This window comes from Alteromonas lipotrueiana (assembly GCF_019249245.1).
Taxonomy (GTDB): Bacteria; Pseudomonadota; Gammaproteobacteria; order Enterobacterales; family Alteromonadaceae; genus Alteromonas; species Alteromonas lipotrueiana.
The window spans coordinates 57672-173014 of sequence record NZ_JAESDK010000001.1 but is presented as its reverse complement, the minus strand read 5'-3'; the positions used below and the strand labels follow the sequence as shown (position 1 = coordinate 173014).

Sequence of the window (115343 nt, the reverse complement as noted above, 5' to 3'; positions counted from 1 at the left end):
CCGCACCCACACTGACCGTTTGCGCGGTAACGCACTGAGCGGGAGGCGTCAGGCCGGTCAGCTCGCCGACCGAGGTTTGTCTGTAGTTAGCGGTTAAATCCCAAAAAGCGCAATCAAGGGCGTTGCGGGCAGCGCCTGCTTGCATAAGCTGAGGTAAGCGGGCGTGATCATCGATATGGGTTAATTGGGGCGCCAGGGCGTTCAGCTGACTAAGGGTATTGTCGATAGATTCGCCGTAGCGTGCGTAGGGTACAGCTTCGCCACGACCGGTAAAGCCCCGCCAGTGAAGCTGAACTACTACCACATCAGCATGGGTTTTTGCTCCCCGGGAAATACGAAACTCACGGGCCAGAGGCAGGCGTTCATGAGTAACGTCAAGGATCAGGCTCATAATGAAGCCACCAGTTCACTGACCCCGTGCCGAACCGGGTCCGCGCAAGGTAGTTCCAGTTCCTTCTGCGTTTGCTCACACCAGTCACGGGCTTGCTTATCGCTGACCGAGGAGGTATTTACCGCAATGCCGGCAACATACACATCCGGATTGGTCAGGCGCGCGGCAGTCAGGTTTAACTCAATAGTCTGGGCCAGTGTAGGCTGAGGCTGGTGGGGCAGGGCGCGCATGTGCGTTCGGTTTAGCGCATGGCAAACAATCAGTGCATCGGGCTGTGACCCATGCAATAAACCTAAGCTAACCCCGGCGAAGGCAGGATGCGATAAAGAACCCTGTCCTTCGATAATATCCCAGTGATCAGGATCGTTGTCAGGGCTTAAAGATTCAGCCGCACCGCTGATAAAATCGGCTACTACACAATCGATAGGAATGCCTTCGCCAGCGACCAATATGCCGCATTGTCCTGTGGCTCGAAAGGTAGCGGCCTGGCCATGTTGTTGCAAATACCGGGCGATACTAAGCGAGGTGTACATTTTGCCAACTGAACAGTCGGTGCCCACGGTCAACAAACGCTTACCCTGTCTGCGTTTGCCGGTACCGGTTTTAAAAGTACTGAGCGGATGACGTATGTCTATCAGCCGAGCTTGCATAGCTTGCGCTTTTTCTACCAGTTGCGGATAACCTGACAGTTTATCGTGTAAGCCGCTGACAATATCCAGGCCTGCATCCAGCGCTTTTAATACATGCTGCAAATAACGTTCGTCTAAATGGCCGCCACTATTGGCAAAACCTAACACAAAGCTTTTGGCACCCAGTTCGACCGCTTCTTCAATAGATAATGACGGACAGCCGGTACTTACCTCACACCCCGGCAGCCGGTACTCGCCAACGCATTTTTCAGGTCGCCAGTCAGCGGCGCTACGGGCCATTTTGATACTTAAGGGGTCAGTGGCATCGCCAATAAACAATAAATAGGGAGACTGCAGCACGCGGTAATTTTCCTGTATTAATTATAAGCCAGTTAGCTTTATCATACCCTTTGGGCAAGACACAATGCTAAATCTCAAGGTGATTGACTAAAACCCTTCGTAACACCAGACTACATTCCGGATTGGGTTACACGTACCATCTCAATATGGGGAATGCCGTCTTCATCATACGGTTCGCCAACTACGTTGAAGCCAAAGCCCTGATAAAAGGCTATTAGATAAACCTGTGCCGAAATACGCAAGCCGGTTCCTGGAAATGCACGTTCGCACCGTTTGATGGCCTCTGACACCAGTTTTTTACCGTTACCACTACGGCGCGATGTATTTGCAGTTAACACTCTGCCCATTGCCGGTTCGGCGTACTTAATACCTGGCGCCAGCACCCGGGCATAGGCCACCAGTGTCTTATTTTGCCAGCCAAGCAAATGGTGAGCGCTCAAATCCTCTTCATCAATATCTGGATATAAGCAGGTTTGCTCTAGCACAAAAACCGCTTGGCGCAGCCGATACATCTCGTGTACTGCCAGTGGTGACAGATCTTTCAGCTGTGCCCATTGCCATTCAATCATTGTGGGTGTCCTTAGGTTGCTCTTTTTGATTTCTCGTTTTGGTCTTTTGGTTACTATCGCAGTTACTACTGCTTTTTATTTACGGTTTAAGCCTACCAGAGAGTAAGCCTCCTCGTCGCCTTCATCCGTCTTTTTGTGCTGTTAATACAAAGCGCCTGATGGTGTTTATAGATGCATAAAGGTGGGTGTCCAAAACTAACCTGACGTGGGTGTCCAGAAAATAGATTATGACTCGTGTGTTTCATCAGAGGCTTGATTTAGCTTTCAGGTAAGGTTTAAAAAGGTGGGTGTCCAGGACTAAGCTGACGTGTGTGTCCAGAAAATAGATTATGATTTTGTCTTTCATCAGAGGCTTGATTTAGCTTTCAGGTAAGGTTTAAAAAGGTGGGTGTCCAAAACTAACCTGATGTGGGTGTCCAGAAAATAGAGCTATGACTTGTGTCTTTCATCAGACGCTTGATTTAGCTTTGAGGTATGGCTTTAAAAGGTGGGTGTCCAAAATGTAAATGTGAGTGTCCTATTAATACTGCGTCTACCTACAAGGGTTGGGGATATATCAGACGGCCCAGGGGGCCACTTATAGAAATAAAGAGCAGACACAAAAAAGCCTGCGCAAGGCAGGCTTTTTTAATACGATAGACTGAAACTAAACCAGCTTACTCGTCTAAGAAGCTTTTCAGCTGCTCTGAGCGGCTAGGATGACGTAGCTTGCGCAGCGCCTTGGCCTCAATCTGACGAATACGCTCTCGGGTAACGTCAAACTGTTTGCCTACTTCTTCTAACGTATGGTCGGTGTTCATGTCGATACCAAAACGCATTCTTAGTACTTTTGCTTCACGCGCGGTTAGTCCGGCCAGTACTTCCTGAGTGGCATTTTTAAGACTACCCCCAGTGGCAGAGTCCAGTGGCTGAATAATGGTGCTATCTTCAATAAAATCGCCCAGGTGCGAATCTTCATCATCACCAATAGGCGTTTCCATAGAAATCGGCTCTTTGGCAATTTTCAGCACTTTGCGAATTTTATCTTCTGGCATAACCATACGCTCAGACAATTCTTCAGGGCTAGGCTCACGACCCATTTCCTGTAGCATTTGACGTGAAATCCGATTCAGCTTGTTAATGGTTTCAATCATATGCACCGGAATACGGATGGTACGGGCCTGGTCCGCTATAGAGCGGGTAATAGCCTGTCGAATCCACCACGTCGCGTAGGTTGAGAACTTATAACCACGACGGTATTCAAACTTATCTACTGCTTTCATCAAACCAATATTACCTTCCTGAATCAGATCCAGAAATTGTAAGCCACGGTTTGTGTACTTTTTAGCAATTGAGATAACCAAACGCAGATTGGCCTCAACCATTTCTTTCTTAGCACGACGCGCTTTCGCTTCACCAATCGACATGCGACGGTTAATGTCTTTAATATCTGCGATGACCAGGCCAGTTTCTTGCTCTACCTGATTCATTTTAGAAATGCTACGTTCGATATCTTCTTTGAAGTTACTTAAATCGTCGCTATAGCCATGGCCACCCTTTAAAGTAGCATAAAGCCAATCAGTAGAAGTTTCGTTGCCAGCAAATGCCTTAATAAAGTCCTTTTTCGGCATCTTAGCGTTAACCACGCAGTACTTCATGATAAGACGTTCTTGAATACGAACCTTGTCCATCATGTCACGCATGTTTCTTACCATGCGATCAAACTGCTTGGGAACTAAACGGAATTCTTTAAAAACTTCACTAAGTTTTTCGATTTGCTTACGCGAATCTTTGTGTGCACGGCCCTGCGTTTCAATAACATCGCGAGCAACGATGTACTGATCGCGAAGCTCGCCAAATTTCATGCGAGCCTGTTCCGGGTCTACGCCACCTTCATCTTCGTCTTCGTCATCATCGTCGTTGTCGTCTTCGTCGTCTTCTTCTTTTAGCTCTTGATCAGACAATTCAGAACCGATGTGAGTCGCCGTTGGCGCCATATCGCGGTCGTCATCAGGGTCAACAAATCCCGAGATAATGTCGCTTAAGCGAATTTCTTCGGCTTCGTATAAATCCCATTGTTCAAGCAAATACGTTATTGCTTCAGGGTACTCAGCTACCGAGCATTGAACCTGGTTAATACCATCTTCAATACGCTTGGCAATTTCTATTTCGCCTTCGCGGGTAAGTAGTTCAACGGTACCCATTTCACGCATGTACATACGAACGGGGTCAGTGGTACGGCCAATTTCGCTCTCTACCGTGGCTAGTGCCTGGGCAGCAGCTTCAGCAGCGTCTTCGTCCGCAGTGGTCTCTTGCATGAGCAGTTCATCAGAATCCGGAGCGGCTTCTGAGACCTGAATACCCATGTCATTGATCATGCGGATGATGTCTTCGATCTGGTCAGAATCAACTATGTCTTGCGGCAGGTGATCATTTACTTCTGCAAAAGTTAAATAACCTTGCTCTTTACCTTTTGCAATCAGGAGTTTAATCTGAGATTGCTTGCTTTGCGCCATAAAACCTACACTTCTCACATTTATTAATTAAGCAAAAAAGCACACTTGGGCCGTCACTATACGCTGCGCAGTCGTGCTTGCTGTCGTGTTGTTACCGCACCCGCCAGAACCGCTGATGGGTTTTATAGGTTGAAAAATGCTCGCTGCTTCTTTTACGTAAACTCGCAGCGAATTGACCAGTATAACAGAAAATAGGTTATATTTGCTAGGCTCGCGGCATGATTTTTAACCAAGACACGAAGCAAGTGCCTATTAAGCCTGGCGCTCCTTCATTAGCAAATTAAGTTCTTCTTTCTCTTCGCGGGTCAATGGTTGCATTCGTGACCGGGAAATAAGCGTTTCTATTCGGCTATCAAAATGCCAGTCAAGCAAACGGGCAAAACTATCGGCATAAACCCGGCTTGCGTCCTGCTCACTAATCAAATGTTCCTGATGCAGTAACTTTGCGATGACAGCAGAATGGGGATGGTCTCGGAAGTTTTCAATAACCTGAGCTGTTTTTGCTGCAGGATTTTCGTAACAGTAATGATGGACATCGAGTAACAATGCCATTCCAGCAATACCGCTGTTGGACAAAACCTGCGGCATCACATCTTCACATTCTTTTGCTAAAGCGGGCTGATCCAACAATAACCGAAGCATCATTCGCACCGGTGACTGACGGGTTTTGTGCACCGCTTCAAATTTTTGGTTAGCGGGCTTGTCGCTCCGCCGGTTCGCCTGAGCAATATCAGTTTGTAGCCGAAAACGGTCATATTCACCGGTATGTTTTGCCAGCTCTTCCTGTAACAATAATTTTTGATTCTCGCCCAGCACGGTATCTATTAAAGGCTGCGCTGCAGCTTTTAGTGCCATTTTGCCTTCGGGGGTGCCTACTCTATGGTTTTTCAGCAGGCTTTCAAAAAAGAAACGAGACAACGGGAGCGCCTCGTCAGTCAACTCGACAAATGCCTGAGAGCCTACTTTTCGAACCATAGTGTCGGGGTCTTCGCCATCAGGCAAAAATAAGAAAGTCAGCTTCACGCCATCTTTTAAGGCTGGTAAAGCATTTTCCAGAGCGCGCCAGGCCGCCTGGCGACCGGCGTTGTCACCATCGTAACAGCACACAATATGTGAGGTAGAGCGCATGAGCAGCTGTAAGTGTTCAAGTGTGGTGGCGGTGCCCAATGCTGCGGTAGCGATATTGATATCAAACTGACTCAGTGCCACCACATCCATATAGCCCTCGACCACAATCATTCGCTCAAGGCTACGGTTTTTCTGGCGGGCCTGATAATAGCCAAACAGCTCCTGTCCCTTATGGAAAATTCGGGTTTCAGGCGAGTTTAAATATTTTGGACCACTTTCATCAGGCAACACCCGACCACCGAAACCCACCACGCGGCCCCGACGATCGCGTATTGGAAACATAATCCGGTCGCGAAAAAAGTCATATCGTTTGCCCTGGTCATTCTGGTTTACCAGCTTTAATTCGATAAGCTGACGTACCCGGTCGCCTGAGTTGCCAAAACTGTTTAACAGTCCATCCCATTCGCTGGGCGCAAAACCAATTTCCCACTGCTTAACCACATCGCCCGACAACCCGCGGCTTTTTAGGTAATCAATAGCACGATTACTTTTATCGTGGGTGCGAAGCTGTTGCTGAAAAAAACGGGCAACTTTTTCCATCAACGCGTAGTCATCTTCCTGTTGCTGTTTTTTGGCCTCGCTCATGGCCGGCGGTCCGCCTTGCTCACGGGGAACTTCCAACCCGTGATGACGGGCCAGCTCTTCTATCGCTTCTACAAACTCAAGCCGATCAAATTCCATCAAAAACGAAATTGCGTTGCCGTGAGCACCGCAACCAAAACAGTGATAAAACTGTTTATCCTGACTGACGGTAAAAGACGGCGTTTTTTCGTTGTGAAAAGGGCAACAAGCCTGGTAGTTTTTTCCGGCTTTTTTTAATTTGACCCGGTTATCGACAATATCGACGACATCGGTTCTGGATAACAGATCGTCTATAAAATCCCGTGGTATTTTTCCGGCCATGAAGAGAATTCAAATAAGAAAAGTGTAGCTACTTTAACAAGCTAAAGGAAGGACGCAACCATTGACAGTTGCATCCAGAATATCAGGCCGCCAGACGGGCCTTAATTTTACCGCTCAGTGCGCCCATATCGGTGCGTCCCTGAACTTTAGGCTTCAAAAAGCCCATTACTTTACCCATATCCTGCATGCCGGTGGCACCGGTTTGGGTCATAGCATCATCAATAAGCGCGTTAAGCTCTTCGTCACTTAATGGCTGAGGCAAAAAGGTTTCAATGACCGCAATTTCTTTGCGCTCAGTTTCTGCCAGCTCAGGACGTTCAGCCTGATCATACTGTGAAGCCGCATCCTGACGCTGTTTAACCATTTTGGTTAAAACCCCCAGAATAGCAGCATCGTCAAGGGTGATCTGCTCATCGATTTCGCGCTGACGTATTGCTGCAACAGCCATTCGAATAGTGCCTAACCGCACTTTATCTTTGGCTCGCATTGCGTCTTTTTGCGCGTTCTTTAAATCATCAATTAGCGCCATGCTTATACACCTGACAGTAAGATTTAAAAACTCAGGTTGCTAAAACGACAAAGGTGCCTAACAGCACCTTTGACAGCCAACACTAACTTAGTAGAGTTTTACGCGACGTGCGTTTTCACGAGACAGCTTTTTCATGTGACGCTTTTTCGCTGCAGCTTTCTTGCGCTTGCGTTCCCAAGTCGGCTTTTCGAAATATTCACGACGACGGACTTCAGATAGAACACCGGCTTTTTCACAAGAACGCTTGAAACGACGAAGTGCAACGTCGAAAGGCTCGTTTTCTCTAACTTTAACGATGGGCATTAAGTTCTCACCTCAAAATTTTTGATGTTGAACCGGGGCGAAATGTTGTACACAAAAGGGCACCCGGGTTAAAAATGGTGCGAAATTCTAATCATTCGCTTGTCAAATGTAAAGCCGCAATTGTCAAAAAATAAACAATTTATACTAAAAAACCGGCATGACCATTCCCACTACGGTGCAATAACGGTAAACTCAGCGCCTTCCCACTATCAATGAAACAACCGGATCTTAACACTATGCGAATACTGGGTATAGAGACCTCTTGCGATGAAACCGGCGTTGCGGTCTACGATGATGCCAGCGGATTGCTGTCGCACGAGCTCTACTCACAGGTAAAACTACATGCCGATTATGGCGGCGTGGTGCCAGAGCTGGCTTCCCGCGATCATGTCCGAAAAATTATTCCTTTGATTAATAAAGCATTGGCCGACGCTAACACCACCAAAAACGAGCTGGACGGCATCGCTTTTACACAAGGACCGGGGTTGGTGGGCGCGCTGTTAGTGGGTTCGTCGGTGGCGCGATCGTTGTCTTATGCCTGGAATTTGCCAGCGGTAGGCGTACATCACATGGAAGGCCACTTGCTGGCGCCTATGCTTGAAGACAATCCCCCGGCGTTTCCTTTTGTGGCGTTGCTGGTTTCAGGCGGACATTCAATGCTGGTGAAGGTGGCAGGCATTGGTCAGTACGAGGTGCTGGGCGAGTCTATTGATGATGCCGCTGGCGAAGCATTTGATAAAACTGCCAAGCTGTTAGGGCTCGATTACCCTGGCGGACCATTGTTGGCGAAAATGGCTGAGCAAGGCGAACCAGGCCATTATAAATTTCCCCGCCCGATGACCGACCGTCCGGGTCTGGATTTCAGCTTTAGTGGGCTCAAAACTTTTGCGGCCAATACAATTCGCGCCAGCGACAATCAACCTCAGACCCAGGCTAATATTGCTTACGCTTTTGAAGAAGCGGTGGTCGATACCTTAATGATAAAATGCCGTCGGGCACTAAAGCACACTGGTCTGAAGCGGCTGGTTATTGCGGGCGGTGTAAGTGCGAATACCCGTTTGCGGACAAAAACGGCTGCGATGATGTCTGACTTACGCGGAGAAGTATTTTACCCTAGTCTTGCATTTTGTACCGATAATGGCGCCATGATCGCCTATGCAGGCATGCAGCGTTTGAAGGCAGGGCAGTTTACCGAACTCTCAGCCTCGGCCAAACCGCGCTGGGCACTAGACAGCCTACCCGCGGTTTAGCCCATATATACAGCGAATAAGCTGAAGACACTCGTATTAACCGGGGCGGCGTGTATGCTGATGTTTTATACAATACCGCGTGAACGAAAGGATGCTAAGTAATGGTGCGTATACTCATGTTGTTGGTAGGTTTGAGTTACGGATTAAGCAACGTTGTCCTGGCAGCGCCAGAACAACATGTGGTGCTTATTTCACTAGATGGCTTTCGCCACGATTATATCGAAAAACATGACGCTAACGCTCTTGGGCGTATTGCCAAAAATGGGGTGCGCGCTGAACGTATGACCCCGGTCTTTCCTGCCAATACGTTTCCTAATCATTTATCGTTGGTAACCGGTCTGGTGCCAGCTAATCATGGCATAGTTAATAATGCTTTTTTAGATAAACAGCGACTTACCGACAAGGGGTATGCGCGCTACCATATGGGCAAAGGCTACAAAGACAGCAGCTGGTTGTCGGGTATTCCGTTATGGACTCTGGTAGAGCTTAATGGCCGCAAAGCCGCCAGCTATTTTTGGCCAGAGTCTGACGCACGATTTTTTGGAATGATTCCCACCTATCATTATCATTATTCCAAACACGCCAGTTACCAACAGCGCATTGATCAGATTATCGATTGGTTAAAGTTGCCTGAGCCTGCCCGACCTCAATTTGTGGCGGGATACTTTTCTTTGGTCGATACCACCAGCCATGATTTTGGTCCTGATAGCCCCCAAACTTATCAGGCAGTTCAGACAATGGATGCGCTTATGGGGCAATTGTATGACCGGCTACAACAATTGCCGATTGCAGTAAATTTGGTGGTGGTTTCAGACCATGGCATGCTGAACGTAAGCAACAGCAATAATATTCTGGTCCCCGAGCTAAAGATTAACAGTGAAGATTTTGAACTGGTAAACGAAGGCGCTCAACTGCATATTTACGCCCGGCCACATACCTCGAAAACGGCTATCACCACTTTGCACCAGCGGTTAACTGAGCAAAACAAAACGGGCGTAATTGTGCTGGATTCAAAACTACGCAATCGCTACGCGATGAGTAATAAGACGCGTGGCGGCGACATTTTACTACAGGCTAAGGCCGGGCATCGGTTTGTTGATAATGCCAATAAAAAAGTTAGCCCGGGTGGGCATGGGTATTTACCCGAACATAAAGATATGGGTGCGCTGTTTGTGGCAAGTGGTCCGGCATTTAAAACCAACTATCAATTAAAGACGATTCAAAATATAGATGTCTACCCTGCATTGGCTCACATATTAGGCCTCAATATTTTACAGCCTGTAGATGGCAACGCCGATGCGCTTAATGAAAGTCTGACAATTCCGCTTAAAACCCAGCAGTAACTTGACTGGGCGAGCGCTTAGTTACTATTTTTAAGTTTACCGCGCTTGTCCCACACCCGGGGTTCCTGGCCAGAAAATAAACGCAGAATATTGGCCTTGTGGCGCACTATAATTAATAGCGCCAGCATGGCAACGGGGAGGGTGTAATCAGGCTTTATAAAATAGGTGTAAAAGGGCGCCAGAATCACTGCAATAATAGCGGCCAGCGACGAATAGCCCCACACAAATAAGGCTGCCAGCCAGCTGAGTATAGTCAGTCCCGCCAGCTCAGGGCCTACCGGCAACATAGCGCCAAACGCAGTGGCCACCGCTTTGCCGCCTTTAAACCCAAAATACAGTGGAAATATATGGCCAAGGCAGGCGGCAATAGCAACAAATCCTAACGCCACTGGCTCAAGACCCAGCCAGTAGCTGCAATACACCGGTACTGTGCCTTTTAGAATATCCATAACCAGCACCAATAGTGCGGGTATACGTCCGCCCAGACGGTAAACATTAGTGGTACCCGGGTTTTTTGAGCCGGCGGTGCGGGGATCGGCCAGCCCATAGAGCTTGCATATCACCACCGCGCTTGACAACGAGCCACACAAATACGCCACGCCAGTCATTAAAATTATTATGGGGATCATGTCATACTGTTAAGGTTCAGGTTACACTTGCCTCACACTACTAAAAAGTATACAAATGCGCCAGTAATTCGGTTGGCAAGTATCGTAATGCGACCATTTTGTTTTAGGGCTCACAGCATCATATGGAAGAAATCACAATATCTGGTTTGAAGGTCAGTAGTTTAATTGGCGTTTACGACTGGGAGCGCACGCAGCAAACCACACTGCTGGTTGATGTCAGTATTAAAGCCGATCTTAGCCAGGCGCGACGTAGTGACAACGTTACAGATACTATCGACTATGCCAGGCTGGCTGAATTTGTTCAGCAGCATGCTACCCGGGCAACCTTCGAATTGCTTGAGGCGTTAGGTCATAGTTTGTGTCATGCAATTTTAAATGCATTTGCCGTGCAGGAGGTCACATTGGCGATTACCAAACCCAATATTCTGGCAGACGCTCAGGCGGTAACTGTAGTTATTTCCGCTTCGCGCTAATGGCACATAATAAAATTCTTATCAGTGTTGGCTCAAACATTGATAGAGAAAAACACACCCGGACAGGCTTACTGTCACTAAAATGTCATTTTGCTAATCTAAGTTGTTCTTCAGTATACGAAAGTGAAGCAATTGGCTTTGACGGTTCCGCATTTTATAACTGGGTAGCGCTGGCTTATACCGACATTTCGGTGGCGCAAGTTAGCGACACCCTTAAACAAATAGAACGCGAGCACGGACGCACCCATACCGAAAAAAAGCGGTGTTCGCGCACTCTGGATCTCGATCTTTTGACTTATAACCAACTTGTATGCAGCGAACCCGTACTGCTGCCCAGAGCAGAAATTCTTTACAGTGCTTTTGTATTGAAACCTTTAGCAGAGTTACAGCCAGAGGAAGTACATCCTGTAACAGGTCAGTCTTATCGCCAACTATGGCAACAATTTAATGACACAGGTCAGCATTTATGGCCTGCAAACTTCACGTGGAGAGAAGTATAAGCGATGACGCTTTTTGAAATTATTATTCTGGCGATTGTTCAGGGCATTACCGAATTTTTACCCATAAGCAGTTCAGCTCATTTAATTTTACCCGCCGAACTTTTGGGATGGGTTAGTCAAGGGCTGGCATTTGATGTAGCGGTGCATGTGGGCAGTTTATTGGCCGTTATTATTTATTTTCGACATGATATTAGCAATATGGTGCAGGCATGGTTTCGCCATGGTTTTTCATCCAGGCAGACGCAAGACAGCAAGGTGGCCTGGTTTGTCGCCATAGGGACGATTCCGGCGGTGATTGCCGGTTTTATGTTTAAAGACTGGATTGAACTGTATGCGCGCTCGGCCTTGGTGATTGCCTGTACCACTATTGTTTTTGGCTTATTACTTTGGTACGCCGATCGGGCGGCCCGCCATCGCAAAACCCTGACCGCATTATCAATCAAAGACACGATTATTATTGGTTTAGCTCAGGCCATGGCGTTAATACCCGGAACCTCACGCTCTGGCATTACGATGACCGCAGCATTGATGCTGGGTTTTGATCGAGAAAGCGCGGCTCGTTTTTCCTTTTTATTATCGATTCCGGTAATTCTTGGCGCCGGGACATTAGCCACTATTGAGCTTATTGCGTCGGGCCAGGCTGTCGATTGGTTAGCGTTGCTGTATGGGGCGGGCTTTTCTTTTGTTAGTGCATATTTGTGTATCTATTTGTTCCTGAGCTTTATATCCCGAATTGGCATGCTGCCATTTGTACTTTACCGGCTGGCATTGGGCTCAGTGCTGTTGTGGTTCGTATTTGCCTGATACAGTATAAATTCTTGTTTATTCATTTTGCAAAAGGAGCTTAGCTGTGTCTGAGACCATTTTTACCAAAATTATCAATGGCGAAATTTCTGCTGATATTGTGTATGAAGACGAATTATGTCTGGCGTTTAACGACATCAATCCGCAGGCGCCGGTACATTTTCTGGTGATTCCCAAAAAGCCGGTTGCGACCATCAACGATATCACCGAGGCTGATCGGGAAGTGGTAGGGCATTTGACTTTTGTGGCAGCCAAAGTCGCTAAGGAAATGGGTATTGACCATGAAGGTTACCGGACGGTAATGAACTGTAACGAATTTGGCGGACAAAGTGTCTATCACATTCATCTGCATGTTTTAGGTGGCAAACTGCTAGGCTGGCCGCCCTACACCGACAAGCCAAAAAACTTAGAATAAGTGTTATGAAACACAATGCAGCGGTGGACTGAAGGCGTTTTTTATCAGGCCTACCAGACATAAACCAATGCCAATATAACTCAGGTTGCGTTGTGTTTTTCGGCGAGCGGGCACAGATAAACCGGCCCGGGATAAACAATGGTAGCGGTAAACTTTTACCAGTAATGAGTTTGCCGAGGCCTTTTCAGGCAAAACAGCCACAAGACCACCGCAAACTTTATCAGTATCCCATCACTCTATTTGCAACATGCCATATTAACGTTGCAAAGCAAACGGGGGCAAAACGCTACAATCACATCTCCAGCAGACGTTTGGCTGTGTACTCGTTAGTAATTAATCCGGTTATTAATCCAGATTTCATCGCCGCATAAATTGGCGTCACCTTGTCTTCTCCAGCGGCAATACCTATCACGGGTTTGGGTGAAAACTCAGCAATAGCTACGCTGGTAACGTGTTGATTGAGACTGCAATCGATAATGTTTCCGTTGTGATCATAGACCCAGCTGATGATTTCTCCGGCCGCGCCTTGCTGATGCAAAGAAACAAGCTCTTCATCTTCTACAAAACCATCATCATGGAGCGGAGAAACGATACCCAGGTTACCAATGCCGACAAACGCGATATCTGCTTGCTGTGCAAGTTGCTGTACTATTTTAACATGAGGAAGAGAATGCAATTGTTGCTTATTAGCCTTTGAAACTGCCACTACAGGCAAGGGCATGGGGTAGTGTTCAGCACCTATTCTTTCTGCAATATGCACCGCCACATCGTACCGGCTTGCTGCCCCGTTGCGGGCAATATTTCCTACCATAGATACTATTTTGTGTTGCGGGTAGTGCATGGTCGCTATTTCATCAGCACAGGCACGCAATACACGTCCAGTACCCAGCGCTATTATCTTTGGTTCGGTTTGTCTAAGGTGACGTTCAATCTCAGCAGCGCCTGCCTGCGCTAAGCCTGCGGTTGAGGAGGCGCTATTGTCATCACTGGGAACAACTTCACAATGATTAAGGCCAAAGGTTTTCTGTAATGCTTCAGCCAATGCCATACATTGCCTGATAGGGTGTTCAACCCGTACTTTAATTAAGCCTGACGATATTGCCAGGGCCACCAGTCTTTGGGCAGATTGGCGAGAGGTACTGAGTTGTTTTGCTATTTCGTCCTGCGTTTTTCCAGCAACATAATACAGCCAGCCTGCGCGGGCGGCATCTTCTAGTTTTCGTTGCTCATTAACCGGTAAACCTGACATAAACGGATTCCATCTATATTGAAATAATTCTGAAAAAACTCACGATGAACTGTTTCCAGTCTTTCTTTGCTTACAATCCTGAGCCTGAAAGGGCGCTTTTGTCAGGATTATAATGTTACTGTCTATGCCCATCAAGATGGCATTGAAGTTAAGGTAATGCTTTGCTTTTTAAGAATAAATTAATACTATCCACTCTTTTTTCGGCGTTGTTATAACTTACTTTTCAAAGCTGGCTTTAGCCTTTATCTTTGATAAAAAACAGCGGGTGTCTTCACGTTTGCTGGTGCTTTGATTCGCCCCCGCACACCGGCTGCTATTCAAGGCAACACAGTCTAATGCCTTTTTAAATTCAGAGATAGACTTGCTACTTCAAGAGGGCATCCCTAGGCAAGCGTACAGAAAAGGCGAACACGTTAATTCGTAGCCATATCCATTCAATTATAGCCTCGACGTATCGGTTGCATTGCGACCCCGGCGAAAGGTATTTTTAGCCTGTTAAATACCCCGCCAGGCTCAATACCGTGTTTTTAGTCAGTGCAACCGGTCTGGTGTGCGCGAATGACTTTGAGCAAACTGGGCCTAATCAGATGTTCAAACCTTATTCCAGCACACACTATAAGAACAAGGGGAATTAAGAGTCTGCCGTTTTTGAAATAGACGACACCGAGGCAGTTGTTCTTGCAATAGATTCGTTGCAAACCGCGTTGCCGATGCTATCAAAATAATGCACCTGATTAGGAATGGGCGATACGTAAACCTCGTCACCATACTCATAAGGGCAATTGCCATCTGCGCGTACGGTAAGTTTCACTCCCGGTATATCTACATGCAAAAACGTATCCGATCCTAAATGCTCAAGCACACCTACTTTGCCTTTCCAGGTTCCGGCGGTATCAGATAATACCAGGTGCTCTGGTCGAACGCCCATACAGGTAACAGGCTGACCTTCAACGGTTTCTTCAATATCGATAAAGTTCATTTTGGGCGACCCGATAAAGCCTGCCACAAACTTGTTCACCGGATGGCGATACAAAGCCATCGGCGAGCCGACCTGCTCAATATTGCCGGCATTAAATACCACAATTTTGTCGGCCATGGTCATCGCTTCCACCTGATCGTGGGTAACATAAATCATGGTGGTTTTTAAATCTTTGTGCAGCTGAGAAATTTCCAGGCGCATATTTACCCGCAAGGCCGCATCCAGGTTTGATAACGGCTCATCGAACAAAAATGCCGAAGGTTCTCGAACAATTGCGCGTCCGATGGCTACACGCTGACGTTGGCCCCCGGACAATTGTCCCGGACGGCGATCCAGATAAGCTGCCAAGTTCAGGGTTTCAGCCACTTTTTCTACTTTGTCTTTTATTAACGCCGCATCCATTTTGGTGCGCTTAAGCGGAAAAGCAATATTATTGCGTACACTCATATGCGGATACAATGCATAAGACTGAAACACCATCGCCAGTCCGCGTTTGGCGGGCGGGGTTTCGGTGGCATCCTGACCATCAATCTCTATCTTGCCACTACTGACATCTTCAAGACCGGCTATCATTCGAAGCATGGTCGATTTTCCACAGCCAGAGGGCCCGACAAAAACCACAAACTCGCCATTTTCAATGCTTAAGTCCAATGGCTGAATGACTTCATGGCCATCAAAATTTTTAGTAACTTGTTTTAAAGTAATGTTTCCCATAACAAATCCTTATTTCACCGCGCCAAAGGTTAAACCACGTACCAGTTGTTTCTGGCTAAACCAACCGATGATTAAAATAGGAGCAATTGCCAGCGTAGAAGCGGCAGAGAGTTTTGCGTAGAACAGACCTTCAGGGCTAGAGTAACTGGCAATAAATGCTGTTAGCGGAGCGGCTTTTGCCGCGGTCAGAATCAACGTCCAGAAAGCTTCGTTCCATGCCAGAATGATGTTGAGTAACAGCGTTGACGCGATACCCGGTAATGCGATAGGCAGCAGCACATGTACAATCTCAGAGCCAATGCTGGCCCCATCCATTCGCGCAGCTTCTAATACTTCTGAGGGTATTTCGCGAAAATAGGTATACAACATCCAAATCATGATAGGCAGGTTAATGAGCGTCATAACAATAACCAGGCCTAACTTCGTGTCGAGCAGGTCAAAATCCCGAAAAAGCAGGTAGATGGGAATCAGTACGCCGACAGGGGGAAGCATTTTTGTCGACAGCATCCACATTAGCACGTCTTTGGTGTGCTTATTGGGAACAAATGCCATTGCCCATGCCGCTGGTATAGCGATTAGTAGTCCCACTACGCTGGAGCCTAGTGAAATTACAATCGAGTTCCAGAAGTGCGAAAAGTAACGGCTTTCATTTAAAATGGTCTTGTAATTTTCAAGCGTCCAGTCGAAGAACAGAAACGATGGGTCATTTGCCACTGCTTCTAATTCGGTTTTGAAGCTGGTCAGTATGGTCCACAAGATAGGAAAAAAGATTGCGATACCTACTGTCCAGGCCAGTAATGAATAAAGTACTTTTTGGCGTAATAATTGCGCTTGTCTCATGGGTTACTTCTCCAGGTTTTTGCCAATCATTCGCATTAAAAAGATGGCAACGATGTTCGCCAGAATTACGGCAATAATTCCACCTGCAGAACCTGCACCCACATCAAAATCGAGCAACGACTGTGAATAGATAAGATACGTAATGTTGGTAGACGCGTAGCCTGGCCCGCCGTTAGTGGTTACCAGAATTTCAGCAAAAACAGACAATAAGAAAATGGTTTCAATTAATATTACTGCGGTAATCGCCCGAGACAAATGTGGTACCACAATAAGAAAGAAACGGGCCATTGGACCTGCACCATCAAGTTCAGCCGCTTCAAGTTGTTCCTGGTCTAACGACTGGATGGCCGTTAACAGGATAAGCGCCGCAAAGGGAAGCCACTGCCACGATACAATCAGAATAATGGACGCTAAAGGAGCTTGCGAAAGAAAGTCGTAAGCTTCAAAACCAAAGAACGTGAATAAATGAGCAAACAACCCATTTACCGGGTTCATAAACATGTTTTTCCATACCAGCGCAGAAACCGTTGGCATAACAAAAAACGGGGCCAGCACTAAAATACGAACAATATTGCGTCCTACAATAGCCTGGTCGAGTAGTACGGCTATAGCAGTCCCGCCGATAATGGTTATGGCCAATACACCACAAACCAGTAGCAAAGTATTATAAAACGATTCCAGAAATGCAGGGTCGGTTAAAAAGTACTCATAGTTTAACCAGCCGATAAACTCCTGCATGCCAGGCATAAGCAGGTTGTAGTTTAGAAATGAATAATAGATGGTCATGGCTAACGGCACGATCATCCAGATAAACAGCAGTACCACTGCCGGACTGACCATGGCGCGGCCGAGGAACCGGGAACTGGTTGTTGCCATAGAAATACTCCTGATAAAACCTGTTACGACAAAGTCAGACCAGCCGGTGATAGTGCCGGCTGGTTTCTTCATCAGTCTTTTGGATACCCTGCTTTACGCATGGTTCTTTGTGCCAAACGCTGCGCCGTTTTCAAAGCTTGCTCTGGGCTAACGTTGCCAGCTACTGCCGCCGAAAACTGTTGGCCTACTGCGGTGCCTAATCCCTGGAACTCTGGAATTGCCACAAACTGCACGCCCACGTAAGGGACAGGTTTAACCGTGGGATTGTTAGGGTCTGCCAACTTAATAGATTCTAAGGTGATTTGAGCAAAAGGCGCTGCTTCAAGATATTCTTTGTTTTCATACAAAGACGCGCGCGTGCCCGGCGGCACGTTTGCCAGACCTTTTTCTTTTGCAACTAAAGCCAGATAATCTTTAGACGTGGCCCAGCTAACAAACTTTTCAGCTGCGGGTTTGCTATCGGTGCTGCTAGGAATGGCAAGGTTCCACGCCCACAACCAGTTCGCCCGTTTTTCCATACCCGCGTCAGGAGCCAACGCAAACCCCACTTTGTCAGCCACAGACGACTCTTTAGAGTTAGTGACAAACGAGCCGGCTACAGTGGCATCAATCCACATACCGCACTTACCTGTTTGGAACAGTGCCAGGTTTTCGTTAAAACCGTTTGAAGACGCGCCAGGAGGGCCGTAGCTTTGCATCAGGTCAGTATAAACTTCTAAGGTTTTCTTCCATTCAGGTGTATCGAACTGGGGTTCCCACTGCTCGTCAAACCAGCGCGCACCGAAAGAGTTTGCCATTACCGTAAGCAATGCGACGTTTTCCCCCCAACCCGCCTTGCCGCGTAAACAAATGCCGTAGACACCTTCATCTTTATTGGTCATAGCCTTGGCAGCTTTGCGGATGAAGTCCCAGCTCGGCTCTTTAGGCATCTCTAAGCCGGCTTTTTCAATCAGGTCGGTGCGGTAAATAACCATCGAACTTTCAGCATAAAAGGGCACCGCGTACAACTTATCTTCGTACGATAAACCACCACGAATAGAAGGCAGAATATCGTCTACATCGTAGTCAGCCCCCAAGTTATTCAACGGTTCAAGCCAGCCCTGCTTAGCCCAGATAGGCACTTCATATGTACCAATAGTAACAACATCGTACTGACCACTTCCTGTGGCAATATCAGTCGTCACACGCTGACGTAAAATATTTTCTTCCAGTGTTACCCATTCCAGTTCAATGTCCGGGTTAGCATCGGTGAACGCTTTACTTAAACTTTTCATTGTAACCATATCGCCATTATTTACGGTGGCGATGGTGACGGTTTCGGCCGCTGCCGGCATGCTTATTAGCAAGGCAGAACAAATGCTGGTGGCAAGTCGTTTAATCATTTTTCTTTTCCTTATTTTGTGTAGCCCTATTAAAAACAGGGCGTTATTTGTAGGTAGAGCGATTTCAGGGATTAGAAATTTAAACTTAGCTGTAAACCAACGATTAATGCGTTATCAGCATCCTCGTCCCCGTATGGGTTAATAACATACTGCAAGCTAGGCATAACGGCGATGGCCGGCGTGATGACATAATTGTAGTTCAGTTCGATAGGATATTCGTGATCTCTGACGGTGACACTTTCGCCTTCAAAATTAGCATTGTATAAACGCTGAGCGTCGGTTAAGTCGCTGCTAACACTGTTGCGGCCAATAGCTAAACCCGCGCGGTCATGGGGGCGACTGGCAAAAGGACCATTAATGAAGCCTCCAATGGCCAGTACTTCGCCCACTGAACTCACATCATTGTCTGAGCGAATCATACTGGCAAATAAGCGTAAACCACCGCCGGCAGCATTGCGGGTTACCTGCTGTTCCAGATTGATGTAAAACGCGTTGTCGGTATCCTGATTCATTACAGCATCGTCGGTCAGGCCTACAGGATAACCGGCTTTGTTCACAAGTCTGTCTTTGTCCAGACTGCTGCGCACAATACCTACCCGGTAATCACCATCCAGACCGTTGTCATACTGTACTTTGTATTCAATTTCGCCCACGGCGGTGGTCCCGCTGGTTTCACCAGAAGTACCGAACTTCAGGCCTTGGTTAAGCGAAGTTGATTCAGGATTTGCATCATAAGCACCGGCTTTAAATAACAGGTTATCACCGACTTTATAGGTAACTTGTGCACCCAATGCACTTAGCGGATCGCCATACCAGCTACTGCTGATGTAGTTGGACGAACCGCCGCTACAAAAGGTCAGATGCTGGAACGCACAGCTCATTGCAAAAAAGTCAGCGCTGGGGTAAATACGCCCCACTTTAATGCTTAATTGATCATCAAAAAGATGCTGGGTAAGTGAAAATTGTGTTAGCCGGGTGACATTGCCCCGCCCAAAAATTTGCTGTGATTGAAGCAGAAACGGCATATTTGCTTTGTTGTTAATAAGCTCGCCATTACGGTTAGTCACCTCAATTTTTAACTCAGCGCCAGGCCAGCTTACCAACTTTTCCAGGTCAAAATAGCCTCCCACAAAGAACTGATCGGCGTAGGCAACTTCTGAGCTTTGACCGCCTTCAATGTTGTAAGCGGTTTGGCTGAAGTGCCCCAAACGAATATTCACACCCTTTTCTGCCAGCTCTGCACGCTTGCCGCCCCAGTCACCCGTGATATAGCTATCAGCATTAAAATCGGCAGCCTGACTGCTAAATGAAGCCATTAACGCTAAAGCGACCGAAGAAGCCAATAGGTACTTCTTCTTTTTGACAGAGTGCTTCATCGCGATAGAAGGTGATGTCGCGTGGTCTTGTGAAAGGTTTTGCATGAATTCGATCCTCTACGTTCTATTGATTGTCGTTCCATTTAGCGTATTTCTTTTCTAATTCAGCGTGGCGAATTACGGATAGAACTTTGAAATACACATCTTGAGCATATGATCACTGTGCGGGCATATTCCCTCAAATGTTAAAACTATGTCAACAGTAATTTTTTATATATTTTAAAAATGTTGCATAAGATCGCTGTGAAAGTTAACGCTGGCGGGGGATAGATGAATTTACAAACAGCCAAACTTTATTTGTTAATCTTTTGATTAAACAAAAAAGCGCGCTTTAAGCGGGGCGGCTTGTTATTTTAAAAGTGGGTGAGCAACAACTTGCGGGTTTTGCGGGGATTTTTTTTCACAAGAAAGTTTGTTGTCAATTTCAGGCCCATCTTGGGGGGCTGACAAAAGCTGATACGTAAAGCTGAGGGGGAAATTTAACAAAAGGGGCGCAGGCTAAAACACCAGGTTTGTCATTGCATTTTGGGAGGGTATAGCGTGTATTGTGGTACCAAAATGCAACATTGATAAGTACGGTTTGTTGCTAAAAATAGAGAAATAAAATCCAAAAAGGGGAGGCCGAAGCCTCCCCTTTTAAAGTCATCTTATTTTGCCGTTATGGGCTGGCAAATATCACCACTGTTTACAGGCCCAGTACCTCTTTACCCTGGGTAAAATGGATATCGACCGGAATACTGGCTTTTTCTAATTTTGCAAGATCTTTGGCAAGCGCCGGCTTAATTACGCCCATTTCCTCAACCAACTGATTCACGCCCTGATAATCACCGTCGCCCTGATAGGTTAGAATCAGTTGAGATAAAGCTTTTACCGCATCGCCCATTTTATCTATGTTAACCCGATATAACCCTTCTTCTGTTTTTTCAAATGCCCCTTTTTCAGCAAAAAAGTTAAATCGAATCATGTTAGCTTTGCCGTGGGCACTTGATGCCCCAAAACGTACCGAGCGGAAAATACCCGCCATAAATGTAACGTAGTAATCGTCTAAGGTGCCTTCAGTAATTTCACCTTTTTCAAGCAAGCTTTGAATCATGTACAAACCCAGAATGTCAGCCTTGCCTTCTTCTAACGCCGAAGCATGTTCTTTTAATGCATTACGCACGGTACCGTTGTCATTGATGGTGTTTTTAATGCCCAATCCGTGAGCCACTTCATGGAACATAGTATTGGCAAAAAACGCATCAAAAGTGATGTTTTCGCGCTGTTCTGCCACAATTAATTCGTCGGCAATAGGTTGAAGAATATGTTCAAACTTTGCTTTCATCGCGTTTTTAAGCTGCAGGCGTCGTGTGCCTTTTTCCAGCTGAACCTGCTCATCATTGGGCAAATTAATCGCAATGGTTTTACTGCCTGCATTTGAATGACCGGCGTAATAAATAACATCATATGCATTTAAGTCAGCATCAGACCCGGGCATTTCTGCTTTGTACTTATCGGCCACCGGCAGGCCTTTTTGAAGCTCGGGTAAAAACTGAGCAAACTTCGCCAGCTTATCGCTCCACTGTTTATCTTTAATTAACACATAAGACTCGAAGGCTGCGCGGTAACCAAATAGCTGATCTTCATAGGTTTCAATAGGCCCCAAAACTAATTCTACCGGATTTGTTTTCATGTCCATCCAGGCCATATCTGAAGCCAGATAATCGTCGTTTAATAAGGCTTCTGCGCGCAGGGTAAGATAGTTGGCAAAGCTTTTATCTTTTGCCAGTTCTGCAGCTTCACGTAATAAGTTTGATGCTTCGGTGAGTTCTTTTTTATACGCCTGTGAATAGGGCTGCGTGTATAACTTACCGTTTTCGTCACGGCGAACCAAAGAGTACAACCCTTTTTTATCTTCAAAAGAGGCTTTTTCAAACTCTTCTTTGGTCATGTCTTCAGGATAAAACTGAGCCCCGGCTGGCTTGCTGTCGTAGCCGGATAAAAAAGCCGCATCACCGTTTAATCGGTCCCATGGTCCATAGTTGATATTGGCAAAATGTTTTACCTCATCACGCGTCAGCGTATCAATAAAATCTGTTTTGCTTTCAGAAAATGCCTGTTTCCAGAACAAGTCGTCCATTATCTTTGACGCGGCAATCAGCTTTGAAATCATCTGCTTTTGTTGATCGCTTAAATGGCTCAAATCGGCATTAAGCTCAACCGGCTGGTATATAGACAAACGTTGCTCATCGACCAGTAGCGAGGTGTCAGCGTGCGCTTGTTCACTGTTTTGATTTTGTTGCGAGCTGTCTGAAGATGGGGCTTCAGAGCAGCCAGACAGAGCGAACAAAGCGGCTGTCATTGCCATGGTTAATTTTTTTAGGGTAAATTTACGCATGATTGTCTTCTTTTATTTTTTGGTTATAAACAAAGTGTCGCAAACGATGTGTCTATGTGTTCGCAACGCAGCGGGCAAATAGCATATAGAACGCTGCAGCTTTAGGCTATAGGCTGAGCAAATTGAATAACACAAGAAAAATAGACGGGTGAGGGTGCGTACCAGCCATTTCACTGATATATTTCAATAAGCTCCTGATCATTGACCAACCGGCCATATTAAGGGACTAATCGGTCAAAATTTACGATGTTAAGTCATCTCACAATTATCAGCCGCTGGCTTTTACTAACAATGAGAAAAATAGGTCTATGTCTACACAAAATGCACTGCTTACGATTCTGGTAGAAAAAATCAATAACGATACCTTGGTGTTACCCACTCTACCCGCGGTGGCGTTAAAAGTTCGTAAAGCAGCAGATGATCCTGATATTAACTTAAACGCCATGGGCGATGTTATTGGTCAGGACCCCTCGTTAACAGCACGCATTATAAAAATTTCAAACAGTGCGTACCTGGGTCGAGCGGTTAAAGTTACGTCTATAAATCAGGCCGTAACCCGGGTAGGTCTGCATCAAATTAAGAACATTTCTACCGCACTGGCGATGGAACAACTGTTTGTGTCAAAAAACGACTTAGTCGGTCAGTACATGAATCGTGAATGGGACAAAACCATTGAAGTGGTCGCCAATGCGATGGCGGCGATGCAAATGTACGCAAAAGCGACCAAAAGGCGTGATTTAAGCCTGGACACCATTACTTTAAGCGCGCTGGTACACAATATTGGGGTTCTTCCCATATTAACCGAAGCTGAGCGTCACGAAGAAGTATTTGCGAATCCCGAATTTCTTGATGACGCGATTAAAAAGGTATCGGGCCGCATTGGCGGTAACATTATGAAAGTATGGGGTTTTGATAAAAGCTTAATTAACGTTGCTCGCTATTGGAACAATCTGGCTTACATCCCAGAAAAAATAAGTTACGTCGATTTTGTTCGTATTGGGGCGGCCTTGGCCGGACGCATGGATACGCAAAAAGAGGCGGTGATTAATCTGGCAATACAGCGCGGCGTACTAAAAAATGAAGCCGACTTAGAGTCCGAAGACTTTAAAGTAGCTCGTGACAGCGGCATGCAAATTTTTACTTAACGCACCAGCCTGAAACATCAAACCCCGCCTATTGCGGGGTTTGTTCAATTATTTGTTTAATTATCAGCCGCGGCAATTAAACATCGTCAGTGAGTTTAAGCGTAGTACGCATGTAATCTAAAAACTGACACAGCTCTGCCGACATCAGTGTAAATTCAGCATCAAGTCGGGCATGAACCTGGTCTTTAGGTATATCACCGGTTTCTTCTTTCACCCGGTCGGTAAACTTTATTCGTTTGAACGAACCATCTTCAGCAGCAACGGCACTTAAAGACTCCTGCCAGGCAAAGCCAATTTTTTGCACCAGTTTTCCAGAATTTAAATGAAGTTCGATTTCTTCGCTGTCCAACGGCTGATTTTTACAGCGAATAACACTTTCAAGATCGTCTGTCGATTTAAGCTCGGCTTCTTCTAATAGCTCAATACCATCAGGCGCACCATCGGTAAGCCAGTGGGTTAATTCACTTTGCAAACTACGACGAGCCATCGGTACTACCGGTAATGAGGTAATGGCTTTACGCACCATGGCCAAAAATGCTTCGGCCTTACCATCAGACGAACTGTCGATAATCACCATTTTATCTGGAATAGAGATAAACCCATGGGTATAGGTGTTTTTGGTAAAAGCCTGAGGTAATAAGCGGGTAATAATTTCCTGCTTTAAATCAGACTGAGCTTTTTTGCCCACCGCAGCGCCGGTTTCAGCTTCAATTTGAGCTACTTTTTCCGCCAGTTCGCTATTGATGACCGTGGCGGGCAGAATACGTTCCTGTTTTTTCAGTGTTATCCAGTAGCGCTGCTGTACCTGGTGAAACATCATTGTGCTTTCGCCAGCCGCAGACAGGGGCGGGACAAAACCCATGGTATTCAGATCCTGACTACCACAGGGACGAAAACTGAATTCACTTAGCGCATTTTGCAAATCATCTTCATCTAAAGATAAAGGTTGAGTAAGTTGGTAGGCTTTTATATTTTTAAACCACATTGCCAAATTCTTCGTTGTTCACTACGGGCGGCAAGCGTACCAATCACCGAGATTTGGCGCAACGAACTTTGGCTGAATTTGTCCAGAATATCAGGCTTGCTACGGCACACTCGATTCTGCTCTTTATGAGGTAGACATAACGGCTTTTTTTATAATTGATACTGGGGAAATTTGATATCGTATCGAAGCCCTTCTCCCGGCACACTGGCTGCGCTGATGGTCCCATTTAAAGATTGCGTTACCAGATTATACATAATGTGGGTGCCCAGCCCGCTGCCACCTGAATCTCGACGTGTGGTAAAAAAGGCATTAAATATTTGCGCCAGATCAGACGCCGCTAAGCCTTTGCCATCATCCTGATAAACCATATATAACTGAGAACCATTAAGCTTTACTGAAACCGTAATCTGGCCTGGTTTGTCCGCCTCGAAACCGTGAGTAAGAGAATTAATCACCATATTGGTCAGCAATTGCGCTATAACCCCTGGGGCGCACCGAACAAAAATATCAGGCGGACAAGAAACAGTAATTTTGTGTACGTTGGAGGTAAAATAGGGCGCCAGCGTCTGAACAATTTCCTCCAGATAGGTGTTGAGACTGAAGGTGCGTTCTGCTTCGCTGGTTTGGTCGACCGAAACCTGCTTAAAGCTGGCAATTAAGGAACTTGCCCGTTGTAAGTTCGACTGTAACAGGTTGGCTGATTGACTTGCATTGTTCAAAAATAATTGCATTTGAGAATGCGTGATAGTCTTATTTTCATATTGCTGCTGTAATTGTTTAATGTTGTCCTGCAGCACGCTGGTTGCTGTCAAACTGGTACCTAAAGGGGTATTTACCTCATGGGTAATGCCGGCAACCAGCCCCCCTAGTGAAGCCATGCGCTCTGACTCAACAAGCTGATCTTTGGTTTGATTTAACACCTCGATAGAATTGTTTAATTCTGCGTTACGCTTCAGTAGCTCTTGTTCAGCACGTTTACGCTGGTCGTTTTCTTTACGCAACTGTCGCTGACTGGCAATTAACTCATCTTTTTGTTGCTCAAGGTTGTGCATCATCTGCGACAGCGAATGGGTTTTCTTCAACACTTCCTGTTCAAGCTGAGTATTTTGTTTGTCTAACTGTTGATACGCCTGTTCTAATTCTTTTTGAGTACCCTGCAATTTATTTTGAGAGCGCGCCAGATTATCGAGAACCTGGTTATAAGAGCGTCTAAGTTGCTGTAGCTCATTATCGTCTTCATCTAAAATGACGATTTTTGATTGCTGCGGATGATCGGCGTCAAACGCACCCATCTGGGTTGTCATCTCGACAAGCGGCTTTGACAGCAACGAGCGAAATGCCAGCATAAATAAAAAAACCAGAAAAGCGGTTTTGATGATGGCATTACCAATTAAAAAGAACACACCCACTTCAATACGGCTGAATACCACATCAAAGCTTGAGTAAAGAGTGACTTCACCAACTTGGGTTCTGTTTCCGGAAAACTGAAACACCAGCGGAAAACTATAACCAAACAAACCGTCCCGGTGCTCTTGTATTTCATCATTTTTAAGTGAGGTGGTGAGCTTTTCTTTGGTATTGCCCAGGTTAGCTATGTATTCGCCGGTTTCGTCGCGAACCTGAACGCCTTCGACAATAGGCAGCTGCACGAGGCCTTCGGCAATAGACAACGCCTGCGGGGTATTAAGCTCCCAGATAGCCCGGGTAAGACTGACCGAAAAAGTATTTTTGAGGGTGCTTAGCTCATCCTCTATACGATGCTTGGTACTCAGGTATTCGGCAAATATCTGGCTTCCGGTAACAATAACGGTGAGAATAAAATAAACCGACAGCACGCGGGTCAGTAACTTTCTCGAGAGTCCCGTATTTGTTGTAGGTCTAGACAATGGAAATTCCGGCGTAGTCAAAGGCCTAAGAGTATGTGTAAACAGCGGTTTAGACAAGTTTCTTTGCTTTACTCTACATCTCAGGATACAGCCTGAAACTTGACACGGCAGCGAATGTGTTTAATAAAACTGTCATACTGATTATGAATAATGGTAGCGTTAATAATGAGCAGGGTCCCCCCGATGTCACGAACTGTGTTGTTAGTAGAAGACGAAGCGCCTATTCGCGAAATGCTGAAGCTGGTGTTAGATCAAGCGGGATTCACTACCGTTGAAGCCGAAGATTATGATATAGCGAAAGAAAAAATCTGTGAGCCGTATCCTGATCTTATTTTGCTGGACTGGATGCTGCCGGGTGGCAGTGGTGTTCAACTTGCCAAAGGATTGAAACAACACGAATTTACTCGTGAAATCCCGGTTATTATGCTGACCGCTCGTGGTGAAGAAGACGATAAAATTCGCGGTCTGGATGCCGGAGCAGATGACTACATCACTAAGCCTTTTTCGCCCAAAGAACTTATTGCCCGTATTAAAGCGGTGATGCGTCGTGTTACCCCCACTGCAGGTGAAACCCCGATTGAAATAAACGGGTTAACACTTGAACCTGTATCGCACCGGGTTACCGCCAATAACGATCCAGTAGAGCTTGGACCCACCGAGTTCAAACTTTTGCACTTTTTCATGTCGCATCCAGAGCGGGTTTACAGTCGTGAGTTGTTGCTTGATAAAGTTTGGGGCACCAATGTTTATGTAGAAGATCGCACAGTAGATGTGCATATCCGACGTCTGCGTAAGGCCATCTCTATCCACAATCACGACGCTATGATTCAGACCGTGCGTGGGGCTGGGTATCGCTTCTCGGTAAAGTAATGTGTGTTGGCAACACCCCCACATAAAGGTTTTGGGGGTGTTGTCATTTTTGCAGGAGTTAACATTCACCCCATGTATTACCCGTTTTCGTGGCTGAAAAGCTGTACAAAACTGGCGCTGTACCTATTGAGCTTTGGGTTGGTCGGCTGGTATGTAGAGGCGGTGTGGCTGTTATTGTTATTGGGTGTAAGTATTTTGCTTGCTACCAGTTACTGGCACATTTACAAGTTAAACCAATGGTTGTGGTATAGCCGAAAAATGTCGCCCCCCGCAGTTACCGGCGTTTGGGAACATATTTACGAGGGTATTTATCACCTGCAAAGACGTAACCGAAAGAAACGCAAAGAACTGGGCCGACTGGTTAAACGCTTTCGCGAAGGCTCTGAAGCACTACCTGATGCCGTAGTAGTGGTGGATGCCAATGCCTGTATTGTATGGTGTAATCGTTTGGCTCGACTCGATCTGGGCTTAAAATGGCCTAACGATGCGGGGCGGCGTTTGGATAATTTAATTCGTCATCCTGCTTTTATCGAGTATTTTCATGCCGATAACTTTGATCATCCGATTGAAGTTCCGTCACCTACAAACCCCAATAAAACCTTTGAATACCGCATCATGCCGTATGGTGAAGAGCATTTGCTGCTGATTGCCCGCGATATTACCCGGGTTTCTCAGTTAGAGGGCATGCGTAAAGACTTTGTGGCCAATGTGTCTCATGAATTGCGTACTCCGCTGACCGTTATTAATGGTTATCTGGAAATTTTGCCTGTGGATCGCGAAGCGAATCCGATGATGGGAAAGGCGTTTGACGAGATGACCGCCCAAACCCAGCGTATGCAAAATTTAATTGAAGATTTGCTGGTGTTGTCCCGTATTGAAGCCAGTTCAGAACGTATTTATGAACATGTGGTCGATATGCCTACAATGTTACAACAATTAGAGCGCGAAGCGCAGACCCTGAACAAAGACAAAGGACATGCTATCGTTTTTCATATAGACCCGTCACTTAAAGTGTATGGCGTTGAAACTGAATTACGAAGCGCCTGTTCAAACCTGGTGTTCAATGCAGTGCACTATACACCTACAGGTGGCAATATTAATATTTACTGGACGTCTACCCCCGCCGGGGCCAGCTTTAAGGTAACCGATAACGGCGATGGCATTTCGCAAAATCATCTTGTCCGCTTGACCGAACGTTTTTATCGGGTAGATAAAGCCCGCTCGCGTAAAACCGGAGGGTCGGGGCTGGGTCTGTCTATTGTTAAACATGTATTAAGCCATCATAACTCGCAACTTGAGATCCACAGTGAAGTCAGTAAGGGCAGCCAGTTTTCATTTGTTCTGGATCGGGAGTTAATGGTGCAGTCATGAAAAGCGTTTGTCTCATAGCAATAATCTGGGGTTTATGCAGCTTTGGGGTTCAGGGCCAGACCGAAGCTATGTCTAAATATCAGCGGCAGCCCGGGGTTACAGGTAAGATAACCTCTGTAGGCTCTGACACCCTGGCGAACCTTATGGCGCTTTGGTCTCAAGAATTTAAAACGCTCTATCCGCAGGTGAAATTTCAGATTCAGGCATCAGGTTCATCAACAGCCCCGCCGGCTTTAACCCAGGGGACCGCCACCGTTGGACCAATGAGCCGGGCGCTAAAACCCAGTGAAATTCGAGAATTTGTCCAGCGCCATGGTTATCCGCCTACTGTTTTAAAGGTCGCAATGGACGCCATTGCAATTTTTGTAGAGCAACAAAATTCGTTGGCGGGTCTGACATTAGCTCAGGTAGATGCATTGTTTTCACAAACCCGATTTTGCGGTGCAGCAACAACACTGACCCATTGGCATCAATTACAACCTGAGTCTGCTGGGCTAAATGAACCCATACAGCTGTATGGCCGAAACTCGGTCTCGGGCACTTACAGCATGTTTAAAGATATGGCACTGTGTGATGGTGATTTTCGCCCCGTAGTGAATGAGCTGCCAGGGTCTGCTTCGGTTGTATTGTCGGTAGCCTCAAGTTCGGCAGCCATCGGCTATGCTGCCTATGGTTATAAGACTGCGGGGGTCAGAGCGCTGCCTATTGGTAAAAGTGCACAGACATTGACTGCATTAACAACCGAAAGTGTCAGTGATGAGTCTTACCCTTTTACCCGATACTTGTATTTAATGGTCAATAAAGCACCGGACACACCCCTGCCGGTATTGGAGCAGGAGTTCTTATGCTATGTGCTATCGACCCAGGGCCAACGTCAGGTTAAACGAGATGGTTATTTCCCGGTAGCCCCTGAGGCCTTGCAACAGCAGCAGCGTTTATTAGGCTGTCCTTGAAGATAGCATCTTCTGCTTTTCTTTTTTAAGCTTCATTTCAACTGCCTTGCCTTATCTCCAAATATAAAACTTTTGTGACAGCGGCCTGATGTAACAAAAGTGTCATCAAAATTATATAGGCTTCTTCAGGTCTTATTTAAAGTAATAGTCTTAGTGGAGAAACGAATGGCTATCAAACAGTTTTTTAAAATATCAGCGGTAGCCGGTGCCTTAGTATTGGCAGGATGTGGCGGCGACATTAATATCAATGAAGGTGATGTTACTAACCAGACCGGCACAGATACTACCCCGGACCCAGCACCGGGTGAAGGCACCGATAATGCTTTAATCGAAGCGGGCCTGGCCACTGATGTATCTGCTAGTTTTCCAGAGATTACTGATAAGCCGGTGTATCAACTAAACGCCAATACAGAATTTAACGATGATGCGACGTTAAGCGCCGATGCCCATTGGGTATTGAATGGTCGTACGGCTGTGGGCGGCGATAATGAAAACTCTGCCGTATTAACTATCGAAGCAGGAACTACTCTTATTGGTCAGGCCGGTGAAGACTTTTTGGTAGTGCGTCGCGGCTCACAAATTATGGCTAACGGCACCGCCCAGGCGCCTATTATAATGACGTCTATACAGGATGTCACCGGTCAGGAAACGGCCATTGGCCAATGGGGCGGCATAGTCTTACTGGGTCGCGCTCCGGCCAATTCATGTGGTGACCAGGTAGGCGAAACCACCGAAGATGAGCTAAACAATTGCGGAGTCTCAGCAGAAGGTGATGCCGGACAGTTTGGCGGCAATATGCCCGAAGATAATTCCGGCGTGCTTAATTATGTTGTTGTCAAAAACGCAGGCCGTACGCTGGGCAATGGTGATGAGCTAAACGGGATTAGTTTTGCTGGTGTAGGTTCGGCCACCGAGGTCGACTATATTCAGGTTCATCAGAATTTGGATGATGGTATCGAGTTCTTCGGTGGGACCGTCAACGTGAAACACGTGGTATTAACCGCCAATGGCGATGACTCATTTGACTGGTCATTCGGTTGGACGGGTAAAGCTCAGTATGTGGTGATTAAACAGGATGCTTCAGACGGTGATAATGCCTTTGAATCTGACAACAGTGAGTTTGATGCCGCGGCCACTCCGCTGACTAATCCTACTATCGCCAATGTCACCATTATTGGTGCTGATGATGCCAACGGTGTTCGTCTGCGCGCCGGTACCGCCGGTTCATTGGCTAACTTTGTGATCACCGGTCCTGATACTTACAACAACTGCCTGCGTATTAACGGCACTGAATCTCAGACCAATGCTGATAATGGCGATTTGACCATGACCAACTCAGTGGTGGCCTGTGCCGAAGGTAACAACTTTAGCGATGACGAGAGCACGCCGGGCTTCACCCAAACCTGGTTTGAACAGCAAGCTGGTAATCAGGTAGTAGCACAGGATGGTCTGGGTCTGGCAGCAAACGGCTATCAGCCGGCTGAAGGTTCGGTATTACTGGAAGGTGGGGCCGATTTATCTGCTCAGGACAGCTACTTTGAAGCCACTACCTTTATTGGTGCCATGGATGCGTCTGATGACTGGACCGCTGGCTGGGTTACTGTGGGCCTTAATTGAGTAGTGTATTGCTTAGGATATTGATACTTAGGCGCCTGCACGGCGCCTAAGTTATTAGCAACACAGCATTTCAGTTACAGCTCTCACGGAGTGTTTTAGATGAATCAAAAAAACCGTTCAATGCCAGTCAAATCGACGTTATGCGTAGCGGTCTCCTCGGCGTTGTTTGCCGGTACCCTTACGCCTTTATCTGCATATGCTCAGGACAGCGAGCAGGCTGATGAACAGCAGGCTATTGAAGAGGTCGTGGCGACCGGCACTCGCTTAAAAGGCACCGCTGAAGCGGTCATGCAAGAACGACAAAATCAGGCCTTTGTAGCAGATATCTTAGGCGCAGACCAAATTTCACGTACCGGTGATGGCGATGCGGCCGCGGCGTTAAAGCGAGTCACTGGACTAACGCTTGTGGACGGCAAGTTTATCTATGTCCGTGGTTTAGGTGAGCGTTATTCCAGCACCCAGCTTAATGGCATGGGGGTACCAAGCCCCGATCCAACCCGCTCAGTGGTACCACTGGATTTATTTCCAGCCGATATCATCGAAAGCCTGAATGTTCAAAAATCATTTTCCCCAGATATGCCTGCTCACTTTGGGGGGGGTAGTGTCAATATTCGTACGAAATCTATCCCTTCTGAGTTTGTTTTCAATGTTTCTGGGGGGGTAGATTACAACACCAATAATTCGACCCAAGGCTTTTTTTATAGCGGTGGGGGTGATGACTGGACCGGTCGTGATGATGGTACCCGGGCATTGTCACCGGTGATCCAGAATAATCTGGATCAGGCCCAGGCAGATGATGGAATCGAAGGGTCGGGTACTTATCCGCTTACCCTGGCTCAGCGTCAGGAAATGCTTGGTTCGATGTTTTGGGATATCGGCCCGGATGCCAAAGATGTGGACCCGGCGTTTGATATTGGCGTCACATTAGGTGATAGGTTTGTCACTGACTACGGTGAGTTTGGTTTTTTGTCCAGTATTTCCTACGAAAATGAATGGAATGTGGGCGAGGAGCAATCGGGCACTAACTTAGGAACCGTGGGCTGCTCAGATTTACCAGACGAAAAAACCGCCGGCGCTAAATGCTTTGCCCAGTCATTTGATGGTGTCGAAACTGAGCAAAGCGTCAGCTGGAGTGGCATGTTCAATGTGGGCTATGAGTACAACAGTAATCATCGTCTGGAACTGACCAATGTCATACTGCATGATATGAACGATCGGGTTCGTGTACGCGACTTTGTGGACGTGAATGAAACGATATTCGGGATTCGTGAATTACAACGGGTAGATATGTTGTTTGAGGAACGTCGCATGACCTCAAGCCAGATTGAAGGAACGCATAACTTTCCTGAGCTGAACTTTTTGTACTTTGACTGGTACGCCGGCACCAGCCGGGCAAACCGTCAGGCACCGGGCGGATTATCGGCAACCTACCAGATTAACCTGCAAGACGGAGAATTTTTATCTCAGCAGTTGCAGGATGTCTCGGCCACCAACGTCAGTCGCCAGTATCAAAGTCTGCGTGATGTTTCAGATACCTGGGGCTGGAATGCAGGGTACCCCATTAATATCGACGGCGTAGACTTAGAAATAAAAGTCGGCGCCGACTTTTTTGAAAAGGCCCGTAAAGCAGAAAACATTACTATTCAGGTACCACACCGGGCCATCGCCGACGACGCCCTGGTGGGCGATCAGATTGACGAAATTTTCAATCCCGATGCATTGGCCAGTGATGAATTTTATGCAAGCAGTACCGGGGCAGGTATTTTGCAATCCAATATGGCCGATGGCGACGAATACGCTGCCGGTACCAAAATTGATGCCTATTATCTGATGGCAGATGCGTTTATCGACAACACCTGGCGGGTTTCAGGTGGCGTCCGTTATGAAGATTTTCGGCAGATATCGGTTCCGTTTGAAGCGCACGCCAACAGCTTTTCAGTGACCCGTGATGAAGTGGCTGAACTGGCGTTTATGGAAGATGACTTTTTTCCTGCGCTGGCGCTGACCTACATTATGGATGATGAAATGCAGTTTCGTCTGAATGTCAGCGAATCGGCCATTCGTCCCGATTTACGGGATATCAGCACGACGTTCTTTATTGATCCGCTGACGGAGTTTTTGGTACGCGGCTCGCCGTTACTGAAAAGCTCAAAGCTCACCAATGTGGACTTTCGCTGGGAGTGGTATCGCGAAATGGGTAATAACCTGTCTGCAGCCCTCTTTTATAAAGACATCGAAAACCCTATTGAACTGGTTGAGCTGGGCACAGTAGGCGGCGCGGCGCCTAACCTGCTGACTGCCAATGGCGAGTCAGGAGAGCTGTATGGGGTAGAAGTTGAATTTTTACAGGACTTAAGCATTATAGATAAGCGCCTGGTCGACTTCTTTGTTACCGGCAACGTCACCATGTCTGATTCTAACGTAGTGATTGGCGCCGCCGATGACGGTGTTACCAGTCTGTTTGAAGAACAGTTACTGGATGCGCTAAATGCTACCAGTGCTTCGAACATTGTTACTAACAATGAGCGCCGGCTGGTGGGCCACTCCGAATGGGTCTTAAACCTGCAAATGGGCTATGACTCTCCTAATGGCGAGCATTCTGCCACCCTGGTATACAACGCTTTTGGACCACGCATTATTGTGCCTGGCACCCGGGGCAACGAAGATGCTCAGGAAGAAACGTTCAACTCAATAGATTTTAACTATTCTTACTATCCGGATTTCAATTCGCAGATTAAATTCAGCGTAAAAAATCTTTTAAATGAAGAAAAGCAAATTACTCAGGAAGGGCTTGATTTATTGCGCGAAGAACGCGGTATCGAATTTGGACTCAGTTATAACTACAACTTCTAATCTTACTTAAAAAGCCGCCATTAGCGGCTTTTTTTCTGCTACTTGCATCTCCCGCTCACTTCCTTTAAGTGCGACTGTTTGTCATAAAACTGTCACAGAAAGCTTCTATTCTACGGGCAGATTTTTTAATGGTCGGTGCAAACCGATTTCTTATCCACAAATAGGTTTGAATGTATGAAGCTTTTAAACTCCTTGCTACTTGTTGGTGCCATGATGTCATCAACTGCTCTGGCCCAAGACAAGGATAACCTGAAACCGGTAGTCGATGAAGCCGCCAAAATCAACAAGTCTGCCGCGCAGTCTCAGGAAAAGATTAATAAGATCACCGATCAAATTGACAGCAAACTTCAGCAGTTTAAAACACTGAACAAGGAAATCGAAGGGCTTAAGGTTTACAACAACCAGCTACGCAAACAAATTGACAATCAACAGCAGGAAATGACCAACCTGAATGATTCAATTGACGAAGTGTCGGTAATTGAGCGTCAGATCACACCGTTGATGATCCGAATGATCTCTGGCTTAGAGCAATTTGTCGCGTTAGATGTGCCCTTTTTGCAACAAGAACGTGCTGATCGCATTGCCGGCCTGAAAAAAATGATGGATCGCGCCGATGTTTCATCCTCTGAAAAATTTCGTCGTGTCATGGAAGCCTACCAGGTAGAAATGGAATATGGCAAAACCATGGAAGCGTATAGCGGCATGCACGTAATTGATGGTCAGGAACGTGATGTCGAGTTTTTACGTTTGGGCCGCACAACATTGATTTATCAAACCCGCGATGCCAGTCGTCAGGGTGTGTGGAATAAGCAAACCGGTGAATGGCAACCGCTGGATGGTAGCTACCGCACCCAAGTGACCAAGGGCCTGAGAATGGCAAAGAAACAACTTGCGCCAGACTTGCTAATGTTACCCGTCGCAGTGACCGACTAAGGAGAGATGAACATGCTTAAACAATTCAAAACACTGGCAGTTTGTCTGACTGCATTAAGCTTCAGCGTGAGTGCTATGGCACAAGAGAACAGTGCATTAGATTTAGATGCGCTGCTTAAAAAGCTGGAACAAGGCCAATCTGCGCAATCTGAGCAAAACAAACAACGTGAGCAACAGTTCTTACAACAGCGTAGCGAACAAGATGCCATGCTGGCAGAAATTCGCGACCAACGCGATGCCATGTTGGCGCAGTCAGAACAACTTGAAACACGATTTGAAGAAAACGAATTTAAACTGGCAGATCTTAATGGTGCGCTGGATGAGCGTATGGGCTCGCTGAAAGAATTGTTTGGTGTACTCCAACAGGTGGCGGGTGATACCAAAAGCAAATTTCAGAACTCGGTGATCTCAGCCCAAATTCCGGGGCGTTCTGAATTTTTAAGTAACATGGCGCAGGAAATGGGTAAAAGTTCCAAACTGGCTTCAATTGAAGAGATTGAACGGGTTTGGTTTGAAATGCAGCGCGAGATGACCGAATCGGGCAAGGTAACTAAGTTTAACACCTCGGTAGTTCAAGCTGGCGGTGAAAAAGTAAATAAAGAAGTGGTTCGCGTAGGGCCCTTTGCCTTAGTCTCAGACGGTAAATACCTTGATTATAACGGGGTAACCGGCACGGTAGCGGAATTAATTCGCCAACCCGCAGACCGTTATAATGACTCTGCTGAAACCTTACAAGAGTCTTCAGGACGAATGGTTGAGTTTGGGATTGACCCCACGGGCGGCTCTATTCTCGGTCTACTGGTTCAGGCGCCCACATTGAAAGAACGGGTCGAGCAGGGCGGTGAAGTTGGCTATATCATTTTGATTGTTGGCGCTATCGGCTTGTTACTGGCATTGGAACGTTTGGTTTCACTGTCAATCATTCAAAACAAGGTAAAACGCCAGCTTAAACGTAAAAAATTGAAGAAAAGCAATCCACTGGGACGTGTATTGTTAGTGCGTGATAAATACCCGAATGCGGATACTGAAGCTCTGGAGCTACACTTAACCGAAGCAATTCTGGGTGAGGTACCCAAATTGAGCCGAAATCTGACTATCATCAAAATTATTTCTGTTGTTGCACCGCTAATGGGTCTGCTGGGTACGGTTACCGGTATGATTAATACCTTCCAGGCGATTACCCTGTTTGGTACCGGTGACCCTAAATTGATGGCCGGCGGTATCTCAACGGCGCTGGTAACCACGGTACTTGGTCTGGTAGTGGCAATTCCCATGACCTTGTTGTATGCCATTTTGAATACCCGCAGCAAAAACATTGTTTATATATTACAGGAGCAAGCCTCGGGCGTTATCGCAGAGCGCGCTGAGCGGAGCTGATTATGTTGGCCTTTCTTGAAGCAATTCGCGATTTCACCGAAACCGGTGGCCAGGTACTCCTGGTCATTGGCCTGCTGATCTTTGTGATGTGGCTGCTTATTCTGGAACGAGCGATGTATATCCTCGTATGGCACAAAGCTAAGAAAAAGCGAGCAGTGGCTGCATGGCAGGCTCGCTCAGAGCGTAAGTCATGGAATGCGGAGCAAATTCGTCAGAAAACCATCTCATCGCTCAGTTTGGAGCTTACCGGGAGTATTCCCATTATTCAGGCGCTGGTGGCGCTGTGTCCGTTACTCGGTCTGTTAGGTACCGTAACCGGCATGATCGAGGTGTTTGACGTGATGGCTATTTCGGGTTCAGGTAACGCCCGGTCAATGGCATCCGGGGTCTCTAAAGCCACGATACCTACTATGGCGGGCATGGTCGGTGCGTTATCCGGCGTGTTTGCCTCAACCTGGTTAAACCGTAAAACAAAAACTGAACGGGCGCATCTTGAAGATGCCATTATCATTGAGCGTAAACTCAACTGAGTCGCTAAGTTAAGGTAAAAATTATGAAGCAGCATTTCCAAAATCTGGTAGATGAAGAAGAAGCCCAAATTGATATGACCCCCATGTTGGACGTGGTATTTATCATGTTGATTTTCTTTATCGTGACGGCCTCTTTTGTGAAAGAAGCCGGTATTGATGTGAATCGCCCAGAAGCGTCTACCGCGGTACAGAAAAACCGGGCAAGTGTATTAGTGGCAATTTCTGACACCGGTGAAATTTGGATTAACAAACGTCGAGTAGATGTTCGTGCCGTGCAGGCCAACATTGAGCGTCTGCATGCCGAAAATCCGCAAGGCACCGTGGTTATTCAGGCTGATAAAAAAGCGACCACAGATACCTTAATTAAAGTGATGGATGCATCGCGCGCAGCGGGTGTGTATGACGTTTCGATCGCCGCACAAGAGTAATTAGTCATGGCAGCTCGATTTTTAATTGCCCTGGTCGTTTCGCTGGCCATCACCCTGGGTTTGTTTTTTGTGATGCAATCATTGATAAAAATGGGAGGCAGTGCGATGACAGAGCCTCCTCGTGGCAGTGTGCTGGATTTTGTTCGGGTGAAACAGGAAGAAACGGTGGAGCCAAAAGAACGCAAACCGCGCAAGCCTCCTAAGCCTCAGGAACAGCCGCCACAAATGCAACCACAGCAAATGGACTCGCCATCGCCGGATGCCCAAGGCTCTTCAATGGACTTTAGTTCTGATGTAGGTGATGCCGGCGAACTGGATGGTGGCCTTGCTCTGGACTCCAGTGATGGGGAATATTTACCAATTGTTAAATCCTCACCGGTATATCCTCGCCGTGCGCTTCAACGTGGCATAGAAGGATTTGTTATTGTGGAGTTTACCGTGAGCAAGCAGGGTGCGGTAAAAAATCCAATTGTGATTCAAGCTAAGCCAGAAGGGATTTTTGAACAGGCTGCAGTTGATGCTGCGCTGAAGTTCAAATACAAGCCTAGAGTGGTAAATGGCGAAGCAACAGAAGTATCGGGTGTGCAAAACCGGATCACTTTTCAGATTGACGGGTAAGAGGACATGAAAAAATCAATTGCTAAGCGCCTGACTACCGCGATGACATTTTGGGCGTGGGTGGGCCTGTCATTGCCCGTGGTCAGTCTCTATGCTGAAGCGCAAACAGCTAGCGAGAAAGAAACGCGCGAAGTGCCGACGCTGCGCTCAAAAGTATATGATCAATTTTCTCGTGCGCAATCCGCAGCCGATAACGGTGACCTGCCCGAAGCTATTTCGATTCTCGAAGAAGTGAAAAGCAAAGACTATTCGATGAATAGCTATGAGCGGGCGATGATGTTCAATTTTTATGGGTTTATCTATTATAACGATGAGCAGTATGAAAATGCCCTGGATGCATTTTCACAGGTTATCGAACAACAACCCATACCGGTAAAATTTGAAATGTCGACACTGTATACCCTGGCACAGTTACATTTAATGCAGGGTAACTACGAGCAGGTGGTCGATTATCTGGACCGATGGAAAACGCTTAATAATGGCGATGTGCCGGCCAAGCACAAAGTATTGAAGGCGCAGGCCTTGTATTCTGATGAACAATATCAGCAGGCCGCAGAATATATACAGCAGGCGGTCGCTGAACGTGAAGCGGAAGATCAGGCGCCGGACGAAGGCTGGTTAATTCTGCAGCGTGCCATTCATTATGAATTAAAAGAGCCAGTGAAAGTTAAAGATATTCTGATCAAAATGGTCAAATTATTTGATAAGCCGAAATACTGGATTCAACTGGCGAGTATGTATGGTGAGCTGGGCGAAGATCGTAAGCAGCTGGCTATCATGGAAACCGCGCACCAGAGAGGATTTGTGGAAAGCGGTACCGATATCTTTAATCTGGCACAGTTGTATTACTACCACCGCGCACCTTACAAAGGCGCAAAGCTCATGGAGCAGGGTCTGGAAGACGGTGTGCTTGAAAAAAACTTACGTAACTGGAAGTTTTTAGGACAAAGCTGGCAACTGGCCAAAGAAACTGACAAAGCCATACCGGCACTAACCGAAGCCGCGGCTTTAGCCGATGACGGAGAACTGGAGGTGCAGCTGGCCCAGATCTACCTGAATAGCGAGCAGTGGGAACAAGCCATTGCAGCTGCCGACAAAGCCGTAGAGAAAGGCCAGCTTCGTAACCCGGGGATGCCGCATCTGGTTAAGGGGATGGCGCTTTACAATACGCAGCAATATGTGGCGGCAATGGAACAGCTGGCTCAGGCAGAGGCTTATGATAAAAGCCGCGCTATGGCCCAGCAGTGGCTGAAGTTTGTAGAAACAGAGAAAACCAGTCAGGAACAACTGTCGGCTGAGTTGTCTTTGTAAGTCTGTAAACAAATAACTCAGAAAAAACCGCGTATATACGCGGTTTTTTTATCGGCAATGTACGATTAGGTTTGATGGCTACCGCTTTAACTAAGCTACGCGAGGAACAAGCTTCGATCGTACGAAGGCGTCGAGTTAGCGCTGTGTTAGCTGTCTTTCCCTAAATCAACCTCGGCGTCTTCGATAAGAGTAAAATACCCGTCGTCTTCATCAAGTTGCAGCAAAATTGAAATATAGACAGATTGCCCTTCTTTTGGCTCTTCGTTAAAGCCTGCACCAATTGAGAAAGAATATTTGCCGTTTAAATCTTCTGAAAGCAGATTTTGCGTTTCGGCAAAACTTGCAACTGCCTGTTCCGAGAGCCTGAAGGTGTATTCAGTTTTCGCGGGGGTCGATGAAAAGAAGCCCTCTTGTGAAGCGATTAAATGCTGGTCTTCGAGAACAAGTGGAAACAGAAAATTCCTGAGCCCTTTTTCATTTTCTAAACTGAGACTTAGCTTTATTTTCTCGAGTTTTAGAGTGAAGGGGTCTGACACCCTGATTTTCGAGCGTATTTGAGAAGGGTTTAGCGAAGCGAAACTTTGTTCGTTAAAGTTACGATATTTAAGCATGGTCGAAACAGGAATGCTTGAACATCCATACAAAAACAGTACAAGAAGAACTAAAAAATTTTTCATTATCTATCCATGATTGATTGCTAGAACTAAACTAACGAGCAGTAACGTCGCGGCATAAGCGCTCACATCATTACGCCGTTAAGCAGCATACCAGGCACGAAAAAGCTAAAGGCAAATATACCCGAGCCTGTCAAAGCCAATGCCAGACAACAAAATGATGCTTGCAATGCGAAGACACCAGGTTTAGCTGAGTTGCTATACCTAATAGAAATTATTGCGAGGCTAATAATGTTTTTAAATTGCACATAGAAACGTTGTAGCCAGGCCAAAATAGGCTGAAAAGCGACAAGCAGAAATGCGAATGCTACCTCGATACCGCCAAACTGGACAAGTAGCGCAATTTCAGGAGCAAACGCGGCAGCCACCACTATGCTGATGCTTATTACAGCTTTTTGAATGAATGTTAAATCTTCCCACTTTTTCATGTAAATCCTTTTAATATGTTACTTCCAAATATGGTCGCTGGCTCTTCAGGCATAATCGCGAAGCGCTCCAGGTGTCTGCGGCTTGGCGAGCGGCAGCGAGTACCATTATTTACTTGTTATATTTCTTTATTGTCTTTTCCTATGACCTTTTCCTTGTTTGGCTCAGGATTGATTGTTTCTTTTTCGGAGTTGGCTATATCAGCATGCCCTTTTCCTGACAATGCTGTAGTTCCAAACCAGAACAAAGCACCTGTAAATAAACTAAATGAGAGTGATTCTAAGAGTAGAAAATAAATACTGGATGATTCCCCCTCTGAGGTTTTTTGGATAAGGTAGCCAAGAAATCCAATAGCTGCCCCTAGACGAAATCCGCTTTTTGTTTTACTTGAACTCACTGGTTCTTACCAGAAACAAAGCAATCTTCGCCTTTTTCTGCCATGACATACTCACTTTTGCTCTTTCACTATTAATAGCAAACAAACTCTCGTATTACTACATATCGGGAAGTTGGCAGCTGGGTAAAATGCGACCGGGCATAAGTGCGTGCTCGGGTGGTTTTTTGAATATGGGGGCACCTACTTGCAAGGTGAGGGTTGCGTAAATGAATTCATGTTCACTTAATGGGATGATGAGCTAATTTACGACATCGAGCGGCCGGGAAAAAAGCGTTATTTCTCAAGCAATCAGAGAATAACGACCGTCCCCCCTTGTGATTTGAGCCAGGCCGCTCCCATCAATATAAGCTATGACATCATTTCTTACAGTGTTCTCGCCAGCACGGCTTAAAATACGTCGACGCTGGTCACACAATAGGCTACATTTTGGCAAAGAATAATTATTAACCATCTGACAATTCAGGGAGAATTACGTGAGTGTATTTAGAACGCTTGTGATAAGTGGCGCGGTGGCTGCCGCGCTAGCCATGCCAGTGACCGCACAGCCGCAATCAGACATCAACAGTAGTGTAGCGGGACAACAGCAAAGCGAGCATGAGCGTTTATTCGCGTTATTTGCAGCTGCAGATGAACGCCAGCTGGCGCTGAACCCTATTGCTGGGCTGTTCCGGGGCGATATGCGTCGTGCCGACCGGCTTGGCGACTTTCTGACCGACGCCCATACTATCGCGACCCGGACCAGTACATTGTTAAACCTCTCTGAGCTGTCAAAAATAGATCGCTCACAACTAAATACCACCGACCAGCTGGCCTACGACGTATTTGAATACGATCAGCAAACGGGTCTTAAAGTTACCAGTGATGAAATACGTGCGTTAACAGAAGTGCGCCCGGTGAATCACTTTAGTGGTTTCCATACTTTTTACCCTACGTTTGCCAGTGGTAAAGGGGCTGCTCCATTCAAAACCATTGAAGATTATGAAAACAACCTGTCACGGCATCAGGATTATATCGACATCGGCGAGCGGGCTATCGCACGATTTCGTGAAGGTATGGAAACGGGTGTACTGGAAACGAAGCTGACGATTGATCGGGTTATCAAGCAGTTCGACACCCAACTGGCGATTCCGATTAAGGAGTCACAGTTCTGGGGGCCAGTAACGATGTTCCCCGACAGCTTCAGTGAACAAGACAAAACTCGTTTGACCAAAGAGTATATGAAGGCGACTAAAGAGATATACGCCTCAACTGAACGTCTGCGTAATTTTCTGCACGATGAATACCTGCCTGTGGCCAGAGAAAGTATCGGGCTTAGTCAGATGAAAGGCGGCGAAAAGCTTTATAACCACCTGATTGAGAAGACCACAACTTTACCGCTGACCGCCGACTACCTGCATGATCTGGGGATGCAGGAAGTAGAGCGAATTAAAGCTGACATGGTTGAGATTATGGAAGAAGTGGAGTTTGAGGGCACACTTAATGAATTTTTCGATTACGTGCGGACTGATCCTCAATTTAAACCACAAAGTCGTGAAGCGTTAACCGAAACGTATTACCGTATCGGACGTGAAGTTGACAAGAAAATTGCTGACTATTTTTCATTGTTGCCCAAAACGGAACTCGAAATTAAGCCTTATGATCCGTCTATCGAACAATTCAGTGCTGGCGGCTCGTACCAGAGTGGCACACCAGATGGGTCTCGTCCGGGTACGTTTTACTTCAATGCCTATGATTTGCCCAGCCGGCTAACCACTGGCAACGTTACTTTGTATCTTCATGAGGGCGCTCCAGGACACCATTTCCAAATCAGCCTGGCTCAGGAGAACGAAGAACTGCCGGCATTCATGCGCTTTGGCGGTAACAATGCTTATGTTGAAGGGTGGGCGTTATATTCTGAAACGTTGGGTTACGAAATGGGCTTCTTTGATGATCCCTGGAACCGCTACGGTACGCTACAGGATGAACAGTTACGCGCCATGCGGTTGGTAGTAGATACTGGCATACATGCCAAAGGCTGGAGCCGGGAACAGGCGATTGACTTTATGCTGGAAAACTCTGGTATGACCCGCACCGAAGTAGTGGCAGAAGTAGAGCGCTATATTGCTATTCCGTCACAGGCGCTGGGTTATAAGGTAGGCGCACTGAAAATTCAGGAGTTACGCCAACAGGCAGAGGATGCGCTAGGTGAAAACTTTGATATTAAAGCATTCCATGCGCAGGTATTGGGCACAGGTGCGCTACCCCTGCCAATACTGGAACAAAAAATAGAACGTTGGATTGCCAGCGAGAAAAATTAACGAGTAATGCTAAAAAGGTCGGCAGGGCATAATGGTCTGCCGACCTTTTTTATGACAAATGAATAGCAAATGAATATGACAGTCACTTTCTATAGTTAGCCGAAGGCAGGTGACTGTCCTGTTTATACTATTAAGAATTTTTAGTTAGCGAAACTTTTATGAATAAAGATATAAATTACGATAACTACACTGTAAAAGAGCTAATGGAAGCAAAAGAGTCGATTGACCGCCATTCTTTTCCTGAGAGGTATTGTAAAATTATTGAATTACTTAAAGAAAAGAATTCTAAGGTAACTTGCAATGGAGATTCTAGAGAAGCCGAAAGAAAAGAAAAAATTTCAGTGATTTTTACTTTTTTTCTATGGCTTTTTGTAGCTGTTTATTCTGTTTTTGTATATTTTAAAACGAAGGAACTACTAGAAACAGGTGAGTTTACCATTGGAAGTGCTAGATATTCGTTCCTGAAAAATTTGTCTCCTGAAAGTTCTTTCGCTGTCACAATGCTTAATCTATTAATTTTAATATTATCGGCTATTTATTTGACAAAAAAAATAGTTTCAAAAAATTGATAGAGTAATCTTTTAGCCGTAATGGTTTTATGTGGTCAAACAAGGCAGGTGAGCAGGACAGCTACTTTTTCTATCTACGTCGAATTTTTCAATAGCACTTGATGACCTTAGGTATTTCAAAGCTACTGTCTTGGCGACAGGGATGGGGACAACTTGATACTGAAGAACTATTGTGAAAAATTCACTTCATGGACGTAACTTATAGGTAGAATTTATATGGATATTAAGTGTTCTCTATTGGTTGTTAGTGCTTGCTTTCTTTTTTTCCTGTGGTTCCTCATCTGACAACAATTCTTCACCCACACCGTCGCCACAGCCCCCCCAAAGCGAAAATATACTTCTATCCTACAATTTTTCAGTAAGCACTCAAGACTTTGAAATTGGGGTCGCACATTATAATGTTGATCACGAAGAAAATGATGAAATTGTTTCGAAATTATCTCAACTCGCGGAGCCTTTTGAGTATAGAAATGGAATAGGAGAAGTAAATGACGGTCCTATTCTCCGTCTCCGGAAAATTTTCCTCGAAAAGAAGCGTTCACACTTCATTTTTCCTATCAGCCAACCAACGCATTATATTAAGTAAAAATTCCTCGTTTTGCTCGGCGCCCACCGAACGTAACCCAAGCTTTTTACCTGTGCTTGTAATTAATTGCGAAGAAAACATCATACCTTCAGAAAAAACCGCGACTCGCCCTTTGCCAAGCTTAAGGACCGCGCCCTGACTCCATCCCTTCATTGAAACCCGCGGTGTGTCGGGCTCTACCTGAAACGGGATCTCTGGTGCGGTTGCGCTAACACCAGGACCTAAATTCAATAGGGACACGGCATTCTCTGGCGCTTTAAATGCTGAACCACCAAATGATCTCACCTGTTGTATATCAGATGAAACTTGTCCAAAACTTTGTAGAAAGACAGGTTGCTCTTCTTGTGTACTTTCGCTTTTGTATGTAGTGACATGTTCAGAAAGTGAATGATTAAGTCTACTAAAAGTGATATTCCCAACGTGCCCGTTGATGAACTGAAACCCAAGAGCAAGTGTCAGATTGTTTATAACTTTGGGAAACGGAGTATGATCTGCGACCAGAAATAGTGAACCGCCTTGCAGTATCCAGCTCTTTAATACTTCAACTTCATTTTGATTGAGTGCTTCCCCAAAGGGGGGCAGCCAATCTTCCCGATATCTGTCAAGCGCGTTTGCAATAACTAAAATATCGACATTTTTTAGCTGCTTTTCACTAATTTTTTTAGTATTTGAACTGACTCTGAATCCGTCACTTTTGAGGACTTGTGCGAATGGCTTGTACCTGCCGTCTTTTGTCAGAAAATTATTATGAGCTTCGTCTATTGAAACAATAGGGCCATGCTCAGACGAGAAGTGAGCGACTCTGCTTTTAGGCCTGAAATCGGGGTCAGCTTGTTGCGGGCTATCAGAGCAGGCCACCAATATTATAGCTAAACCAATAAAAATTAAGTTTTGAGCTAACCTCATTAACAACTCCATTTGTTATTACTTTTTACCATTGATTTGTGCCAGTTACATATAGGACGATAGCATGAGAAATGTTGAGTAACGGTATATCGTGCCCGGCGAATAAATAAATGTGTGCTGCTTTACCTAATCATTCGTTGTAGGTTCGACTTTGCTCATTCGCTCTTAACAAATCAATCGCCCAAAACGAAACCCTTTTAACAGCGCTAACGACGTTTTTTACGCTCCTTCGATTTGCCTTTACGCTTTGATTTATCGTCAGCTTCAAAATTACCGTATAAGTCTTCTTCTGCTTTAGCAACAGGAGGTCTGGGTGTTGATGCAAATCCTGGCACAAATACTTTTTTAAATTGCCGTCCGATAAAACGCTCAATTGCCCTCAACTGCTTCGACTCATCGTCGCTAAATAGCGAGATGGCTAAGCCCTTGGCCGACGCTCTGCCGGTGCGGCCTATTCGGTGAATATAGTCTTCGGGTACATAGGGCAAATCAACGTTAATCACGCAGGGCAATTGCTCAATATCAATGCCTCTTGCAGCAAGGTCTGTTCCAATCAACACCTTTATACGCCCACTTTTAAAGCCATCTAATGCTTGTGTACGTGCTTGCTGGGTTCTGTTGGCATGAATGGATTCAGCCGCAATGCCGGCTTGTTCTAATTCGTTTCTTAAGCTGTCCGCGCCGCGTTTGGTGCGCGTAAATACCAATATTTGAGACCAGTCATTATTTTTAATCAGGTGAAGAAGAAGCGCGTTTTTTCGCTCTTTGTCCACCGGATGCAATACCTGTGTGATGCTTTCAATATGATCCTGCGCCTTGGCTAGCTCAATAGTCACAGGGTTATTGAGCATCGTTGTTGCCAGGGCTTTGATTTCTTTAGTAAAGGTGGCAGAAAATAGCAGGGTTTGGCGTTTTTCAGGCAGTAAGCTTTGTATGTGATGAATATGCTCAATGAAACCTAAGTCCAGCATGCGATCGGCTTCATCCAAAACCAATATTTCGAGATGCTCGAAATTAATCACACCTTGCTTATATAAATCTACCAAACGCCCGGGGGTGGCGATGAGGATATCCACACCTTGCTCTAGCTCAAATTTTTGTGGCTCAATCCGCACCCCGCCAAACACTGCCGTGGTGCGCAAATTCATACTCTGGCTGTAAGTATCAACATTCGCGGCAACCTGTGCAGCAAGCTCTCGGGTAGGAGCAATGATTAAGGCTCTCACATTATTGGCTTCAGGGTGGGGCTTGTCTTCCAACAGATGCAAAATCGGTAATGAAAAACTGGCTGTTTTGCCCGTGCCTGTCTGGGCAATGGCGATAACATCGCGTCGACTCAATACCGCTGGAATGGCTTCTTGCTGAATGGGAGAGGGCTTGGTATAGCCCTTTTCGGCAACGGTGTTTAAAAGTTTAGTGCATAGGCCTAAGGCGCTGAATGACATAGGGGAAGAGCCCACAACTTACGGAAATTGCGCCCATAATACTTGGTGTCGGTGAGCTTTGTGTCACTATTTATTGGCTTTTTTGCAAGTGACACAATAAGCGGTAACCAAAACCGCTTAAAAAGGCAAAAACAGGTTCGGCTCAATTGGCGCGCAGTCAGGTGGTTTTTTTCGCCAGGAATATTGTGTGCTTACTTCCTTTACCTTTACGAGCGCGGGCAATGTGGGTGGTAACGTTGTAACCCGCTTTTTTAAGACGCACAGTAAACAGGTAATCAGGCCCTGCAGACCAAATGGCTAGCATGCCTTTGGGTTTGAGCACCTCGTAGATATCTTGTAAACCCTCCAACGAATAAATCCAGTTGTTATCAGAATGGGTTAAACCTTCAGGACCATTATCAACATCGAGCAAGATGGCGTCATAGGTTGGTTTTCTGGTATTCAAAAGGTGCTTTACATCACCTACTTTAACCGTAGTTCTGGGGTCCTGAAGCGGATTTTTAGCGCATTTGCCTAATGGTCCCTGATTCCATTCCACCACCTCTGGGATTAACTCAGCCACCGTGACCTGCGAACTTGATGTGACTTCTTTTAGCGCAGCGGCAAGCGTGTATCCCATCCCCAGACCACCCACTAACACATGCGCGTCAGGGGTCGATTTAAGATGAGCACAGCCCATCTGTGAGAGTTCTTTTTCTGAGTTATAGACACGGCTATTCATTAATTCGCCGCGAATACCAGAAAGCCGGATACTGAATTCTTCATCTCGCTGAGAAAATGTTAATTCACCACCATTATTTGGAATTTGAGCTGTGCCCAATTTAACCCATGGAACCATCTGCAGGCTTATCCTATGTTGATACACTGTTTAACAGTGATATTGGCTGATACTGAATGTCGGCGCGCAGAGTAGCACATTTGTCAGACATCCACGGGTTTGGAATTAAGGCTAAGATTGTACTGACTCATTATGCTCTATGAATATTGAAAACCCTTACACAGATCACTCACACGCATGCGATAACCGTTTATCAAGTATGTCAGTCAGCTTTAGGCCAAACAGACTCGTTAACTGACTGTTTTTTCAGACAGCAGCCTGCGTCTCCAGAAGACCCGTAGGTGCGAGCTGACTCTGCCCGATTGCTATAAACTTGCCACTCCTGTTGTGGAGCGATTGTGCTACCAAAATTAAAAAAAGGCTGAATCTGACAGACTGGTCTATTCTTTCTAAGTAGGTGCGGACACGGCTTATATCAATTACCGGGGGCTGATATGAAACTAGGGATTAAAGCACTTTTGGGCTTGTTTATAACCCTACTTATGCTTGTTGTGTGGGTGACCGTGTCGGATAAAGAATTTACTGAAACCAGCAACGCCGCTTATATACAAAGTAGTAGTGCCTTATTTCAAAAAGCTGGAATCACCCCTCAATCCAATTTTGTGCAAACACAAGGGCCTGTTAAACGTATTCATTATCTTGAAATGGGTCAGGGCGATCCTTTAATTCTGATCCATGGAGGGGGCGGCTACGCTTCACAATGGTTTACTGTTATGGAAGAACTGGCTAACTCTTATCATTTGTTTGTTTTAGACCGCCCGGGAAGTGGCTTGACGGATAACTTTAACTACGAAGGCGTAAGCCTGCCAAAACATGGTGCAGAGTTCATTCGTTCTTTTATGGATGCGTTAAATTTACCCAGCGCGCACCTGGTTGGGCACTCTATGGGTGGGCTTTTCAGTGTGAATTTTGCAGCTATTTATCCAGAACGCGTCAAACAACTCGTATTGATTGGTCATCCAGCAGGTGGCACTGTAGAAATACCGCCTCAGGTCATAATGATGGGCCTGTCCGGGGCCAACAAGATTCTCTTAAAGTTAATTGGGCAGCCGTCGATCGAAGGAAGTAAGGACTTTCATAAAATGATGCTGGTTCATAAACCAGAACAATTACCTGATGTATATTGGCAAAACGACGTTAATGCTCAGCTTATTCCAGGAAATGCTCGCACATTTAATTCATTGCTTGAAAATTGTGTGGAATTTGGAGGTTTCAAAGAGGAATACCTGATTCAAAATGCGCTATTCAACTTGCCCCATAAGGTTACGTTTATCGTGGGCGATAAAGATGTTTGGGACACTATTGAAAATGCAGAAAATTTAGCAGCGAAAATGCACAATGCCTCTGTTCATGTTATTAAAAATGCAAGTCACTTACCGTGGCTTGATGCACCTGAAAAAAGCGCGCAACTGATTTTGACGGCCTTTGCCCCACCGACTCAGCATCAACAGACCCAGAGCCAATGATTTTTTAACGCGCCAATAAGAAATTAATTCAAACGGAGCAGGGTAAACTCGTTAACTTTGAATCTTTAATAAACACGGTATTCGCCTCAACTTGGGCATGCGGTACCCGGGAGGCAACCTCGTATTACACACTAATTAAAAAAAGCAGGGTTTATTCAGCGGGATAGGGGCAATACTTTTTCAGAACTACAATGCTTATTAAAAAGGCCGTCTCCAAGCTCTGAGACGGCCTTTGTGCTAGGTAACGATTATTAGGTAACGATTATTAGGTAACGATTAATTGAAAGTGACGCCGCCCTGATTAGGAACAATTTCTAGATTGTTCTGCCCGAAATCTTCACTGCCAGGGCAATTATTAACTACGCCGCTAAGCACAATAGTGCCAGTGTGAAGATTGCTGAACTGCCCCGTTCCTTTTACCAGGTTAATGTGTTCGTTGATCACTAATGGTGTGCCACCTGAGCAGATGAAATCGCCGGATTGTGGAATAAGCACGTCATTCTCTGAACGCAATGTATAATCCCGCTTCTCTCCTACTAATCTATGCGAGGCAAGCCCGGTTAAAGGATCAATTGTACCTACCAAAACGCCTTCAACTTTTATCTTACGATGCGTGGTTTTGCGCTCTTGTCCGCTAAGGCTCTTCCAGTCTTTATTAACAAGCTTAATTTTGTAGGTACCCAATTGCTGGGGCGCTTCTCCCTGAGAAGGATCAGACACGGTGAATGTTTCCACTGTACCCTTTACCGGCACGTAGGTGCCTTTGGCCATTTTTGAAGATGCCATTGACGAAAATGAGAAACAAAAGAGAGTGGCCAGTAAGGCTGATTTGATTATATTTTTCATGGGGTCGAGTTTCCCTTGCTGTGGGTTAAATGTGCGCATCAATCAGCACGCCTCGGATACAATGAAATCTTATACGCAAGAAAACACAAAAAAAGCTTATGGTTTCTAAAGTTTTTTTTGGGAAGACGAATAATACTAAAATGGCCGGCCAAAATGGCCGAAAAGCGCTGATGCTTTTTCCTTTCTATCAGTATGAAAATAGGACAGGCACTTTCTGCCCCCTTGCTGCGCCTTTTATGACATTCATTACTTAGCGACAGCCATTCAGGCCATTTAATGTATACTCTACAAATTAGGCTTGTAGCAGCGTTATGTATGCGGCTTATTGGCAAAAATAACCCTCAGTTAAGATTATTTAGTGCGAGAAAAAGCTATGTTTACTGAAGGGGCTGTAGTGATTGGATGCAGTGGCCCGCAAAAGAAACTAAGCAGGGGGGAGTGTTGGCCAGACATGATGGCGTCAATGCGTTTTTTAATACTGAGAAACACAGAGTTCTGAGTCGCTTTTTCCCAGCAAGCGTCCAGGCTTCATTTACACGCTGCTAACCACACTTCATTTACACATTCGTGAGCCATTAAACCTTGTCACAAAAACGCCCTGAGCAGACAGCCAGCTTGCAGGGCCGGGCTCTGGGGTTAATCTGATTTTTGCTGAGAACAACTTGTCCCAATTATCGCCTAGCCTTTGTGTTGAAGCTTTATCAAGCGTCCGCCTTCTTTGTCCTCAAGTACGTATATATTGCCTTTGTCATCCTGCTCTACTTCACGAACTCGTTTGCCCCACTCGTACCGTTCAGCTTCCTCAACGTTCCAGTCACCCTCGTCATTCTGGCTAAAGGTAACACGTATTAAAGCCTTAGAAGACAAGCCGCCGATAAACCCGTTGCCTGTCCAATCACTATATAAATCGCCTTTATAAATAATGAAGCCGGCGGGGCTGATGGCGGGTACCCAAGCCAGTTCAGGAGCTTTAAAAACAGGATTATCTTCATGATTTGGTATTTTCACGCCTGAGTAATGGTCACCCTGCGAAACAATCGGGTAGCCATAGTTGCGGCCTCTTTCAATAATATTAAGTTCGTCGCCATGCTTGGGTCCCATCTCATGGGTCCACAGATTGCCTTGTTTATCAAAGTCGATGCCAAGCAGATTGCGGTGACCTAGTGTCCATATTTGGTTAGTCACGCTGCCGTTGCCAAAAAATGGATTGTCTTTTGGCGCGCTACCGTCTGCATTTAAGCGCAAGACCTTCCCAAGATTCATCGCCATATTCTGAGCCGGCATAAACTTTTGCCTATCGCCAGAAGTGATAAACAGGTAGCCATCAGGCGAAAAAGCCATGCGATGAGAGTAATGTCCGTTTCCGGTCATTGTGGGTGACTGGCGCCAAATAAGCTCTCTTTCAGACAAGCTTGCCCCGCTATCAGAAATACTTAGTTTTGCCCGTTCAATCACTGCGCCACTATACGCATCGTTTTGCGGATCGCGCTCTACGTAAGAAAGATATAGAGTATTGTTGGTGTTAAATTCGGGATGGATGATTACATCACCAAGACCGCCCTGGCCGCGTGGGGTAACGTCAGGCACATTGCTTACTGAAAAACGTTTTTGCTGGTTTTCATCAAGTAGCCACAATTTGCCCGTCTTTTCAGTAACCAGACTATGACCATCAGGCAAAAAGGTCATTGCCCAGGGTTTATCAAATGATGTCATCACAGCACCGGTCAGCGAGGTGCCCTGGCTGCCATCTATCTCGACCTGTGCAGACGACTCAGACTGAGCTACAGCAACAAAAGATGTCGCTAGCATCGTGAAGAGAAACGCTATTTTGTGACGCATATTGAATCCACCCTTCTTGACATTCGCGTAACTCCCACCATCTATTAGTGTGGCACGCAAACAATGAGTAATAATCGTATTACGTGTATTACACGCTAAAGCTCAAAATAGACAAAGCGCTTTAGTGTTATTCAGGAAAATCTGCGTAGTTACCATGATGACGAGCTTGCCCTTCCTAATCAGTTATATCAACAATCAGATGTTTCGGTCGGCACAGGCTGAATTAAATGACGTTGGTGGGAGGCACTTCAAAATCGGTCTTGCATGTTTTTACGACGGCATCAGGCGTCGTCAGGTCTGTTTAACCAAAGCCCGGCTGTCCGTTGTGCGGGTTAAGCTCGTTTCATCAGCAAAAGGCGGTTCTGGTAAAACCGATAGAGCAAAGTGGCCGAAAAGCGACAATGACTCTTCATTTGTGTCAGCGCCCGCGACGGCTAAACGCCAACACTTAATTGCGATCAGGCTATCGGTGTTTACTGGGCGCCGCTGGTTTAAAGCAATAATGAAACACCACGCCTCCAATTGCTCCGGCTAAACATTGCAGAATAATACCGGTGGTTTCCCGGGCGCCGGCAATTAAAGTTACGCCCATGATGGGCTGCATTGACAGCAGCATCACCAGCATCGCAACCCCACCGCCCAGTGCGGCAATATAAGGCGAGGGTTTTATCCAGCGACCGAGCAGAACCACTACCACCATACTTAAAACCAAGGCTAAAGCTATGGCTGGGCCATAAGTGGGTAATAAGCCCCACACATCGTAAGCGCTCATCGATAGGCGTTCGCCAAAGGGAACCTTCACATCGACCTCGGTCAGCGCATGAATAACCCGCTGTGAATGAAACACACAGGCCAGCACATAGGTCACTACCCAGGCCGGCATCAGGGCCACTACAAAGCGACGCAAGAGGGACAAAAAAGACATAAATGGCTCCGCCAAAAACATAAGTGGCGGTCAGTCTAGCCTGCCCGGCGTGCAGAATCTATGCCTTCAACGTATATCACCTACTTTACATGAATTTCGTGTTACGCTAATGGCTCTTGTTATTTATCAGACTGGATTTTATATGCATTGTAAATGGCGGGTTTGGCTTGGCACATGGCTAATGTTGCTGGGCACGGGTGAGTTATTTGCTCAGGCCGATTATCAGGTTCAAAGCCTTACTTCCAAACCTTTACATAAGCCCTGGACGTTACAGCAACTGCCCGACAACCGTTGGGTTGTTACTGAACGTAAAGGTAACCTGGTGTTTATTGATGAAAACGGACAGCTTAGTCGCTCAAAGGTAGAGTTACCCGGTTTGTATTTTAAAGGGCAGGGCGGTTTGTTAGATCTCGCGCTGGCCCATGATTTCGCACTTTCTAACCGGGTGTTGATTTCATATGCTACCGGTAATGATGCGGCAAACCAGCTGGTGGTCGCCACCGCCGTGTTAGAAAATGACAGCTTGAACCAGATAACACCTATTGTAACTGTTAAGCCGGCCAAGGCCACGCCGGTACATTTTGCCGGTCGGCTGGCTAAGTTGCCCGATGGCACCTGGCTGGTAAGCTCAGGCGATGGCTTTGACTATCGGGAGCAGGCTCAGGTCAAAAGCAGCCAGCTGGGTAAAATTTTGCGCTTTCGCGAAGACGGTAGCGTCCCTAAAGACAACCCTTTTGCCGATGCGCCTTATGTTTTTTCGATAGGCCACCGCAATACTCAGGGTTTGTTGGTTCACCCAGACTCCGGAGCTATCATTTCTCATGAACATGGCCCCGCCGGTGGCGACGAAATTAATATTATTGAAGCGGGCAACAATTATGGCTGGCCGGTCATAACCAATGGCAAAGATTATTCTGGTGCCCGAATTTCACCTTACGAAGATTATCCGGGCATGGAACATCCACTATTTGATTGGACACCTTCTGTCGCACCCTCGGGCATGGCACTTTATAATCATGACCTCTTTGCTGCGCTTTCGGGTCAGTTGCTGGTTACTACATTAAAAGAAAAAGCCTTATTAGGGGTAAATATAGATGCTGCCCCCGCGCGTAGTGAGCGAATTTTTACCAAGATAGACCAGCGCTTGCGCGATGTAGCGGTAGGCAAAGACGGTGCCATTTATGTACTTACAGATGGCGCCAAAGCCGAAGTGCTTAGGGTCACGCCTGCCCAGACTGCACCGCAATAATTGCGCTTTTCAATAGTGATATAGGCAGGCTGAATACCGGTTATAAGTAACTAAAAGCGTATTATCATTCAAATTAATGCTATATGCCGATATAATTCCGGCGTTTTATTAGTCACGTCCTGTCGCCAAGACCGTTAACTTATTCCGGCAGGACTAACCATGAGGAAGACATCGTGTTAGAAGAGTATCGCAAACACGTAGATGAACGTGCTGCACAAGGTATCCCTCCTAAGGCCTTGAATGCTGAGCAAGTGGCCAGTCTGGTCGAATTGCTGAAAAATCCACCTAAAGGTGAAGAAGAAACTCTGCTTGAGCTTATCTCTGAGCGTGTTCCTCCGGGTGTAGATGAAGCTGCGTATGTAAAAGCTGGCTTCTTGAGTGCACTAGCCAAAGGTGATGATAGCTGTGAGCTAATCAGCCGTGAAAAAGCGGTAGAACTGCTAGGCAATATGCACGGCGGTTATAATATTGTTACCTTAATCGAATTACTCGATGACGATGCACTGGCGCCATTAGCCGCCAAAGAACTAAAGCATACATTGCTAATGTTTGATGCCTTTCATGATGTGGAAGAAAAGCATAAAGCAGGCAATAAGTACGCAACCGAAGTCATCGAATCATGGGCCGAAGCCGAGTGGTTCACCCAGCGTAACAAGATGGATGATAAAATCACCTATTCTGTGTTCAAAGTGACCGGCGAAACCAATACCGACGATTTGTCTCCGGCCCCTGATGCATGGTCACGTCCAGATATTCCATTGCATTCATTAGCCGCCTACAAAATGACTCGTGATGGCTTAGAGCCAGAAGAGCACGGTGTTACCGGCCCAATGAAGCAAATTGATGAAGTGAAAAACCAGGGCCACCCGGTTGCCTTTGTGGGTGACGTAGTCGGTACCGGTTCTTCACGTAAATCAGCGACCAACTCGGTGTTGTGGTTCTTTGGCGAAGATATGCCTGGTGTGCCCAACAAGCGCGGCGGCGGTGTGTGTATTGGTAGCAAGGTAGCCCCTATCTTCTTCAATACCATGGAAGATGCTGGCGCACTGGTTTTTGAAGCCGATGTAGAAAAAATGAATATGGGCGATGTTATCGACATTTTCCCATATGAAGGCAAAATCACTAACCACGAAACGGGTGAAGTGCTGGCCGAATATAGCTATAAGTCAAAAGTGATTTTAGATGAAGTACGCGCTGGTGGCCGTATTAACCTTATCATCGGCCGTGGCCTGACCGACAAAGCGCGCGAAGCATTGGGTCTGGGTCCAACTGAGATGTTCCGTACGCCTGAACAGCCTAAAGACACCGGCAAAGGCTATACGCTGGCGCAAAAAATGGTGGGTAAGGCCTGTGGCGTAGATGGCATCCGTCCGGGAACTTACTGTGAACCTAAAATGACCACCGTAGGCTCGCAAGATACCACCGGTCCAATGACCCGTGATGAACTTAAAGATCTGGCGTGTCTGGGCTTTACTGCCGATTTGACCATGCAGTCATTCTGTCATACCGCAGCGTATCCGAAGCCAGTTGATATTGAAACTCAGCACACTTTGCCTGATTTCATTATGAACCGTGGTGGTGTTAGCTTACGTCCGGGTGATGGTATTATTCACAGCTGGCTAAACCGTATGTTGTTGCCTGATACCGTAGGTACCGGTGGCGACTCGCATACTCGTTTTCCATTAGGCATTTCATTCCCGGCGGGCTCTGGTCTGGTTGCCTTTGCGGCGGCCACAGGGGTTATGCCTCTGGATATGCCAGAATCAATTTTGGTTCGCTTTAAAGGTAAGCGTCAGCCTGGTATCACTTTGCGTGATCTGGTACATGCCATTCCACTTTACGGTATTAAGCAAGGCCTGCTGACCGTAGAGAAAAAAGGTAAAATCAATCAGTTCTCAGGTCGCATTCTTGAAATTGAAGGGTTAGAAGACTTAACGGTTGAACAGGCTTTTGAATTATCTGATGCCTCTGCCGAGCGTTCAGCTGCAGGTTGTACAATTAACCTGTCAGAAGACTCGATTGCCGAGTACCTGCGTTCAAACATCACTATGCTTCGTTGGATGATTAACGAAGGTTACGGCGATCCGCGTACACTTGAGCGTCGTGCTCAAAAGATGGAAGAGTGGCTGGCTAACCCAGAATTGATGCGTGCTGATAAAGACGCCGAGTATTCTTCGGTTATCGAGATTGACCTGAACGACATCAAAGAGCCTATTGTTTGTTGTCCGAACGACCCTGACGATGCGAAAACATTATCAGATGTGGCGGGCGACAAAGTTGATGAAGTATTCATCGGTTCTTGCATGACCAACATTGGTCACTTCCGCGCTGCCGGTAAACTGCTGGACAACTATGGCAAAACGCTACCTACTCGTTTGTGGATTTCTCCACCAACAAAAATGGACAAAGCGCAGCTAATGGAAGAAGGCTACTACAACATTTATGGCCGCGTGGGTGTACGTACCGAAATGCCAGGCTGTTCACTGTGCATGGGTAACCAGGCACGGGTTGATGCCGGTGCTACGGTATTATCTACTTCTACCCGTAACTTCCCTAACCGGTTAGGTGATGGCGCCAATGTATACCTTACCTCTGCTGAGCTGGCGGCGGTGGGTGCCATTGTGGGTCGTATACCTACCGTAGATGAGTACATGGAATACGCCGGCAAAATTGATTCAATGGCCGCTGAAGTTTATCGCTATCTGAACTTTGATAAGATTGAAAGCTTCATGAAGGCAGAAGAAGATGCCAAAGCGAAGATTATTCCTACCCTGAATATCGCCTAGTTTACCTAACGCGATAACGAAGCCGGCGTCCTTTGTGAGCCGGCTTTTTTTATGCCTGACAGATTACTGGATAATTATTTAACGCATAGGTAGACTGCGGCGTGACGTAAAATTTTTCGGCTATTTGTCTCTGGCTTTTTTTCAGACCTTCGCATAGGAAATAACAATGCATAATACAATGAAAGCAACATTTCTTGCTGCTGTGCTAGGTTTTTTGCTGGTGACATGCAGTACAGCACATGCCCGCCAGCCGGTTGAATTTGAGCAGGCTACGGTGGTTCTAAAGGGACAACCCTACACCGTAGAGTATGCCAAAAGCATGCGGCAACGAGCTCAGGGGCTCATGTTCAGAAAATCATTATGCGATGACTGTGGCATGTTGTTTCAGTTTTCGCCGCCCAAACAAGCCAGTATGTGGATGAAAAATACCTTTGTGGCGCTTGATGTTGCTTATATCGACAGTAACGGGGTGATTACTGATATCAAACCCTTACAACCTCATGATCTGAACGCCGTGGCGGCATCTACAAAAGTTCTGTACGCACTGGAGATGAACCAGGGCTGGTTTGCCCAACAGGGAATCAAAGTCGGCGATTCAGTAACCATCAAGCCATAAATCAGACTGCAATAGCGATAACCGGAGGAAAGTTGTGTCCCAATCATTAACAATCGCGAAATTTGGCGGTACCAGCCTGGCCACGTTTGACGCCATGCAAAACTGTGCCCGTATTGTTCTGAACAATAAAGCGACCCGCATTGCGGTTGTCAGTGCCTCAGCCGGGGTTACCAATCATTTGGTTACTCTTGCGCATACTGCAATGACCCAAGAGCAAATAAAAGATATTTGCAGTGCGATAAAAGCAATTGAAATGGCGATTGTCAATCAGCTCAATGAACCCGAATTGGTTCAGGACAAGCTCGACGATCTGTTAGACGAAATGGCAGGTCTTGCGCATCATGAAGAAATACTTCATCGGGATGATTTAAAAGATCAGTTGTTGTCGATGGGCGAAAGAATATCCTCGCTACTGTTTAGTGCGGTTATTAACGAAATGGGGAATCAGGCAATAAACTTTGACGTACGCAAAGTGCTACGTACCGACAGTGAATTTGGCGCTGCCAGTCCTGAGCCTGAAACCATCGCTGCATTAAGCACGGCGTTGTTGATGCCTGAAGCCAACAACGCAATTGTAGTGACTCAGGGCTTTGTCGGTGCAGATGAACACGGCAAAACCACAACACTGGGACGGGGCGGTTCAGACTTTACCGCCGCTTTACTTGCTGAAGCGTTACACGCCCAGGTGTGTGAAATTTGGACTGATGTAGCCGGAGTGTATACTACCGATCCGCGTATTGCCCCCAATGCTCACCCACTGCCTGAACTTAGTTTTGAAGAGGCCGCTGAAATGGCTACGTTTGGTGCCAAAGTACTGCATCCGGCAACGATGGAGCCAGCATTGCGCGGTAATGTCAAAGTGTTTGTCGGGTCAAGTAAAGCTCCCGGGCAGGGTGGCACCTGGATTATGCGCGATTGTGAAGACGAACCCCCTTACCGGGCTATAACACGCCGTAAAGAACAGGTTATGGTTACGGTAAAAACACCTAAGATGATGTACGCACAAGGCTTCCTGCAGCAGGTATTCGCCATTATTGCCAAGCACCGGTTAAGTGTTGATTTGGTCACTACCTCTGAAATTTCGGTATCATTTACACTCGACAACCCAGCAAATTCGGTAGCCCAGCGATTGAACAAAGAAACCATTGCCGAACTTGAGACGTTGTGTGATGTAAAGGTTGAGCATGGCTTTGACCTGGTCACTGTGGTGGGTAACCATATGCAAAGCGCAAAAGGGGTTTCAAGTAAAATTTTTGCCGCGGTGGCTGACTATAATCTACGTATGATTTGTTTTGGGGCAAACCCACACAATATGTCATTTTTAGTCAATGAGAAAAACAGTACCCCCATTGTGCAGCATCTGCACAAAGCGCTGTTTGAATAAAGCCTGTATACAGATAAACATAGAGAGTCAGCGATTTTTAAGCTGGCTCTGTATGATTTTAATTAGCTTCAGACACTTCACTATGAAGTTTTAGCACTTTATCGCCATCGTCTTGTTCAATTAAATATGCAGGATTGTCGTTATCGGCTTTGCGGGTCACTTCTGAGCCTTGCAGCGTACGGCTTACTTTTTCCCAGAATACTTCTCTAACCTTACCGCTACCTTTGCCATTTCCCCATTCCCATTCTACTTCGGTGTTAGTCTGGTATGCCTTGCTCATCGTAGTCTCTTTGCTGCTTGCGATAGGGTTTACTACGCGCTCAAATTCACTTTAGTTTGTTTTAATCAAAACTGAGGGTGAAATGGCTGAGCATAAAAAAGCCGGGCCATAAAAAAACCGGTGACTATACACCGGCCTTTTATCGTTGTTATTCAGTTCAGACTTTAAACTGACGTATAGAGTGCTGAAGCTCTTCTGCCAGCCGGGCCACCTCATGGCTTGACTCCGAGGTTTGCTGAGCACCAATCGTCGTCTCCTCGGCAATACCCACAATGGTCTCGAGCTTTTCGCTGATTTCTAGGGACACGGTATTTTGTTCACGCGCAGACTGCTCTATCTGAGAGCTGACATCGTGAGCCTGGTGTACCGCTTCTGAAATAATATCCAGCGCTTGAGTGGCCTGGTCGGTTTGTTCAACACACACTGCAGTTTGCTCTTTGCCCTGATTCATAACCGATACTGCGCGTTCGGCTCCGGCTTGCAATACTTCAATCATGGCGTTTATTTCCTGGGTCGACTTCTGCGTACGACTTGCCAGGGTGCGAACCTCATCAGCCACCACCGCAAAGCCCCGGCCTTGTTCACCGGCTCTTGCCGCTTCAATAGCCGCGTTTAACGCCAGTAGGTTGGTTTGATCTGCCACTCCGCGAATAACATCTAAAATACCCCCTATGCTGGCGCTATCCTGATGCAATTTATTGATAACTTCAGCGGCCTCTTCAACGTCACGAGCTAAAACTTCAATCGTTTGCTTGTTCTCCTGAGAAATCTGACGCACTTTTTTAGCTTCGCTGTCAGCGTGGCGTATCTGGCTCAAGGTGTCTTCAGCATTATGCATCACCAGTTCAGAGGTAGAGTGCATTTCAGTGGTAGCCGTTGCCACCTGGGCAATCTGCGACTTTTGATCTTGTATAGAATGTGTAGTCTGCGCCGTAACTGTTGAGGTTTGTTCAGATGCCGCGGCCAGCTGTTCAGCGCGATCGTTTATCGCCAAAATCAGCGTTTTAAGGTTAGCGATAAGCTGATTACAATTGCGCGCTAATAGCCCAAATTCATCCTGAGCAGAATCATCCAGACGCTGAGTCAAATCGCCTGAAGACGCTACATTTAATAGCTCGTTTACCCGGTTTAACGGTCGGGTAATCGCGCGTACGGTAAAGTAGCCAATAACCACCGCAATAATAAGTGAGATAATAACCACAACAATGACAATCAGGTTGCCGCTGGCTACTTTTTCGCTGACCTGTTCGTCAATTTGCTGCGCCCGAAGCTTTGTTAGTTGAAGCAGCTTTTCTAACTCGACAATGGCTTCTGAAATATTAGTATCAGATTTTTGTAAGCTAATTTCGGCAGCATTTCGGTATTCAAGTCTGTTGACATGCAACTGCAAAACGCCATCTTCGGCAGTAATAGCATTCAGTGACCCGTTTACCAGGTTATTAATTTGATCAAGCGTGCCCGATGAATCCTGATTATTTGCAGCGCTTACCATTGACGAAAGCTGCTCTGCAACATTATCGACAATCAAGGTTACTTCATTGCCCAGGGTTTGAGCGCGTAATAGTGTCTGGGTTTTAACATACTCAGAAGACACGGTAAGTAGCGACAACAGCGTGGTTTCTAACTCGCTGCCTTCACGGGCTGCATTTTGCAAGGCGGTATTGTTTTGGACCGATTGCATATCGGAAAAGTCGAGCAGATACATAGACGCATCATCGGCATTATCTTCAGCATCAGCCAAACGATCTTCAATCGTATTACGCAGATCCATGTATTGAAAATGGTTGCTGTACATGTTTTCTACGTTTTCAACATAGGTGTCGTAGCTGGACTTCACTTTTACCAAAGACTGTTTTAATTCTGCATCATTGCTAACAATCTGGCTAAGCTTTGTATAAGTGTTATCAAAAACCTGTTTGTTTTCCTCAAAAGCGGCTTGCTTGGCTTTAAGACCAGAAAGCTCTTCTTCAATGTAAGACTCAAAGGTTAGCCGTCCCATATTGACAAACGTGGTCTTGAGGGTATGGCTGCCTGAGAGCGTAGGAATTGCAACCTGATTGACCTCTTCTGTCGCCGAGCCGACGGAGTTAAGGTTGTATAAAGAAGAAACACTAATTACGACCAATAGTAAGCTAATGGTGAGGAAGCCACCTATAATGCGCTTAGCAACCGTGATTTTCATCGAAACTCCTGATGCGGGTATTAATATTTGAATTAGGGTCGGCGCGGTCAGAAATTCCGCTAATCTTTTCCTGATTAACACAAGCTAACTGACTGAATTATTAAGCCAAAAAAGCACAGTCTGAACTGGCCTGAAATTGTATCGGCTATCCTAAAATATACTTTACCGTATTTTGATTTCTGGGGTAGGCGTTGTTATCTATTCTTACGTATAGAAAGACGTTCATTAGCCGGTTTACACAGGTTGATGGGAGAGAAGCGGGACAAATAATACGTTTTGCTTACATCAGGTACAAGCGAAGGACGGGTTTTTGCAGTATTAAAGCGACACTTTACTACTGCTGTGTGAAAAAACCATTATGCTGACACCGAGATACGGTCTTTCGAGTCTACCCGGTACGCGGTTAACGTATTGCCCCAAACATAGCCCGTATCCAACCCAATAATTTGTTTAGACGACGTTTGTCCTTCTAAAGCAGCCCAGTGGCCAAACACTATTCTTTGTTTTTTAGGAATGTGTAAGTCGGGATGCTCAAACCAGGGCATAAGCTGATTATCAGAAGACGAGGTGCCTTTTTCCTGCATATTCAGATGCAAATCTTTGCCTACAAAGCGCATTCTGGTGCAGGCATTAACAATAAAGCGCATTCGCTCAACTTCGGGTAGGTCGTATTGCCAGATATCGGGGCCGTTGCCGTACATCTGGGTTAAAAAGGTGTGGGGGTCTTGTTGTAATGCCTGACTTACTTCATCGCTAAAGCGCAACAATTGCTCGGGTGACCAGCCAGGGTATAGCCCGGCGTGTACCATTATATGCTTTTTATCAATAGCCATTGCTAACGGAAACTGCATCAGCCAGTCACAAAATTCGTCAAGACGGTCGCTGGTAAGCAGATTCTTCAGCCGATCTTTTTTATTCGACGACTTTATATTTTTGCTGACCGCCAATAAGTGCAAATCATGGTTTCCCAATACACTTTGAAAGGCCGTGCCCAAACCTTTTAAAAACGACAAGGTGGCCAATGAGTCTTCACCCCGGGCCACTAAATCGCCAACAGCATAAAGCCGATCGCGTCGGTCATCAAACTGGCATTTATCCAGTAATTTCATCAAGCCGTCGTAGCAGCCTTGAATGTCACCTACTATCAGGGTTTGGGCAGAAGATTGCTTCATAATGCTGACAACTATGTGAAGTTAATTAATACTATTAGGTACTGCTAAACGAAATACCTCGATGGGTACCCGAATCATTTGACCCTCGTCAGGCAGCATTTCGTAAAAGCCTTCCATTGTGCCCACAGGTGTATCTAAAATAGCACCACTAGTGTACTGAAACTCTTCTCCGGGCGCCAGGCAGGGTTGCTTTCCTATCACCCCGGCACCTTCAACTTCACTTCGCTTACCGGCGCCATCAGTAATCAGCCAGTACCGGTTGATAAGCTGAACTTTTACGTCGCTGTGGTTAGTAATTGTAATTTGATAGGCGAAAGCAAACTGGCCTTTTTTAGATGCCGGGTGATCTGCTAAATGCCGTGTACTAACATGAACATTAATCACGGCGTGAGCGTCCACTGTTTCGGCGTCCCATGTTCGTAAATATAATTGGCTATGGTGGCAAAATTCTGCAGCGATAGGGTTTCGGCGCGCACCCCCGGATTAATATCCAGACTGGCAAGATTTTTCTCACTGATACAATCTTTCAGGCTGTTACGAATGGTTTTTCGGCGCTGGTTGAATGCCTGTGCGCAGACCCGTTCAAGTGTGTTCACCGAATCAACCTCAACCGGCGGTGCAGCATGAGGTATTAGTCTGACCACCGCCGAGTCTACTTTTGGGGGTGGCTTAAAAGCGCCGGGCGGGACCGTAAGAACAGGAGCAACCGAACAGTAGTACTGTGTCATTACCGACAACCGCCCGTAGCTTTTTGAACCAGGGCCTGCTGCCAGTCTGTTGACTACTTCTTTTTGCAACATAAAGTGCATGTCCTGAATACTATCGGCGTAGTCAAACAGGTGAAACATTAAAGGAGTAGAAATATTATACGGCAGGTTACCGAATACGCGTAGCGACTGTTCAGGGTCGGGCAGGTTATCTTTTACGGTGGTGAAGTCCAGAGTAAGGGCATCCTGCTCTATTATATTTAACTTTGAACCGTTAAAAGGGTGATGCCGCAGTCTTTTGGCTAAATCGCGATCTAGCTCAACCACGGTCAGCGCACTGACCCGCTCGCACACCGGGTCGGTCAGAGCGCCTAAACCAGGGCCTATCTCAACCAGATTTTCGCCGTCACGCGGATTAAGTGCATTTACAATTTTATCGATGACATATTCGTCGTGTAAAAAATTTTGTCCAAACCGTTTTCGCGCGGTATGGCCCAGGTGGGTTTTACTCATAGGTGGCTGTTCGCAAGTTCTATGGCTTTTTCTAACGCCTTTTGAAAACTGCCGGTGTCTGCCTGGCCAGTGCCAGCCAAATCTACCGCAGTGCCGTGATCAACTGAAGTGCGGATAAATGGCAACCCCAGAGTTATATTCACAGCGGCGCCGAAGCCTTTAAATTTAAGTACGGGAAGACCCTGGTCGTGATACATGGCTAGTACCACATCGGCATCTTCTAAATATTTTGGCTGAAAGATTGTATCAGCCGGTAATGGGCCAGTAAGCTTGATGCCTTCAGCACGTAGGCCTTGTAACGCCGGAATCATGGTTTCGATTTCTTCGCGCCCAATATGGCCATCTTCGCCTGCATGAGGATTTAACCCACACACATAAATATGAGGTTCAGCAAGCCCGAATTTTTCTTTTAAATCGGTATCGATAATTCGGATAACCCGGTTAAGGCGCTCGGCGGTAATGGCTTTTGATACATACTCTAAAGGAATGTGGGTGGTAGCCAGCGCCACATTAAGGCCTTCGGTAGACAGCAGCATAACGACATCAAGGGTATTTGACTGGTAAGCAAAATATTCGGTATGCCCGGAAAAAGAGACCCCGGCTTCGTTAATAATTCCTTTGTGCACCGGGCCTGTGACCACCGCCTCAAAACCCTCATGCATATTGGCATCACATGCCTGACGCAGAGTTTCGACCACATAGCGCCCATTCGCCGAGTTTAATTGACCGGGCACAACAGGTGCTTCAATATCAACCTGGCGTATAAATAACTCACCGGGCTCGGGGGCGCGGGTTATATCGCCGGTGTGAGCAGTTAGTGTTAGTGGCAAGCCAAGAAGCTGCGCGCGTTCGTGCAACATTTGGGTATCAGCAAATGCCACCAGTTGTATAGGCCAGCGTTGCTGGGCTAACTGAATGATAAGATCGGGTCCGATCCCGGCAGGTTCGCCGGGAGTTACTGCTATTTTTTGAATAATCATCAACTCTTAATGGGGCCTTACCTACAAAACTTCAATGTAGGCAGCATCGCGCATTTCACGAATCCAGGCTTCTGCTTCTTCTTTGAATTTACGGCTGTAAATAAGTTGTGAGGCTTTATCTTCCTTACGCTTGTCAGTGGCATCGTCTAAACGACGGTCTTCAAGCTGAATTAAATGCCAGCCGTGGGTAGAACGAATGGGTTTGCTGTACTCGCCTGGTTCAAGATTGGCCAGGGCTTCTTTAAAGGCCGGAACGTACATATTAGGATCTGCCCAGCCAAGTTTACCACCTTTTAAAGCAGAACCCGGATCGTCTGAATGTTCTTTTGCCAGGGCCGAAAACTCCGCGTCGCCGTCAATTACCTGCTGCCGAAAATTACTCAGCATTTGTTTGGCTTTTTCTTCACTAAGAATAATCGAAGGTTTAATCAATATATGCCGGGCATTGACTTCTTCTACCGTAACTTTTTCAATACCGCGGGTGTCTTTGATTTTCAGAATATGAAAGCCGGCACCACTTCGAATAGGACCGATAAGCTCGCCAGTTTCTTTGCCCTGAACCGCTTCAGCAAACAGCGTGGGCATAGAATTAATATTCAGCCAGCCCATATTACCGCCTTCCAGGGCTTCAGAGCCTGAAGATGAGGTAATTGCAATACGGGCAAAATCGGAGCCGTTATTGAGTAAATCCAGTACTTTCTCGGCCCGAGAACGTGCATCTTCAATCACTTCTTCAGACGGTTCAGACGGAAGGCCTATTAATATATGACCAAGCTGATATTCAGCTTGCTCGGCGCCTTGTTCATCCATCAACTCCACTAATGAGTTAATTTCCTGAGGGGTAATGTAAATACGACGACGAACATTTGCCCGGCGAACTTCACCTACAATTAATTCTTCGCGTACATCTTCACGATAATCGTCGTAGCTAATGCCTTCTTTATTAAGCTCGGCGCGAAGCTGATCCATACCAATACCCTGACCCTGAGCAATGTTGCCTATGGTCTGCTCTAGCTGAGGGTCGCTTACCTGAATCCCCATGCGCTCTGCCATTTGCATTTGCAGGCTTTTAAGAATTAAACGCTCAATTGCCTGGGTACGTAACACACGGTCAGCCGGGAGAGTTTGCTCCTCGTTCTGCGCATTGCGTTTTACCTCTGTTACCAGCGCCTCAATTTCGCTTTCTAAAATTACGCCCTGATCCACAATAACCGCTACGCGATCCAGTGAAACCTGCTGAGCCAAACTAGAAAATGTCAGTAGGGCAGTTAAATACATAGCCCGAATAATGAACTTCATAATCACTCTTTATTGTCGTTTGTATCACTACACCCTTAATCGGCATGTAGCATGGTAAATTAATTCAGGTTATAAGGTTGCCGATAGCCAAACATGCCATCTTCAAGCATGCGTCGGCTAGACTTGGACGAGCCTAAACCCTTAAATATAAACTGCAAACCAAATCCAGAATCGTATTCGTCGGTCGATTGTTGTCCATCGTCTGCAAATCGATTGCTTAGTTGACGCTGAGCTACGAGCTGTATCGCCCAACAACAGGATTCGTACTGTAAACCAAAATAAGATTCGATACTGCGATTTCTTTCTAAGTCGCGGTAGGTACGTCCCACCCAGTGCCAATTCTGGTTAATGGGCCAACTTGCCGACAGACCTACCTGGTCAATAGTTTCGCCGCTAAGTTCGCGGACGTAACGATGACTCACCTGTACCAGGCTTTCTGCATCTCGCCGGTACTCAAGCGAATGGCTACTGCGCTCAACTTCATTCGTTTGCGTTATTATTTGCACATCTGAATGAAAATACCACCGATCAGTAATGCGCCAGTCTAGCTCGGCTGCCAACGCAGATCGATCCCGATTCTGGGTGGGTGATTCGACCTGGTTATTGCCAAGGTAGAATATCTGACCCAGACTCAGGGCAAATTGTTCCCGATGTGCATCATCTAAAATTCGGGAGGTGGCACCAATGGTAATTTGGTTATTGTCGTTGATGCGATCCAAACCAATAAATTCACGGCCTCTGAAGATGCTTTCCATATCGGTCAGCAGCACCGTAGTATCATATATACCAATATCGCTCTGATCTTCGTAAGAAGTATACAGGTATTGCACTTTCGGTTCTAAGGTTGTGGTGCCGGTATCACTTAACCAGCCGCCGTCGCGCTCAAAATACAAGGTGCCATATAGACGCCCTTGTCCCAGGGTACGGTTAACCTCGCTGCTTAACTCGGTATCTTCAATATTGCTTTGCCGATAATACGTATTCAACAAAGTGGCTTCAGCGGTAAGCTCTCCCCAGTTGCGCTGGTAGGGCAAGGCCAGGGTGGGGGCAACATGAAATCGCATAGCAGTAGGAGCAGACTCATCGGTATTGTCAAAATAGGCAATTTCAGAGTCTAGTGAGAGCTCAAAATAACGGGCAAATGGTTTACTGATACGTAATCGTGCTTCGGGCAGGGTACGGTAAGAGCCGCTTTGCACCCCAATGGTTTCAAAGTCGCGCAGGTGAATGTCAAGCAGCATATCGGGCGTATAATAATTCAGGCCAACGGTACGGGCAAGGTGCGTGTCGGCCCGGTTATAGTATTCTGAACCCAAATCGACAAAATAGTTATCATCGCTGAGACCATTTAAATCGAGCCCCACTGTCCAGTTCTCGTTTAAATACCCGTCATGGGTAATTCGGTAAAAATAACGGTCATCTTCATTGGTGGTGTCTTGGTCAGAAGGCAGGTATTCAACATCGACCATGCTGTAGCCTTGTTCGCTTAGATGGCGAAACTGGGTTTTCAGCTGCACGCCTCTGTCGGTCATCAGGCGGGGCGACAACGTCATGTCGTAGTTAGGCGCCATGTTCCAGTAAAAAGGTTGTTCAATATCGATACCGGTATTTGAGGAGCTTGAAATTTCAGGAAACAATAAGCCCGTTTGCCGCTGGTCACTGACCGGAAACGCAAAATAAGGTAAATAAAATACCGGAACATCGCCTACATAAAACCGCGTGTTTTTGGCCTGGCCCCATAACGAACCGCGTTCAATCGAAATTTCTGACGCTTTAATCATCCAGTCACGACTTTGTATTGGACAAGTAGTAAAACTTACATCGGACAGGATTAAACCGTCGCTTGATGTCAGGTCAATTTCCTGGGCGGTACCCCGGCCGTTAGAGCCGTTTAGCTGATAGTTAGTATTAGACATATTCAGCGTTTCGCTAACCGAGTCCAGTAAGACTTCATCGCTGTTTACCTGCAATTGGGCATCCTGATATTGCACATTGCCCGACGCCTCTAACTGCCGTCCATTGTTTTTTACCTGAGCCTCGTCAGCCTGAATAATCGCCGCATCTGAGGTAATACCTACATTACCGCGAAAGTGAGCCACCCGCTGAGACAAAATTTCGGTAGAGTCAGCTTCAACCTTCACCTCGCCTGGCGACATCAATTGTTTTGATGAAAACTGAACAGGCGAAGTCGGACACAGCAACGCCGTGTCTGAAGCATTTTGTGGCTCAGCATTAGTCGAACGAGTTTGTCCCTGAACTGGCTGCCAGCCCAGAGAAAACAACAAAAGTGATGCGCAGGTCTTTTTCATGCGGGGGTGAATGGCCTGTAAGTGATACTGTCTGAAAGGCGTCAGCTGTACAAAATAACATTTTGCAAAAACTAATGCGCCCAAATGCCGTCCATTACGAAATTGATCGTTTGCGTTCCTGGCTAACGTACGTAAATACTTACTAATTCTAAGCACTTTGGTATCAATAACCAACCACCAAGTGCAAAAAAGCTTTAGGAATTGCATTATTACAGGCATATTCAGCGTTATTGATGAACCATTTGTGGCCTGGGTAAACTAAGTGATTTATGACTGTGGAACCTACGGCAGGGTTTATAACCTATATACTGCAAACTTCACATATAGCTAACGATTTGCAATGACCCACGTCATTGCATACAAGGGGGATATTGGTAATGCCATTTTGGGGCAAAGTACTGGGGTTAGTTTTCGGCTTCATGTTTTTAAAAATACCTGGCGCTATTTTGGGGCTTATCGTCGGACACTTGTTTGACCGGGCTTACAGTCAGGATTTCAACAAGCTCGGCGGATTCGGCCGCTTTTTTACCGACCAGTCAGCACTGAAACAACAAGCGATCTTTTTTCATAGCTTATTTGCCTCGCTCGGGCATCTGGCTAAATCTGATGGTCAGGTGACTCCCCGTGAAATCCAAATCGCCAATATGCTTATGGATGATATGCAGTTGCAGGGAGAAGCCCGAAAAGAAGCGCAGGATGCGTTTCGTGAAGGTAAAGCCCCTGATTACCCAATTGCCGATACCCTGTCCAGTCTTTATGAAAATTGCCACGGACGCCGCGATACCTTACAGGTGTTTCTGGAGATTCTTATTCAGGCCGCGTTTGCTGACGGCAAAGTTACTCACGGCGAATTAAAAGTATTGGAGAAAGTGGCAAAAGCGCTGGGTTTTAAACGCAAAGATCTCGACTTTCTTTTGGCGGCTTACGATGCTGAGCTGCGTTTTCGCCAACGAGGACAACAACAGCAACAGGGCAGTCAAAGCACCTACAGTCAAACCCAGACCCTGGCCGATGCCAACCAGATTTTGGGTGTCAGTGATACCGACGATGAAAAAACCATTAAGCGCGCTTATCGTAAACGTATGGCCGAACATCATCCTGACAAACTGGCTTCAAAAGGCCTGCCTAAACAAGCTCTGGAAATGGCGAAAAACAAGACGCAGGACATACAAGCCGCCTATGAATTAATTAAAGAGCGCCGAGGGTTTTAGGTGAACAAAAAAGCCGAAGTGCCGGCGGCAAGCCTGAGTCATATCAACCAATTTATTGAAATGTTGTGGCTGGAGAAAGGACTCAGTGAACATACCCAGCAAAGCTATCGCACCGATTTGACAAAGTTAGCGGTGTTTTGTGCCGGGCAAAATCAGCCTGATATTGGCGTTTTGCAAACCGAGGATATTTTAGCCTACCTGACTTACCGGCATGAGCAGGGGTTATCCACCCGCAGTACTCAACGCGCGATGAGTGCAATGCGGGCTTTTTATGTGTATTTAATTAGCCTGCACAAGCGCAACGACAACCCGGTGTCGGTATTAACCAACCCAAAAACACCCAAAAGCTTACCGGTCACTTTAAGCGAGCAGCAGGTTGACGCCTTATTGGCTGCCCCTGATATAGACGAACCTATTGAGTGTCGCGATCGATGCATGCTGGAAGTGCTGTATGCCACGGGCCTGCGGGTCAGTGAATTGGTGGGGCTACGCCTAGAACAGATTAATGTTCAGCAAGGTGTAGTGCGGGTGACCGGTAAGGGCGACAAAGAGCGCTTGGTCCCCTTAGGTGAAGAAGCCATCGACTGGATTCATATTTATATGAGTACCGCACGCCCCCAGCTGCTAAAAAGTCAAAGCGACATAATGTTTGTCAGTTCTCGTTCACGACAAATGACCCGACAAACTTTCTGGCATCGCATAAAACAGTATGCCATCAGGGCTAATATTCAACAGCCTTTGTCACCGCACACTCTGCGCCACGCCTTTGCCACCCATTTACTTAATCATGGCGCTGACTTGCGGGTAGTGCAAATGTTATTGGGTCATAGCGACCTGTCGACCACTCAAATTTATACACATGTAGCCACCGAGCGTTTACAGACACTGATTGCCGAGCATCATCCCAGAGGCTAGAAGTAAACCGTAACCAGCTTCGCCGACAATCGTTTGCTTCGCTGACTTGCTACAATAATTCACGACAATAGCCTGGTTTGTGCCAACCCTGATTGTGTTAGTATATTCAACGTTAATGCAACTAAGTGCAGGTGAAACCGGTCTGTTGCTGTACCAGATCTTTTAAGGAGTCTATGTGTTTAAACCAGCTATAAAACTATTAACCTTAAGTTCGTTGCTACTGAGCTCCTGGGCTTTACAGGCCCAAAGTACCGATAAGGTAAAAAACAAACTGGAAAACCAGTTAGGTCTTACCGTTGAAACCATTAGCGATGCTCAGGTTCCGGGGCTGCTGCAGGTTTCGTCCGACCGTGGACTGTTCTATGTAACCGAAGATGCTCGCTATTTCATGCAGGCGCGAATCTTTGATATGAACAACGATATGGCCAATGTGACCGAAAACGCGTTGTCTGACATGCGCTTAAAAGGCGCAGATAAATTTGCCGACTCTGCGATTCAGTTTAAAGCAAAAAACGAAGAGCATGTGATCACAGTATTTACCGATATTACCTGTGGGTATTGCCGCAAAATGCATAAAGAGATAGACCAGCTAAATGCATTGGGTATTACGGTAAATTATCTGGCGTTTCCCCGCGCTGGTTTACAGTCACCAGTGTACGACGAGATGGTATCGATATGGTGTGCCAGCGATCCACAAAAAGCATTAACGGCGGCTAAGCAAGATAAAAGTATTGAGTCAAAAACCTGTGAGAACAAAGTGGCTGAGCAATTTAAATTTGGTCAGTCGGTAGGCGTAAGTGGGACCCCAAATATCATTTTAAGCGATGGCACTTTGATACCAGGTTATCAACCTGCAGGTGTACTGGCGCAGGCGCTTGATAACGCCAGCTAAACAAAGCTTAAGCCATGGTTTAAAGGCTAAGTCAAACAGACTACAAGTGTGTTGTGACCCCTGTTATTAAACGCTGTTTATTCCTGCTACATCAAGGTGACATTTTTTATGGAATTGCCGATTGTGCGGCGCACAGTGAGCTCAGAGCCGCTGTGCCATACTTTGCACCCCATATTAGACCGGGTTTATCGTGGACGGGCTATTGCCAGCCTTGACGAGCTTGAAATAAAAGCCCAGGCATTACAGCATTATGCTGAGCTAACCGGAACAGAGCTGGCCGCGCAGCTGCTATGCAAGGCTATTTATACTGATCAAAAGGTGGTTATAGTAGGCGACTTTGACGCCGACGGCGCCACCAGTACGGCCGTGTGTATGCTGGCCTTAAAACAGATGGGTTTGCAGCACATTTCGTATTTGGTACCTAACCGGTTCGATTTTGGTTATGGCCTTAGCGAACAAATTGTCGATGTAGCCTGTGATGAAGGCGCCGAAGTCATTGTTACCGTTGACAATGGTATTGCGTGCTTGCCGGGTGTTGCGCGGGCAAAAGCACGCGGAGCGACGGTGATTATTACCGATCATCATCTTCCAGGTTCTGAGTTACCTGATGCCGATGCGATAGTAAACCCTAACCAACCTGGCTGTGAGTTTTTATCAAAAAATCTGGCGGGTGTGGGCGTGGCGTTTTATCTGATGCTGGCCATTCGGGCGCGTTTACAGGCCGACAAATGGTTTGAAAAACAACAAATCGCCGTACCGAACCTGGCTAATTTATTGGATATTGTGGCTGTGGGTACAGTGGCCGATGTGGTGGCGCTGGACAAAAACAATCGTATTTTGGTGTATCAGGGGCTACAGCGTATTCGGGCCGGAAAATGCCGCCCTGGTATACGGGCTTTATTTGAGGTGGCAAACAAAACGTTGCAGCATGTTAGCGCAACTGACCTGGGCTTTGTGGTGGGTCCCCGGTTAAATGCCGCCGGTCGGCTTGATGATATGGCGTTGGGCATTGAATGCCTATTGTGTGAAGACGCAATGCAGGCACGGTTTTTAGCTAGTGAGCTTGACCAGCTTAATCAGCAGCGCAAAACCATTGAAGGCGATATGAAAGCCGAGGCTGAAAAAGTGATTGCCAGCCTAACGGTTGAGCAACAACAAATGCCACCGGCGTTGGTGTTATACAATGCTGATTTTCATCAGGGCGTGATTGGCATAGTGGCCGGACGCATGAAAGAAAAATACAAATGTCCGGCTATTGCTTTTGCTCATCAGGATGACGAAGAAATAAAGGGGTCAGCCCGGTCTGTGCCTGGCGTGCATATTCGCGATGTGCTTGAAGAGGTTAATTCACAAAAGCCGGGGTTAATCCCCAAGTTCGGTGGTCATGCTATGGCGGCGGGTTTATCTCTGCCGGTGGCCTCACTGCCAGAATTTGAAACCCTGTTTATGCAAGTTGTTACCCGCCACCTGCAAAATATCGATTCGCTACACACTATTATGAGTGACGGCGAGCTTGCGCCTGAAGATTTGACATTGCCGCTGGCAAGGTTACTTAAACAGGCGGTGCCGTTTGGTCAGGGTTTTGAAGCGCCGTTATTTGATGGCGTGTTTGAGATTGCCCATCAGCGTCTGTTAAAACAGCAGCACCTTAAGCTGGTATTAAAAACCGGCGATCAGCAAGAAGTTGATGCCATCGCCTTTAATGTGGATACCAACATTTGGCCTGACACCAGTATTACCCATGTTCAGCTGGCGTATCAGTTAGACGTGAATGTATTCAGAGGTAAAGAAACCGTGCAGTTGATTGTGCAGGAGCTGGCACCACATGGTCACTGACGCCGATAAATTGCTGAAACGCCACCAGCAACTCATTCATTCTGAAGGTCTTAAAGTAATCTCACATGTTCAGCGCAATGAAGATGACTGGGTGCGCCATACATTGATGTTGCAAGGCTACGAGGTTCCGTTTGTGTTTAAACGCAAAAAGCAGTACCGGTCGCTGCAAGGCGCGACGGTCAATCTGACGTATTACCCCATTGAAGAGACCATCGCCGGTATGGCCTTTGAGCAAATGAAAGTGGTGCGTGTTAAACGTGCCTGACGTTAAGCGTTATCTGCAATGAAGTCCTTATGGCAAACTGCTTTTGTGCTGCATCGACGCGCGTATCGTGAAACCAGTTATCTGGTTGACTTTTTTACCCGCGACGCTGGCATTGTCACAGCTGTGGCGAAGGGCGTTAAAAACAGTAAAAGCGATCGTAAAAGTCTGCTGCAGCCCTTTGCCAGAATCAATGTCCAACTGGCCGGGCGTTCTGAGCTTAAAAACTTAGCTCAGGTTGAAAGCAGCGCCGCCATGCTGTTTTTACAGGGTAAAAATTTGTTTTGCGCCCTGTATGTTAATGAATTACTGAGCCGGGTACTGCCTAAAGGCTTAGCCTGCGAAGAACTGTTTGACCATTACCAGACAACCCTTCATGCACTGGCAGGGGACGCGCCGCCTGATGTTGCGCTGCGCGATTTTGAGTTTGCCTTGCTTGAAGAGATGGGCCAACTGCCTGATTTGCTAAACGATGCCGCTACGGGCGAGCCGGTAACCAAAGAACACTGGTATCAGTTTGTTCAGGAGCTGGGTATAGTAAGGGCATCAAAACCCGGCCAGTCACGAAGTGTACCAGGCACAGCGCTGTTATCTATGCACCATCGCGACTGGGATTCGCCTGCCCGTCAGGCGGCAAAACTTATCGCTCGTCAGGCGTTGCTGCCTTTGTTAGGTGACAAGCCATTAAAAAGCCGTGAATTATTTCGCTAAACCCTGCTGTAGCGGCGGTTTTTTGATACACTTGCTTCATTCCAACCTCAATCAGATTACGCCATGAACGAGATTTTTCTAGGGGTCAACATTGACCATATCGCCACCTTGCGAAATGCCCGTGGTACCGCTTACCCTGATCCGGTTCATGCCGCTGATATTGCAGAGCGTGCAGGCGCAGATGGCATAACGGTACATTTGCGCGAAGACAGGCGCCATATTACCGACCGTGATGTCAATTTGCTGGCCCAAACAATCAATACGCGGTTAAATCTTGAAATGGCCGTTACGGACGAAATGCTGGGCATTGCCGAGCAGGTGGGGCCGGCATTTTGTTGTTTGGTACCCGAAAAGCGTCAGGAGCTCACTACCGAAGGCGGGCTGGATGTAGCCGGAAATTTGTCGGTTGTAAAAGCGGCCTGCAAACGACTGGCCGCGGCCGGTATTGAAGTTAGCTTGTTTATTGATGCACAGGAGCGCCAGATTGATGCGGCTTTAGAGTGTCAGGCGCCTTATATCGAGATTCATACGGGGCAATATGCTGAAGCCGGCACGCCAACAGCTGTGGTCACCGAACTAGAGCGGCTAAAAGCCGGGATCAGCTACGCCCATACTCAGGGACTCAGGGTTAATGCGGGTCACGGTTTGCATTATCATAATGTAAAACCCATTGCGGCGATTTCAGAGGTGGTTGAGTTAAATATTGGCCATGCCATTGTGGCGCGCGCGGCGTTTGATGGTCTTGCTATTGCGGTGGCCGACATGCGTAAACTAATGCAGGAAGCCCGTATGGGCAGTTATATGGCAGAGTAATTATGGCCATTGCAGGAATTGGCACCGATATTATCGAGCTTAGCCGTATTGAACAGACTTTGGCAAAAAGCGACCGGCTGGCCCGGCGTATTTTAACCGCGCGTGAGTTAGAGCTGTTTGGTAGCCACAAACAGCCGGCTCGCTTCCTGGCAAAGCGATTTGCCGCTAAAGAAGCCGCAGTAAAAGCACTGGGCACCGGTATTGGTCACGGCATCAGCTGGCAAAATCTTGATGTGCATAACAAAGTGAGCGGAGCACCTTATCTGGTGTTTAGTGGCGGTTTTGCACAAGCATGTGCCGCCCGGGCTATTGTACACAGCCATCTGTCTATTTCAGACGAACGTCATTACGCGGTGGCTACCGTGGTATTAGAGTATTAAATTTTACGGATCGCATTATGGTCAGTTTTTATAAGCCAGAAAAAAAAGCCTCCCGGAATACCTCCAAAGTACTAAAAGATGTGGTTATCGACAGCCTTGATATGCAGGGTAATGGCGTATGCAGCACACGTCAGCCGGTATTATTTGTGGAAGGGGCCCTGGCAGGCGAAACAGTAAACGCCCGAATTATCAGTACCCAAAAGCAGTCCGCTAAAGCGGTTACAACCAAGGTGGTGTCAGCCAGCAGCGAGCGCCAGCAGCCCTTTTGTAAGGTGTATCAGCAGTGTGGTGGGTGTCAGTTGCAACATATCGATGCTGACAGTGCGCTGACACAACGACAGCAAGCTATGAGCGAATACTGGACGCGTCAGCTTAAAATTGACAACCTGCCCTGGCAGCCGGCTGTTACCGGTCCCCGACCCGAGTATAGACGCAAAGCACGTCTGGCTATTGATGGCCGAACGCCTGGGTCGGTAAAACTGGGATATCGCCAACAAGGCAGTAACGCCATTGTTGATATTCCTGGCTGTCCGATTTTGGTGCCTTCATTACAAGCACTAATCTCACCGTTAAAAAACTTGCTCAATCAGCACGCTAATAGCCGACATTTGGGTCATATACAGCTATTGGCGGGCGACAATGTAGTACAGGTTAGCGTAAAAACCAGCCGTGATTTAAGTGAGCCAATGAAAAAAGAACTGGCTGCTTTTGGTCAGCAGTATCAGTGCAACTTACTGCTTGAGGATCAACAAGGTCTGCAACACACCTTGCATCATCAGGATAATTTGGTTTGCCATACTGAAGACAATCTGACTCTGTCACCAGGCCCTGCCGATTTTGTCCAGGTAAACCGTGAGGTGAATCAGCGCATGATACAGCAGGCAATGGACTGGCTGAACCCACAGCCTTCAGAAGTGATTGCCGATTGGTTTGCCGGTTTAGGTAACTTTTCATTGTCGCTGGCTCGGCGTGGGGCAACTGTTCAGGCGGTTGAAGGGGTTATGGCGATGGTGGAAAAGGGGCACCGTAATGCACTGGGGCAGGGCATAAACACCATAAACTGGCAGCACCAGGACTTATCTGATTCTACGGCAGTGACAGCCGCCCTGTCGCAAAATATCGATAAACTGGTGCTTGACCCCTCGCGTGAAGGGGCCCAGGCAGCCTGTATTGCCTTAAGCCGTAAGCCCGTTAAACAAGTATTGTATGTTTCTTGCAACCCGAATAGCTTTACCCGCGACCTGCGCTATTTACTTGAAGCTGGATATCAGGTTGAGAAAATCGGATTAATAGAAATGTTCCCCTATACCCGCCACCTTGAAGTCATGGCATTGTTGTCGTTGTGCGGCAGTAGCACAGCTAAAGCGAGTTGATAAATTATGGTATCAACACGAAAAGTACATGAACCCCAACGCCCCCCTTTTGAACAGTGGCTTGATAGCCTCTCGTTAAGCGATACTTCCAAACAAAAATTGCAGGCAATATCCCAACACCCCGAGCGTTTATTGGTGGGTCAGGAAATGGTCGAAATTCTACATCAGCTTAATATGGATGATGCCACACTGCAGGCGGCGCTGGTGTTTCCATATTGCGAGGAGCACCAGCTTAGTGAAGAAGATATTGAGCAGGAATTTGGCCAGGAGATTTTACAACTAATAGTGGGTGTGCGCCGAATGGACGCCATTAAAGCCCTGCATGGTAGTAAAGCGACATCAAATAAGGCCGGGAACGAACAGCACATAGATAGTATCCGGCGAATGCTACTGGCTATGGTAGAAGACGTACGTGCTGTTGTGATTAAAATGGCCGAACGAATTTGTACCTTACAGCAGGTAAAAAAAGCTGACGAGGAAACCCGGGTAATGGTGGCGCGTGAATGTGCCACTATATATGCGCCGCTGGCGAACCGCCTGGGCATAGGCCAGCTGAAATGGGAACTGGAAGATCTGGCGTTTCGATATTTGCATCCGGTTACCTACAAGCAAATTGCCAAACAACTTGATGGCAAACGCAAAGCGCGTGCGCAATACATTGACGATATTGTCGATCATTTGCAGTTACTGGTAAACAACGAGCAAATTCGCGCTCAGGTGTATGGCCGGCCTAAACATATTTTCAGTATCTGGAAAAAGATGCAGAAAAAGCGGCTGACCTTCGAGCAGCTTTATGACATCAGAGCAGTACGAATTATTGCTGAACGTTTACAGGACTGCTACGCCGCATTGGGCACTGTACATGCCAACTTCAGGCATATTCCCAGCGAATTTGACGACTATATTGCCACCCCTAAGCCCAATGGGTATCAGTCTATACATACGGTTATTGAAGGGCCTGGAGATAAATCAGTAGAAATTCAGATTCGAACACAGCAAATGCACAATGATGCTGAGCTTGGCGTGGCTGCGCACTGGAAGTACAAAGAAGGATCGGCGGGTAAGGCGTCAGGCTACGACGAACGCATCAACTGGTTGCGCCGCATTTTACAATGGCAGGAAGAAGTCGCCGAGTCGGGCGATGTGGTTGAAGAGCTTCGTAGCCAAGTGTTTGATGACCGGGTGTATGTGTTTACACCCGACGGCGATGTCATTGATTTGCCGCAGGGCGCGACCCCGCTGGATTTTGCGTATTATGTGCATAGCAATGTGGGGCATCGGTGTATTGGCGCTAAAGTAAACGGCCGTATTGTGCCATTTACCTATCAATTGCATAGCGGCGATCAGGTAGTTATTCACACCGGCAAACAGCTTAACCCTAGTCGTGACTGGATGCACCCTGGCTTAGGCTACGTGCATTCTTCCAGGGCTCGGGCCACCATTCATTCGTTTTTCAAAAAACAAGACAAAGAAAAAAATCAGCTGGCGGGTAAAGAATTACTTGAGCGTGAACTTCATCGCGCCCATGTGCCGTTAAAAGAGGCAGTTAATGCCTGCCAAAAGTTCAATATGCAGCAGCTAAGCGATTTGCACGCGGCAATTGGCGCTGGTGATGTTCGGGTTATGGGGGTGGTGCACTTTTTACAGCAGCGTCTTGAACCCGCCTCGCCCGAGCCGGCGATAAATCCTAAACTTAAAACTCGCAAAACCGCCGGAGCCTCCACCAAGCAAGATACTGTGGTCGTTGAAGGCGTGGGACACTTAATGAGTCAGTTGGCCAACTGCTGCAAGCCAGTCCCCGGAGAGCCTATTATGGGTTACATCACCCAGGGACGTGGAGTGAGTGTGCATAAATCAAGTTGTGAACAGCTTCAGCATTTAAGTGCCGCGCATCCTGAGCGGCTTATTGACGTCAGCTGGTCGCATACCTCAAACGTAGGATTTGAAGCGGGAATTGACATATTTTGTAGCGATCGTGATGGTATTTTACGAGATATCACTACGGTATTGGCTAATTGGAAAGTGGCGTTACTAAAAGTAGCCAGCAACAGTGATAAGTCCAGACAAACAGCTTTGGTCACCATTTCGGTCGAGGTGCCCGATATGCATGTATTGTCTAAATTAATGGACCAGTTAAATCAGTTAAAAGGGGTGGTCAGTGTCAAACGAAACGTCAGCTAGTTTAGGAAATCTTCAGCGTTTGTTAGACATCATGGCACAACTACGCGATCCGCAAACCGGTTGCCCCTGGGATCAGCAACAGACCCTGCAAAGCCTTACTCGATTTACGTTAGAGGAAGCGTATGAAGTCGTGGATGCTATTGAGCAAAACCAACCTGATGAAATTTGTGACGAATTAGGAGATTTGCTGTTTCAGATAGTTTTTTATGCACAGCTTGCACAAGAAAAAAGCTGGTTTAACTTTGATGCTATAGCCGGTGCTGCGGCCGATAAAATGGTGCGCCGCCACCCCCATGTTTTTAGCGGTACTGTAGTGGGTACAGACCAGCTACAGCAACAGTGGGAGGCTATTAAAGCCCGGGAAAAACCCGCCGGTGCTGACAGTCTCGGGTTATTAGCCGATGTTCCTAAAGGCATGCCCGCGCTTATGTATGCGCAAAAGTTGCAAAAACGCTGTGCTAAAGTTGGTTTTGACTGGCACGCACCCGAACCGGTGTTAGACAAAGTTCGCGAAGAGCTTGATGAAATTAACCAGGAGATTTCAACACGGGTGGTTGATGAAAAGCGGGTAGAGGAAGAAATTGGCGATGCGCTATTTGCCATGGTGAATTTAGCTCGGCACTGTAACGTTGATGCTGATAGTGCGTTACGCAGGGCCAGCAATAAATTTGCCCGCCGTTTTAATGGGGTTGAGCAACTGGCAGCCAAACAGCAAACGGCGCTAAGTTCGCTAAGTCCGGAACAGCTCGATACATTATGGCGTTCAGTTAAAAAGCAGGAAGCTTAGCCGGGCCCGGTTTGTTAGTATCAGTGTTACCCGATTGGACATCGTCGCGATTACCCGTCTTTATCACAGGCACTGCCATTACCGGTCCTGACCTACCAAGCGGGTTATCAGTAGCGTAGGTTTATGCCATCAAAACTCCCCCAAACGTTTTTCCTGGCAAATTTGTTTAAATTAATTCTTATCTGGGGTTCGCTTTTTGGTCAAATCCTGTATAATTCGCGCCCTGCCCAGAACCCACCTTTGGGAAGGTGGAAGAATCAATAGGCTCGAAGGGGTCAATACATTGATTTTTTAGGTGATTTCAAATAAGAAATCAGTAACGACGATTTTTTTTCGGGTGAATTTAAATGAAAACTTTTGTTGCAAAGCCAGAAACGGTACAACGTGACTGGTTCGTGGTAGACGCCACTGACAAAACATTAGGCCGCTTGGCTTCTGAAATTGCGCGCCGTCTGCGCGGAAAGCATAAGCCAGAGTATACGCCACATGTAGATGCGGGCGACTACATCATTGTAATCAATGCTGACAAAATTACTGTAACTGGTAATAAAGCATTGAAGAAAATGTACTACTCGCACACTGGGTATCCAGGTGGTCTGAAAGAGACAAACTTTGAAAAATTGCTTGCTCATAAACCTGAAATGGTTATCGAGAAAGCAGTTAAAGGAATGCTGCCTAAAGGACCTTTGGGTCGTGCAATGTTCCGCAAGTTGAAAGTTTACGCTGGCGGCGAACATTCGCACGCAGCACAGCAACCACAAGTTTTGGACATCTAAGGAGCAACTGACATGGCAGATACTCAATACTACGGCACTGGCCGCCGCAAAAGTTCTACTGCTCGTGTGTTCCTGCGTCCAGGTACAGGTAACATCACAGTAAACAAACGTGTTCTTGACGAGTACTTTGGTCGTGAAACCGAGTGCATGGTGGTTCGTCAACCACTAGAACTTGTAGAACTGACTGAAAAGTTTGACGTTTACATCACCGTAACCGGTGGTGGTTCTAACGGTCAAGCAGGTGCGATTCGTCACGGTTTAACTCGTGCTCTTATGGAGTATGACGAGACCTTGCGCTCATCTCTGCGTAAAGCAGGCTTCGTTACTCGTGACGATCGTCGCGTTGAACGTAAGAAAGTGGGTCTGCATAAAGCACGTAAGCGTCCACAATTCTCAAAGCGTTAATTTTTCGCTTTTTTGCAAAAACCCGGTTTTCACCGGGTTTTTTTATGTCTGCAGAAAAGCAAAGGGTACTCTGTCGCTACAATATACCTCGTTTCCACTAAAACCTAAGTGCGAGTTATTTATCTAATAGGGGTTACTTTGGTAAACCCTCTGAGTTTACTTTTTAAAATTAAAATAATCGAATCACGAAGCAAAGATTTGTGCAGAAAACGATTGTTTTTCTAACTGCCGAGCGCTTAATTATGTGTAATCAAAGCTCTCCAAATGTTGCTCACAGACGACATTAGCAAGACAAATCTTGTTAATTTGGTTATATCGCATACTAAAACCTTGTAACTTGAAAGGCTTTTCCCGTATTATTTTGTACGAAAAATAACATATTATAAAATTAGCAATGCATTTAGGTATCGACGGTTATGACAACCTAACGCACTGCTAAGGCTGAAAATGATAAGGCCTGCACCAATAAAAGCCTGTTCAGCATTTAACCTGGAGAAATGTGGATGAGCGATGTATCTGTAGATGCAAAAACCTCTGCACCCGGCCCTAACGGGCCAAAGGACAACACGAGGCGGCGTTTTTTAACCGTCGCAACGTCGGTGGTCGGTGGCGTGGGGGTTGCTGGTGCAGCCATTCCGTTTATTGCGTCATGGAATCCAAGCGCTAAAGCCAAAGCGGCGGGCGCCGACGTAGAGGTCGATATCAGTGCGATAGAGCCTGGCCAATTAATACGGGTGATGTGGCGAAGCAAGCCAGTATGGATTGTAAGACGCACCGAGCAAACCCTTGCAGAGCTTGGTCAGCACGAAGACAAACTCAAAGACCCGGGCTCCGAAGCAGAACAGCAACCTGCATTTGCACAAAACCAGTATCGGTCTTTAAACAAAGAGTATTTGATCCTGGTGGGCATCTGCACTCATCTAGGCTGCTCTCCGCAGTATCTTAAAAATGGCGCGTTCAATGAAATTGTACAGGGCGTGCCTAACGGGTTCTTTTGTCCGTGTCATGGCTCAAAATTTGATATGGCGGGGCGGGTTTTTGAAAGTGTTCCGGCACCGTTAAACTTAGTGGTTCCGCCGTATCAATTTGTAAATGATACCACCGTTATCATTGGCTCAGTGGCGCAGGAGGCATAATGAACTCATTTTTAGCATGGATTGAAGCCCGAATCCCGATGATGCGCGTGGCGAACATGCACGCCATTCAGTATCCCGCTCCCCGTAATATGAACTTTTGGTATGTATTTGGTTTTTTGGCCACTATTGTGCTGGTAAATCAAATCATTACCGGCATTTGGTTAACCATGAATTTTGTACCTACCGCTGAAGGGGCATTTGCCTCGGTAGAGTACATAATGCGTGAAATAGATTATGGCTGGATTATTCGATATATGCACAGTACCGGCGCTTCAGCGTTCTTTATTGTGGTGTATATGCACATGTTCAGAGGCATGATTTATGGATCCTATCAAAAACCCCGCGAATTGCTGTGGGTGTTTGGTATGTTTATTTATTTGGCACTGATGGCCGAAGCTTTCATGGGTTATGTATTGCCATGGGGGCAAATGAGCTACTGGGGCGCCCAGGTCATTGTTTCATTATTCAGTGCGATTCCGGTTATTGGTCCTGATCTGGTTATCTGGTTGCAGGGCGATTACGTTATATCGGGCGCTACTCTGAACCGGTTTTTTGCATTGCATGTCATTGCCCTGCCGCTGGTTATTGTGATTTTAGTGTTTTTACACATTATTGCTTTGCATGAAGTTGGGTCTAATAATCCTGATGGTGTAGCCATAAAACATAAAAAAGGCTCGCTTTCAGAGACCGAGAAGACACCTTATAAAATTCATGAATACTACACCGACAAATACGATATAGCCGATGACGTGGTGCCGTTCTTTCCTCATATTGTGCTTAAAGATTTGGTCGCATTCTGTATTTTCTTATTAGGTTTTTGTTATGTCATGTTCTTTGCCCCAGAAATGGGAGGGAAATTTTTAGAACATCCTAACTTTGAAATAGCGAACCCGCTAAAAACACCTGAACATATTTTCCCTGTTTGGTATTTCACGCCCTTTTACGCCATATTGAAAGCGGTTCCAGACAAACTGTTTGGTGTGTTAGCCATGTTCGGCGCGATTGCGGCTTTGTTTGCCATGCCCTGGATTGACCGGGGCACGGTAAAATCCTGGCGTTATCGCTGTGGTCTGCACAAAGTTAACTTGTTGGTCTTTGCGGCAGTATTCGTATTTTTAGGTTATTTAGGCGGTACTCCACAAGAACCATGGAAAATTATTGCATCGCAGATTGCGACCATTATGTATTTCGGTTTCTTTGTGGCCCTGTTTTTATATAGCAGAAACGAAAATACCAAGCCTGTGCCTGCGAGGATCCCACGATGAGAAAACTGATTCTATTAGCAGCAATGTGTTTTTCGTCTATAACACTGGCAGCATCAGGAAATTTTCCATTAGACGAAGCACCTATCGATTTATCAGATAAAGCATCGTTACAGCGCGGGGCACAGACGTTTATGAACTACTGTGCGGGTTGTCACTCGATGCAATATCAACGGTATAGCCGTACGTTTGATGATTTGAAAATACCTGAAGAGTTAGGTCAGGAGTATCTGCAGTTTACGGGCGATAAACCTACCGACTATATGAAGCGGGCGATGCCCGCAGAAAGTGCAGGTACCTGGTTTGGTGCAGCCCCCCCAGATTTGACATTGGTAGCAAGGGTTCGTGGTGCAGACTGGTTGTACACGTACTTGCGTACCTTTTATGTGGATGAAAACCGGCCTTTTGGGGTAAACAATAAGGTCTTTCCTGAAGTGGGTATGCCACATGCATTGCAGCCCCTACAGGGAACGCCTCTTGAAACTTACGAAGAGGTTATGATAGACGGCGAAATGGTTAAGCAGTATTCAGGCATTCGGTCAGCAGGCGACGGGGCGTTGTCAGCTGACGAATATGACCAGGCTGTTGCTGATTTGGTCAACTTTCTTGAATACACTGGCGAACCCTTCAGACCCCAGTCTGAGTCCATAGGAAAATGGGTGCTGGTTTTCATTATTGTGCTGTTTGTATTTGTTTTTCTGTTGAAAAAAGAATACTGGCGAGAAGTACACTAATACCTATTGTTTCGTGTATAATACATCAAGGGGGCGTTGCCCCCTTTTTTAGCTTTTACGATATTGCTTCACTAGGAGCAGTATGAGTGTCTCTCGACGGAGGAAAATTAATGGCCGTAGCCGCGAATAAACGTTCTATCATGACGTTGTTCTCAGATAGTATTGATATTTACAGTCACCAGGTACGCATTGTTCTGGCCGAAAAAGGTGTGGGTGTAGAAATCAGTTATGCAGACCCCAGCAACTTGCCAGAGGATCTGCTTGATCTGAATCCCTACGGTACTGTCCCGACGCTGGTAGACCGTGAACTGGTTTTATATAAATCACACATCATCATGGAATACCTTGATGAACGCTTTCCGCATCCACCACTTATGCCGGTATATCCAGTATCTCGTGGTCAAAGCCGTTTAATGATGCACCGTATTGAAAGCGACTGGTATTCACTGGCGGCGCGAATTTTTCGTGGCGAAGGCGATGTTGATGCTGCACGTAACGATTTGCGTGAAGCGTTGTTGTCACTGGCGCCGGTGTTTGCTGAAATGCCTTATTTCATGAGCGAAGAATTCAGTCTGGTTGATTGTTATCTTGCCCCACTGTTATGGCGTTTACCGGCTTTAGGTATTGAACTTAACGGGGCAGGCGGTAAAGACATTAATGCATATATGACACGCATTTTTGCCCGAGGCTCATTTAAAGCCTCGTTGACCGACCAAGAACGTGAAATTCATAATCCTTTATGAGTACTATGACACCAAATCAGCCCTATTTGCTGAAAGCGTTTTTTGACTGGATAGTTGATAATCAGATGACGCCCTACATAGTGGTTGATGCTACAAATAGGCTTGTTGAAGTACCGCAAGAATTTGTGAAAGAGGGTCAGATAGTTTTAAATGTCTCGCCTTCTGCCTGCGTAAATTTTGCAATGGATTTAGAGTTTATCTCTTTCCAGGCACGTTTCGGGGGTCAACCGCAAAACTTAAGCATGCCATGTCAGGCTGTATTAGCTATTTATGCGCGTGAAAACGGCGCAGGCACTGTGTTCGCTGTTGAGGAAGACTTAGCGTCTGCAGATTCAGCAGATAGCATAGAGCGGGAGATAGAGCCCTCTAGCCGACCGTCAGCCGATGTTAGCGAGGCCGATTCAGATAATGCGCCGGTACCGCCGAAAAAAGGCAAACCTAATTTAAAAATTATCAAATAGAATTAAAAATCCGGCTACTGAGCCGGATTTTTTTTAGGCAAAGCACTCACCTCAGTCCCCTTTTGTTAATGAACCAAAGCAATACTTTAACAGCGTCGATATCTTCGACTTTTACCAGCCCCTTTGTTCAGGGCAAAAGACCCCTTTAACTCTTTTAAGAATAAGCGTTTGATATTTCAAATTATCCTAAGAGTGAAACTAACGGCACGACTCAAAAGTTGACTTCAGATTGACTTTCAAAGAGGACTTTAAAAGAGACACCCACCGTTTTCAGATCTGTTTCCCTTCATCTTCATATAGCCCCATTTCATTAAATTTAGCTGGACACCCACAACTCATTAGCTGGACACCCACCTTTCACTAAACCGTCGCACACCCAAAAATACAAACGCTCAAATCAATCTTTGGAACTAGTCATTCAGTTTGAATTTAGTTGAGCGAATTTAATAGGACACCCACTTTTTACTAAACCGTAGGACACCCACAAAAAATTAAACAGTAGAAAATCCATCACAAAAGGCCGAAAATTTATAAGCTTTTAGGAGTTAAAAATCAGAAGAATAAGAAATCAGAAGAATAAGAAATCAGAGGGGAGGGGTTATAAGACCTGGCGTATTCAAAAGCTATTATTTTCCTTATACGCATAACCAGCAATAATGAATTGTGGCGCAGTTATTCTCAAGAAATACCCAAGCCCTGTAATAAAGACGTAAGGTAGGATCGACAGCAAGAACGATACAACCGAGGAAGGTTTAGCAGGGATATAGTTACGTTCGCCGCCTGGTTACCAAGCGGTGCCTTAACCTGCTTTAGCGCTGCTCTTGCTTGCTGTAAAAACAATTAATACCGCTACCGTAGCATTACACCAGGAACAAAGTAGCGGTGCCAAGAAAAGCAAATATACCCACGACGTCGGTAATGGTTGTTAAAATAACACTGCCTGCCAGGGCGGGATCTATTTTAAGTTTTTTCATTATGATAGGTAGTGTGGCACCAGCCAACGCGGCGGCCACCATATTTATCATCATGGCAAACGCAATGATGAAACCCAACGTAATATTTTGCTTCCACAAAGCGATAACAGTGGCAATGAGTACCGCCCAAATCAGACCATTTAAAAAGCCGATGGCAATTTCTTTGCTAATTAGCCATCGAGAACTGCTTGGATTCACATGGCCTAATGCCATCCCCCGAATAACCAAGGTCAATGTTTGGTTACCGGCCACACCGCCCATACTCGGAACGATGGTATTTAATATTGCCAATACTGCCAGCTGACTTAAGGTTGCCTCGAAAAGATCGCTGACCATTGCGGCGAGCAGGGCGGTTACCAGGTTAACGCCCAGCCATACTGAACGCCGCTGCGTACTTTTCCATACCGGAGCAAAGGTATCTTCTTCATCATCAAGACCGGCCATACTCATCATTGAGTGTTCGGCGTCTTCGCGAATAATATCCACCACATCATCGATGGTGATACGGCCGACCAACCGATAATTGTCATCAACCACCGGAGCAGACAACCAATTATAGCGTTCGAATAAACTGGCTACCTCATCGTCAGGCATATTCACCGGAATAGCCTGAATTTCTTCGTCCATGATTTCTATTATTTTATCTTCGGGCGTGGCGGTCAGTAAACGCGCAACGGGCACCGAGCCCACCAGATTGTCAGTGCGATTTACCACATAAAAAGTGTCTGTATTCTCAGGAAGGTTGCCTTTAACACGAATATACCGAAGCACTACATCGACCGACACATCAGGACGCAAAGCAATGGTATCGGTGTTCATGATGAAGCCAGCGGTTTCCTCACCATAAGACAACGCTTGCTCAGCACGGTGTCGGTCCTGAGTATCCATTGACTGCAAAATATCATGCAGTACTTCATCTGGCAGACTACTTAACGTCTCTGCCAGATCATCGGTGTCCATTTCTTCAAGAGCATCGGCAACATTTCGCGGAATCATCTTGGAAATAATGCCGTTTCTCACATCCTCAGACAGCTCTTCAAGCACATCCCCGTGCGAGTCTCCATCAATAAGCTCCCATAGCTCATCACGGGTTTTGGTGGGGCTTGATTCAAGGATTAGGGCTACGTCTGAAGGGGGGAATTCGTGTAGCATTTTTCGAACAGATACAAATCGACCGTTCGCCAGTGCCGCATTTAGCGTACGTAGCTGACTTTGAGCGAATTTTGATTCAAGTGCTTCTGCCACAAACTTAACCTATAGACCCAACCAGGGTATGAAACAAGGCAGCAAACTCAACAAATTTAAAATTGTATGCTGCGAGGAAAAACGCGATTACTTTACTATTACATAAAGGTGGCCAGAGATTATTCAGCTTCGTTGAAGCGCCCGGCGATTAGGGTTTCAATAGCGTCCATAGCCGCTTCTGCATCAGGCCCTTCACTGACGACTTTAACCTGTTCACCCTGATGACTTTCTAACATCATTAACCCTAAAACGCTGTTTGCATCTGCCGTTTTATCTTCTTTTATAAGTGTAATTTGCGCATCAAACTGATTGGCCAATTGCACCAGCTGCGTGGCTGCCCTGGCATGCAGGCCTAGTTTATTAACTATGGTAAGTTGTTTTTCTACCATCATTCTTTATTAAGCTCCCGGTGGCGTATCTGAACATCAGGATGAAGGTCACGAAACGTTTTAGCCAGGGTTTCTGAAACAAAAACCGAGCGATGCTGACCACCGGTACAGCCGATAGCTACGGTTACATAGCTTCTGTTGTTGCGTTCCAAATGGGGTAGCCAGGTGGTAATAAGATTTTGAATTTGCCATACAAACTTAGTCACAATCGGTTGCGAACCCAAAAATACCTCTACCGGGCCATCCAGACCATTTAAGTGCTTTAAGTCAGGCTCCCAATGTGGATTGGGTAAAAAACGGGCATCAAAGACATAATCTGCATCTTTGGGAATACCATGTTTAAATCCGAATGATTCAAAGACCAATACCAGACGAGAGCTTTTTTTGCCCAATATTCGTTCACGAATAAGCTCGGCTAATTGGTGTACAGATAACGAGTCGGTATCAATGTACAAATCGGCCCGCTCGGCGATAGGTGCCAGCAATTCTCGTTCAGTATGAATGGCTTCAGCTAACGATTTTTTTAGTCGTGCAAGGGGGTGCAACCGACGTGTTTCACTAAACCGTTTAACCAGAATATCGTCACTGGCGTCAATATAAACGATAGTCATTGACCAGGACTCGGGTAAGTAATCGAGAATCTCTACCAGTTCGGTAGGATCCTTCGGCAGGTTTCGTACATCAATGCTAACCGCAACCTGATCAAATTGCTCGGATACTGAGTGGGTAAGGGCTGGCAGCAGGTTCACCGGGATATTATCAACACAATAATAACCAAGATCTTCTAACGCGCGCAACGCAACCGACTTACCCGACCCCGACCTTCCGCTAATAATAATAAGCTTCAAAACGCAGCTCCCAGATATACGCGTAAGCGAAGAGTGTTATTGTAATGCGGCGATTATATCATCACCTGTTTTAGCCCGGCGAATGGCTTTTACGGTTTCTTTGTTGCTTAATCTACTTGCTACCATAGCTAACGTTTGAAGGTGTCCTTCGGTTTGCTCTTCGGGCACCAGCAGAGTAAAAAATATATCTACAGGTTTGTTATCAATGGCGTCAAAATCGATGGCCGGTGAACTGGTCACTACAATTGCAATGACCCGATCTAATCCTGGCAAACGCCCGTGTGGTAAGGCTATACCATTACCAATGCCGGTACTGCCCATCTTTTCACGAGACATAAGGGCAGTGAGCACACCGGTTTCTTCAACTTCAGGGTTATTATCTGAAGCGATACCGCTGATAATTTCCAGTATTCGTTTTTTGCTATTGCACTGAACCGCACATTTCGTGCGGTCCAGGCTCACGATGGCTTGTATATCCATAATGACAGACTAATGTTTTTTTAGTTTTTCCTTATGCTTGATAACCTGCCTATCCAGTTTATCTACCATGCTATCAATGGCTGCATACATATCGGTGTCTTCTGCTGAAGCAAAAACCTCGGCACCACTTAAGTGAACCGTAGCTTCGGCTTTTTGCGTTATTTTTTCAACATTTAAAATAACATGAACATTGGAAATATGATCAAAATGGCGTTCCAGCTTACCAAATTTTGTATCGACATAAGTACGCAAAGAGTCAGTGATCTCAACATGATGACCGGTAAGATTGATTTGCATAGTTCGTCTTCCTTATTGTGAGGTAGCCTTATTAAATCAGGCTTTTGCGTTGGTTAGACGGTGGAATCGATAATGATTCCCGATATTTTGCAATTGTTCGCCGGGCAACTTTTATACCCTGCTCGGCCAACAGGTCTGCAATCTTGCTATCGCTCAGCGGCTTACTGGGTGTTTCTGCCGCTACCAGCTTTTTAATCAACGCCCGAATGGCGGTAGAAGAGCACTCACCGCCCGAATCAGTGGCAACATGGCTGGAAAAGAAATACTTCAGCTCAAAAATTCCACGCGGCGTATGCATGTATTTTTGGGTTGTCACCCGTGAGATGGTCGATTCGTGCATATCTACCATTTCAGCAACATCGTTAAGCACCATTGGCTTCATCATTTCAGGGCCGTGTTCAAAAAAGCCCATTTGTTGCTGAACAATACAGTTTGCTACTTTTAAGAGCGTGTCGTTGCGCGACTCAAGGCTTTTAATAAACCATTTAGCTTCTTGCATGTGCGAACGAATAAATTGTGAATCGCTGCTATTACGAGCGCGTCGGCTCATCGCCGCGTACTGTTGGTTGACACTGAGTTTAGGCAAGCTGTCAGGGTTAAGTTCAACTGACCATCGACCGTTTTTCTTGGCCACTGATACGTCTGGTATAACGTACTCGGGCTCTTTAGTCACCAGCGCGCTACCCGGTCTGGGGTTCAGCGTTTGCAACAAGCGCATGGCTTCGCGAAGCTGGTCTTCCTTAAGCTTACTTTTACGCATTAAGGTTCGATAGTCTTTGCTGCTCAACAGGTCAGCGTAGTCTTGAATTAGCACACGGGCTTCGTTTAACCACGGCGTATCGGGTGGAAATTGTTTTAACTGAACCAACAAACACTCTTGCGGTGTGCGCGACCCAGAGCCAAGTGGATCAAAGAACTGGATACGTTTTAATACGCACTCGACTTCATCTTCTTCAACCGGTTCTTCGGTATCTTCGCTGTTTACGCTTTGCAAAATATCTTCAACCGTTACGGTTAAATAGCCTGACTCGTCGATAGAGTCGATAATGGCCATAGCAATAACGCGGTCAATTTCAGAAAAGTGAGTCAAACGCATTTGCCACAACAGGTGGGCCTGAATATCGTCGGTGGTTTCGCCTTGAAATACCTGATCTTCATCGCTACCAGGACCCGGAGCAGGGCCTGAAGAGGCCGAATAATACTCATCCCAGGTACTGTCGATGGGTAACTCATCTGGCAAATCATTTTTTTCTAGTGCTTCACCTGAGTCCATGTTCTCGCTGTTAGATGCTGAAGCCTCAAGATTGTCTGAGTCATTGTTATTATCAGAGTTATTTTTCTCGGCCCCGTCGTTGTCATTAGTCTCATCAACTTCTAGCAGCGGATTAGAGTCCAGGGCTTCCTGAATCTCTTGTTGCAGATCCAACGTCGACAATTGCAATAGCCGAATGGCCTGCTGCAATTGCGGGGTCATGGTTAACTGTTGACTAAATTTTAGCTGTAAAGATGGTTTCATCTACGTCTTATTTAAACTCGGGTGCATGTGTAATTTAATCGGTGAATCACCGGGCATAAGTTCGTCCCTAATACCCACTATAGCTTGAATTGTTCACCAAGGTATACATCACGCACTTTCTGGTTGCTTAATACATGCTCCGCACTGCCTTGCGCGATGAGCTCTCCATGACTGACGATGTAGGCTTCTTCACATACATCCAGGGTTTCCCGTACGTTATGGTCGGTAATGAGGATCCCAATACCCCGGTCTCGCAAATGTTGAATAATCTTTTTTATATCGTTGACCGAAATTGGATCAACACCGGCAAAAGGCTCATCTAACAGAATAAACTGTGGATTAGCGGCCAACGCCCGGGCAATTTCAACCCGACGCCTTTCGCCCCCCGACAAACTCATGCCGGTACTATTACGTATATGGTTGATATTAAATTCATCAAGTAGGGCGTCGGCTTCTTCTTCACGTTTTTGGGTGGTTAAATCGCTGCGGGTTTGCAATATAGCCATAATATTGTCGTGAACCGTTAGCTTGCGAAAAATAGACGCCTCTTGCGGCAGATACCCAATTCCCTGACGTGCCCGCTCATGCATAGGTTGATGAGTCAGTTCATTATCATCAATGGTAATTTTGCCTTTATCAAGCGCTACCAAACCTACAATCATGTAAAAGGTAGTTGTTTTGCCAGCGCCGTTAGGACCCAATAAACCTACAATCTGACCGGTAGATACCGACAAGCTTACATCAAGAACTACCTGTCGGGATTTATACGATTTTGCCAGATTACTGGCGGTCAGTGTTGCCATATTTATTTGTTACCTTCAACATCTTTTTGGGTCTCAGCGCCATTGTCAGATGAGTCGTTTGATGTTTCGTCGCTTAGTTTTTTTACAGCCTGTGGTCGAAAAACGGTAGTTACCCGGCTGTCATCGCTGTTATCACTACTGGTGGCCATCAGCTGTTCTTTCATCATGTCATAGGTAATGCTATCGCCGCTAACCATGCTGCTATTTTGGCTAATCTGGGCGTTGCCCTGCATCGATATAGTGCGTTGATTAACTTCATAACGAAGCTCGTTAGCCTGGGCCGTTACCTTGCTGCCGTCGTCCATAGTTTGCGAATATTGGGCGGGTGTACCGCGGGCAATCATAATTTCTTTGCCCTCGCCCTGTTTGGCATTAACTTCAACTTCGGTTGCTTTGATTGTTAAGGAACCCTGCGTAATCAGTACATTGCCCTTAAAACGGGTAATCTTATTTTTACCGTCCATAGACTGAGTACGTGCATCTACTGTAATAGGTTTTTGAAAATCTGAACTGCTTGCATAAACCGGTGCAGCAAAGCACAGCACCATTAGCAAACTAGTTGCCAGGAGAGAACGTAGTTTTAACATGATCAATCAACTCATACTGTTGTGAACTAAGGTCGCCCTTAATACCATTACTGTTTACTACAAATTCTGAACCGCGAATTAACACAGGTTGATCAGAATAGAGCGTTTTATCGTTCAGATTTATTTTAATAAAACTGGTTTCAATACTACGAACAAATTCGTTTTCCTGAAGGTTACGAACCCTAACTGCTGACTCCAGTTCAATTAAGTTAGTGTTATACAAGGTACCTTCATTCGCCGTAACCTGCCAGGGAGTCTGTCCGTGTTCTAAATAAACCGTATATTTGGGTTTTTCAAAAGTAACAAACCCCAACTGATCGTAATGCTCCATTGTTTCGGCAAATACCCGATGATTCAATGAGCCTTCGTCATCGTATAATGTGGTGGTGATATTTTTTGCCGTATAAGCAGGTTTTAATACATCGTCTTTTGATGAGTTAACGGTATTGTCTGAATCACTCATCCATACGGGCATATAAACCAGCAAAACCAGCATAAACAGCGACGCGATACTTATTCCAAGTCGACTCACACACTGGCTCCATGAATTTGGTCAAGCTTGCCATGGGCCTGTAAAATAACATCACACAGTTCGCGTACCGCCCCAAAACCGCCGGGTTTATTTAGTACCCAGTTTGCCGCAGCGCACACCTGGGGGTGGGCGTCTTTAACCGCTATTTTGGTGTCGGCATATTGATACATACCAATATCAGGAACATCATCGCCAATAGCGGCTACCTGCGTAGAGTTAATCTGTAGGCTCTCACATAACGTTTTTAGGGCTTCTGCTTTGTTTTCTTCGCCCTGAATAATATGCTGAACCCCTAAAGCCTGCATACGATTCTGTACAATTGCGGAGCTTCGGCCAGTAATGACTGCAACTTCAATGCCACTTTTTATTACTGCCTTTAACCCGTACCCATCGCGGGTATGAAATGCTTTTAACTCTTCGCCCTCATTACCCAGGTAAATTCGGCCATCTGAAAAAACACCATCAACATCGCACACCAGCAACTTAAGCTGCTTTAAACGATTAAAACTTTTTTCTTCCAGCATGCCGTACAGCGTTACGGTATGGGGCATTATAAAACTCCTGCTTTAAGCAACATGTGCATATTGAAGGCGCCGATAGGACGGCGCTTGTCATCCACTACCATTAGTGCAGTTATGCTACACGCTTCCATTGTGTTAAGGGCTTCTACTGCTAATTCGTCCGCGCCTATGGTTTTGCCATTGTGCGTCATAACCTCAGCAATACCGGTGGTATGTATGTCTGCTTTGCTATCCAGTACGCGGCGTAAGTCGCCGTCGGTAAACACACCTGCTAACAGGCCTGAATCATCAACAATGCCGGTCATGCCCAGCCCTTTACTTGAAATTTCTAATAGTGCTTCAGTAATAGTGGCGGTGTAGGGCACCAGGGGCAAGTCTGGTGCTTTTAGCATAATGTCGTTTACTTTTAAAAGTAGCTTACGGCCCAGGCTTCCGCCCGGATGCGATAAGGCGAAATCGTCCGAGGTAAATCCACGCGCATCTAATAAAGCGATAGCCAGTGCATCGCCCATCACTAACGTGGCAGTGGTGCTTGAGGTAGGCGCTAAACCTAATGAGCAGGCTTCTTCTGCTACACTGATATCTAACATTACGTCGGCATGCTGGCCCAGACTACTCTGGCGATTATTGGTCATCGCAATAATGGGTACATTCAGACGTTTTACAACCGGCAGTAAGTTTACGAGTTCGGCTGTTTCGCCCGAATTTGAGATTGCCAGCAGCACATCTTCTTTACCCAACATGCCAAGGTCGCCATGGTTGGCTTCGCCAGGATGCATGAAAAAAGACGGCGTTCCGGTACTGGCCAGTGTGGCAGCAATTTTATTGCCAATATGACCTGACTTGCCCATGCCGCAGACCACTACTTTGCCACGACACGTGTATAGTTGCGTACAAGCTTGAACAAAGTCGTCGTTTAGTCGTCCTTCTAAATCGGCAATTGCCTGGGTTTCAATATTGATTACGCGCCGCGCTGAGGCTAAAAACGTGTCCTGCATGGTGTGTTATCTCACCCAAATAACCAAAATTGGTACCCTAAAAAACAAACCAGAAGCAAACTGCCTTCTAGTCGGCCAATTTGTTTTTTACCAATAATGCTAAAGCTAAAGAAAAACAGTAGGGCAGTTAACCCAAACATAACGTACATATCGCGGTTGTAAACATCCGGGTCAATTAATCCTGGGGCAATCAGGCCCGGCATACTTAATACAGCCAGCAAATTAAAAATGTTCGAACCGATAATATTTCCCAGCGCCAGGTCGTCTTCTCCTTTCATCACACCGGCGATACTGGCAGCCAGTTCAGGCAGACTGGTACCCAGTGCAATAATGGTCAGACCGATTACAAGGTCGCTAAGGCCGAAATACTTTGCAATATAAACCGCCGAATCTACAATAAAATGCGCACTTAAAGGCAGCAGAACCAAACCAACTCCTATCCAAAGTACTGCTTTGCCGGTATTTTCGTCTGAAGGGATTTCATCTACGGTCTCGGCCATCAGCGGATCTGACTTTTCAACGTGCAACGAAAGCCAGGCCATACCTGCCAGCACAAAGATGAACAAACCGAACAAAATCAGGCCTTCAATATGCGCCAGACGTCCATTGAATAAAAAAGCCATGGCAATAAGGGTAATAACGATAAGCGCAGGCATTTCGCGCTTCAAGGTAGTAGAAGAAACAACCAGAGGCTTGACCAGGGCGGTAATGGCCAGTACCAGTCCAATATTAGTGATGTTAGATCCTAATGCATTTCCTACCGCCGTGTCGGGGGCACCATTGACCGATGCAATGGCTGAAACCACAATTTCAGGGGCAGAAGAACCCATGGCCACAATCGTAAGGCCGATCATCATAGGAGAAATACCGATATTTTTGGCCAGAGCCGAAGCGCCGTACACAAAACGGTCGGCTCCCCAGCTCAATACACATAAACCAGTAACAAATATAAGAACCTGTAACAGCACGCGTAATCTTAATAGTTGGGAATTTCAGACGATTGTCTCAGAATCTGCTTCTTTTGCCTATGCTTATGTTATTTTAAAGGGGGGTCCTAATGCTGTTTTTTCAGATAATTTAATCCTGCAACATCTACACAGATTATGCCTGTCCCACCGACATCTTTAGAACGGGCGTATATGACTCAGTGGTGGTATTACATATTAAAAACATTGATTTTTGACCCGCCACTTTTTAACCGATTATCAGTCGTAACCACTGGCTCGTCGTATAGTTAGCCTAACCGACTGATAATGAATAAGTTTCTATTATAGTGCGCGCCCTGAGTGCGGTCGGTAAATAGTCTACAATAACAATCGCATTGCGCTTTTGTAATATTTCTAATATTGGCGCGGTCATTGCTGTATCACCCATTATAAATTTCGGTTAACAAAACCCGACAGATGAATGTTGGTAAATAGTTGCAAGTTCCTGGTACAGAAAATTCGCATATATCTAGCATCCTAATCGCTAATATTGAACATACCTTGTAACTATTTCGTTTTGGACGACATTTGAAAAACGCGTACACTATCGAAGTTCAATGCTCGGTAAATTTTTTTCGCTTGTTCATCACTGTTTCACAGTGGTCTTAACAGGCGTTTGTTAAGGACTCCTTAGATATATTGGTATGGATAATATAGTCGATATAGACAATATGACGTTTAGTCGTAGCGGCCGGGTCATCTACAATGACATTTCGTTAAAAGTGCCTAAAGGTAAAATTACGGCGGTTATGGGCCCCAGTGGCATAGGTAAGACAACCTTGTTACGGTTAATTGGTGGGCAACTCGCCCCAGACGCTGGTGATATTCGGTTTGCAGGCGAATCGATTGTATCGATGAACCGCAGCACCTTATATAAAACCCGGCGGCGTATGAGTATGTTGTTTCAAAGCGGTGCTTTGTTTACCGACATGACAGTACATCAAAATGTGGCGTTTCCACTTAAAGAGCATACCCGTTTAGACAGCGATATTATTGATACTATTGTCGCATTAAAATTGCAGGCAGTAGGCTTGCGCGGTGCTGCAAACCTGATGCCCAGCGAGTTGTCTGGTGGTATGGCGCGACGCGCCGCCTTAGCAAGGGCTATTGCGCTTGACCCCGATTTGATCATGTACGATGAGCCTTTTGCTGGGCAAGATCCTATTTCAATGGGCGTGCTGGTAAAACTTATTCGGCAACTCAATGACGCATTGGGTGTAACCAGTATCGTGGTGACTCATGATGTTACTGAAGTTCTGACAATTGCCGATTATGTTTACATAATGGCGGACAAAAAAATTATTGGAGAAGGGACGGCCGAACAAATTCGTAACAGTGAGTCGCCATTGGTACAGCAATTTTTGCAAGGCGAAGCAGACGGTCCGGTGCCGTTTCATTATCCGGCTGACAAGCTTGAGAACGCCTTGTTTGGAGAAAAGACATGAATCCAATTCAGTCATTAGGCGCAGGTGCTATAAGTCAGGTCGCATCTATTGGTCGGGCTGGGGTTATGCTTTTCGGGGCTATTTTCGCCATACCCAGATTAAAAAATGTGCCACTTACCCTACAACAAATGTTTGTGGTTGGGGTTCAGTCTTTATTAATAATTGTTGTGTCAGGCTTGTTTATAGGCATGGTGATGGCGCTTCAGGGATATACCATTTTGGTCGACTATGGCGCCGAAGGCAGCCTGGGGCCCATGGTGGCGTTGTCCTTACTACGTGAGCTGGGCCCCGTGGTAACGGCTTTGCTGTTTGCCGGTCGCGCTGGTTCAGCGCTGACCGCAGAAATAGGTCTGATGAAGGCTACCGAGCAGTTATCCAGTTTGGAAATGATGGCGGTGGACCCATTAAGAAGGGTGGTTGCTCCTCGTTTTTGGGCTGGGTTTATTTCAATGCCAATGCTTGCATTGATATTTAGTTCAGTAGGCATTCTAGGTGGTCATTTGGTGGGTGTTGACTGGTTAGGCGTTGACGCGGGCAGTTACTGGTCACTAATGCAATCTTCGGTTGAATTTGGTAGTGACATAGGTAATGGCATTATAAAAAGTCTGGTGTTTGCCTTAGTAGTCACCTGGATAGCCATCTTTAGAGGGTATGATTGTACGCCCACATCAGAAGGTATTAGCAAAGCGACCACACAAACTGTGGTTTATTCATCATTAGCAGTATTGGGGCTGGATTTCATTCTGACCGCCCTTATGTTCGGAATTGAGTAGGGGATTAAAATGAACAAGTATAAAGCGGAACTTATGGTTGGGGTTTTCGTCTTATTGACCATAGGCGCTTTGCTATTGTTGGCGCTAAAGGTAGCTAACCAAACTATGGCTACTCAAAGTGATACCTACACTCTGTATGCAAAATTCGACAATATTGGTGGTTTAAAAGAGCGTTCGGCGGTCAAGGTCGGCGGTGTAACAATCGGGCGGGTTAATTCTATTTCGTTAGATAAAAAAGATTATACCCCTGTTGTCGAGCTTAGCATTTTAAATAAATACAAAGAATTTCCGGAAACCAGCTCGGTGTCAATTTTGACATCCGGTTTGCTAGGCGAGCAATACGTAGGTTTTCAGCCAGGCTTTTCGTTTGATGGTATTGCCAATCTTCAGGATGGCGATTACTTGCAGGACACAAAGTCGGCTTTAGTACTGGAAGATTTAATTGGGCAGTTTTTGTTTAGCCGTGGCAAAGACGAAGAATAGGTTAACCCAGACCTGATTGTTTTCGACATTTTTAGGAGAGATACGTGAAGAAATTTATCGCTTTAATAGGACTTGCCACTATGCTGGTTGCAGGTTCTGTGAACGCCCAGCAAGTTAGTGAAGAAAATCCGTATGTGATGATTAAAGAGGTTGCTAACAAAACCTTTGAACGGATTAAAAATAACCAGTCAACGCTGGAAGATAATCCTGAGCAGTTACGCACAATTATGAAAGAAGAGTTACTGCCTTACACCGATTATCAGTTTGCTGCATTTAAGGTATTAGGTAAGCACGCGGCCTCGGTGCCAAGAGACAAGCTTTCTACCTTTGTTCAGGTTTTCCGTGAATACTTGATCACCACTTATGCGGTAGCAATGAGCTACTACGACAATCAGGAAGTGATTTTTGAGCCCGCTTCTGAGGTGGGTGACAGCACTTATGTAGTGGTACGTGCCATTATCAAAGACCCCAGTCGTCCTGAAATAAAAGTTGCATTCAAGGTACGTAAAAATAGCAAAACCAACGAGTGGAAAGCCTTTGATATGGTTGCTGAAGGTATTAGTATGCTAGACAGCAAACGCAGCGAATTTGAGTCAATCATTCGCCAGCAAAGTATTGATAAAGTCATTGAGCTTATGCGTGAAAAAATCGACAATCCTCTGGAAATGAAAGAAGAAATGGAAGAGGCACAGGGACCAGCGTGAGTTTATTCCAGGTCAGTGAAAAGTCGGTAGTCAGTATCCACGGTCATCTTGACCGTGATACGCTTAGCGATAACTGGTGGGCGTTATTGTCAAAAGCTCAGCGACAGCAATTGAAAAAAGCCCAGCGCAGTACTTTTGATCTAGCCGATGTTGAACGGGTAGACAGCGCGGGGTTAGCCTGGTTAATTAATGCTATTCGTGATGCTAAAGCACATAATATCGATGTGACGCTGACCGATGTGCCAGACAAACTCATGAAATTGGCTAAAATTAGCGATGTCGATCGCCTTTTGCCGGTTAAATAATTTTTTTGATTAGAAAAGAGCAACGAAGTTTATGGATGTAGCCGAAATCGAAGCCATTTTAAAAGATGCCCTTAATTTAACTGAAGTTTATGTTAAAGGGGACGGCTCTCATTACACCATTATTGCGGTAAGTGATGAAATAGCACAGTTAAGCAGGGTAAAGCGTCAGCAAGCTATTTACGCACCACTGTCAGATAAAATTGCAGATGGCAGCATGCATGCTATCTCTATAAAAACATTTAGCGAAGTAGACTGGCAGCGTGAACGTCAGTTTAATATTCCGCAATAATTCAGGCTGTAGCTGTGGATAAACTAGTTATAAAAAAATCGCCGGCATTGCACGGCGATGTGCAAATTTCAGGCGCGAAAAACGCCGCATTACCGTTGCTAATGACCTCATTACTTACCGAGCAGCCCTGTCGATATACCAATGTCCCCGCCCTGCGCGACATCAACACAACAACTGCCTTGTTACAAGAGTTGGGCGTGAGTGTTGAGCGTGAACCTAATATCGTACACCTGACCGCTGACGCTCTTACCAGTGTTACAGCTTCGTACGAACTGGTTAAAACCATGCGGGCTTCTATATTGGTTTTGGGGCCTTTATTGGCGCGCTTTGGGAATGCGAATGTTTCGTTGCCCGGCGGTTGCGCTATTGGCGCACGCCCGGTAAACCTGCATTTAGCCGGGCTGGAACAAATGGGCGCAAAGATTGAGGTAGACGAGGGGTATATTCGCGCTCGGGTCGACGGCCGCTTGAAAGGCGCACGCATATTTATGGATATGGTCAGTGTGGGGGCCACAGAAAATCTTATGATGGCCGCAGCCTTGGCTGAAGGCGAGACTATTCTGGAAAATGCCGCACGTGAGCCAGAAATTGTCGACCTGGCTAATTGTTTGATTAGTATGGGGGTTAAAATAACCGGCGCTGGATCAGATACCATTCATATTCACGGCGAAAAAAACCTGAAAGGCTGCGATTACCGTGTGCTGCCCGATCGTATAGAAACGGGGACCTTTTTAGTTGCCGCGGCGGTGTCGGGCGGCAAGATTCGTTGTGTAGATGCAGCGCCAGAAACCTTAGAGGCGGTGCTGAACAAATTACGTCAGGCCGGAGCCAAAATAACTTGCGGAAACGACTGGATTGAGCTGGATATGGAAGGTCGTAAACCCGTCGCTGTTAAGGTGAAAACCGCCCCCCATCCGGCGTTTCCAACCGATATGCAAGCCCAGTTTGTCACCCTGAACTGTATTGCCGAAGGTAGTGGGGTTATTACCGAAACTATCTTTGAAAACAGGTTTATGCATGTTCCAGAATTACAGCGAATGGGTGCTGAGATTGCACTAGAGGGAAATTCAGCGTTAACTAAGGGGAGTTCGTCGTTGAAAGGAGCGCCTGTTATGGCGACCGATTTACGCGCCTCTGCCAGTCTGGTAATTGCCGGGCTTGTTGCTGAAGGCGACACCCATGTTACGCGTATTTATCATCTTGACCGTGGTTATGAGTCTATCGAAGAAAAACTTCGTGGACTGGGGGCAGATATCCGCCGCGAAAAAGAATAATGGACTAACCGGGTGTCGTTACGGCGCCCGCTGTTTTATTTAGCCGTGGCATTGCCATCATGGCAATATCGGCAGTCTGGTCTATCGCTGTGTCTTTCATTTGTCCCTTCCTGATTTTTAAAAGCGAGCGTTGCCGTCATCTTTATTCTCAATAGTGTGGCAAGCTGCCGGGTCTGATATGACCTGTTTGTCAGGTCAACTAAAGTATAAGTTTTGCGTAACTTCTATACCTTTTTTTGCGTTATTTTTGTTATCATTGGCGCTTCTTTAAAGAGCGGCGATAAACCAAAGCAGTTTTTTGAGTTTATTTTTAAAACATAAAAACCCTGCAAGTTGTCTGTAAATTAGCCGAATTGTTCATGTTTTGCATTCAAATGATGCATCTTTGAAAAAATACAGTATACTTTCGTCACTCTTTTGCCATGATGACAAAAAATGAAATCAGGTGTTGAGTTTTGGCAGGATGCCAAAGTATAAGTTTAGCAGTGGTTTTTAAGACAAATAATGTAAATGAGAGGTTGTTAAACAAACAAATGAAGGGAAAACTAGGTTTGAATCAGACTATTTGTCAGCTACGTCCATTTTTATCACTACGGCGTTCAATCCCTACCGTACTGTTCGCAATGATGGTTACGACTATGTTGTTTATTGGTGAGCCGCCCTACGCAATGGCCGGCGCAAACAACAATCCAGACATAAAAACCGCTCAGCAGCGCTCAAAGCAGAATCAATCTTCGCGGCCAAAGTATGACAACAGTATTTAGTCGATTGCTTTGATAAGGAATCTAAGAGTAGCGTAGTACGAACAAGTCAGATTCGATCTTGTTTTTACGGCTAGTCTTTCACGCTAAAAACCGTCCCAACCTTTGATCCGCTAGCTACCCAGTTCGGCAACAGTGACGGTAATATCGATAGTTTCTCCGTCACGGCTTATCAGTAAATCAAGCTGGGTGCCGGGACGGGTTTCTGCAATCATATCCAGTGTCTTTGCCGAGCTTTCTAGCGTGGTACCATTAATAGCCATTATTATGTCGTTAGGACGCAAGCCCGCCTCAGCCGCCGGACTTTGTTTTGCTACAGCGGTAATAATTACGCCAGAGCGCCCGCGAATTTCTCCACCAATAAAACCAAGCTGCCCGCGCACCACTTTACCGTTAGTAATAATTTCGTCCATTACCCGATGGGCAAGTTCGTAAGGTACAGCAAAGTTGATTCCATCGACATTTCGAACCCCGTTACGGGAGTCGCGTACCTGAAAGTTGGCATTCGTAATGCCCACCAGGTTGCCGGTAGAGTCGACCAGCGCCCCCCCGGAATTCCCCTGATTTAGTACCGCATCGGTTTGAATAAAGTCGACAAAATTGGAAAGTCCATTGCGGCCGGCCCGACTGACAATACCGTGGGTAACTGTTTGCCCCAAATCAAATGGATTGCCGATGGCCATTACCATATCGCCTACATCGACCTGTGGCTGTTCGGACTGAGGGATTTTATGTAGGTTTTCGCCTTTAACCTTTAACACGGCCAGGTCGGTGTAAGGGTCAGTTCCGACTATTTGCGCATCGAGAATCTGACCGTCCTGTACGGCCACCAAAATACTGTCAGCGTTTTGCACCACATGGTTGCACGTTAAAATATAACCCGATTCGGTCATGATGACCCCAGAGCCAAGACTTGTGCGCTCACGGGGACGGCTACGATAGATACCCACATCATTTTCTATGCTGACGCTGTAGATATTAACTACCGCCGGAGCAGAGCGACTGATGGCCTGACTGTAGCTGTGCCGTGAAGCTGACACCGACTGTGAGCTAAACCAGTCAGTTGATAAACCCTGACCATTACGCAGGTTAGGCATTAAAAAAAGTATTAAGGCAGCTACAAAAACGCCTAATATTACAGATTTGATAAGGAATGAAAGAATTTTCCTGCCAGCCACGATGTTATCTTATTGTTGTGCCTCTGAAAAAACAGCAAGAGAGGCAAAAAAAATTACTATTGAAATAGAGAATAACATTGATGAAAAAGATTACCAAAAGAATATAAAGCCGGGTTTCTTTCGCTATGAAATTTCACGCATTCGGCTTTTTCAGACAATAAAAAAGCCACTTCACAAAGTGGCTTTTACACGCTTCAGCGGATGTAGTTATTTTAGCGAATTAGCAAGTACAAGGTAGAGCTGCCGCGTTTCACATTTAAGGCAATCACACCTTGCGCTTCTTCCAGTGCATTTCTGAATTCAGAAACCCCGGTAATACGATTACGATTTACGCCCACGATAACATCTTCAGGTTGCAGACCAATTCGCGCAGCAGGGCTGCCACGTTCCACTTCAACCACCTTCACCCCTTCGGTGCCAGAAGCGTCAGTACCGCTGGCCAGCTCTGCGCCCAGCAGGGCAGGGTGAATTTGAGCCGCAGTTACCTGGGTGTCAGACGCGTTATCAAGTACCACATTCACTTTTTCAGTGTCGCCTTTGCGCAAAATAGTGAGTTTAACTTCAGCGCCGGCCCCCATGCTAGATATGCGCGCGGCCAGTTCGCGGAAGCTACGTATAGTACGGCCGTTAACCTCGGTAATAATGTCACCTGCCTGTAAGCCGGCTTTAGCGGCTGCAGTGTCGGGCTGTACTTCGCTAATAAAGGCGCCTTTATTAACCTGTGCGTCCATCGCATCAGCCAGACCAGCATCAACATCGCTGCCTAAAATACCCAATAATCCGCGACGCACTTCGCCGTATTCAGCGATTTGATCTACCAGGCTTTTCATCATATTGCTGGGTATAGCAAAACCAATACCTACATTACCCCCATTAGGCCCAAAGATAGCGGTATTAATACCGATTAGCTCGCCACGTAAGTTAACCAGAGCGCCCCCGGAATTACCCCGGTTAATAGCCGCATCGGTTTGAATGAAGTCTTCGTAGCCGCCAATATTCAGTCCAGAACGCCCCAAGGCACTGACAATACCCGAGGTCACGGTTTGGGTAAGACCAAACGGATTGCCAATAGCAATGGCGTAATCACCCACCCGAATTTCGTCAGAATTGGCAATAGGTAACGCGATGAGTTCATCAGGCTCAATTTTTAACAGGGCAATATCGCTTTTCTCATCAGCGCCCAGCTTTTTGGCTTTGAGTTCGCGGCCGTCTTTTAGCTTAACGGTAATATCGTCAGCGTTATCGACCACATGGTTATTCGTCACCACATAGCCTTTTTTGGCGTCAATAATAACGCCCGAGCCCAACCCTTTAAATGGGCGCTCTTGTACCTGTTCTTGAGGGGCATTAAAGAAATAACGAAACATTTCAGGCACCTGGCGACGGGCGGTCTGGGTGCCTTCTACTGCAATACTGACCACTGCAGGTGTTGCTTCTTCTAGCATCGGTGCCAGTGAAGGCACCTCTTGCTTGCTGTCACTAAAAAAGGGTAAGCCTGCCTGTGTAGTGGCACTCATACCTAATGAACTGGCTACAACAGCCGATACCAGGGCAACCTGTCGAAAAGACTTTTTCATGTTCGCTAACACTCCTCATGATAATTGCGAAATATCTATTCCCCAAAAAGACACAAAAAATGCATAAAAAGTTCTATTTTTTCTCTTTTTCTGCGTCAGATGACTCAATTGTACCGACGAACAAGCCTGAACCGGTGTTGGCAAAATCTTTTGGCTGAGCGCTGTGCACTGCCTTTACCGAGGCTTTCTCGCGGCCTTTAATGTTATTACGCAAGTATGAAGATGCCTGCTCGCCATAAAAGGGGACCGAGTCGTCTTCTTCATTGCCCTGCTTTAACAAATTTTCGTATTCTTCTACCTGAGAGCGCAACGTATGGCATTTTGCTTCGATGGCTTCAACAGTTTGGCGCGTTTGATAAAGATGGTGCTCAGCCTGCTGATTCAAAATCTCTTTTACGTTCTTTTCAGCTTGCTTCACCGTTTTGCTGCTGCTGTCTTTGGTGTACATATAGCGGGCGACAAAAAAGCCGATAATCAGACCAACTAAAAGTAAAGCTACAGGAATTAGTACATCCATTGAGTTCTCCGAAAAAACAAATTGCTCACTACCCCTTGTAGGTAGCCAGCGATAAAATTAATACTGTTGGTAACTATACCAAGTTCAGTTGGTATTTGTGTAAACATTTGCAGTTGTACCAGCGTGTTAGCCATGCAGCAATCACAATAATGGTTAGTATGACAGCGCCATGTGAACTTTTTAAAGTCAGCTATGAATAAGGTATAATAGGTGATTAACCGCCCCGCTCAAAAACGTATCCGTGGCGTAATGCTTATTCATAAACAGACATTATGTTCACCCGCTTCACTTTTCAAGCTTATGCAGTGAAGAAAAACGGGATTTAGTGGCCGCTTTTTTATCAGGAGAAGTAACTTTCATGACACCATGGGAAAAATATCAGGAAGATTTATCTGACCCTGAGTTTTTGCACGATTCGGCCCAGGAAAATGCGGTGAAAGCATTGCAGCGTTTGTACGATGACTTGCTGGCTGCATCTACACCGCAAAAACAAGGCTTTAAAGCCAAGCTCAGTAAGTGGCTAGGCCAACCTGAAGATTCCCGGCAGCCTGTCACCGGCTTGTATTTTTATGGCGGCGTAGGGCGGGGCAAAACCTACCTGGTTGATACCTTTTACGAGTGCTTGCCCATTGAAAAAAAAATGCGGGTGCACTTTCATCGGTTTATGCATCGGGTTCATGCTGAGCTTAGACAGCTTCAGCAACAGTCAGATCCACTGAAAATTATTGCCGCCAAACTGGCGCAAGAAACACGGATAATTTGCTTTGACGAATTTTTTGTTTCAGATATTACCGACGCAATGATTTTAGGTACGCTGATGGAAGAGTTATTTGGGCATGGTATTTCGTTAGTGGCCACCTCAAATATTATTCCGGATGATTTGTATAAAAATGGCTTACAGCGCGCGCGTTTTATTCCCGCCATTGAGCTTATTAAGCAATACACCGATGTAATTAATGTAGATAGTGGAGTGGATTATCGGCTACGTACGCTAGAGCAAGCGGAACTGTATCATTATCCGCTGGACGCTGCCGCTAACGAGAACCTTCAATCGTATTTTTCGCAACTGGCCCCTGAAAAAGGCACAAAGAACGAAACCATTGAGATCAACAATCGAAAGCTTGATACATGTTTCAATGCCGACGGAGTGATGATGATTGAGTTTAAGGAAATATGCGAAGGCCCGCGCAGCAATAGTGATTATATTGAAATCAGTCGGTGCTACCATTCGGTATTGGTGGCCAATGTGAAAGCAATGGGGCAGAACAACGACGATGCTGCCCGGCGCTTTATTGCGATGGTTGACGAATTTTACGAGCGCCATGTTAAGCTGATTATGTCGGCCGAAGTCCCTATGAACGAATTGTACGGCGAAGGTCGTTTGTCATTTGAATTTAAACGATGCCTGAGCCGTTTAAAAGAAATGCAGTCGCACGATTATCTGGCCACTGAACATCTGCCATAAAGCTCACTAGCCAGCTTTACGGTTTATCAGTAAACTTAATTAAAACAAGCGATAGTTGCCGGATGTGGTGCGCACCGGCATAGCAAATAAAGAGAAAACGTCTAATGGGTAGAGCATTTGAAGTAAGAAAAGCTGCAATGGCCAAAACCGCCGGCGCAAAGACCAAAGTGTATTCAAAATACGGTAAAGAAATTTATGTTTGCGCTAAAAATGGCGGAGCTGATCCGGATACTAATTTGTCATTGCGCCGGTTGATGGACAAAGCCAAAAAAGATCAGGTACCGGGTCATGTTATCGACAAAGCCATTGATAAAGCAGCAGGCGGTGCGGGTGAAAACTACGAGTCAGCCCGCTACGAAGGATTTGGTCCTGGTAACTGCATGGTAATTGTTGACTGTTTGACCGACAACGCTAACCGAACTATTACCGATGTACGAAACTGTTTTACCAAAACCGGCGCTAAAATTGGCGGCCCGGGCTCCGCTTCTCATATGTTCGATCACCAGGCGGTGTTTCAGTTTGTTGGCGACGATGAAGATGCGGTTCTTGAAGTGCTTATGGAAGCAGATGTTGATGTCACCGAAGTAGAAGGTGAAGACGGTAAAATTACAGTTTATGCGCCTCATACTGAGTTTAATAATGTAAAAACTGCGTTAAATACGGCTTACACCGATTTAGAGTTGGATACCGAAGAAATCACGTTTATTCCTCAAACAGAAACACAAATCAGCGAAGAAGATTTGCCTATGTTCGAAAAGTTCATGGACATGCTAAACGATTGTGACGATGTTCAGGATATTTATCACAACGCAATATTGCCTGAATAAAGTGTTGAGAGTAACGAAATAAATCGCATTTTGAGCCCACTTGTAGTGGGCTTTTTTTGTTTTTTAATTTGGGAAACAGAAAAAATAGACGCCGGCTCAATAGCCAGTATTAAACGTTCACACCTTTGTGGACACCCACCTCGGTAGTTTCAAAATGGACAGTCACAATATCTCGTTTGTTTATGGACACCCACCTCGGTAGCTTCAAATCGGACAGTCACGATATCTCTTTTTTTAATTATGGACACCCACCTCGGTAGTTTCAAAACGGACAGTCACAATATCTCTTTTATTTTTGGACACCCACCTCAGAAGCTTCAAAACGGACAGTCACAATATCTCTTTTTTAATTATGGACACCCACACTTATTTGTTGCCAATACCCAGATTTAACTGAAAATACTAAACTGCATAAGCCTCAGTGAAACTTCGGTTTTGGTAGGTTGTGCGAAATGCGGCAATTTTAACGCAAGAATGTCGCAATCAACGATCGCTTGCGGTAGAATCCGCTCGCGGAGTTGGCCAGGCAATCGCCGCCTTCTACTTGTTAGAAGGGGGAGGAAAGTCCGGGCTCCATAGGGCAGGGTGCCAGATAACGTCTGGGCGGCGCGAGCCGACGACCAGTGCAGCAGAGAGTATACCGCCTAAGCACGTAAGTGCCGGTAAGGGTGAAAGGGTGCGGTAAGAGCGCACCGCGCGTCTGGCAACAGTTCGTGGCACGGTAAACTCCACCCGGAGCAAGACCAAATAGGATCCCATAACGTGTGGCCCACATGGGGATCGGGTAGGTTGCTTGAGCCAGTGAGCAATTGCTGGCCTAGAGGAATGGTTGCCTTAGACAGAACCCGGCTTATCGGCTGACTCCGTACTTTTAATCTGCTTTTTACCAATGGCCGAAGGGTGACAAACGTGCCGATGTAGCGACGTTTCGACCGGTAAAAGATATACTCATCAAAAGAAAATCTTCCAGGCCTCCAGGGCTCTTGGCATACACCACTATTAACGCGATGCGGGTAAGGTAAACCAAAGCGCTTCGAAGTTATCACTAAGAGAGCTAATCTGCTGGTCTTCACAAGCCTCAATACTAAATGCATCACCCACATCAAAGGTGCGATCTTTAACGCTTAACCGGCCCTTAATAATGTGTAAGTAACCCGCCTGCTCTTGAGGCGACAATGTGAATGCTTCATCTTTATTCAATACCAGTCGAAAAATACTCGCTTGCTGATTAATCGATAACGCTCCTTGTGTACCTTGTGGATTCACCAAGGGCGTCAACGTTTCAGTTTGAGTAATACTCTTTTGTTCATAGTCTGGGGCGATGCCTTTTTTTTCAGGCATTATCCAAATTTGAAGAAACTTAACCTCTTCGGTGTCAGAGGCGTTGTATTCGGAGTGTAAAACTCCGCGACCGGCGCTCATTCTTTGTATATCGCCGGCAGGAACCACATAATTATTACCAGTGCTGTCCTGATGTTTTAAGGCGCCCTGGGTAACATACGAAATAATCTCCATATCTTTATGCCCGTGCTGTTCAAACCCGTGGCCAGGCGCTACTGTGTCGTCGTTAATAACCCGAAGTACAGAAACCCCCATATGCTGCGGGTCGTAATAATGCCCAAACGAAAAGCTGTGTTTACTGTCAAGCCACCCAAAATTTGCTTTGCCCCGTTCGGCTGCGCGTCGAATGTAATTCATAAACTTTCCCCTGATACGGTGTAGAAAGAAGTCTATCGTTCTTTTCTGTTGACGAAAATTAGCAGTTTTAGCATGTTATGTTCTGCTCAGTAGAATGATAGCGCAAAACATTATCCTACTCCCTGTGGGTAAAAGCGGAACATTGTCGCATTATTTCTTTTGCAAAATATTTAGCAGCCGGGCCTAGCTGATCGCTATCTTTGATCGTCAAGAAAAGCTGAGTTGTTCTTTTAGTACTGTTTTTAAGGTTCAGGGGCTTTAACGTTTTATCGTTTAAATATGTAGTTATCAGGTGTACCGGCAACCATGCGTAACCTAACCCATTACAAATAATATCGATAGAGCTATGCAAGTGTCCTACTGTCCAGCGGTGATTTGCTTCTAGCCAGCCTTCATCAACACGAGTATTAGGACCATCGCGGGCCGAGTCACGAACCACTATTTGCCGGTAACTCTTCAAATCTTCCAGACTCAAAGGCCGGTCGATAGCATGTAACGAATGAGCGGCGCTGGCCACCGCCTGAAATTCAACATAGGCCAGACTTTCGCTTAAACCTGCCCCCAGCGAGATGGGCGATATAGCAATCTCGACCTCATCGGCTTTTAACTGTTCATTAGACCCACTTAAAACCGGCTCAAACAGCTCTATCTGAAGTAGCGGATACATTTTCGATACGGTATCCAGTGCATTATAAAGCACAGTTCGCGGGAAAACTTCGTCTACCGCTAGCTTTAGTTTTGTTTCAATACCCTGACTAAGGGTTAAGCCCACTGTTTCAACTTTTTCGGCTTCTGAAAGCAGATAGCTGGCCCGGCGTAACATCATATTGCCCGCTTCGGTAAGTACCGTTTTTCTGCCAATTACCTCAAATAGTCTAACGTCCAATCCTTCTTCAATCTTTTTTACGGCATGATGAATACTAGACTGACTTTTAAAGACCGCCTCAGAAGCCTGATTAAATCCGCCGTGCTCGACTACCGCCAAAAACATGCGCCATTGTTCTAAAGTAATTCTCAGCATTAATTGTTCACTTATTTTTTAATTTGAGCGTAAAAAATCGGGTTAACACACAGTCGAATTTGCTACCGCCTGGCTGCCTGAACTTTCTTCTTCCAATCTTTCAGATTTCTACCCGCCATTACGTTCTATAAAATAGAACGGTATAGCCAAAATTAACAAATTTCATTCTTTTAAATAGTATCTAATAATAACATTTATCAAGACAGTGATTTTCCAAAATGTTATGAGGGTCGTTATGAAAAATATTCTTGTTATTAAATCGTCACTAAATGGGGAGCAGGGACAATCGAGCCAGCTAACCAACTTGCTGGTAGCTCAGTTAAAAAAGCAATTGAGTAAAGACAATGAAGTTAACGTTACCGAGCGGGATTTGGCTGCACAGCCATTGCCACACCTAACTCAGGCTGAAATGTCAGCATGGAACGTGTCGCCGGCACAACGTAGTGGTGAACAAGCCCGGCTATCTATACAGTCTGACAAGTTAATTGAAGAGCTACTAGCCAGTGATGTGGTTGTGCTGGGGATGCCTATGTACAACTTTGGTGTTCCTTCGACTTTCAAGGCGTGGATAGACAGAATAGCCCGGGCGGGCGTTACCTTTAATTACACCAATACCGGGCCGGTGGGGTTGTTGCAGAATAAAAAGGTATTCATTGTGGCGGCCAGAGGCGGAATGTATGCAGGCAGCACGTCAGATTCGCAAACACAATATTTAACCGATGTACTGGCATTCGTGGGTCTCACCGATGTTCGGTTTATCTATGCTGAAGGGCTAAATATGCCAGAAAAAGAAAAGCAACTGACAAAAGCTAAAACCGAAATTGATCTCTTAAGTATTTAAATTACGAGGGTAAAAATGAAAACGTTATTTAAAACAGCATCAACAGATAAAAGCTATGGTCCTTTGGCCTTACGCATACCTGTAGGCATAATATTTATGGCTCATGGTGCACAAAAATTATTTGGGTGGTTTGGCGGTCCCGGGCTAGATGGCGCAGCAGGCTGGATGGAATCTATAGGTCTGTCACCGGGCCTCTTGATGGCATTACTGGCCGGTAGCGCCGAGTTTTTTGGTGGGCTTGCGCTGATTTTAGGATTGTTGACGCGACCTGCAGCCGCGCTTTTGTCTGTTACTATGCTGGTGGCCATATTTTCAGTGCATATCCAAAACGGCTTTTTTATGTCAGCGAATGGTTATGAATTTGCATTGGCTTTACTCGCAGCAAGTGTGTCGCTGTTACTATCGGGGGGTGGCAAACTATCGGCAGACAATATGCTTTACAAAAAGATGAGCCAATAGTCTTTTATCGCTAAATCTAACAAAGCTACGAAAGTTCGTTTTAGTAGCTTTGTTGACCCGCTGCTCGCGCTAACAATTTAAAAATGTTTTATACAAAACACATTCCACGCGTTGTACTGACTTATCGAGCCACAAAATATTCCTGTGAAGCCTTTTTTGGAACGCCGCATAAGCCAGGCTTGTCAGCGATACCAAAAGCTAATTACTCGACTTAGTCAGCCTGCTGTGTATTCTTTTGGGAAACGCGGGCATTTTTACGCTCAATCAGTGAATACACATGTGCATGAGATGCCAGTAAGGTATAGGCAGGAGCCAAAAAGCCTTTTTCATGCAGCATTGCTACGGTTTCGCCACACAGCTTGCTTAGCTTGTCTTCATCTATAGTGTACAACCCATTAACGTTGCGGGTTGAGTTATCGGCAAGTGTAATTTCAAGTGAAATTGGTTTTAGCAAATCAAGGCTGGTTAGCGCTTTTATAAAATTACGGGTTTGCGGCTCGCCTTCTAACAATAGCGCCAGCACTTCTTGCTTATCTGACATTAGTTCAGTGGGCTGGCCCTTTTCATCAAACAAAGGTTCACCTTCGGTTTCACTCAAAACGTCGCTGTCGGTATCAAGACACACCAGGTGCTGTTCTTCTTCATCGGCTTTTTCTTCGCTCTGGCCAATATAAAAAGGCTGACGCTCGATTTGTGCCGGAATATACAGCCCGTCCCAGTGGTCTGTTTCCCAGAATAAGTTTTCACCTTTTTCAAATCCAAGCATTGCCGAACAAACAAACTGGTCGGTGGCCAAATTTCTAGTAAAAACAATGGGATACTGAACAATGAGCTGGTTAAACTCGCTTAAAACTACAGGAACATGCTGATCGTTAGCGCCTGTTTCTGCGACTTTATTAGGAAGTACCCGCAAAGATTGATGCTGTTTGGGATTCAGTGCGACAAAATGAGACATGCCTGGTTCCTTATTGCCCTATAAAATTGCCCGCCTGGATTTGTTAAACGGGATGTTTGGCTTTGTACGCATAAAGGCGGGTAATTTGTTCATTGTAATAATTATTGGTGGCTTATTGAGGTAAATAAATAAGCCGTTGAGGCAACGATTGGGAAAAGCACAATAAGCGGATTTGTCTTTAAATACGCTAAGGGGCAATGTATAAGCCTGGGTACGCGACTCTTACAATTCTAAACTATTGTTAGCGGGGGCTTGCTGTCCGAGTATATGCCCAATTACCCAGCCTGCAGACAATACTACAATAAAATGCACCGGAAGCAGATACACGCCTATATTTACATCAATAGCAGCTTGCACCAAATATGCGATAACACTGGCCTGACAGGCCAAACGCAAGCCGGTTAGGGGCGAGTCTGAATACTGTCGGAACAGTCTTATCATCATCAAACCTATCGGCACTGCCAGTAACATAAAACCCAGCGCGCCCTGCGTAGCGACGGTTTCAAGGTAGTCGTTGTGGGCCCGTTTAGACATTTGTGTATTGCCAAGCTCAATAGGTTTGTAATTATGCTGAATAAACGGATACGTACCAGGCCCAGTGCCAAAGGCTGGATAATCGTTAATGACCTGCATAACAGTGCTGCGTAACAGCGCCCGGCCATTGTCTTCCATCTTTTGCTCGCTAAAACGCTGATAAACGGCAGATTGTGAAAAAGCGACCGCAAGCAGAATGGTAAACACCGTTATTAAAGCCAAAACTTTAGGTTTCAACCAACGTTTAAGCAGCACGGGCTGGCGTACAAGGTATAAAACAGTTACAGCAACAGAGCCTGCGAACAAAGACACCAGTGCCCCTCGCGAACTGGTATTAAGTACCGTTGCAACCAGTAACATCAAGCATGCCAGATAAAACGCGCCCATTAAGGTGAGGCGTTTGTAACCTACCGTACGCTGATGGTCGAACCACAAACCTGAGGTAAGCAAAATACATATAACCATGTACATTGCGTACTGATTTTTGTAACTAAAGGTGCCGCGAATACCTTTATGCCATGTAAGATCCCATGGCGGGATGGCCGACACCCATTCCATAGCGCCACCGGTCACAAAATTGATTAACGAATACACCGCGGTTAACGAACCAATAGTTACCACGGCCCGGCATAACCCGCGAATACGATCAGGGGTTATAAAAAACCGGCTTATAAGCAGAAAAAGCGCAACTAACCCTGCATACTTAAACAACTCAACAAGTGAAGCTTGCCGGTAGAGGCTAAGGTAGCCGGTATTTTGAGTAGTGTTCTGGCTGTACCAGGCATAGGTATTTGGACTGATAGACGCCATCCACGACAAAGGTAACGGCACTAAATAAACCAGAGAATACAAAAGCCAGATGCCGAACAGAAGCACAATGAGCAGAGTACCGGTGGGCAATGCCGATAATGCCCGTTTGTCTGATAACATTAATACCGTAGCCACCAAAATACATCCGGCAACAACAAGCTGTTCCCAACTGCGCTCAGCACCATGCAGCCAGGGCATTACAAATAAAATGGCCAGTAAAAGCCACCGGGCTATAAGCGCAAACGGGGTAACTGAATTATTCATGGGGGGCATTGGCTGTAGTGGCTTCCATAACTCTTAGCTGAGCAGAGGTTTCGCGATTGGGCGAACAGCACGTGAACGGAGAAACAACATTGTATTGCTGCATGGCTTCAAACAATCGGGCTTTTGTTGCTGCTTCACGCAAGGCACTGCTAATCAGAGGCTTTGCCATTGTCTGAAGCTCATCAGACAGCTCAAACCAGCGTTTTACCAACACGGGGCCTATCAACATCTGTACCTTTTTTTCGTAAGGGCTTAACCCCAGTAACTGTTTTAACCGAGCATGGGTAGTGTCATTAAACCCATAGTAATAGTCATCCAAATATACCTGTAACGCTAAAGCCTGATAGTACGAGGGTTGCAAGGCTTGCGCCTGATTCAAAGTCGCGCGCGCGGCATCAAAATAATAACGGTCTGACTGGCTTTTACCCCGCACAATGTACAGCTGGGCGAGTGAATACTTTATATTGGCATCAAAGCTAAGTGTGCTTTCAAACTGCTCGAGTTTTTGTTGAGCTTGTTTTAACTCAACCGGCCCGGCGATAGCTCCACCTGCAAACCAGCTAGCCACCTTAGGGGCCAGGATATGTGCTCGCCAGTACGTTACCCCCGTAAAAAGGCACCAAGCGGCCAGCCACAGGGCAGCCATAAGTAAAGCAATACGCAATACCCGAAGATAAAGAGAAGGGGGCGCCACCTTATTGGTAGAGTATAGGTTTTTAATATAAGCAGAAGGCAAGGGCATGGTTAAATAACTAGCATTAATAAAGAGCTATACGGCAATAAGCGATTATTGTTTCAAAAAAACAATTCACCCTCAGATTTAGGCATTTAGCATACCAAAGTTTTAGATTTTTTAGGTAAGAACCTTTTGTGTTTACCAACAAAATGTCTATTTCCCTTTTAGTCCTATAAACTGACAATAGAATTAACACGTAGAGACGAAATGTGAAAAAAGCACTTATTTCTGGGGTTACTGGTCAGGATGGCTCTTATTTGGCTGAGTTTCTTCTGGGGAAAGGATACGAAGTTCATGGCATAAAACGCCGTGCTTCATCGTTCAATACCCAGCGTATCGACCACATTTATGAAGACCCTCATGATGATCCTAATTTCATTCTGCATTATGGCGATCTAACCGATACCTCTAACCTGACACGGATTATGTCAGAAGTTCAGCCTGACGAAGTATATAACCTGGGGGCTCAGTCTCATGTAGCAGTGTCGTTCGAAGCGCCAGAATATACCGCTGATGTAGATGCGATGGGTACACTGCGTTTGCTTGAAGCGATTCGCTTTTTGGGGTTAGAAAAGAAAACGCGCTTTTATCAGGCTTCAACGTCTGAGCTGTACGGTGAAGTGCAGGAAACACCACAAAAGGAAACCACGCCGTTTCATCCTCGCTCACCCTATGGCGTAGCTAAGTTGTACGCTTACTGGATAGCCGTTAATTACCGCGAGTCTTATGGCATTTATGCGTGCAACGGTATTTTGTTTAACCACGAGTCACCCCGCCGTGGCGAAACCTTTGTAACCCGTAAAATTACCCGTGGTATTTCTAATATCGCTCAGGGTTTAGAATCGTGTTTGTATCTTGGCAACATGGATGCGTTGCGCGACTGGGGTCACGCAAAAGATTACGTGCGTATGCAATGGATGATGCTGCAACAAGACCAGCCAGAAGATTTTGTTATTGCTACCGGCAAACAAATATCGGTACGCGAATTTGTTAAAATGGCGGCGCAAGCGGTGGGTATCGGGCTAGAGTTTTCTGGGTCGGGCGAAAGCGAAGTTGCAAATGTTGTTAGTATTGATGGGGATAACGCTCCCGGTGTTCAGGTAGGCCAGACTATTATTCGTGTTGACTCCCGATATTTTCGCCCGGCTGAAGTGCATTCCTTGCTCGGCGATCCCTCTAAGGCTCGCGATAAATTGGGTTGGCAACCTGAGATCAGTGTTTCTGAACTGTGCCGGGAAATGATGCAATCTGATTTGGAAAAAGCAAAGCGCCATGCTCTGCTACAACAGCA

General features: G+C 46.2%; 110 protein-coding genes and 1 other RNA gene (2 of these 111 cut by a window edge). 57 read left to right on the top strand and 54 right to left on the bottom strand.

Going from position 1 to position 115343, the window contains the following annotated elements; all coding sequences use genetic code 11:
* The 7 genes from dgcA to rpsU form a co-directional block, all read right to left on the bottom strand.
* Positions 1 to 391, bottom strand: the 5' end (the start) of a protein-coding gene (dgcA, locus tag JK130_RS00775; protein ID WP_218352294.1) for an N-acetyl-D-Glu racemase DgcA. The gene continues 608 nt to the left of window position 1, outside the view; 391 of the gene's 999 nt are visible here — the first part of the coding sequence; the start codon lies at positions 389 to 391; its stop codon lies beyond the left edge, outside the window.
* A complete protein-coding gene (gene dgcN, locus JK130_RS00770) occupies positions 388 to 1380 on the bottom strand; it encodes an N-acetyltransferase DgcN (RefSeq protein ID WP_343210968.1) in 993 nt (330 codons plus the stop codon). Before dgcN ends, dgcA begins: the two co-directional genes overlap by 4 nt.
* A 110-nt stretch (positions 1381 to 1490) precedes the next feature.
* Positions 1491 to 1949: a GNAT family N-acetyltransferase gene (locus JK130_RS00765; protein ID WP_220099425.1), complete on the bottom strand. Its 459-nt coding sequence runs from the start codon at positions 1947 to 1949 to the stop codon at positions 1491 to 1493.
* Between the two features lie 656 nt (positions 1950 to 2605).
* A complete protein-coding gene (gene rpoD / locus JK130_RS00760; protein WP_218352293.1) occupies positions 2606 to 4444 on the bottom strand; it encodes an RNA polymerase sigma factor RpoD in 1839 nt (612 codons plus the stop codon).
* A 252-nt stretch (positions 4445 to 4696) separates the two neighbouring features.
* Positions 4697 to 6475 carry a DNA primase gene (gene dnaG, locus JK130_RS00755; RefSeq protein WP_218352292.1) on the bottom strand — a complete coding sequence of 593 codons (1779 nt, stop codon included), beginning with the start codon at positions 6473 to 6475 and terminating at the stop codon, positions 4697 to 4699.
* Positions 6476 to 6557: 82 nt separating this feature from the next.
* Entirely contained in the window at positions 6558 to 7004 is a 447-nt protein-coding gene (locus tag JK130_RS00750; RefSeq protein WP_218352291.1) for a GatB/YqeY domain-containing protein, read from the bottom strand.
* A gap of 87 nt (positions 7005 to 7091) precedes the next feature.
* Positions 7092 to 7307, bottom strand: a complete 216-nt coding sequence (rpsU, locus tag JK130_RS00745) for a 30S ribosomal protein S21 (RefSeq protein WP_218352290.1) — start codon at positions 7305 to 7307, stop codon at positions 7092 to 7094.
* Between the two features lie 236 nt (positions 7308 to 7543).
* On the opposite strand from rpsU, the gene tsaD reads away from it, so the two are divergent.
* Both tsaD and JK130_RS00735 read left to right on the top strand, forming a co-directional pair.
* On the top strand, positions 7544 to 8557 hold the full coding sequence (gene tsaD, locus JK130_RS00740; RefSeq protein ID WP_218352289.1) for a tRNA (adenosine(37)-N6)-threonylcarbamoyltransferase complex transferase subunit TsaD: 1014 nt from the start codon (positions 7544 to 7546) through the stop codon (positions 8555 to 8557).
* Between the two features lie 101 nt (positions 8558 to 8658).
* Positions 8659 to 9900 carry an alkaline phosphatase family protein gene (locus tag JK130_RS00735; protein ID WP_218352288.1) on the top strand — a complete coding sequence of 414 codons (1242 nt, stop codon included), beginning with the start codon at positions 8659 to 8661 and terminating at the stop codon, positions 9898 to 9900.
* 17 nt (positions 9901 to 9917) lie between these two features.
* Here the strand turns inward: JK130_RS00735 and plsY are convergent, their stop codons facing one another.
* Positions 9918 to 10529 (bottom strand): glycerol-3-phosphate 1-O-acyltransferase PlsY, encoded by a 612-nt coding sequence (plsY, locus tag JK130_RS00730; protein ID WP_218352287.1) that lies wholly within the window; start codon positions 10527 to 10529, stop codon positions 9918 to 9920.
* A 122-nt stretch (positions 10530 to 10651) separates the two neighbouring features.
* Between plsY and folB the strand changes: the two genes are divergently transcribed.
* The 4 genes from folB to JK130_RS00710 are packed head-to-tail and all read left to right on the top strand — an operon-like array spanning position 10652 to position 12721.
* Positions 10652 to 11002: a dihydroneopterin aldolase gene (folB, locus tag JK130_RS00725; protein WP_218352286.1), complete on the top strand. Its 351-nt coding sequence runs from the start codon at positions 10652 to 10654 to the stop codon at positions 11000 to 11002.
* Positions 11002 to 11502, top strand: coding sequence for a 2-amino-4-hydroxy-6-hydroxymethyldihydropteridine diphosphokinase (gene folK, locus JK130_RS00720; RefSeq protein ID WP_218352285.1), 501 nt, complete (start codon positions 11002 to 11004; stop codon positions 11500 to 11502). The genes folB and folK overlap by 1 nt, the downstream gene beginning before the upstream one ends.
* A gap of 3 nt (positions 11503 to 11505) precedes the next feature.
* The gene (locus tag JK130_RS00715) at positions 11506 to 12306 is read left to right on the top strand and encodes an undecaprenyl-diphosphate phosphatase (RefSeq protein ID WP_218352284.1); all 801 of its coding nucleotides are present in this window, start codon (positions 11506 to 11508) and stop codon (positions 12304 to 12306) included.
* Between the two features lie 46 nt (positions 12307 to 12352).
* The gene (locus JK130_RS00710; protein ID WP_218352283.1) at positions 12353 to 12721 is read left to right on the top strand and encodes a histidine triad nucleotide-binding protein; all 369 of its coding nucleotides are present in this window, start codon (positions 12353 to 12355) and stop codon (positions 12719 to 12721) included.
* A 292-nt stretch (positions 12722 to 13013) separates the two neighbouring features.
* Here the strand turns inward: JK130_RS00710 and JK130_RS00705 are convergent, their stop codons facing one another.
* From JK130_RS00705 to JK130_RS00675, 7 genes are all read right to left on the bottom strand, one after another.
* Positions 13014 to 13970 carry a sugar-binding transcriptional regulator gene (locus JK130_RS00705; RefSeq protein ID WP_218352282.1) on the bottom strand — a complete coding sequence of 319 codons (957 nt, stop codon included), beginning with the start codon at positions 13968 to 13970 and terminating at the stop codon, positions 13014 to 13016.
* 631 nt (positions 13971 to 14601) lie between these two features.
* Entirely contained in the window at positions 14602 to 15663 is a 1062-nt protein-coding gene (locus JK130_RS00700; protein ID WP_218352281.1) for an ABC transporter ATP-binding protein, read from the bottom strand.
* A 9-nt stretch (positions 15664 to 15672) separates the two neighbouring features.
* On the bottom strand, positions 15673 to 16503 hold the full coding sequence (locus JK130_RS00695) for a carbohydrate ABC transporter permease (RefSeq protein ID WP_218352280.1): 831 nt from the start codon (positions 16501 to 16503) through the stop codon (positions 15673 to 15675).
* A 3-nt stretch (positions 16504 to 16506) separates the two neighbouring features.
* Complete coding sequence (locus tag JK130_RS00690) at positions 16507 to 17379, bottom strand: carbohydrate ABC transporter permease (RefSeq protein ID WP_218352279.1); 873 nt, start codon at positions 17377 to 17379, stop codon at positions 16507 to 16509.
* 71 nt (positions 17380 to 17450) lie between these two features.
* On the bottom strand, positions 17451 to 18761 hold the full coding sequence (locus tag JK130_RS00685; RefSeq protein ID WP_218352278.1) for an ABC transporter substrate-binding protein: 1311 nt from the start codon (positions 18759 to 18761) through the stop codon (positions 17451 to 17453).
* Positions 18762 to 18832: 71 nt separating this feature from the next.
* On the bottom strand, positions 18833 to 20182 hold the full coding sequence (locus JK130_RS00680) for a carbohydrate porin (RefSeq protein ID WP_218352277.1): 1350 nt from the start codon (positions 20180 to 20182) through the stop codon (positions 18833 to 18835).
* 640 nt (positions 20183 to 20822) lie between these two features.
* Positions 20823 to 22514 (bottom strand): dipeptidyl-peptidase 3 family protein, encoded by a 1692-nt coding sequence (locus JK130_RS00675; RefSeq protein ID WP_218352276.1) that lies wholly within the window; start codon positions 22512 to 22514, stop codon positions 20823 to 20825.
* 308 nt (positions 22515 to 22822) lie between these two features.
* On the opposite strand from JK130_RS00675, the gene JK130_RS00670 reads away from it, so the two are divergent.
* Positions 22823 to 23659 carry an HDOD domain-containing protein gene (locus tag JK130_RS00670; protein ID WP_218352275.1) on the top strand — a complete coding sequence of 279 codons (837 nt, stop codon included), beginning with the start codon at positions 22823 to 22825 and terminating at the stop codon, positions 23657 to 23659.
* Positions 23660 to 23735: 76 nt separating this feature from the next.
* Here JK130_RS00670 and rdgC read toward each other — a convergent pair whose 3' ends face one another.
* Both rdgC and JK130_RS00660 read right to left on the bottom strand, forming a co-directional pair.
* Positions 23736 to 24644, bottom strand: a complete 909-nt coding sequence (gene rdgC, locus JK130_RS00665) for a recombination-associated protein RdgC (protein ID WP_218352274.1) — start codon at positions 24642 to 24644, stop codon at positions 23736 to 23738.
* Positions 24645 to 24793: 149 nt separating this feature from the next.
* On the bottom strand, positions 24794 to 26479 hold the full coding sequence (locus tag JK130_RS00660) for a sensor histidine kinase (RefSeq protein WP_218352480.1): 1686 nt from the start codon (positions 26477 to 26479) through the stop codon (positions 24794 to 24796).
* 234 nt (positions 26480 to 26713) lie between these two features.
* Between JK130_RS00660 and phoB the strand changes: the two genes are divergently transcribed.
* From phoB to JK130_RS00605, 11 genes are all read left to right on the top strand, one after another.
* Positions 26714 to 27400, top strand: a complete 687-nt coding sequence (gene phoB / locus JK130_RS00655; protein ID WP_218352273.1) for a phosphate regulon transcriptional regulator PhoB — start codon at positions 26714 to 26716, stop codon at positions 27398 to 27400.
* A 72-nt stretch (positions 27401 to 27472) separates the two neighbouring features.
* Positions 27473 to 28771, top strand: a complete 1299-nt coding sequence (gene phoR / locus JK130_RS00650; protein ID WP_218352272.1) for a phosphate regulon sensor histidine kinase PhoR — start codon at positions 27473 to 27475, stop codon at positions 28769 to 28771.
* The gene (locus JK130_RS00645) at positions 28768 to 29724 is read left to right on the top strand and encodes a PstS family phosphate ABC transporter substrate-binding protein (protein WP_218352271.1); all 957 of its coding nucleotides are present in this window, start codon (positions 28768 to 28770) and stop codon (positions 29722 to 29724) included. Before phoR ends, JK130_RS00645 begins: the two co-directional genes overlap by 4 nt.
* Positions 29725 to 29889: 165 nt before the next feature.
* Positions 29890 to 31341 (top strand): hypothetical protein, encoded by a 1452-nt coding sequence (locus tag JK130_RS00640; protein ID WP_218352270.1) that lies wholly within the window; start codon positions 29890 to 29892, stop codon positions 31339 to 31341.
* A gap of 99 nt (positions 31342 to 31440) precedes the next feature.
* Positions 31441 to 34194 carry a TonB-dependent receptor domain-containing protein gene (locus JK130_RS00635; protein ID WP_246587649.1) on the top strand — a complete coding sequence of 918 codons (2754 nt, stop codon included), beginning with the start codon at positions 31441 to 31443 and terminating at the stop codon, positions 34192 to 34194.
* 174 nt (positions 34195 to 34368) lie between these two features.
* Complete coding sequence (locus JK130_RS00630; protein ID WP_218352269.1) at positions 34369 to 35127, top strand: DUF3450 domain-containing protein; 759 nt, start codon at positions 34369 to 34371, stop codon at positions 35125 to 35127.
* 12 nt (positions 35128 to 35139) lie between these two features.
* Positions 35140 to 36504 (top strand): MotA/TolQ/ExbB proton channel family protein, encoded by a 1365-nt coding sequence (locus JK130_RS00625; protein ID WP_425514577.1) that lies wholly within the window; start codon positions 35140 to 35142, stop codon positions 36502 to 36504.
* A gap of 2 nt (positions 36505 to 36506) precedes the next feature.
* Positions 36507 to 37034 (top strand): MotA/TolQ/ExbB proton channel family protein, encoded by a 528-nt coding sequence (locus tag JK130_RS00620; protein ID WP_218352267.1) that lies wholly within the window; start codon positions 36507 to 36509, stop codon positions 37032 to 37034.
* Between the two features lie 23 nt (positions 37035 to 37057).
* Positions 37058 to 37462 (top strand): ExbD/TolR family protein, encoded by a 405-nt coding sequence (locus tag JK130_RS00615; RefSeq protein ID WP_218352266.1) that lies wholly within the window; start codon positions 37058 to 37060, stop codon positions 37460 to 37462.
* Positions 37463 to 37468: 6 nt separating this feature from the next.
* Complete coding sequence (locus JK130_RS00610) at positions 37469 to 38080, top strand: energy transducer TonB (RefSeq protein WP_218352265.1); 612 nt, start codon at positions 37469 to 37471, stop codon at positions 38078 to 38080.
* Positions 38081 to 38086: 6 nt separating this feature from the next.
* Positions 38087 to 39391, top strand: coding sequence for a tetratricopeptide repeat protein (locus JK130_RS00605; protein ID WP_218352264.1), 1305 nt, complete (start codon positions 38087 to 38089; stop codon positions 39389 to 39391).
* A gap of 146 nt (positions 39392 to 39537) precedes the next feature.
* Here the strand turns inward: JK130_RS00605 and JK130_RS00600 are convergent, their stop codons facing one another.
* The 3 genes from JK130_RS00600 to JK130_RS00590 form a co-directional block, all read right to left on the bottom strand.
* A complete protein-coding gene (locus JK130_RS00600) occupies positions 39538 to 40068 on the bottom strand; it encodes a hypothetical protein (RefSeq protein WP_218352263.1) in 531 nt (176 codons plus the stop codon).
* Between the two features lie 62 nt (positions 40069 to 40130).
* The gene (locus JK130_RS00595) at positions 40131 to 40493 is read right to left on the bottom strand and encodes a hypothetical protein (protein WP_218352262.1); all 363 of its coding nucleotides are present in this window, start codon (positions 40491 to 40493) and stop codon (positions 40131 to 40133) included.
* 116 nt (positions 40494 to 40609) lie between these two features.
* Entirely contained in the window at positions 40610 to 40888 is a 279-nt protein-coding gene (locus JK130_RS00590) for a hypothetical protein (RefSeq protein WP_218352261.1), read from the bottom strand.
* A gap of 473 nt (positions 40889 to 41361) precedes the next feature.
* On the opposite strand from JK130_RS00590, the gene JK130_RS00585 reads away from it, so the two are divergent.
* Together JK130_RS00585 and JK130_RS00580 are read left to right on the top strand one after the other, a co-directional pair.
* The gene (locus JK130_RS00585; RefSeq protein WP_218352260.1) at positions 41362 to 43185 is read left to right on the top strand and encodes a DUF885 domain-containing protein; all 1824 of its coding nucleotides are present in this window, start codon (positions 41362 to 41364) and stop codon (positions 43183 to 43185) included.
* Positions 43186 to 43343: 158 nt separating this feature from the next.
* A complete protein-coding gene (locus tag JK130_RS00580) occupies positions 43344 to 43754 on the top strand; it encodes a hypothetical protein (RefSeq protein WP_218352259.1) in 411 nt (136 codons plus the stop codon).
* A gap of 538 nt (positions 43755 to 44292) precedes the next feature.
* On the opposite strand, the gene JK130_RS00575 is transcribed toward JK130_RS00580, so the two are convergent.
* From JK130_RS00575 to JK130_RS00565, 3 genes are all read right to left on the bottom strand, one after another.
* Positions 44293 to 45246 carry a DUF4350 domain-containing protein gene (locus tag JK130_RS00575; RefSeq protein WP_218352258.1) on the bottom strand — a complete coding sequence of 318 codons (954 nt, stop codon included), beginning with the start codon at positions 45244 to 45246 and terminating at the stop codon, positions 44293 to 44295.
* 206 nt (positions 45247 to 45452) lie between these two features.
* A complete protein-coding gene (locus JK130_RS00570) occupies positions 45453 to 46691 on the bottom strand; it encodes a DEAD/DEAH box helicase (RefSeq protein WP_218352257.1) in 1239 nt (412 codons plus the stop codon).
* A gap of 157 nt (positions 46692 to 46848) precedes the next feature.
* On the bottom strand, positions 46849 to 47529 hold the full coding sequence (locus JK130_RS00565) for a spermidine synthase (RefSeq protein ID WP_218352256.1): 681 nt from the start codon (positions 47527 to 47529) through the stop codon (positions 46849 to 46851).
* Positions 47530 to 47963: 434 nt separating this feature from the next.
* Between JK130_RS00565 and JK130_RS00560 the strand changes: the two genes are divergently transcribed.
* Positions 47964 to 48995 (top strand): alpha/beta fold hydrolase, encoded by a 1032-nt coding sequence (locus JK130_RS00560; RefSeq protein WP_218352255.1) that lies wholly within the window; start codon positions 47964 to 47966, stop codon positions 48993 to 48995.
* A 276-nt stretch (positions 48996 to 49271) separates the two neighbouring features.
* Here the strand turns inward: JK130_RS00560 and JK130_RS00555 are convergent, their stop codons facing one another.
* The 3 genes from JK130_RS00555 to JK130_RS00545 all read right to left on the bottom strand — a co-directional run bounded on the left by JK130_RS00555 (position 49272) and on the right by JK130_RS00545 (position 52605).
* On the bottom strand, positions 49272 to 49841 hold the full coding sequence (locus JK130_RS00555; protein WP_218352254.1) for a hypothetical protein: 570 nt from the start codon (positions 49839 to 49841) through the stop codon (positions 49272 to 49274).
* A 678-nt stretch (positions 49842 to 50519) separates the two neighbouring features.
* On the bottom strand, positions 50520 to 51680 hold the full coding sequence (locus JK130_RS00550) for a PQQ-dependent sugar dehydrogenase (protein ID WP_218352253.1): 1161 nt from the start codon (positions 51678 to 51680) through the stop codon (positions 50520 to 50522).
* Between the two features lie 463 nt (positions 51681 to 52143).
* Positions 52144 to 52605 (bottom strand): hypothetical protein, encoded by a 462-nt coding sequence (locus JK130_RS00545; RefSeq protein ID WP_218352252.1) that lies wholly within the window; start codon positions 52603 to 52605, stop codon positions 52144 to 52146.
* 142 nt (positions 52606 to 52747) lie between these two features.
* Here JK130_RS00545 and JK130_RS00540 point away from each other — a divergent pair, with 142 nt between their 5' ends.
* The 4 genes from JK130_RS00540 (at position 52748) to lysC (ending at position 58640) form a co-directional block, all read left to right on the top strand.
* On the top strand, positions 52748 to 53854 hold the full coding sequence (locus JK130_RS00540; protein WP_218352251.1) for a PQQ-dependent sugar dehydrogenase: 1107 nt from the start codon (positions 52748 to 52750) through the stop codon (positions 53852 to 53854).
* A gap of 173 nt (positions 53855 to 54027) precedes the next feature.
* On the top strand, positions 54028 to 56640 hold the full coding sequence (gene acnB, locus JK130_RS00535; RefSeq protein ID WP_218352250.1) for a bifunctional aconitate hydratase 2/2-methylisocitrate dehydratase: 2613 nt from the start codon (positions 54028 to 54030) through the stop codon (positions 56638 to 56640).
* A gap of 166 nt (positions 56641 to 56806) precedes the next feature.
* A complete protein-coding gene (locus JK130_RS00530) occupies positions 56807 to 57256 on the top strand; it encodes a DUF192 domain-containing protein (protein ID WP_218352249.1) in 450 nt (149 codons plus the stop codon).
* 94 nt (positions 57257 to 57350) lie between these two features.
* Entirely contained in the window at positions 57351 to 58640 is a 1290-nt protein-coding gene (lysC, locus tag JK130_RS00525) for a lysine-sensitive aspartokinase 3 (RefSeq protein ID WP_246587660.1), read from the top strand.
* A 58-nt stretch (positions 58641 to 58698) separates the two neighbouring features.
* Here the strand turns inward: lysC and JK130_RS00520 are convergent, their stop codons facing one another.
* The 8 genes from JK130_RS00520 to JK130_RS00485 all read right to left on the bottom strand — a co-directional run bounded on the left by JK130_RS00520 (position 58699) and on the right by JK130_RS00485 (position 68082).
* Positions 58699 to 58920: a hypervirulence associated TUDOR domain-containing protein gene (locus JK130_RS00520; RefSeq protein WP_218352247.1), complete on the bottom strand. Its 222-nt coding sequence runs from the start codon at positions 58918 to 58920 to the stop codon at positions 58699 to 58701.
* A gap of 157 nt (positions 58921 to 59077) precedes the next feature.
* Positions 59078 to 61102, bottom strand: coding sequence for a HAMP domain-containing methyl-accepting chemotaxis protein (locus JK130_RS00515; protein ID WP_218352246.1), 2025 nt, complete (start codon positions 61100 to 61102; stop codon positions 59078 to 59080).
* A 356-nt stretch (positions 61103 to 61458) separates the two neighbouring features.
* Complete coding sequence (locus JK130_RS00510) at positions 61459 to 62274, bottom strand: symmetrical bis(5'-nucleosyl)-tetraphosphatase (protein WP_218352245.1); 816 nt, start codon at positions 62272 to 62274, stop codon at positions 61459 to 61461.
* Positions 62275 to 62295: 21 nt separating this feature from the next.
* The gene (gene apaG, locus JK130_RS00505) at positions 62296 to 62658 is read right to left on the bottom strand and encodes a Co2+/Mg2+ efflux protein ApaG (RefSeq protein ID WP_343210967.1); all 363 of its coding nucleotides are present in this window, start codon (positions 62656 to 62658) and stop codon (positions 62296 to 62298) included.
* On the bottom strand, positions 62655 to 63494 hold the full coding sequence (rsmA, locus tag JK130_RS00500; protein WP_218352243.1) for a 16S rRNA (adenine(1518)-N(6)/adenine(1519)-N(6))-dimethyltransferase RsmA: 840 nt from the start codon (positions 63492 to 63494) through the stop codon (positions 62655 to 62657). Before rsmA ends, apaG begins: the two co-directional genes overlap by 4 nt.
* On the bottom strand, positions 63491 to 64474 hold the full coding sequence (gene pdxA, locus JK130_RS00495) for a 4-hydroxythreonine-4-phosphate dehydrogenase PdxA (RefSeq protein ID WP_218352242.1): 984 nt from the start codon (positions 64472 to 64474) through the stop codon (positions 63491 to 63493). The genes rsmA and pdxA overlap by 4 nt, the downstream gene beginning before the upstream one ends.
* A 21-nt stretch (positions 64475 to 64495) precedes the next feature.
* Entirely contained in the window at positions 64496 to 65773 is a 1278-nt protein-coding gene (surA, locus tag JK130_RS00490; protein WP_218352241.1) for a peptidylprolyl isomerase SurA, read from the bottom strand.
* A 59-nt stretch (positions 65774 to 65832) separates the two neighbouring features.
* Entirely contained in the window at positions 65833 to 68082 is a 2250-nt protein-coding gene (locus tag JK130_RS00485; protein WP_218352240.1) for an LPS-assembly protein LptD, read from the bottom strand.
* Positions 68083 to 68459: 377 nt separating this feature from the next.
* Between JK130_RS00485 and djlA the strand changes: the two genes are divergently transcribed.
* The 18 genes from djlA to JK130_RS00395 all read left to right on the top strand — a co-directional run bounded on the left by djlA (position 68460) and on the right by JK130_RS00395 (position 84960).
* Positions 68460 to 69293 (top strand): co-chaperone DjlA, encoded by an 834-nt coding sequence (djlA, locus tag JK130_RS00480; protein WP_218352239.1) that lies wholly within the window; start codon positions 68460 to 68462, stop codon positions 69291 to 69293.
* Positions 69294 to 70208 (top strand): site-specific tyrosine recombinase XerD, encoded by a 915-nt coding sequence (gene xerD, locus JK130_RS00475; RefSeq protein ID WP_343210966.1) that lies wholly within the window; start codon positions 69294 to 69296, stop codon positions 70206 to 70208.
* A 175-nt stretch (positions 70209 to 70383) separates the two neighbouring features.
* A complete protein-coding gene (gene dsbC / locus JK130_RS00470) occupies positions 70384 to 71100 on the top strand; it encodes a bifunctional protein-disulfide isomerase/oxidoreductase DsbC (RefSeq protein WP_218352238.1) in 717 nt (238 codons plus the stop codon).
* A gap of 108 nt (positions 71101 to 71208) precedes the next feature.
* Complete coding sequence (recJ, locus tag JK130_RS00465) at positions 71209 to 72936, top strand: single-stranded-DNA-specific exonuclease RecJ (protein ID WP_218352237.1); 1728 nt, start codon at positions 71209 to 71211, stop codon at positions 72934 to 72936.
* Positions 72926 to 73201 (top strand): hypothetical protein, encoded by a 276-nt coding sequence (locus JK130_RS00460; RefSeq protein WP_218352236.1) that lies wholly within the window; start codon positions 72926 to 72928, stop codon positions 73199 to 73201. The genes recJ and JK130_RS00460 overlap by 11 nt, the downstream gene beginning before the upstream one ends.
* Before the next feature lie 18 nt (positions 73202 to 73219).
* Positions 73220 to 73909, top strand: coding sequence for a DNA repair protein RecO (gene recO / locus JK130_RS00455; protein ID WP_218352235.1), 690 nt, complete (start codon positions 73220 to 73222; stop codon positions 73907 to 73909).
* Positions 73910 to 73972: 63 nt separating this feature from the next.
* The gene (gene pdxJ, locus JK130_RS00450) at positions 73973 to 74722 is read left to right on the top strand and encodes a pyridoxine 5'-phosphate synthase (protein WP_218352234.1); all 750 of its coding nucleotides are present in this window, start codon (positions 73973 to 73975) and stop codon (positions 74720 to 74722) included.
* A 2-nt stretch (positions 74723 to 74724) separates the two neighbouring features.
* Positions 74725 to 75102: a holo-ACP synthase gene (gene acpS / locus JK130_RS00445; protein WP_218352233.1), complete on the top strand. Its 378-nt coding sequence runs from the start codon at positions 74725 to 74727 to the stop codon at positions 75100 to 75102.
* A 17-nt stretch (positions 75103 to 75119) separates the two neighbouring features.
* Entirely contained in the window at positions 75120 to 76475 is a 1356-nt protein-coding gene (gene rlmD, locus JK130_RS00440) for a 23S rRNA (uracil(1939)-C(5))-methyltransferase RlmD (RefSeq protein WP_218352232.1), read from the top strand.
* 6 nt (positions 76476 to 76481) lie between these two features.
* On the top strand, positions 76482 to 78656 hold the full coding sequence (gene relA, locus JK130_RS00435) for a GTP diphosphokinase (RefSeq protein ID WP_218352231.1): 2175 nt from the start codon (positions 76482 to 76484) through the stop codon (positions 78654 to 78656).
* The gene (gene mazG / locus JK130_RS00430) at positions 78634 to 79443 is read left to right on the top strand and encodes a nucleoside triphosphate pyrophosphohydrolase (RefSeq protein ID WP_218352230.1); all 810 of its coding nucleotides are present in this window, start codon (positions 78634 to 78636) and stop codon (positions 79441 to 79443) included. Before relA ends, mazG begins: the two co-directional genes overlap by 23 nt.
* A gap of 347 nt (positions 79444 to 79790) precedes the next feature.
* Positions 79791 to 80219: a 50S ribosomal protein L13 gene (rplM, locus tag JK130_RS00425; RefSeq protein ID WP_218352229.1), complete on the top strand. Its 429-nt coding sequence runs from the start codon at positions 79791 to 79793 to the stop codon at positions 80217 to 80219.
* A gap of 12 nt (positions 80220 to 80231) precedes the next feature.
* A complete protein-coding gene (gene rpsI / locus JK130_RS00420) occupies positions 80232 to 80624 on the top strand; it encodes a 30S ribosomal protein S9 (protein WP_218352228.1) in 393 nt (130 codons plus the stop codon).
* A 503-nt stretch (positions 80625 to 81127) separates the two neighbouring features.
* Positions 81128 to 81760 carry a ubiquinol-cytochrome c reductase iron-sulfur subunit gene (gene petA, locus JK130_RS00415; RefSeq protein WP_218352227.1) on the top strand — a complete coding sequence of 211 codons (633 nt, stop codon included), beginning with the start codon at positions 81128 to 81130 and terminating at the stop codon, positions 81758 to 81760.
* A complete protein-coding gene (locus JK130_RS00410; protein WP_218352226.1) occupies positions 81760 to 83025 on the top strand; it encodes a cytochrome b in 1266 nt (421 codons plus the stop codon). Before petA ends, JK130_RS00410 begins: the two co-directional genes overlap by 1 nt.
* Positions 83022 to 83756 (top strand): cytochrome c1, encoded by a 735-nt coding sequence (locus JK130_RS00405; protein ID WP_218352225.1) that lies wholly within the window; start codon positions 83022 to 83024, stop codon positions 83754 to 83756. The genes JK130_RS00410 and JK130_RS00405 overlap by 4 nt, the downstream gene beginning before the upstream one ends.
* Positions 83757 to 83866: 110 nt before the next feature.
* Complete coding sequence (gene sspA, locus JK130_RS00400; RefSeq protein ID WP_218352477.1) at positions 83867 to 84499, top strand: stringent starvation protein SspA; 633 nt, start codon at positions 83867 to 83869, stop codon at positions 84497 to 84499.
* Positions 84496 to 84960, top strand: coding sequence for a ClpXP protease specificity-enhancing factor (locus JK130_RS00395; RefSeq protein WP_218352224.1), 465 nt, complete (start codon positions 84496 to 84498; stop codon positions 84958 to 84960). Before sspA ends, JK130_RS00395 begins: the two co-directional genes overlap by 4 nt.
* A gap of 860 nt (positions 84961 to 85820) precedes the next feature.
* Here the strand turns inward: JK130_RS00395 and mgtE are convergent.
* The 12 genes from mgtE to JK130_RS00335 form a co-directional block, all read right to left on the bottom strand.
* A complete protein-coding gene (mgtE, locus tag JK130_RS00390) occupies positions 85821 to 87179 on the bottom strand; it encodes a magnesium transporter (RefSeq protein WP_218352223.1) in 1359 nt (452 codons plus the stop codon).
* 119 nt (positions 87180 to 87298) lie between these two features.
* Entirely contained in the window at positions 87299 to 87571 is a 273-nt protein-coding gene (locus tag JK130_RS00385) for an HPr family phosphocarrier protein (RefSeq protein WP_218352222.1), read from the bottom strand.
* Complete coding sequence (rapZ, locus tag JK130_RS00380) at positions 87568 to 88416, bottom strand: RNase adapter RapZ (protein ID WP_218352221.1); 849 nt, start codon at positions 88414 to 88416, stop codon at positions 87568 to 87570. The genes JK130_RS00385 and rapZ overlap by 4 nt, the downstream gene beginning before the upstream one ends.
* Before the next feature lie 36 nt (positions 88417 to 88452).
* Complete coding sequence (ptsN, locus tag JK130_RS00375; protein WP_218352220.1) at positions 88453 to 88896, bottom strand: PTS IIA-like nitrogen regulatory protein PtsN; 444 nt, start codon at positions 88894 to 88896, stop codon at positions 88453 to 88455.
* Between the two features lie 9 nt (positions 88897 to 88905).
* Positions 88906 to 89193, bottom strand: coding sequence for a ribosome hibernation promoting factor (gene hpf / locus JK130_RS00370; RefSeq protein ID WP_218352219.1), 288 nt, complete (start codon positions 89191 to 89193; stop codon positions 88906 to 88908).
* A 31-nt stretch (positions 89194 to 89224) separates the two neighbouring features.
* Entirely contained in the window at positions 89225 to 90709 is a 1485-nt protein-coding gene (locus JK130_RS00365) for an RNA polymerase factor sigma-54 (protein WP_218352218.1), read from the bottom strand.
* A gap of 77 nt (positions 90710 to 90786) precedes the next feature.
* Positions 90787 to 91512, bottom strand: coding sequence for an LPS export ABC transporter ATP-binding protein (lptB, locus tag JK130_RS00360; RefSeq protein WP_218352217.1), 726 nt, complete (start codon positions 91510 to 91512; stop codon positions 90787 to 90789).
* Between the two features lie 2 nt (positions 91513 to 91514).
* Complete coding sequence (lptA, locus tag JK130_RS00355) at positions 91515 to 92099, bottom strand: lipopolysaccharide transport periplasmic protein LptA (protein WP_218352216.1); 585 nt, start codon at positions 92097 to 92099, stop codon at positions 91515 to 91517.
* Positions 92068 to 92631 carry an LPS export ABC transporter periplasmic protein LptC gene (gene lptC, locus JK130_RS00350; RefSeq protein ID WP_343210965.1) on the bottom strand — a complete coding sequence of 188 codons (564 nt, stop codon included), beginning with the start codon at positions 92629 to 92631 and terminating at the stop codon, positions 92068 to 92070. Before lptC ends, lptA begins: the two co-directional genes overlap by 32 nt.
* On the bottom strand, positions 92628 to 93182 hold the full coding sequence (gene kdsC, locus JK130_RS00345; RefSeq protein ID WP_218352215.1) for a 3-deoxy-manno-octulosonate-8-phosphatase KdsC: 555 nt from the start codon (positions 93180 to 93182) through the stop codon (positions 92628 to 92630). The genes lptC and kdsC overlap by 4 nt, the downstream gene beginning before the upstream one ends.
* Positions 93182 to 94150 (bottom strand): KpsF/GutQ family sugar-phosphate isomerase, encoded by a 969-nt coding sequence (locus JK130_RS00340; RefSeq protein WP_218352214.1) that lies wholly within the window; start codon positions 94148 to 94150, stop codon positions 93182 to 93184. The genes kdsC and JK130_RS00340 overlap by 1 nt, the downstream gene beginning before the upstream one ends.
* Positions 94151 to 94161: 11 nt before the next feature.
* On the bottom strand, positions 94162 to 95118 hold the full coding sequence (locus JK130_RS00335; protein WP_218352213.1) for a calcium/sodium antiporter: 957 nt from the start codon (positions 95116 to 95118) through the stop codon (positions 94162 to 94164).
* 662 nt (positions 95119 to 95780) lie between these two features.
* Here JK130_RS00335 and JK130_RS00330 point away from each other — a divergent pair.
* The 8 genes from JK130_RS00330 (at position 95781) to JK130_RS00295 (ending at position 101173) form a co-directional block, all read left to right on the top strand.
* Positions 95781 to 96581, top strand: coding sequence for an ATP-binding cassette domain-containing protein (locus JK130_RS00330; RefSeq protein ID WP_218352212.1), 801 nt, complete (start codon positions 95781 to 95783; stop codon positions 96579 to 96581).
* Positions 96578 to 97354, top strand: a complete 777-nt coding sequence (gene mlaE / locus JK130_RS00325; RefSeq protein ID WP_218352211.1) for a lipid asymmetry maintenance ABC transporter permease subunit MlaE — start codon at positions 96578 to 96580, stop codon at positions 97352 to 97354. The genes JK130_RS00330 and mlaE overlap by 4 nt, the downstream gene beginning before the upstream one ends.
* Positions 97355 to 97363: 9 nt before the next feature.
* On the top strand, positions 97364 to 97837 hold the full coding sequence (gene mlaD, locus JK130_RS00320) for an outer membrane lipid asymmetry maintenance protein MlaD (RefSeq protein ID WP_218352210.1): 474 nt from the start codon (positions 97364 to 97366) through the stop codon (positions 97835 to 97837).
* A gap of 44 nt (positions 97838 to 97881) precedes the next feature.
* Entirely contained in the window at positions 97882 to 98541 is a 660-nt protein-coding gene (locus JK130_RS00315) for an MlaC/ttg2D family ABC transporter substrate-binding protein (protein WP_218352209.1), read from the top strand.
* Positions 98538 to 98846, top strand: a complete 309-nt coding sequence (locus JK130_RS00310; RefSeq protein WP_218352208.1) for an STAS domain-containing protein — start codon at positions 98538 to 98540, stop codon at positions 98844 to 98846. Before JK130_RS00315 ends, JK130_RS00310 begins: the two co-directional genes overlap by 4 nt.
* A 31-nt stretch (positions 98847 to 98877) precedes the next feature.
* Positions 98878 to 99135 (top strand): BolA family protein, encoded by a 258-nt coding sequence (locus JK130_RS00305; protein ID WP_218352207.1) that lies wholly within the window; start codon positions 98878 to 98880, stop codon positions 99133 to 99135.
* A gap of 14 nt (positions 99136 to 99149) precedes the next feature.
* The gene (gene murA, locus JK130_RS00300) at positions 99150 to 100409 is read left to right on the top strand and encodes a UDP-N-acetylglucosamine 1-carboxyvinyltransferase (protein WP_218352206.1); all 1260 of its coding nucleotides are present in this window, start codon (positions 99150 to 99152) and stop codon (positions 100407 to 100409) included.
* A gap of 533 nt (positions 100410 to 100942) precedes the next feature.
* A complete protein-coding gene (locus JK130_RS00295; RefSeq protein ID WP_218352205.1) occupies positions 100943 to 101173 on the top strand; it encodes a hypothetical protein in 231 nt (76 codons plus the stop codon).
* A gap of 110 nt (positions 101174 to 101283) precedes the next feature.
* Here the strand turns inward: JK130_RS00295 and JK130_RS00290 are convergent, their stop codons facing one another.
* The 3 genes from JK130_RS00290 to JK130_RS00280 all read right to left on the bottom strand — a co-directional run bounded on the left by JK130_RS00290 (position 101284) and on the right by JK130_RS00280 (position 104442).
* The gene (locus JK130_RS00290; protein WP_218352204.1) at positions 101284 to 102348 is read right to left on the bottom strand and encodes a trypsin-like peptidase domain-containing protein; all 1065 of its coding nucleotides are present in this window, start codon (positions 102346 to 102348) and stop codon (positions 101284 to 101286) included.
* A gap of 212 nt (positions 102349 to 102560) precedes the next feature.
* On the bottom strand, positions 102561 to 103925 hold the full coding sequence (locus tag JK130_RS00285) for a DegQ family serine endoprotease (RefSeq protein WP_218352203.1): 1365 nt from the start codon (positions 103923 to 103925) through the stop codon (positions 102561 to 102563).
* A 73-nt stretch (positions 103926 to 103998) separates the two neighbouring features.
* Positions 103999 to 104442: a ZapG family protein gene (locus JK130_RS00280; RefSeq protein ID WP_218352202.1), complete on the bottom strand. Its 444-nt coding sequence runs from the start codon at positions 104440 to 104442 to the stop codon at positions 103999 to 104001.
* A 358-nt stretch (positions 104443 to 104800) separates the two neighbouring features.
* On the opposite strand from JK130_RS00280, the gene zapE reads away from it, so the two are divergent.
* The 3 genes from zapE to rnpB all read left to right on the top strand — a co-directional run bounded on the left by zapE (position 104801) and on the right by rnpB (position 107603).
* The gene (gene zapE, locus JK130_RS00275; RefSeq protein ID WP_218352201.1) at positions 104801 to 105907 is read left to right on the top strand and encodes a cell division protein ZapE; all 1107 of its coding nucleotides are present in this window, start codon (positions 104801 to 104803) and stop codon (positions 105905 to 105907) included.
* Positions 105908 to 106011: 104 nt separating this feature from the next.
* Entirely contained in the window at positions 106012 to 106734 is a 723-nt protein-coding gene (locus tag JK130_RS00270) for a YebC/PmpR family DNA-binding transcriptional regulator (protein ID WP_218352200.1), read from the top strand.
* Positions 106735 to 107248: 514 nt separating this feature from the next.
* An RNA gene (gene rnpB, locus JK130_RS00265) (RNase P RNA component class A) lies at positions 107249 to 107603 on the top strand.
* Between the two features lie 130 nt (positions 107604 to 107733).
* On the opposite strand, the gene JK130_RS00260 is transcribed toward rnpB, so the two are convergent.
* Together JK130_RS00260 and JK130_RS00255 are read right to left on the bottom strand one after the other, a co-directional pair.
* Entirely contained in the window at positions 107734 to 108432 is a 699-nt protein-coding gene (locus tag JK130_RS00260; RefSeq protein WP_218352199.1) for a pirin family protein, read from the bottom strand.
* 115 nt (positions 108433 to 108547) lie between these two features.
* Positions 108548 to 109453: a LysR family transcriptional regulator gene (locus tag JK130_RS00255; protein ID WP_218352198.1), complete on the bottom strand. Its 906-nt coding sequence runs from the start codon at positions 109451 to 109453 to the stop codon at positions 108548 to 108550.
* 235 nt (positions 109454 to 109688) lie between these two features.
* Here JK130_RS00255 and JK130_RS00250 point away from each other — a divergent pair, with 235 nt between their 5' ends.
* Both JK130_RS00250 and JK130_RS00245 read left to right on the top strand, forming a co-directional pair.
* Positions 109689 to 110294, top strand: a complete 606-nt coding sequence (locus JK130_RS00250) for an FMN-dependent NADH-azoreductase (protein ID WP_218352197.1) — start codon at positions 109689 to 109691, stop codon at positions 110292 to 110294.
* Positions 110295 to 110309: 15 nt separating this feature from the next.
* Positions 110310 to 110753 (top strand): DoxX family protein, encoded by a 444-nt coding sequence (locus JK130_RS00245; protein WP_218352196.1) that lies wholly within the window; start codon positions 110310 to 110312, stop codon positions 110751 to 110753.
* Between the two features lie 211 nt (positions 110754 to 110964).
* Here JK130_RS00245 and JK130_RS00240 read toward each other — a convergent pair whose 3' ends face one another.
* The 3 genes from JK130_RS00240 to JK130_RS00230 all read right to left on the bottom strand — a co-directional run bounded on the left by JK130_RS00240 (position 110965) and on the right by JK130_RS00230 (position 114058).
* The gene (locus JK130_RS00240) at positions 110965 to 111708 is read right to left on the bottom strand and encodes a SapC family protein (protein ID WP_218352195.1); all 744 of its coding nucleotides are present in this window, start codon (positions 111706 to 111708) and stop codon (positions 110965 to 110967) included.
* Between the two features lie 222 nt (positions 111709 to 111930).
* Positions 111931 to 113316 carry an O-antigen ligase family protein gene (locus tag JK130_RS00235; RefSeq protein WP_218352194.1) on the bottom strand — a complete coding sequence of 462 codons (1386 nt, stop codon included), beginning with the start codon at positions 113314 to 113316 and terminating at the stop codon, positions 111931 to 111933.
* On the bottom strand, positions 113309 to 114058 hold the full coding sequence (locus tag JK130_RS00230; protein ID WP_218352193.1) for a hypothetical protein: 750 nt from the start codon (positions 114056 to 114058) through the stop codon (positions 113309 to 113311). Before JK130_RS00230 ends, JK130_RS00235 begins: the two co-directional genes overlap by 8 nt.
* Before the next feature lie 203 nt (positions 114059 to 114261).
* Between JK130_RS00230 and gmd the strand changes: the two genes are divergently transcribed.
* Positions 114262 to 115343: the 5' portion of a GDP-mannose 4,6-dehydratase gene (gene gmd / locus JK130_RS00225; protein WP_218352192.1), read on the top strand. It continues 31 nt past the right edge of the window; 1082 of the gene's 1113 nt are visible here — the first part of the coding sequence; it begins with the start codon at positions 114262 to 114264; its stop codon lies beyond the right edge, outside the window.

What these genes read in the sequence shown, in the direction of transcription:
- JK130_RS00765 (WP_220099425.1), bottom strand. Translation starts at nt 1,949, where the DNA reads ATGATTGAATGGCAATGGGCACAGCTGAAAGATCTGTCACCACTGGCA.
- rpoD (WP_218352293.1), bottom strand. Translation starts at nt 4,444, where the DNA reads ATGGCGCAAAGCAAGCAATCTCAGATTAAACTCCTGATTGCAAAAGGT.
- dnaG (WP_218352292.1), bottom strand. Translation starts at nt 6,475, where the DNA reads ATGGCCGGAAAAATACCACGGGATTTTATAGACGATCTGTTATCCAGA.
- JK130_RS00750 (WP_218352291.1), bottom strand. Translation starts at nt 7,004, where the DNA reads ATGGCGCTAATTGATGATTTAAAGAACGCGCAAAAAGACGCAATGCGA.
- rpsU (WP_218352290.1), bottom strand. Translation starts at nt 7,307, where the DNA reads ATGCCCATCGTTAAAGTTAGAGAAAACGAGCCTTTCGACGTTGCACTT.
- tsaD (WP_218352289.1), top strand. Translation starts at nt 7,544, where the DNA reads ATGCGAATACTGGGTATAGAGACCTCTTGCGATGAAACCGGCGTTGCG.
- JK130_RS00735 (WP_218352288.1), top strand. Translation starts at nt 8,659, where the DNA reads ATGGTGCGTATACTCATGTTGTTGGTAGGTTTGAGTTACGGATTAAGC.
- plsY (WP_218352287.1), bottom strand. Translation starts at nt 10,529, where the DNA reads ATGATCCCCATAATAATTTTAATGACTGGCGTGGCGTATTTGTGTGGC.
- folB (WP_218352286.1), top strand. Translation starts at nt 10,652, where the DNA reads ATGGAAGAAATCACAATATCTGGTTTGAAGGTCAGTAGTTTAATTGGC.
- folK (WP_218352285.1), top strand. Translation starts at nt 11,002, where the DNA reads ATGGCACATAATAAAATTCTTATCAGTGTTGGCTCAAACATTGATAGA.
- JK130_RS00715 (WP_218352284.1), top strand. Translation starts at nt 11,506, where the DNA reads ATGACGCTTTTTGAAATTATTATTCTGGCGATTGTTCAGGGCATTACC.
- JK130_RS00705 (WP_218352282.1), bottom strand. Translation starts at nt 13,970, where the DNA reads ATGTCAGGTTTACCGGTTAATGAGCAACGAAAACTAGAAGATGCCGCC.
- JK130_RS00700 (WP_218352281.1), bottom strand. Translation starts at nt 15,663, where the DNA reads ATGGGAAACATTACTTTAAAACAAGTTACTAAAAATTTTGATGGCCAT.
- JK130_RS00695 (WP_218352280.1), bottom strand. Translation starts at nt 16,503, where the DNA reads ATGAGACAAGCGCAATTATTACGCCAAAAAGTACTTTATTCATTACTG.
- JK130_RS00690 (WP_218352279.1), bottom strand. Translation starts at nt 17,379, where the DNA reads ATGGCAACAACCAGTTCCCGGTTCCTCGGCCGCGCCATGGTCAGTCCG.
- JK130_RS00685 (WP_218352278.1), bottom strand. Translation starts at nt 18,761, where the DNA reads ATGATTAAACGACTTGCCACCAGCATTTGTTCTGCCTTGCTAATAAGC.
- JK130_RS00680 (WP_218352277.1), bottom strand. Translation starts at nt 20,182, where the DNA reads ATGCAAAACCTTTCACAAGACCACGCGACATCACCTTCTATCGCGATG.
- JK130_RS00675 (WP_218352276.1), bottom strand. Translation starts at nt 22,514, where the DNA reads ATGCGTAAATTTACCCTAAAAAAATTAACCATGGCAATGACAGCCGCT.
- JK130_RS00670 (WP_218352275.1), top strand. Translation starts at nt 22,823, where the DNA reads ATGTCTACACAAAATGCACTGCTTACGATTCTGGTAGAAAAAATCAAT.
- rdgC (WP_218352274.1), bottom strand. Translation starts at nt 24,644, where the DNA reads ATGTGGTTTAAAAATATAAAAGCCTACCAACTTACTCAACCTTTATCT.
- phoB (WP_218352273.1), top strand. Translation starts at nt 26,714, where the DNA reads ATGTCACGAACTGTGTTGTTAGTAGAAGACGAAGCGCCTATTCGCGAA.
- phoR (WP_218352272.1), top strand. Translation starts at nt 27,473, where the DNA reads ATGTATTACCCGTTTTCGTGGCTGAAAAGCTGTACAAAACTGGCGCTG.
- JK130_RS00645 (WP_218352271.1), top strand. Translation starts at nt 28,768, where the DNA reads ATGAAAAGCGTTTGTCTCATAGCAATAATCTGGGGTTTATGCAGCTTT.
- JK130_RS00640 (WP_218352270.1), top strand. Translation starts at nt 29,890, where the DNA reads ATGGCTATCAAACAGTTTTTTAAAATATCAGCGGTAGCCGGTGCCTTA.
- JK130_RS00635 (WP_246587649.1), top strand. Translation starts at nt 31,441, where the DNA reads ATGAATCAAAAAAACCGTTCAATGCCAGTCAAATCGACGTTATGCGTA.
- JK130_RS00630 (WP_218352269.1), top strand. Translation starts at nt 34,369, where the DNA reads ATGAAGCTTTTAAACTCCTTGCTACTTGTTGGTGCCATGATGTCATCA.
- JK130_RS00625 (WP_425514577.1), top strand. Translation starts at nt 35,140, where the DNA reads ATGCTTAAACAATTCAAAACACTGGCAGTTTGTCTGACTGCATTAAGC.
- JK130_RS00620 (WP_218352267.1), top strand. Translation starts at nt 36,507, where the DNA reads ATGTTGGCCTTTCTTGAAGCAATTCGCGATTTCACCGAAACCGGTGGC.
- JK130_RS00615 (WP_218352266.1), top strand. Translation starts at nt 37,058, where the DNA reads ATGAAGCAGCATTTCCAAAATCTGGTAGATGAAGAAGAAGCCCAAATT.
- JK130_RS00610 (WP_218352265.1), top strand. Translation starts at nt 37,469, where the DNA reads ATGGCAGCTCGATTTTTAATTGCCCTGGTCGTTTCGCTGGCCATCACC.
- JK130_RS00605 (WP_218352264.1), top strand. Translation starts at nt 38,087, where the DNA reads ATGAAAAAATCAATTGCTAAGCGCCTGACTACCGCGATGACATTTTGG.
- JK130_RS00600 (WP_218352263.1), bottom strand. Translation starts at nt 40,068, where the DNA reads ATGAAAAATTTTTTAGTTCTTCTTGTACTGTTTTTGTATGGATGTTCA.
- JK130_RS00595 (WP_218352262.1), bottom strand. Translation starts at nt 40,493, where the DNA reads ATGAAAAAGTGGGAAGATTTAACATTCATTCAAAAAGCTGTAATAAGC.
- JK130_RS00580 (WP_218352259.1), top strand. Translation starts at nt 43,344, where the DNA reads ATGAATAAAGATATAAATTACGATAACTACACTGTAAAAGAGCTAATG.
- JK130_RS00575 (WP_218352258.1), bottom strand. Translation starts at nt 45,246, where the DNA reads ATGAGGTTAGCTCAAAACTTAATTTTTATTGGTTTAGCTATAATATTG.
- JK130_RS00570 (WP_218352257.1), bottom strand. Translation starts at nt 46,691, where the DNA reads ATGTCATTCAGCGCCTTAGGCCTATGCACTAAACTTTTAAACACCGTT.
- JK130_RS00565 (WP_218352256.1), bottom strand. Translation starts at nt 47,529, where the DNA reads ATGGTTCCATGGGTTAAATTGGGCACAGCTCAAATTCCAAATAATGGT.
- JK130_RS00560 (WP_218352255.1), top strand. Translation starts at nt 47,964, where the DNA reads ATGAAACTAGGGATTAAAGCACTTTTGGGCTTGTTTATAACCCTACTT.
- JK130_RS00555 (WP_218352254.1), bottom strand. Translation starts at nt 49,841, where the DNA reads ATGAAAAATATAATCAAATCAGCCTTACTGGCCACTCTCTTTTGTTTC.
- JK130_RS00550 (WP_218352253.1), bottom strand. Translation starts at nt 51,680, where the DNA reads ATGCGTCACAAAATAGCGTTTCTCTTCACGATGCTAGCGACATCTTTT.
- JK130_RS00545 (WP_218352252.1), bottom strand. Translation starts at nt 52,605, where the DNA reads ATGTCTTTTTTGTCCCTCTTGCGTCGCTTTGTAGTGGCCCTGATGCCG.
- JK130_RS00540 (WP_218352251.1), top strand. Translation starts at nt 52,748, where the DNA reads ATGCATTGTAAATGGCGGGTTTGGCTTGGCACATGGCTAATGTTGCTG.
- JK130_RS00530 (WP_218352249.1), top strand. Translation starts at nt 56,807, where the DNA reads ATGCATAATACAATGAAAGCAACATTTCTTGCTGCTGTGCTAGGTTTT.
- lysC (WP_246587660.1), top strand. Translation starts at nt 57,351, where the DNA reads ATGCAAAACTGTGCCCGTATTGTTCTGAACAATAAAGCGACCCGCATT.
- JK130_RS00520 (WP_218352247.1), bottom strand. Translation starts at nt 58,920, where the DNA reads ATGAGCAAGGCATACCAGACTAACACCGAAGTAGAATGGGAATGGGGA.
- JK130_RS00515 (WP_218352246.1), bottom strand. Translation starts at nt 61,102, where the DNA reads ATGAAAATCACGGTTGCTAAGCGCATTATAGGTGGCTTCCTCACCATT.
- JK130_RS00510 (WP_218352245.1), bottom strand. Translation starts at nt 62,274, where the DNA reads ATGAAGCAATCTTCTGCCCAAACCCTGATAGTAGGTGACATTCAAGGC.
- rsmA (WP_218352243.1), bottom strand. Translation starts at nt 63,494, where the DNA reads ATGAGTAAAACCCACCTGGGCCATACCGCGCGAAAACGGTTTGGACAA.
- pdxA (WP_218352242.1), bottom strand. Translation starts at nt 64,474, where the DNA reads ATGATTATTCAAAAAATAGCAGTAACTCCCGGCGAACCTGCCGGGATC.
- surA (WP_218352241.1), bottom strand. Translation starts at nt 65,773, where the DNA reads ATGAAGTTCATTATTCGGGCTATGTATTTAACTGCCCTACTGACATTT.
- JK130_RS00485 (WP_218352240.1), bottom strand. Translation starts at nt 68,082, where the DNA reads ATGAAAAAGACCTGCGCATCACTTTTGTTGTTTTCTCTGGGCTGGCAG.
- djlA (WP_218352239.1), top strand. Translation starts at nt 68,460, where the DNA reads ATGCCATTTTGGGGCAAAGTACTGGGGTTAGTTTTCGGCTTCATGTTT.
- recJ (WP_218352237.1), top strand. Translation starts at nt 71,209, where the DNA reads ATGGAATTGCCGATTGTGCGGCGCACAGTGAGCTCAGAGCCGCTGTGC.
- JK130_RS00460 (WP_218352236.1), top strand. Translation starts at nt 72,926, where the DNA reads ATGGTCACTGACGCCGATAAATTGCTGAAACGCCACCAGCAACTCATT.
- recO (WP_218352235.1), top strand. Translation starts at nt 73,220, where the DNA reads ATGAAGTCCTTATGGCAAACTGCTTTTGTGCTGCATCGACGCGCGTAT.
- pdxJ (WP_218352234.1), top strand. Translation starts at nt 73,973, where the DNA reads ATGAACGAGATTTTTCTAGGGGTCAACATTGACCATATCGCCACCTTG.
- acpS (WP_218352233.1), top strand. Translation starts at nt 74,725, where the DNA reads ATGGCCATTGCAGGAATTGGCACCGATATTATCGAGCTTAGCCGTATT.
- rlmD (WP_218352232.1), top strand. Translation starts at nt 75,120, where the DNA reads ATGGTCAGTTTTTATAAGCCAGAAAAAAAAGCCTCCCGGAATACCTCC.
- relA (WP_218352231.1), top strand. Translation starts at nt 76,482, where the DNA reads ATGGTATCAACACGAAAAGTACATGAACCCCAACGCCCCCCTTTTGAA.
- rplM (WP_218352229.1), top strand. Translation starts at nt 79,791, where the DNA reads ATGAAAACTTTTGTTGCAAAGCCAGAAACGGTACAACGTGACTGGTTC.
- rpsI (WP_218352228.1), top strand. Translation starts at nt 80,232, where the DNA reads ATGGCAGATACTCAATACTACGGCACTGGCCGCCGCAAAAGTTCTACT.
- petA (WP_218352227.1), top strand. Translation starts at nt 81,128, where the DNA reads ATGAGCGATGTATCTGTAGATGCAAAAACCTCTGCACCCGGCCCTAAC.
- JK130_RS00410 (WP_218352226.1), top strand. Translation starts at nt 81,760, where the DNA reads ATGAACTCATTTTTAGCATGGATTGAAGCCCGAATCCCGATGATGCGC.
- JK130_RS00405 (WP_218352225.1), top strand. Translation starts at nt 83,022, where the DNA reads ATGAGAAAACTGATTCTATTAGCAGCAATGTGTTTTTCGTCTATAACA.
- sspA (WP_218352477.1), top strand. Translation starts at nt 83,867, where the DNA reads ATGGCCGTAGCCGCGAATAAACGTTCTATCATGACGTTGTTCTCAGAT.
- JK130_RS00395 (WP_218352224.1), top strand. Translation starts at nt 84,496, where the DNA reads ATGAGTACTATGACACCAAATCAGCCCTATTTGCTGAAAGCGTTTTTT.
- JK130_RS00385 (WP_218352222.1), bottom strand. Translation starts at nt 87,571, where the DNA reads ATGATGGTAGAAAAACAACTTACCATAGTTAATAAACTAGGCCTGCAT.
- ptsN (WP_218352220.1), bottom strand. Translation starts at nt 88,896, where the DNA reads ATGGATATACAAGCCATCGTGAGCCTGGACCGCACGAAATGTGCGGTT.
- hpf (WP_218352219.1), bottom strand. Translation starts at nt 89,193, where the DNA reads ATGCAAATCAATCTTACCGGTCATCATGTTGAGATCACTGACTCTTTG.
- JK130_RS00365 (WP_218352218.1), bottom strand. Translation starts at nt 90,709, where the DNA reads ATGAAACCATCTTTACAGCTAAAATTTAGTCAACAGTTAACCATGACC.
- lptB (WP_218352217.1), bottom strand. Translation starts at nt 91,512, where the DNA reads ATGGCAACACTGACCGCCAGTAATCTGGCAAAATCGTATAAATCCCGA.
- lptA (WP_218352216.1), bottom strand. Translation starts at nt 92,099, where the DNA reads ATGTTAAAACTACGTTCTCTCCTGGCAACTAGTTTGCTAATGGTGCTG.
- kdsC (WP_218352215.1), bottom strand. Translation starts at nt 93,182, where the DNA reads ATGCCCCATACCGTAACGCTGTACGGCATGCTGGAAGAAAAAAGTTTT.
- JK130_RS00340 (WP_218352214.1), bottom strand. Translation starts at nt 94,150, where the DNA reads ATGCAGGACACGTTTTTAGCCTCAGCGCGGCGCGTAATCAATATTGAA.
- JK130_RS00330 (WP_218352212.1), top strand. Translation starts at nt 95,781, where the DNA reads ATGGATAATATAGTCGATATAGACAATATGACGTTTAGTCGTAGCGGC.
- mlaE (WP_218352211.1), top strand. Translation starts at nt 96,578, where the DNA reads ATGAATCCAATTCAGTCATTAGGCGCAGGTGCTATAAGTCAGGTCGCA.
- mlaD (WP_218352210.1), top strand. Translation starts at nt 97,364, where the DNA reads ATGAACAAGTATAAAGCGGAACTTATGGTTGGGGTTTTCGTCTTATTG.
- JK130_RS00305 (WP_218352207.1), top strand. Translation starts at nt 98,878, where the DNA reads ATGGATGTAGCCGAAATCGAAGCCATTTTAAAAGATGCCCTTAATTTA.
- JK130_RS00295 (WP_218352205.1), top strand. Translation starts at nt 100,943, where the DNA reads ATGAAGGGAAAACTAGGTTTGAATCAGACTATTTGTCAGCTACGTCCA.
- JK130_RS00285 (WP_218352203.1), bottom strand. Translation starts at nt 103,925, where the DNA reads ATGAAAAAGTCTTTTCGACAGGTTGCCCTGGTATCGGCTGTTGTAGCC.
- JK130_RS00280 (WP_218352202.1), bottom strand. Translation starts at nt 104,442, where the DNA reads ATGGATGTACTAATTCCTGTAGCTTTACTTTTAGTTGGTCTGATTATC.
- zapE (WP_218352201.1), top strand. Translation starts at nt 104,801, where the DNA reads ATGACACCATGGGAAAAATATCAGGAAGATTTATCTGACCCTGAGTTT.
- JK130_RS00270 (WP_218352200.1), top strand. Translation starts at nt 106,012, where the DNA reads ATGGGTAGAGCATTTGAAGTAAGAAAAGCTGCAATGGCCAAAACCGCC.
- JK130_RS00260 (WP_218352199.1), bottom strand. Translation starts at nt 108,432, where the DNA reads ATGAATTACATTCGACGCGCAGCCGAACGGGGCAAAGCAAATTTTGGG.
- JK130_RS00255 (WP_218352198.1), bottom strand. Translation starts at nt 109,453, where the DNA reads ATGCTGAGAATTACTTTAGAACAATGGCGCATGTTTTTGGCGGTAGTC.
- JK130_RS00250 (WP_218352197.1), top strand. Translation starts at nt 109,689, where the DNA reads ATGAAAAATATTCTTGTTATTAAATCGTCACTAAATGGGGAGCAGGGA.
- JK130_RS00245 (WP_218352196.1), top strand. Translation starts at nt 110,310, where the DNA reads ATGAAAACGTTATTTAAAACAGCATCAACAGATAAAAGCTATGGTCCT.
- JK130_RS00240 (WP_218352195.1), bottom strand. Translation starts at nt 111,708, where the DNA reads ATGTCTCATTTTGTCGCACTGAATCCCAAACAGCATCAATCTTTGCGG.
- JK130_RS00235 (WP_218352194.1), bottom strand. Translation starts at nt 113,316, where the DNA reads ATGAATAATTCAGTTACCCCGTTTGCGCTTATAGCCCGGTGGCTTTTA.
- JK130_RS00230 (WP_218352193.1), bottom strand. Translation starts at nt 114,058, where the DNA reads ATGCCCTTGCCTTCTGCTTATATTAAAAACCTATACTCTACCAATAAG.